Genomic DNA, 115,343 nt, shown 5'->3' with positions numbered 1-115,343 from the left:
ATCCTGCTGCTGCTGCCGCAGGTGCCGCGCGATGCGCTGGCGGGTGCGCTGATCGCCTACCGGGCTATCTACTACCTCCTGCCGCTGCTGATCGCCGGCCTGGCATTCGCCGCCGTGGAGATCGATGCGCAGCGCGCGCGGCTCGCCATCATGGGCCGGGCGGTGCAATCGTACCTGCGCGCGTTCATGCCGCAGCTCGCGGCGGCATTCGTGTTCGTGGCCGCCGCCGTCCTGCTGTTGTCCGGCGCCACGCCGGGAATGGAATCGCGGCTGGTGGAGATCCGGCGCATCGCCTCCCTGCCGGTGCTCGAACTTTCGCATCTGGCCGGCAGCGCCGTCGGCATGGCGTTGCTGATCCTGGCGCGCGCCTTGTCGCGGCGCGTGCGGGCGGCGTATTTCATCGCCTGCTGGTTGCTGCTGGCGGGAATCGTGGCATCGCTGCTCAAGGGCCTCGACTACGAGGAGGCGGTATTTCTCGCGCTGGTGCTGCTCTTCCTGCGTTCCGGGCGCGCGGCGTTCTATCGATCGTCCGCGCTGCTGCAGGAGCGATTCACGCCGGGCTGGACGATAAGTGTCGTGGCGGTGCTGGCGCTCGTCATCTGGGTGGGTTTCGTCGCGCAGCGCCACGTGGCGTATTCGAACGAGTTGTGGTGGACGTTTGCGCTGCACGGCGAAGCATCGCGGATGTTGCGCGCCGCGGTGGTCGCGGCCATCGTCGCCGCGACCTTCCTGTTCGCCAATCTACTCGGTCCACCGCGGGCCACATCGCGCGGCGCGCTGCCGTTCGATGCCAGCCGCGTGCGCGCGGCGCTCGACTGCGCCACCACTTCGCTGGCGCAGGCCGTGCTGGCGGGCGACAAACGTGTGTTGCTGAGCGACTCGCGCCGCGCGTTCATCATGTACCAGGTGGCGCGCCATAGTTGGGTCACGCTCGGCGAGCCGGTGGGGGCGCGGTGCGAACACCAGGAGCTGGTGTGGAGATTCCGCGAGCTGTCGGACCGCAATGGTGGCCGCACCGTGTTCTACCAGGTCAGCGGCGAACATCTGCCGTTGTACGTCGACCTGGGACTCGTGCCGCTCAAGATCGGCGAAGAAGCGCGCGTGCCGCTGCCGGGTTTTTCGCTCGACGGCAGCGCGCGCGCGGAGCTGCGCCAGGCCCACCGGCGCGTCGCGCGCGGCGACGCCACGTTCGAGATCGTGCCGGCCGCGCAAACGCCGGCGTTGATGCCGGCACTGCGCGCCATTTCGGATGCCTGGCTCATCGACAAGGCCACCGCGGAGAAGGGCTTCTCCGTCGGCATGTTCTCGGAAACGTATCTCCAGAATTTTCCCATCGCGCTGGTGCGGTGTGGTGGCACGCCGGTGGCGTTCGCGAATCTGTGGACGACACCGGAGAAAGACGAGTTGTCGGTCGACCTGATGCGATTTGGCGCCGCGGCGCCGCGTGGCACGATGGATTTCCTGTTCGTCGAGCTGATGTCGTGGGCGCGGGCCGAAGGTTACGGCTGGTTCAACCTCGGCATGGCGCCGCTTTCGGGTCTGGGCACCCATCCGCTCGCGCCGGCCTGGCACCAGCTCGGCAATTTCGTCTATCGCCACGGCGAGCACTTCTACAACTTCGCGGGACTGCGCCGCTACAAGGCCAAGTTCCACCCCGTGTGGGAGCCGCGTTACCTGGTCGCTCCCGGCGGGCTGGGCGTGCCGCGAATCCTCACCGACATCTCGATTCTCATTGCCGGCGGACTCAAGGGGTTGATCACCAAATGAACATGCAAAAAGTCTGGATGGCAGTTCTGCTGTGCGTGGTTGCCACGCCAGGTGCGGCGCGCGAGCCGGGCGGCGGCGCGCCGGATTCGCTCGCCGACCTGCCACTCGTGGAAGTGCGGCCCGCGGGTGCCACCGACCGCCTCGCCGTGTTTTATTCGGGCGACGGCGGCTGGGCGGCGCTCGACAAGGGCGTGTCGGAGCGGCTGGCGGACGCCGGCGTGACGGTCATCGGCGTGAATTCGCTGCGTTACTTCTGGAGCGGGCGCAAGCCGGACCAGGCGGCGCACGACCTGGCGCGGCTCATCGATGCCTATCTACTGCCGGAACACGGCCAGCTGCTGCTCATCGGATACTCGACCGGGGCGGACGTGTTGCCGTTCCTCGTCAACCGCCTGCCTGTCGGGTTGCGCGCGCGCGTGACGTCCATCGCGCTGATCGCCCCGGGACACGACACCGCCTTCGAGATTCACGTCGCCGACTGGCTGCCCGGCAGCGGAACGCGCGGCACGCCACTGCTGCCGGAAATAGAACGGCTCGGGCAGCCGGTGCTGTGTTTGTACGGGAAGGGCGATACGTCGGCACTGTGCCCCGATCTGCCCGCGCAGCGGGGAACGACCCAGCAGATCGGCGCGGGACACCATCTCGGCGAGCAATACGCGACGATTTCGGCGCGCATCCTGGCGTTTTCCTCGGTGATCACCACCGCCGGCGCCGGCCGCTGACGTGCCGCACGGCTTGTAGTTAGCCGTGCGCAGGCCGTTGCCGTTTGCTGCAACTGCGTTGCGCCTGAAATGCCGGGCGCCCGGCCAGTAACCGCCCGGTGAGATTCGCCCGCCAGCATCGGCCGTGAATCAAATCACCAGGAGAGTTCGATGAAACTGCGTCATGTAGCGATTCTTTCCGGCCTCGTATTCGCCGCCCACGGCGTCTCGAGCGTCGAGGCAGCCGAGAAGCCGTGGAGTTTCTCGGTATACGTGGGCGACTCCATTTCGGGCAGCGGCACACTGCGCAAGGACAAAAGCGTGACGGTCCCGACACCCACGGCCATCGATCCGAAACTGGCCGGCGCCACCGCCACCGTGGCGATCAAGAAACTGAACTACGAGGATGTGTTCAACAACCGCTACGCGGCGGGGCTCGAGCTCGGTTATGCACCGGGCGAGCATCTGCTGGTCTACGGCCGGGCAAACTACAACGCACGCCAGGGCCGCAACCGCGAAATCGGCGTGCTGTCGAGCACCGCGCTGCCGGGCCGGCACGCGATCCACGCGCGTTTCGGCGACTCGGACAGCCAATCGCTGGAAGCGGGTATTCGTTACCTGTGGCTCGACGATTCGAAATGGCGGCCGTTCGTCGGCCTGTCGCTCGGCGCGACGCACACCGACGACGTGAAAGCTTCGCTGAGCATCGCGGACACGGTGCTCCAGCGCCGCGAAGTGCGGTTCGCGCGTTCGGGTACGGCGTTCAGCCAGACCTTCGAGACCGGCGTGGAATACAACCCGAACCGGCGTCTCGGCGTGCGTCTCAGCGTACGCGCGGACCACGTGGGCGAGCCGAAGGGCGCCGACGATCCGACGCTGACCGCCCTCGGATTCCACAGCAACGACCAGGCCTACAGCCGTTACTCGTTTCCGATCGCGGTCGCCGCGGTGTATCGCTTCTAGTGATTGCGCGGGCCCCGGACTTCATGATCCGGGGCTCGCGTGCCTTGCGCCGCATGATACGAATCCATAATTGGCGTGCGCTTCGCGAAGTCCTACGCTCACTCCCGGCAATCAGTAGTTGGAGTGGCGACCATGGACTCTTCGGGCTCACATGTTCTGGTTATCGACAACGACGCGGACGTTTGCACACGGGTGCGGGAATATCTCGGGCGGCACGACTTGCGCGTGAGCGTGGCGGACAACAGCCAGCAGGTGTTCGAGATGATCGAACGCGATCCGATCGACCTGCTGGTCATGGAGTTGCAGCTGCGCGGCGATGACGGCGTGCGGCTGGCGCGCGACATCCGCCAGACTTCCACGCTGCCGATCGTGGTGTTGTCGGGCCTCATCGAGGAGTCCGACCGCGTTCTCGGCCTCGAGATCGGCGCCGACGACTACCTCACCAAACCATTCTCGCCGCGCGAGTTGTTGGCGCGTATCCGCGCCGTGCTGCGCAGATCGCAGCCCGCTCCCGTGACGCCCGGGCGCGACGAGGGCCTGCGCGCCTACCGCTTCGCGGGGTGGGAGCTCAACGTGCGCCTGCACCGGCTGGTTTCACCCACGGGCGCGCGCGTCACGATCTCGCGCGGGGAATTCAGCCTGCTGTGCGCGCTGCTGGCCGCGCCGCAACGCGTGTTGACCCGCGATCAGCTGCTCGACATGTCGAGGCTGCACAGCACCGAGGTCTACGACCGCTCCATCGACGTCCAGATCATGCGCCTGCGCCGCAAGATCGAAGTGGACGCGGCCGATCCACAGCTCATCCGGACCGAGCGCGGCACGGGCTATTTCTTCGACGCGCAGGTCAAAGTAGTTCGCTAGTCCGCACTGTGCGCCGGCGCCCACGCGTAGCGTGGCGCCGGCTGCCGCACAGCCGTGGTGCATTCCCACGGCCCACGAAACCCGCAGAGATTTATTTTCAGCCGGCAGGGGGCTGACGGACATGTTTTTCCCTCTACAGTGCCAGGAGCCGCAATTTCTGCGGCCCGGTCTCGCAGGGCATGTCCAACAACACTCTACTCACGGGATGGCGGCAGCGGTGGAACCAGAGCCTGTTCCGGTTCCTCGGCCGGCGTGTGAACGCGAATGTCGACATCGAAGACCTGGCGCAGGAAACCTATCTGCGGCTGCTGCGGGCGCGCGACCTGGGTGAGATCCGCAACCCGCAGGCGTACCTGCTGCAGGTCGCGAACCACGTAGTCATCGAATGGCGCGGCGACCAGCCGCAGCCGGGGTCGATGGTGGAGCTCGATGAAGATCAGCTCGTCGACGAGCATCCGCCGGAGCTCGAGCTCGACGCCAGCCTGCTGAGCAGCCGCCTCGACGATGCGCTCGCGGCCGTTTCACCAACCATGCGCGCCGTGTTGCTGCTGCGATTGCAACAGGGCCAGTCGTGCAAGCAGATAGCCGAAGACCTCAACATCACCGCCCGGCAGGTCCGACGATACCTGGCGCGCGGCTACGAACGCCTGCGCATGGTGATGGAGACCTGATATGCAAGCAGAGACAGACAGCACCGCGTCGATTTCAGAACAGGCCGCTGCTTGGTGGGTGGTGTTCCACGACGAAGCCGCGACCGCCGCGGATCACCGCGAATTCGGTCAGTGGGTGGCGAAGGGACCGGATCGCGTCGCTGCGTACCTGCGCATGGCGAGGGTGCAGCGCGCGCTGCAGAGTCCGGCGGTTCGCTGGCCGCAGGTTTCGCGCGCAGCGCTCATCAGCGAAGCAATCGCAGCGCCCGAAGATGTCGTGCCGCTGCGACCGGCGGTTGCCGCCAGGTCCGCGAGCCCGGAACGTGCGCGCTCGTCCACGGCGTTCCCCCCGATCGCGCTGCGCCTCGCGGCTTCGGTGCTGCTGGTGTTGGGAGTCGTGTGGCTGATGGCAGGGCGCCCGGACAAATTCCAGACCGTGATCGGCGAACAAAAAATCGTGTTGCTGGAAGATGGTTCGAAAGTGACGCTGAACAGTGCCTCCGCCATCGAAGTGCAACTCGCCAAGCAGCGCCGGCACGTGTTGCTGGTGCGCGGCGAAGCGTTGTTCGAGGTCGCGCACGATCCGGCGCGACCCTTCGAGGTCGAGACCGGCGATGTCGTGCTGCGCGCCGTCGGCACGCAATTCGACGTCAACCGGCAGCCGCGCCAGACCGTCGTGACGATGGTGGAAGGCAAAGTCGCGCTGGTCTCCGTCGCCGGGCAGCCGCAACAGGAGGATTCGCGGCCGGTGTTGGTGGCGGCCGACCGGATGATCATTTCCGCCGCGGGTGCGCAGGAGCATCGCCATGGCGTCGATGTTTCCGCGGCGATCGCCTGGACCCGGGGCCGGCTGGTTTTCAAGAATCGTGCGCTCGGCGAAGTGGCCGAGGAGTTCAACCGCTACAACCAGGGCCGTATCGAGATCCGCAGCGCGGAGTTGCGCGCGCGCGAGATCACCGGCGCGTTCCGGTCGAACGATCCGGAATCTTTTACCTCGTTCCTGTCGGGCATGCCGGGTGTGCGCGTTGCCGATGACGGCCGGGGTGGCTATCTAGTCACCCTGGACGCCGAAGTTCGATGAACGTTTTCGAATGGAGACTGTCATGACCTATCCAGACCAGATTGCGTTCGTCGTCAACGGCGACTCGCGCATACGCTCGGCACTGCGTGAGCTGCTTTCCGCCCATGGCATCCAGGCCATCACCTTCGAGTCCGCCGCCGACTACCTGGCGTATCCGAAGGCCAGCGCGCCGGCGTGCCTGCTGCTGGACGTGGAGCTGCCGGACTGCAGCGGACTCGATCTGCAGCTGGAGCTGGCGGGAGATTGTCTACCCGTGGTGTTCGTGACGCGCCAGGCCGACGTGGCGTTCTCGGTGCGCGCCATCAAGGAAGGCGCGGTCGATTTCCTGACGATTCCCTTCAAGCCCGAGCAGCTGCTGGTCGCGGTGCGCGCGGCCATCACTCGCGATTCGAGTACGCGCGCCGAGCGTTCGCGGATCAGCGAGCTGCGGCGGCGGCTGGCGCGGCTCACCGCGCGCGAGCGCCAGGTCATGGCGCTGGTGGTGAGCGGCATGTTGAACAAGCAGGTGGCATCGGACCTCGGCATCAGCGAGATCACGGTCCAGGTGCACCGGCGCCGCGTCATGCAGAAGATGGAAGCGGCCTCGTTCGCCGAGCTCGTGCGGGATGCCGAGACGCTGCGTATTCCGCGCAATCCGGAGCGGCCGATCGGCCGGAGCCGGTATTTCGGCGCGGCTCTCGGCACTCCGCGCATGGCGGTGTGAAGTTTCAATCGACACACGCAAGGGCCGCAACCAAATGTTGCTGATACCGAGCGCCGCAATCATGGTCACTCTGCAGCCAGGCAATTGATTCATATGGCAGCACAGGGCAGTAATTCGTACGACGATCCGGGCTTCTCCCTGCACGCACAAAGCGCGCTCTATCCGCCGGTGTCGCTGGTGGGCAGGCTGCAGCCGGAGATTGCGGGCGCGGACGCGCGGCACCTGCGCCAGGACATCCGCCTCGCGCGCCGGCTGCTGCTCGCACAGAATCTCGACGAGGCGCTCGCGGTGCTGGTGCGCGTGGAGTTGTCGTTGCGACGCCTGCCCGCGCTCGAGGCGCGGCGCATGGCCTGCGATATCGAGACGCTGCGCGCGCTCGCGGCGATGTTCTGCGACGATGCGCCGCGTGCATTGCATCTGGCGCGCAATGTCCTGCAAGCGAAAGATCCGGCGCCGTGGAGCGCCGAGGCCGCGCGCATCGTGTGCCAGTTCGCTTTCTGGCGCCTGCGGGATTTCGAGGGTCTGCACGGCGTGCCGCGCCAACCCGCGGCGGCGCGCCGTTACCGGCTGGCCGCCATCGTCGGCTGGTGTATCGACGGCAGCATCGAGCTCGAGCAACTGCGCCTCTCGGTCGCGAAGCGGCTGGCGTTGCGCGCGCTGGAAGAGACGGAAACCGCCTGCGGCAGCGGCAGCGTGTTGTCCGCGGTGCCGGCGAGCCTCGCGGCGCAGGTCCTCTACGAACAAGGCGCACTGGAAGAAGCGGAAGCGCTGGTGCGCGCGCACCTGCCGGCGATTTCCGCCTGCGGCAACCTCGAGTCGGCCAGCCGTGTCTACCGTCTGCTGGCGCGCGTCGCGGCACGCCGCGGCCAGATGGAGATTGCGATCGCGCATCTGCAGGAAGCGGAGCAGCTCGGCGAGCGGCGCGGCTGGGCCGGCCTTGCGGCCATGAGCTTGTACGAGCGCACGCGTTTGCTGTTGTCGCAAGGCGAGCCCGAGCAGGCGCGACTCAGCTGCGAGCGCCTCGAACAAATGTCGGGACGTTCTTTCATCCGTTCGCAAAGCGCCTGGCCGGATGTACGGCGTTACTGCCGCATGGCGCAGGCGCGGCTTTCGCTCGCAGCGGGGCCCACCGCGCAGACCGTCAGCGCGCTGCGGCAGCTGCACGATGAAGCGTTGAGCGGTCGCGACCTGTTCTGCGCCGCGCAGCTGGCACTCGAAGTGGCCGGCGCGCTCGAGCGCCTGGGCCAACACGAGGAAGCGGACCAGTTGTTCCTGCGCACGCTGAGCCTGGGATCGTTCGCCGGTCTTCACCAGACATTCGTGGATGCGCGCCTGCTCATCGGGCCGTTGTTGCAACGGGCGTACGAGCGCAGCCAGCTGCCGGGCTCGCCGTGCCGGCATCTGCTGCCGTACATCGGCGGCCTGCTGGAACAGAAACCGCGCGCGCCCGCGCAGCGCCCGCTTGCGCGCGACATGCCGCCGCCGCCAGTGCCAGCGGGCCGAGCCGCGCGCACGCCCGAAGGCCTGAGCGCGCGCGAGTTCGACGTGTTGATGCTCGTGTGCCGCGGCCTGTCTAACAAACGTGTCGCGCTGACGCTGGCGATTTCTCCCGAGACCGTCAAGGCGTACGTGAAGCGGATCTTCATGAAGCTCAAGGTCGAGTCGCGCGCGCAGGCGGTGTATCGCGCCAGCTCACTGGGCCTGCTGCGCGGAACCGACGGCCACTGACCCGGCGCGCGTACCCCCATCGGGGGGATACGGCGCACCCCCGCGTTTACCGATGATCAACGCATGCAAGCACGCGTGTTCATCCTCGTCCCCGTATTGCTCGGACTGACATCCTGCAAGGAAGGCGTGCTCGATCCGCGCGGCCCGGTGGGCGCGGCGGAACGTCTCATCCTGTTCGATGCCACCACCGTCATGCTCGCGGTGGTCGTGCCGGTCATCCTGCTCACACTGGCGTTCGCCTGGTGGTTCCGCGCCGGCAACAGGCGCGCGCGTTACCTGCCGGACTTCGAATATTCCGGGCGCATCGAAATGATCACCTGGTCGATTCCGGCGCTGCTGATCTGCTACCTCGGCGGAGTGGCCTGGATCGGCTCGCACCGGCTGCACCCGTCCGACCCGCTCGACAGCCCGGTGCCCGCCATCGAAGTGAACGTGATTTCACTCGACTGGCGCTGGTTGTTCATCTATCCGGCGCAGGGCATCGCCAGCCTGAATAGTTTGACCGTTCCGGTGGGTGTGCCGGTGCACTTCCGCATCACCTCGGAAAGCGTGATGAACAGTTTTTTCATCCCGCAGCTCGGCAGCCAGATCTATTCCATGCCGGGCATGACCACGCAGCTCTATCTACAGGCGGACCATCCCGGTACGTATCAAGGCCTCTCGGCGCAGTTCAGCGGCGATGGTTTCTCCGACATGCGGTTCAACGTGGACGCCGTGAGCGCCGCGCAGTTCGCGTCCTGGGTCGAAGCGACGAAAACCCGCGGCGGAACGCTCGATGCGCCGGCCTATGCGGCGCTGGCGCTGCCGGCGCACGCGCAGGGCGTCACGACGTTTGCCGTGGTCGATGACGGGTTGTTCGACCGCGTGTCGTCCGGTCACAGGGCGTCGCAGACGCACGGGGATCACTGAAATGCTCGGAAAACTGACCTGGGCGGCGATTCCGTTCGACCAGCCCATCGTGATGATCGCCTCGAGCGTCGTGGGCCTCGCCATCGCCGCCGTACTCGTGCTCGTGACGCTGAAGGGCTGGTGGGGATACCTGTGGCGCGAGTGGATCACCAGCGTGGATCACAAGCGCATCGGCTGCATGTACTTCGCGCTCGGCCTCCTGATGCTGGTGCGCGGCTTCATGGACGCCATCATGATGCGCACGCAGCTGGCGCTGGCCGCCGGCGGTGCGGCCGGGTATCTGCCGCCGGAGCACTACAACCAGATCTTCTCCGCGCACGGCACGATCATGATCTTCTTCGTCGCCATGCCGTTCGTCGTGGGGCTCATGAACTTCGTCGTGCCGCTGCAGCTCGGCGTGCGCGACGTCGCCTTCCCGGTGCTCAATTCCATCAGCTTCTGGCTCACGGCGGCCGGCGTGTTGCTGGTGAATGCGTCGCTGGTGATCGGCGAGTTCGCGCGCACCGGCTGGCTGGTCTATCCACCGCTGTCCGAGCTGGCCTACTCCCCCGGGGTGGGCGTGGACTATTACCTGTGGTCTCTGCAGATCTCGGGGCTCGGCACGTTGTTGTCCGGCATAAATCTGACCACCACCATACTCAAGCTGCGCGCCCCGGGCATGGGTTACGGACGCATGCCGGTGTTCTGCTGGACCGCGCTGGCTTCGAACCTGCTGATCGTCGCTTCGTTTCCGATCCTCACGGCGACCTTCGCCATGTTGCTGCTCGACCGCTACTGCGGCTTTCACTTCTTCACCAACGAGCTCGGCGGCAACGCGATGATGTACGTCAACCTCATCTGGCTGTGGGGACACCCGGAGGTCTACATCCTCATCCTGCCGGCCTTCGGTGTGTTCTCCGAAGTGGTCGCCACATTCTCCGGCAAGCCGCTGTTCGGCTACCGCTCGATGGTGGTGGCGACCATGGCGATCTGCGTGCTGGCGTTCGTGGTGTGGCTGCATCACTTCTTCACCATGGGCGCCGGCGCCAACGTCAACGGATTCTTCGGCGTCATGACCATGATCATCGCCGTGCCCACCGGCGTGAAGATCTTCAACTGGCTGTTCACGCTGTATGGCGGGCGCATCCGGTTTTCCGCGCCTCTGTACTGGGCGCTGGGTTTCATGGTGACGTTCGTGATCGGCGGCATGACCGGCGTGTTGCTGGCCGTACCGCCGGCTGACTTCGTCCTGCACAACAGCCTGTTTCTCGTCGCGCATTTCCACAACACCGTCATCGGCGGCGTGGTGTTCGGCGTGATGGCGGGCTACAGCTTCTGGTTTCCGAAGGCGTTCGGTTTCACGCTCAACGAGCGGCTCGGCAAGGCCGTCTTCTGGTGCTGGTTCGTGGGCTTCTACCTCGCGTTCATGCCGCTGTACGCGCTGGGCCTCATGGGTGCGACGCGCCGCATGCAGCATTACGCGAACACCGAGTGGCAGCCGCTGATGCTGGTCGCGTTGTCGGGCGCGGTCGTCATCCTGCTCGGCATCATCCTCACCGGCGTGCAGCTGGCGGTGAGCATCCGCAACCGGAGCAAGGGCGCCGCCACCGCCGGCGACCCGTGGAATGGCCGGACACTCGAATGGTCGACGGCCTCGCCGCCGCCGCCGTGGAACTTCTCCATCGTCCCCAACGTGACGGGAGTGGATGCCTTCTGGACGGCGAAACAGCAGCGGCCCATCGAAGGTGGACAGGGAGTTGCCGCGTCGGCGACCGGTGCGGCTCCGTTCCGCGATATCTATCTACCACGCAACACGCCGATCGGATTCCTCATCGCGTTCTTCGCGGTGGTCAGCGGATTTGCGTTGATCTGGCACATCTGGTGGATGGCGATCCTCGGCCTCGCCAGCACCGTTGCCGTCGTGTTGCGGCAGGCCTGGAGCACGGATCGGGAAGACGTGGTCACCGCGAATGAAGTCTCGGCCTTCGAAGCCGGGCGCGTCGCACGGGTGAAACCGCTATGAGCGCCGTGCTGCCGGCGCCCATCACCGCGGAGTTGCCACTGTCGATGCGCGGCCCGGCGCCCGTGCGCGTGGTGGCGGGCTTCGGCTTCTGGCTGTTCCTGCTGTCCGACTTCGTGATGTTCGCGGCCTTCTTCGCCGCGTACGCCGTGTTGTCCGGAGAAACCGCCGGCGGACCCACCGGTGCCGCGCTGTTCGACAAGTCGCGCGTGTTCATCGAGACCTTGTGCCTGCTGGCATCGAGCGTGACCTGTGGCTTCGGTTCGCTGGCCGTGCAACGCGGCGACCGGCTCGCTACCTACGGCTGGATGACGGTGACCTTCGCGCTCGGGGCCGCATTCCTCGGCTTCGAGGTGACGGAATTCGCCGGCATGGTCGCAAGCGGCGCGGGTCCCTCCCGCAGCGCATTTCTCTCCGCATTCTTCGCGCTGGTGGGCGCGCACGGCGTGCACGTCACGCTCGGGCTGGTCTGGCTGCTGGTGATGTTGCTGCAGGTCGCGACACTCGGTCTGCAGCCGGCGGTCCGCCGCCGCCTGTTCTGCTTCGGCCTGTTCTGGCACGCGCTCGACATCGTGTGGGTCGGCGTGTTCACCGTCGTCTACCTGGGAGCGCGCTGATGTCCGTCACGAGTGAACCGCAGGGGCATGCGCCGGGGGAAGCCGAGGGCACACACGCCAGCCCGCGCAATTACCTGATCGGCGTCGGCTACGCGCTCGTGCTCACGCTGGCATCTTTCTGGGCATCGTCGACCTCGCTCGTCTACGCGCCGAGCGTGCCGATCCTGCTGGCGGTGCTGGCGGTCGCGCAGATGGGGATCCACCTGGTGTACTTCCTGCACATCTCGAGCGCGCCCGACCAGACTAACAACTTCCTCGCGCTCGCCTTCGGCATCTTCGTCGTCGGCCTCGTGATCTTCGGCTCGTTGCTCATCATGTCGAACCTGAACCACGCCATGATGCCGATGGATCGGCTGATGGAGATGCAGCGCTAGACCCGCTACCCGTCCGGGGGATAGCGGCCGCCAATCGCGCTGCTCAAACTACTCTCCATCACATCCGGGAGAGCACGCATGAGCAAGAAAGTGGCGCAGGTGATCGTCGAGGCCCTGCACGCCGCGGGCGTCCGGCACTGCTACGGCATCGTCGGCGACACGCTGAACACCTTCGCCAACAACCTGCAACGCGGCGGCATCCAGTTCGTGCACATGCGGCACGAAGAAGCCGGAGCGTTCGCCGCGCACGGCGAAGCACTGCTGACGGATCGATTGACGGCCGTCGCCGGCAGCTGCGGCCCCGGCAGCCTGCACTTCATCAACGGCCTGTACGAAGCGAATCGCAACCGTGCGCCCGTCATCCTCATTGCGAGCCAGGTGTTGCGCAGCGAGCTCGGCTTCGACTTCATCCAGGAAGTGGACTTCAAACAGGTCTACCAGGACTGCAGCGTCTACTGCGAGATGATCCTCACGCCCGAGCAGGCGCTGCGCAAGACGGTGATGGCCTGCCAGGCGGCGATCACCCGGCGCGGCGTCGCGGTACTCATCCTGCCGGTCGACGTGGCCGATGCGAACGCCGCGGAAGAGCTGCCGTATTCCGTGCACGCCAATCCGCCGGTGATCCGCCCGAGCGACGAAGACCTGGACAAGATTGCCGCGTTGCTCGCGGCGGGCAGCAACATCACGATCTACGGCGGCGCCGGCTGCCAGGGCGCACACGATGAAGTCGTGGCGCTGGCCGAACGCCTCAAGGCGCCCATCGCGCACACCTCGCGCGCGAAGGATTTCCTCGAACACGACAACCCGTACAACGTCGGCATGACCGGCATCATCGGCAACGAGGCCGGATACCACGCCATCCTCGATTGCGACACGTTGCTGCTGCTCGGCACGAGCTTCGCCTGGGCGCAGTTCTATCCCAAACACGCCACCATCATCCAGATTGACAACGACCCGGCCAAGGTCGGGCTGCGCCATCCGGTCACGTTCGGCGCGGTCGGCAACATCAAGGATTCGGTCGCGGCATTGCTGCCGCGTGTCGCGCAGCGCGCCGACTCCGGTTTTCGCGATACCTATGTGAAGCGGCATACCAAGGCGCTCGAGGGCTGGGCGCGCAACGCGCAGCCGGGCCGTCACGGCAAGATACCCGGCCAGTATCTCGCCTCGCTCATCGACCGGCACGCCGCGGAGGATGCCGTGTTCTCGGCCGACGACGGCACGCCGGTAGTTTGGGCGGGCCGGCTCATTCGCGCCAATGGCAAGCGCCGCATCTTCGGCAGCCTGTTGCACGGGACCATGGCCGGCGGAGTCGCGACGGCCATCGGCCTGAAGAAATCGCAGCCCGACCGTGAAATCATCGCGATGTGTGGCGACGGCGGTTTCAGCATGCTGCTCGGGGACGTGTTGACGCTGGTGCAGGAGAACCTGCCCATCAAGATCGCCGTGTTCGACAACGGCAAGCTCGGCTTCGTCGAGCTCGAGCAGAAGGGCGAGGGCCTGGAGCCTATCTACACCGATCTCAAGAACCCGGACTTCGGCAAGGTTGCCGAGGCCATGGGCCTGTGGGGCCGCACGGTGGTCAAGGCCGAAGAGCTGGAAGGCGCCGTCCTGGAGTGGCTGGCCCAGCCGGGGCCGGCGCTGCTCAACGTGAAAGTGGAGCCGCTGGAGCTGGTGATGCCGCCGTTCACGGCGGTGGGGCCGACCTACGGGATGGCGATGTATTCCGTGAAGGCCATCCTGCACGGCAAGGGCGGCGATGTGTTCGAGATGGTCGCCGACAATTTCCTGTAGCCCAAGATGCACCGGCACCAGACCTCATTGCTGCCATGGATCGCGGTGATCGCTGCGGCCACGCTCGCCGGCTGCAGCCGCGCCCCGTCGCGCAACATCCTCGGGTCTTATTTTCCCTCCTGGATGGTGTGCGCGCTGGGCGGCATCGCGATCGCGCTGATCGCGCGCGCCTTCTTCAAGAAGACCGGGCTGCTCGAGGAAATTCCCGTCCCCTTCGTCGTCATCGTCGCGATTGCCTGCGCCGCCACGTTCGCGTTGTGGCTGCTGTGGCTCGCCTGAAAACCGCATGAACAAACCAGCCAGTTCCCGTGGAAAGAACATTGCCGTGGCGGCGGTCGCCGCGGCCGTGGTGCTCGCGGCCGCGATGGTGGTCGTCATCGACCGGCGGCCGCGCACACACGACGCGCGCATCTTCGCCTACAGCGCTGCGATGGCCTCGGAGATCGGCGGGCGCATCGTGAAGGTGTTCATCGCCAACGGCCAGGAGGTCGAGCAGGGCGCGCCGCTGATCCTCATCGACCCCACGTCGTACGAATTGCAATTGCGCGAGGCGCACGCGCGTGTGGCCGCGCTGACGGCGCAGATTTCCCTCACCGGCCGGCAGGTGGTGTCGCAGGGCACGGGAGTGCAGGCGGCGCAGGACCAGGTCCGCAAGGCGCGCGACCAGTTGCTGCTGGCGCAACTCACGGTGAAGCGGCTCGAGCCGCTGGTGGCGCCCGGCTATGTCACGCAACAGCAGCTCGACGAAGCCCGTACGAATGCGGCCTCCGCGCAGGCCGCCGTGAACGCCCTCACGAATACCGCCACCGAGGCGCGCCAGGCGGTGGGCGACACGGCCAGCCTCGAGGCGCAGCTGGCGGGCGCGGAAGCCGCCGCGGCCAACGCGGCCCGCAACCTCGAGCTAACTACCCTCCGGGCGCCGTTCGCCGGGCGCGTGGTCGGGTTGCAGATCGCCGCGGGCACGTTCGCGCTGCCGGGGCAGCCCCTGTTCAGCCTGATCAAGTCCGATGCGTGGTACGCGATCGCGGATTTCCGCGAGACGGAATTGCCGCATATCGCGGTGGGCGACCGGGCGACCGTCTGGACCATGGCCGAGAGCAACATCGCCATCGAAGGCCGGGTGGAGAGTCTCGGTGCCGGTGTGCGTACCTCCGACCAGGATGGTCCGGGATTGCCGGCGACGGGGCGGGATCTCGACTGGGTGGTGGTCGCGCAGCGTTTCCCCGTGTGGGTGCGGCTCGATCGTCCGCGCCCGCAGGCGCAACACGTGGGGATGACCGCGTCGGTGAAGATACATCATGCCGGCGCTCCCTGAGTCGAGGCGCCTGAGCTTTGCGGAGCTGCTGGCCGTGGAGCTGGCGCCGCGCGAAGGAAGATGGGGCGCCGCCACGCGCATCGCGGTCGCGACCACGCTGACGGTGGCGATCGCCATGATCTTCCGCATCCCGGCGCCGGAGTACATGGCGTACATCGTCTTTCTGATCAGCAAGGACGACCGCGACGCCACGCTGCTGACGGCGCTCGGTGGATTCGTCGCGGTCACGCTCGCCATCCTGCTGTCATTCCTGCTCGCGTTCATCGACATGGACGAGCCCGCGCTGCGCATTCTCGCCATGGCGCTCACCACGTTCCTCGCGATGTTCACCACGCGCACGTTCGCACTGGGGCAGCTCACGTTCCTTGCGGGCTTCGTGTTCGTGTTGCTGCACTCGTTGATCGACCAGTTGCCCAGCACCGAGATATTCACCCGGGTCGCGCTGTGGGGATGGGTGATCGTGGGTGTGCCCGTCAGCATCGTGCTCGCCATCCAGGCGCTGTTCGGCCATGACGCCGCGGTGACCATCCGGCGGGCCGTCCGGAAGGTGCTGCAGGAGTTGAAGGGCGCGTTGATTCGCGGCGACTTTCAACGCCGGCTGCCGCAGTGGCGCGCGACGCTCGTCCCGCTGCTGGGCGTGAAACGCGACGCGCGCGCCGAAGGACCGGGCCGTATCGGCGATGACGCGCTGGCGCGCCTGCTGGATGCCCTGACCATCCTCGAGGTGGTGCCCGCCACCGTGCCCGCCGCGGATCGCGAGGCCTGGTCCGCACAGGTGGACGCCTGCCTTAGAGCGCTCGATCGCGCGCCGGCGTCGGCCACTTCAGACACCGCGGACGATGAACCGGATTCCTCTCCCGCCGCCGTGGCATTCAGCGACAGCCTTGCCGAGCTGCGGCGTGCGATCGCGCCGGCGGAAGTGCCTTCGGGTAGTTCGGAGCCGCACCGCCACGAGAGCCTGCTCGCCGCCGATGCATTCACGAATCCCGTCTACTGGCAGTTCGCGCTCAAGACGACGGCGGCCGTCATGGCCTCGTATGCCATCTACATGCTGCTCGACTGGCCCGGCATCCGCACCGCCATCGTCACGTGTTTCTTCGTGGCGCTCAGCAGCCTGGGCGAAACCGTGCACAAGCTGCTGCTGAGAATTGCGGGTGCCTTGCTCGGCGGGCTGATCGCGGGCCTCTGCATCGTCGTCGTCCTTCCGCACCTGACGGATATCGGACAGCTCTGCTTTCTCATTGCCCTCGTGGCGCTGGGAGCGGCCTGGGTCGCCACCAGTAGTGAGCTGCTGGCGTACGCGGGCCTGCAAATGGCCTTTGCATTTTTTCTGGGGATTCTCCAGGGCTACGGGCCGGCCAACGATCTGACCGTCCTGAGAGACCGCATCGTGGGCATCGTCGTGGGCAACATCGTGGTCACCATCGTGTTCAGCTCGTGGTGGCCGGAATCGGTCAAGACCAGCCTGCGTAATGCCTTGTCCGACGCACTGCGTGCGCTCGGGTCGATGCTCTCTAACAACACCGCGCAGGTGCGCGCGCGTGTGTCGCAGGCGCTGGCCGGGGCGCACCACTTCCAGGCACTGAGCGATCTCGAGCTGCGCATGCTGGCGGCGCGCGAGCCGGACGGTCGCCCCGCACCCGCGCTGGCCGGCATCGAACGCCTCGCCGGGGCGGCGTTCGTCGCCACCGCGAAGCCGTTTGCCCGCGCGGGCGATGCGCAGGCCTTGCGGCTGCTGGGTAGCTGGATGGAAACCTCGGCGGATCGCGTGGCGCGCCGTGAGGGGCTTCCGCCAGTACCGGAAATAGAAGTTCGCGTTGACGGTGCCGCGGGGCAGCGCGGACTGGCCGCGGGCCGCGCGATCGAGCAGGTGAAATCGGAGGTCGTCCATGTGGCGTCCGCGCAAGACTAACTATACCGGGGTTGTCGCCGCAGCCGCCGTCGCGTGGCTGTGCACCCCGTTGCACGCGCAGGCGCCGGCGAGTCCCGATGAGCCGTGGCCGATTCCCGCCGGCGCCGGCGCACGCGCGCTCTCCGGCCTGCACGCCGACGGCAACACGCCGCCGCTCGATTTCCGCAGGCCCTACGACCTGCCGGCATTGATCGACCTCGCGCAACGCAGCAGCCCTGAAACCCGCGCGGCCTGGGAGGTGGCGCGCGAAGCGGCGGCGGACATCGGCCTGGTCGAGAGCGCCTATCTACCGCAGCTGTCGTTGCAGGCGCTGGGCGGGTTCGAGCACACGCCGCTGCCGGCGCCGAAGAACCTGGTGCCGGCCGGCTACTTCGTCTCCAACACACACGAGCTCATACCCGCGCTCGCCATCAAGTGGCTGCTGTTCGATTTCGGGCAACGCGCCGCCAAACTCGAGGCGGTGCGCGCCGATTCCTTCGTCGCCAACGTGTCCTTCACCGCGGCGCATCAGAAGCTGGTGTTCACGGTGTCGCAGGCGTATTTCAACCTGGGAGCCGCGCAGGGAAGATTCCACGCCGCGCAGAAAGCGCTGAGCACCGCGGGCGTGAGCCTGGATGCAACCACCGCGAAACGCGCCAATGGTCTCGCGACCGTGGTCGCGGTGGCTCAGACGGAACGCCAGGCCGCGCAGGCGCGCTACAACCTTGCGCAGGCGGAAGGTGCGGTGAATACCGCGCAGGCGAATCTGGTCGCCGCCCTCGGTATTCCCGCGGATTCGAAACTCGAGGTCGTCGACAGCTCGCAGCTGGCGCTGCCCCCGTCACCTTCGAAGAATGTGGCGGCGGCCATTCGCGACGCGTTCACTCATCGCCCGGATGTGATCGCCGCGCTTGGCTTGATCGACTCGGCCGAGGCGGCGCTCAAATCCGCGGAACTCTCCCATCGCCCCGTGATCGAGATGAGCGCACACGCGTTCCAGAACTTCGGCAGCGTGAGCTCCGATGGCCGGCCCTACTCGAGTGTCGACAAACCCGGGGCTAACATCCTGTTCCTGTTCAAGCTGCCGTTGTTAGATGGCGGCGAGCGTGCCAGCCGGGTGTCCGCGGCAAAAGCGAAAGTGCGGCAGGCCGAAGCCAGGCTCGCGGCGGCGCGTGATGCCGCGGCCACACAAGTGGTGAAAGCTCACAACGATCTGGTGACGAGCCTTGCGGCCTATGAAGCCGCCGACGCGGTGGGCCAGGCCGCGCGGACCTCCTACGACGCGGCGCTGCGTTCCTATCAACAGGGTGTTGGAACGTATACGGATCTCGCGGCCGAAGAAAACGCCATGGCGCAGGCCGAGGCGCAGATCGAGGACGCGCGCGCCGCCGCGCACAGCGCCGCGGCAGCGATGGCTTTCGCAATGGGTTCGCTGCAGAGCGATACGCCCTAATAGTTTTCTATTAGGCTGCCGCCGTAGTGGCCGCCCTGAATCGGTGGGATGATGGCCGCGTCCTGGATTCTGGCGCAAATCCCTGAAAGGCAATCGGCCATGGCTGATCAAAACGCCGCAGATGAATTCCGGCGAATCGTCGACAGCATCCCGGGCCTGGTATTCACATGCCATCCCGGCGGTGAGACGGAATACATCAACCGCGAGCTGTGCGCGTATCTCGGTTACACGCTCGAAGAGCTGTGCGCCTGCGGAGGCAACGGCGCAGTTCATCCCGACGATCTCGCGTTCGTGACGGGCGTGCAACGCGAGAATATCGCGGCCGGTAAGGCGCACTGCTACCAGGAACGTCTGCGCCGCGCGGATGGGGCGTATCACTGGTTCGAAGTGCGGTGTTCGCCTTGTTTCGATGCCGCTGGCCAACTGATCCGCTGGTATGGCTGCCTGACCGACATCGACGCGATCAAGAGTGCCGAAGACGATTCGCGCACCAATGAACGCATGTTGCTGTTGCTCATGGACAGCATTCCGAGCATGGCCTTCACGACACGCGAAGTGGGCGATGTCGAGTGGGTCAATCGTGCGACCTGCGCCTACTTCGGCCGGCCGCTCGAGGAACTGCAGGCCTGGCGCATGACGGATGCCGTCCATGCCGACGATCTCGCGCACGTCATTTCCGAAGTGGAGCGCGGCTTGCTGGCGGACCTGCCGTTCAACTACGAGCTGCGGCTGCGCCGCCACGACGGCGTCTATCGCTGGTTTCACTACCGCGCCGCGCCGGTTCGCGACAACAGCGGCCGCGCGGTGCGCTGGTACGGGCTCGTCACCGACATCGACGACTTCAAACGTGCGCAGGAAGAATCCCGCCTCAGCGAAAAGAACCTGCGGTTCCTCATCGACACCATCCCCGGCCTCGTCTACACCATGACGTCGGATTGCCAGCTCGATTCCGTCAACGGCCAGGTGCTCGCCTACTTCGGCAAGAGCTTTGAGGATCTCAAGAACTGGGATCTCATCGGCTGCGTGCATCCGGAAGATCTTCCGCACGTCATCGAGTCGCTGCGACGCACCGTGCAGTTCGGCGAACCGCACGAGGTCGAGCAGCGGTTGCTAGGCGCCGATGGCGTGTACCGCTGGTTCAAGCCGCGCGCCTTCGGCCTGCGGGATGCCGACGGCGGCATTCTTCGCTGGTATTGCCTGCTGATCGACATCGACGACCTGAAGCGCGCGGAGGAGGGTTTCCGTTCCATCCAGGCGCGCTTGTCGAGGGCCGCGCAACTGGCTGCGGTCAGCGAGCTGGCCGCCTCCATCGCGCATGAAGTCAATCAGCCACTCGCGGCGGTCGTCGCGAACGGCCACGCCTGCCATCTGTGGCTTTCGGCCGACCCGCCGAACATCGAGCGTGCGCTGCTGAGCGCGGAGCGGATCATCCGCGACGGCAACTCGGCGGCGGAAATCGTCGCCCGCATCCGCTCGTTGTTCAAACACGCGGCTCCGGCCAAACAAGACCTGCGACTGAACGATGTCATCGAGGAAGTCTGCCGGCTCATCGCCGACGACGCGCGCGGCAAAGGTATATCGCTGAGGCTGGAGCTGCAGCCCGATCTGCCCCAGGTCGCGGCCGACCGCGTGCAAATGCAGCAGGTCATCGCCAACCTCACGCGCAACGGCATCGACGCCACGGAAGGCGTGCAGGGGCGCGCGAAGGAGATCACGATTTCGTCGATGGTGTCGGGCGGCGAGATCGTCGTGCGGGTCAGCGACGCCGGCGAAGGGTTGCGCGATGCGACGACGATCTTCGAGCCCTTCTTCACGACCAAGGCGCAAGGCATGGGCATGGGTCTCGCGATCTGCAAGTCGATCCTCGATGCACACCACGGGCGCCTCTGGGCGACGCAGAACCCGGTGCATGGCGCAACGTTCGCCTTTGCCCTATGCGCAGCAACTACTGCAGGCTCGCCGCCGGCAGTGCGAAGCTGAACACCGATCCGCGCGGTTCGGCGCCGGTCGCCCACAGCAGGCCACCATGCGCTTCGACGATCGAGCGGCAGATGGCGAGCCCCATGCCCATGCCTTGCGCCTTGGTCGTGTAGAACGGCTCGAACGCCGTCGAGTATTCCGGCATTCCCGTGCCGGTATCCTGCACGTGAACGACGACGCGCGGCCCTTCGTGCAGCGAGGCGATGCGCAGCTCGCGGGCGCCATCCGTCACCGTCTCCATAGCCTCGATCGCATTACGTGTGAGGTTCGCCAGGACCTGCTGGAGCTGCACGCGATCCGCCCGGATCAAGGGCAGGGTCGGCTGCAGTTCGGTACGCACGTTGATCGACTGGCGCCGGGCCTCGGCGGCGATCAGCTTGCACACTTCTTCTATCACCTCGTTGACGCTGAGCTCGTCCTTGTCGGGAGGTGCGTGCCGGTACAGCGCGCGGATGCGCTCGATGACATCGGCGGCCGATCTGCCGTCGCGGATGATTCGTTCCAGGCTCACCAGGGCGCGTGGAATGTTAGGCGGCTCCACGGTCAGCCAGCGATGGCAGGCATGTCCGTTGGTGACCACGGCGGACAGCGGCTGATTGATTTCGTGCGCGATCGACGCCGAGAGTTCTCCGACGGTTGCAACCTGTGTCGCGCGGGCCAGCCGCGCACGGGTGTTGCGCAGCGCTTCTTCCGTATTGCGGCGCTCATCGACGTCCATGAGCACGCCGTACCAGCGCGTCGGGCGGCCGTCGCTGTCCCTGCCGAGCTGGCTGATCGACTGGATCCAGCGATACCTTCCATCGGCATTGCGCATGCGGTACTGCATGTCGTGCGGCTCACCGCTGCGGACCGAATGCGACCACTCCTCGACCACCGCATCGACGTCGTCGGGATGAACGTAGGACGACCAGTTGCGGACCAGGTGTTCGAAGGTCGTGCCGGTAAAGGTCATGATGCGGCTGTTCACGTACGCGAGCTCGCCCTCGGGAGTTCCGCTCCACACCAGGGCGGGAATCGATTCGATGATCAGGGCGAGATCGCGCTCGCGCGCCCGCAATACCTGTTCGGCGAGTTTGCGATCTTCGATGTCGGCCAGCAGGTTGTACCAGCGGATCACCGATCCATCGCTGCCTCGCAGCGGCAATCCCGAGCACTGGAACCATCGGTACACCCCGTCGGCGCGTTGCACGCGGACTTCGACCTTGAACGGGTCGCAGGTTTCGACGGAATGCCGCCACTGCTCGGCAACGCGCGGCAGGTCATCGGGATGCACGATCATCCCCCAGTCTTTCAAACCGTGCAGTTGCTTCCCGCTGTAGTCGAGCAGCGTCTTGTTGACGTATGCGACTTCGCCGGCCGCGGTATTCGTGCAGATCAGGCCGGAGATCGAATCGACCATCAGCCGCAGCTCGTTTTCGCTGGCGCGCAATGCCTCTTCGGCGCGCCGGCGGTCGTCGATGTCCGTTACGACGTCGTACCAGCGGACGATCGTGCCGGTCGAATCGCGCAGCGGATTTCCGCGCGACTGCATCCACCGGTAGACACCGTCCGCGCGCCTGCCGCGGGATTCGAATTCGAATGGTATTCCGGTGCGCAGCGCATTCCCGATGACGGCGCCGACGCGTTCGATGTCGTCCGGATGCGTGAGCGGGCCCCAGTCGCGCACCTCGTCGGGCGGAAGACCAAAGAAATCCAGGATGGGCCGGTTGACGTGCTCCACCTCGCCGGCGGGCGTGAGCGTGTGCACCAGCGCCGGAATGGTGTCGAGGATGGTGCGCAGGTGACGCTCGTTGTCGCGCAACGCTTCTTCCGCGCGTTTGCGATCGTCGATGTCGATGAGCAGGAAACACCAGCGCAGGATCCGGCCGTCCGCGTCGCGCAACGGGATTCCGCGGGTCTGGAACCATCGATGAAAGCCGTTCGCGCCCCGGCCGCGCGATTCCCACTGGCAGGGAAAACCCGTCGCCAGTGCGTGAGTGAGCACCTCGTCGACCGGCGCGATGTCGTCCGGGTGCGCGACGGCGCGCCAGTCGCGCAGCTGTTCGGGCGGCACGCCGAAAAAATCGACGATGCGCTGGTTGACCTGTTCGATGACTCCTTCGGGCGTCAGCGTAAAGACGAAGCCGGGAATGTTGTCGAGGATGAGCCGCATCTCCTGCTCGCTGGCGCGCACCGCTTCTTCCGCGCGTTTGCGATCGTCGATGTCGGTGAGCAGGCTGCACCAGCGCAGGATCTTGTTGTCGGCATCGCGCAGCGGACTCGCGCGCACCTGGAACCACCGATAGACGCCATCCGCACCCATTCCGCGGGATTCGTGCTCGATCGATTCTCCGGTCTGCAGCGCGTGTGCCCACGAGGCGGTGACGCGCGCGACGTCGTCCGGGTGCGTGATTTTCTGCCAGTTCCGCAATTCCTCGAGCGGCCGGCCGAAGAAGTCGACGATGCGCTGGTTGATCAGCTCCATCTCACCAGCCACCGTCATCGTGTGGACCAGTCCCGGCATGCCATTGAAGATGGAGCGCAAGGTCTGCTCGCTCGCGCGCACCGCGGCATCGGCCCGCTTGCCCGCCGCGATTGCGACGGCGACGGCGGCGGCACACAGCGCTCCGAGACCCGCGGCATTCAGGGGAGACATGTCTTGCGAATCATTGCCACGCACGAACGCAAGAATGCTTCCGATGACGACAAGACAGGCGATGGCGAATAGCCAGGCGCGCGCCCGCATAGACCTCCAAACCATCGTGGCTAGCTGGTCTCCCAAAAAGACCTCAGCCGAAATCCTAGTGCACGCCCTGCCGTCACAACACCATCTAAAACTATGATGGGCGCGTGCCAGGCGACTTCATACGATAGGTCGCAGCGAGTTACTGCGATCCCTGGAGTCCCACCGTGTACCCGTACACGCCAAGATCCGTCACGGCCGGACGTGTCATACACATCTGCCGCAGCCGGACACTGTTGCCACTAGTCGCATGCATGCTCGGCTGGAGTGATCCGACGGGCGCGCGCGCGGAGCCCTCGAACACGCAACCCGGCGAATCCTCCGATGGGCTCGCGCAGATCACGGTGAGCGCGGAGCGGCGTCCCGCCGACATCCAGGATGTTCCGCTCGGGATCTCCGTGGTGACCGCCGCGGATTTCAAATCGCTGGCACTGCGCGATTCGACGGACCTGAACGCCGCGGTCCCGGGCCTGCAGATGAGCAAGCAGGGGCTGGGTGGCGTCGCGTTCATTCGGGGTGTGGGTACACCGAGCGGCGCCATCGGCAACGAATCGCCGGTTTCGCTGTACGTCGATGGCGTGTACTACCTGACGCCCAATACTTCCATTTTCAGTCTCGACGGAATTCGCCAGGTCGAAGTGCTGAAGGGGCCGCAGGGCACTTTGTTCGGCCGCAATGCCACCGGTGGCGTGATCCAGGTCGAAACGGAAGACCCGAAACCGGATCCGTCGGCGCGCATACAGGTGCAGTACGGAAACCATGAGGACGTGCGGGGTTCGGTGTTCGCCAACTTCGGCGTGGGTGCTTCGAGCGCGGCGAACGTGTCGCTGTACGGCCGCGACCAGAGCCAGGGCTGGGGAAGAAATCTCGAGACGGGCGTGGAGACCTTCCGGCACCAGGAGGTAGGAGGGCGGGCGAAGTTTCTCTGGTCTCCCTCGGAGCAGACCCGTCTGCAGCTTGCGGCCAATTACGTCCGGCGCAGCGGAGAAGAAGGGCTGGGTTATCACATCGTTCCGGGCTCACTCGGTATCGACGGTCAAACGCGGTATTCCGGTTTCTACAATGCCTGGGCGGACCCGCAGGACAGCGCGCACTACCGGCACGCCGTATTGAGCGCACGCTTCGAACAGGATCTGCCGGCATTGCGGCTGGTGAATATCCTCTCGTGGCAGACCATGCACGGCTTTTTCAACCTCGACCAGGACATGACTCCGCAGCGCATCGTGCAGGCACCGATCTCGCAGTACGGGCGCACGGTCACCGAGGAATTGCAGGCCATGTCCCTGCCGGACGCGAGCCTTTCCTGGATCGTCGGTGCTTTCTACCTGAACGATCTGTCTGCGTACGATCCGCTCGAACTGCTGGGCGCGGCCGCGCTGCCCTTCGACACGATCGTGGTGCAGAGCCGCCAGCATTCGAGCTCGTATGCCTTGTTCGGACAAACTACCGCCAGCCTGTCCGCGCGCACGCGTCTGACGGCCGGGGCGCGTTATACCCGCGACGCGCGGCGCGTCGAAGGGGAGACGGGCGCCATCGTGCAGGGATCGAGCCTGGCGCTCACCGCCGCGCGCCAGTCCGCGGACTGGAAGAAACCCAGCTGGCGATTGGCGCTGGATACGGACGTCGCGCCGGACGTCATGGCCTATCTATCCTGGGATCGCGGCTTCAAGAGCGGCCTGTACAATCTGCTCACCTATGCGCAGCCGCCGGTCAATCCCGAAGAGCTCGACGCATACCAGGCCGGTGTGAAGTCGGAGTGGTTTCACAATCACCTGCGCCTCAACCTGTCCGCGTTCGTGTATGAATACCGCAATATCCAGGTGGAGGAGATCGTGGCCGGCGCGGTGATGTCGATGAACGCCGCGGCCGCGCGCATGCGGGGTTTCGACCTGGACCTCGAATATTCTCCCAGCGCCGCGTTCAGCCTGCGCGCCGCGGCGGCGTTTCTGCACGGCCGCTACACCGACTTCAAGGATGCGCCGTCCAACGTTCCGGCGAGAAACGCAGCCGGGGAACTTGCCGGCGGCAACACCGTCACTTCCATCGATGCCGCGGGTCTGCAAACAGTGCGTTCACCCAAACGGACCCTGAGTCTCAATGGACTGTACAAACTGCCGACCGACATCGGCGAGATCGGCTTCGGTGGTGGCTACTACTACAACAGCGGATTCGCATGGGACCCCGACAATCGCCTGCGGCAGCGTGCCTTCGACCTGGTGAGTGTTTCGGTCGACTGGACTTCGAACGACGGGCGAAATTCGGTTCGCGCCGCCGCCAGCAATCTCGGCGATGCCGAGGTCTGCCTGACCGCCAACGCATCGGCAGTCGGCGACTTGTGTTCGCCACTTGCGCCGCGCACTTTGAGCATCGAATGGGTGATGAATCTTTGAGTATCGCGAACTTCGACTCCCTCGCCGGTCAAGGCACCTGAATGCGTGATCCTCGCTTCATCGCCATCGTGGACGATGACTACCGTATTCTGGAGTCCCTGGAAGACCTGCTGCAGTCCTCGGGTTACCGAACGCTGTTGAGCGCATCGGCGGAGGATTTTCTCAAATCGCCGCAGCGGGCCGGTATCGATGTCCTGATCTCCGACATCGGGCTGCCAGGTATCAGCGGCATCGAGCTGATTCGCACCATGCAGCGTGCCGCGGATTGCCCGCCCGCCATCCTGATCACCGGCCGCAGCGGCGCACACCTCGAGCAGGACGCGCGGGAGCTCGGCGTGCTGCGGCTCTTCATGAAGCCCTTCGATACCCGCGAGCTGCTCGCCACCCTCGATCTGCAGTTCCGCTCGGGCTGACCGGGCGCAGCCGTCAGTTCACTTCAGCAGCGCCTTCGCGGCCGGATGGGGCGCGATCTGCAGCTTTTCCGATTTCCGTACCAGGTCGGACAGCGAACCGGCGTGCATCTTGCGCATGATGTTGCCGCGGTGAATCTGCATGGTGACCAGGCTGATGCCAAGTACGGCGGCCGCCTGTTTGCTGCGCAAACCACTGACGATGAGCGGCAGCGCCTCGCGTTGCCGTTGCGTCAGCGTCGCGTACAGCGCGCGCACCTGCGCAAGTTCGTCGCTGGCGGCGCGTGCGCGGCGATCGCGGTTCAATGCATTCTCGACCGCCGCAAAGAGTTGTTCTTCGCTGAACGGCTTGGGCAGGAAGTCCACCGCACCCGCCTTCATGGCACGCACGGAGGAGGGGATGTCGCCATGCCCGGTGATGAAGACGATCGGCGGGTGCACTTCGGTGGCGAGTTGCCGCTGCAGTTCGAGACCGTTGATATCGGGTAGTTCGACATCGAGCACCAGGCAGCCGGCGATGTTCGGTTTCGCCAAACCGATGAACTCCGCGGCGGACGCGAAGGTGCGCGAATGGTAGCCGCGCGAGGCGAGTAGATCGGTCAGCGCTTCGCGCAGCCGCAGATCGTCATCCACCACGTAGACCACGTGGTCGGGCGCGCGACTGGCCTGTGATCCGTTGCTCCGGGCAAGTGGACTCTGTCTGGCTAGTGGCGATTTCTCTGGCGTGGCGGCCGGCATATCATCTGCATTCCATCCATGCGCTGCGCGCGAAATTCTTTTCGGGCCCGCGATCCGTCGATCGTGAGCCTCCCCTGCACCCACAGTATCCCGGGCGTGGGCTGCGCGCACTCATATATATGTATGGCGCCTGCGTCATGGCTCATTCAGTGGCTAGAGTCCGGCTGCTGCCGCCGAAGGGTGGCCGGGCCAGCCAGACGAGGGCAACCAGCGCCAGCAGAATCCATGCCCAGCACCAGAACAACTCATTCGTCGCGAGCATGTAGGCCTGCTGCACGATGCTGCGTTCGATCGTGGCGATTGCTGTGTCGCCTGGCATTCCGAGGACCTGGAACTGGTCCACCGCCGCGCGCGCAGCCGGATCGAACACGGTGACGCTCTCGCTGAGCCGCGCCTGGTGCAGCGCCTCGCGCCGGTCCCACGCCGTGGTAGTGAGGGAGGTGGCGAAGCTGCCGGCGAGCGTGCGCAATGTATTGGCGAGCCCGGTGGCGGATGCGATGCGGTTCGCGGGCAGGCCCGAGATCACGACGGCGATGAGCGGCGGAAAGAAGCACGCGAGGCCGAGCCCCTGCGCCATGCGCGACCACGCGATCTGCCCGAACGTCACCTGCGTGTTCAGTCCTGAGAACAGGAACGCCGCCAAGCCGAACGAGACGAAACTCGCGGTGGCCCACCAGCGCAGATCGATGCTCCCCATGTAGCGGCCGACGAACGGCGACAACAATATGGGCAAGATGCCGACTGGCGCGGTCGCGAGCCCCGCCCAGGTTGCCGTGTATCCCAACTGCATCTGCAGCCACAGCGGCAGCAGCACGATGTTGCCGAAGTAGACGCCGTAGCCCAGGCACAACGCCACCGCGCCCACGGTGAAATTGCGCCGCGCGAACAGCCGCAGATCGACGGCCGGATGTTCGTCGGTGAGTTCCCAGGCGACGAACAACACCAGCGCGATCAGCGCGATCGCCGCCAGCGTGATGATCGTCGAGGAACCGAACCAGTCGAGATCCTTGCCGCGATCCAGCAGCACCTGCAGGCTGCCGAGGCCCAGCGCCAGCAGGCCGATGCCGATCTTGTCGATCGGGATCTTCTCGGTCTTGGTCTCGCGGCCGCGCAGCAGAAAGGCCGTGGACAGACTGGCGACGATGCCGATCGGGACGTTGATGAAGAACACCCACTCCCAGCTCCAGTTGTCGGTGATCCAGCCGCCGAGTATGGGGCCGAGCACCGGCGCGGCGATCGTCACCATCAGCAGCAGCGACAACGCCACGTTCTTGCGTTCGTCCGGGTAGTTAGCGAGCAGCAGGCTCTGCGACAGCGGTATCATCGGCCCGGACACCAGGCCCTGCACCGCGCGCATCGCGATCAGCATCGGCAGATCCACCGCCAGCCCGCACAGCAGCGAGGCGACCGTGAATGCGGCGGTACAGAAGATGAAGGTGCGCAGTTCGCCGAAGCGCCGCCCGAACCAGCCGCTCAGCGGCATCGCGATGGCGGCGCAAACCGCAAACGAGGTGATGAGCCAGGTGCCGTTGTCCGCGCTGACTCCCAGGTCCCCGGCGATGGTCGGGATCGCCACGTTGGCGATCGACAGATCGAGCACGTTCATGAATACGGCGAGCGACAACGACACGGTTACCGCTGCGCGTCGACCCGGCGTGAGCGGTGGCATCACTCCCGCCTCGCGAGACGCCGCGGATCCCGTTCATCCGGCGGCGCGAGGTTCGCCGCCACGATTTCGCCAGCGAGCAGGTCGGCCGCGGCGAGGGTGCCGTCGTACACCGTCGTCGCCGCCACCGGCTGGGTGAGCGGCACCACGGACAGTGTCCGTCCGCTGCGATCGTGCGTGTCGATCTCCACGTCCATCGACAGCCCGATGCGCAGTGGATTGGCGGCCAGCTCGCGCGCGTCGAGCTGGATCCGCACCGGCAGCCGCTGCACGATCTTGATCCAGTTGCCGGTCGCGTTCTGCGGCGGCAGCAGCGCGAACGCGGATCCGGTGCCGGGCGCGAGCCCCGCCACCCGGCCGCGATACGTGACATCGCCGCCATAGAGGTCCGCGGTGAGCATGACCGGCTGACCGATACGCACGTGTTCGAGATCCGTTTCCTTGAAGTTCGCATCCACCCACACCTGGTCGAGCGGCACGATGGACAGCAGCGGCGCGCCCGCGGCGATCTGCTGCCCGACCTGCACGGTGCGCTTCGCCACGTAGCCGCTCACCGGCGCGACCAGCGTGGTGCGGTGCGCCGCAAGATAGGCCGTGCGCAGCTGCGCGGAAGCCTGTGCGACGTCCGGGTGATCGGGGATCGTGGTGCGCGCGATCAGCGAATCCGAGGCGGCGAGTTGCTGGCGGGCGACTTGCAGCGCCGCGACCGCGGTGGCGAATTCAGCCTGCGCGTGCCGGCGCTCTTCATCGGAAACGGCGCCGGGATCCGGCAATCCGGTGCGCCGCGCGAGATCCTCGCGCGCGCGTTCGAGCTCCGCCTGGCGCAGCACGACGTTCGCGCGCATCGAATCCGCATTCGCGAACAGCTGGCGCACCCGGCGCACCGTTTGCGCCAGCTCCGCCTTGGCGTGCGCCAGCGAGGTTTCGGTATCGGCGCGATCGAGCTCGACCACCGGCTCGCCGGCGCGCACCAGCGACGTTTCATCGCTGTTGATACGCACGACGATGCCGGCGATCTGCGGCGTGAGCTGCACGAGATTGCCGCGCACGTAGGCGTCGTCGTTCGACGCGTACCAGCGGCCGTCGAACCACCACCACAGTGCGGCGCCCACGCCGGCCAGTGCGACCACCGCGGCGATTGCGCCGAACACGCGGCGGCGTTTGTGATCCGGCGGCGCTGCGGCGGGTGTTGTCTGGGCAGGTGTCGCGTCCATGGTTAGTTCCCGGCAGTGGTTTGTGGTGTGTGATAGCCGCCGCCGAGCGCGCGGATCATGTCGACTGTCAGCGCGAGATTCCTTCCCTGCAGCTGGACCTGTTTGTGGCGTTCGGCGAGCAGTCTTTCTTCGTTGATCAATACGTCGAGGTAGTTCGAGAGCCCCGCGCGGTAGCGATCGAGCGTGAGCCGGTAGGCATCCGCGGCGGCGGCCTGCGCCTCTGCCTGGTCGATGAGCTGCTGCCGCGCCGCCCGCAGGCTCACGACCTGGTCGGCGACCTGGCGCAGCGCCACCAGCAGCGTGCCGTTGTAGTGAGCGATGGCGACGTCGTATTCACCGTAGCGCCCGCGCAGATCGGCGCGCAGGCGCCCGCCTTCGAACAGCGGCAAGTGAATCGCCGGAGAGATACCGGCCGTCCGGCTGCCACTCTTGAAAAGATCGAGGCCGTGCACGGTGAGAGCCTCGACGCCGACGAAGGCCGCGAGGTTCACGTTGGGAAAAAAATCCGCCTTTGCGGCGCCGATGCGCGCCGCGGCCGCTTCGGCGCGGAATCGTTGCGCGGCGACGTCCGGCCGGCGTGCGAGAAGGTCGGCGGGCACGTTGCCGGGCAGCGGCACCGCATCCTCGTATGTCTGAAGCGTGGGCAACACGTCGAGGGCGGCGTCGGGTCCGAGGCCGGCCAGCGCCGCCAGCTGATGGCGGCTGAGCGCGACGGCCGCATCCGCGGCCGACACGTCGACGCGTGAGGAGGCCACCTGCTGCGCCGATTGCCGCGATGGAATCGTCGTGTCGAGTCCGCGGCTCGCGCGTTGCCGATTCAGCTCGCGCAGGCCCTCGCGCTCGGCGAGTGTCTGCCGCGCCACGCCGGCCAGGGCGATGTCGGTCTGCAACTGGAAATACGTCTGCGTTACCGCACTCGCGAGCAACAGCCGCGCCGCGGCGTCGTCCGCTTCCGCCGCACGTGCGTCGCCGAGCGCGGCGGCGAGTTCATGATGATTCTTGCCCCAGAAATCGAATTCGTAGCCGAAGTCGAGGGTGGCGCGGCCTTCGTTCACCCAACTACCGGCAATGGGCCCGTAGATGATGTCGTTCTCGCTCAGGCGCTGGCGCGCCGCATCGGCGTTCAGATCGAGCGTGGGTAAAAGTGCGGCGCGTGCCGCCCCTGCCATCGCGTGGGCGACGCGCACCCGCGCTTCCGCGGCGCGCAGCCCGGGATTGCCCGTGAGCGCCTGGGAAACCAATGCGTCGAGTTTCGCGTCGCCGAATGTCGACCACCAATCGCTGCGTGGCCAGTCTCCTGCCGCGAAGACCGCATCGCCGGCGGCATCTGGACTGAACGCCAGCGCCTGTGGATCCAGTGCGCGTTCTTCGCCGTGGATGCCCGAATAACCGGCGCAGCCCGCGATCGCCAGCAGCAGGGTCGCGGCCAGGGACACGGCGATGGGAGAGATTGACGCCCGCTGCACTCTGATGGTTTTCGACATGACCGACCCGTTCTTGCTGCGCCGGCAGGTAGCGTCGATCAACCAGGTCGCGAGAAGGTGTCACCAGCAGTTACAGCGGAAATTCGTACACCATGGAAAATTGTTAGGCCGCGATCAGCGGCGCCGTGGCAGGATCAGCGCGAGCAGCGCGGACAACGGCAACAACAAAGCCCACTCACCGAAACGCAGGCTCGCGAATGCGGACACGATGGTGCCGCAGAAAAAACCCAGCCACACGCTGGCCACGACACCGGCGCGGCGCAGGTGTGTATCCCACGGGCCCTGTGCATCCGGCACGGATTCATGCCGCAGCGCCAGCGCGAGGTGCGTTCCGGTCTTGTGCAGCGTGCCGGTCACGAACGTGATGCTCATCGGCTCCGCGCCGACGTGGGAGTGGGTGGCGTTCATCACGCCCATGGCCGCCGCGAGCAGCGGAATGCCGAGCAGGGCGGGCCAGGCATTGTTGTCGAGCGCGGTGCCGAAGATGATGACCGCGAGCACCGCCGCGATGGCGCCGAACAGCGCCTGGCGCGCATGCGGTAGTTTGGAGCGCGCGATCCAGGTGCCGGCGAACGAACCGAACAGGAACGCAACGATCGCCAGCACCGCGGGCAGCGCCGCTGCCGGCATGCCGTGCCCGAGCGAAGAGCCGGACTGCGTGGTGTTGCCGCTCATGAACGAGACGTACAGGCCATAGGAGATCAGCGAATACGCGTCCACGTAGCCGGCGATCAGCGCCAGCCCGATCGCCAGCCGCCGCTCGGAGCGCGCATCCGGCGCGAGCAGGTCGATCACGCGGCGCTCGCGCGTGATGGAGTTGGCGCAGCAAACATCTCGGTCAACGCGTGTCGTTTCAACTTGCCGAGCGCGTTCTTCGGTAGTTCGGTCACGATGCGGATGCGCCGCGGCACCTTGAAAGCGGTGAGCCGCTCGCGGCAGAACGAGCGCAGCGTTTCCGGATCCGCATCGCGTCTCAGCACCACCGCCGCCTCGACCTCTTCGCCGTACTTCGGATCGGGCACAGGAAACACCGCGGCCTCCGCGATGGCCGGGTGCGACAGCAGCACGGACTCGATTTCCACGGGCGAGATTTTCTCGCCGCCGCGGTTGATGAGATCCTTGATCCGGCCCGTGATCCGCAGATACCCCGCACTGTCGAGGCAGCCGATATCGCCGGTGCGAAACCAGCCGTCGGCGAACGCCGCGGCGGTCGCCTCCGTGTTGTTGCGATAGCCGCGCGTCAATGTCGGGCCGCGCAGCACGATCTCCGACCCTTCCAGCAGCGCGACCTGGACGCCGGTGGGAATGCCGACCGTGCTGTTCACGCGCACGCGTGGCGGCAGCGGATTCGACGCCACCTGGTGGCTGGCCTCGGTGAGTCCGTACGCTTCGATGACGGGTGCACCCAGGCGGCGCTCGAGCATCAGCACAACCGTATCCGCGATCGGCGCGGAGCAGGAACGGATGAAACGGAGTCCGGCGCGCGGCGCACCGTCGGCGTCGGCACGCTCGAGCAACACCTGGTGGATCGTGGGCACGGCGGTGTACCAGGTGGCGCGATGTTCGTGGAATGCCTGCCAGAAACGCGATGCCGAGAATCGTGGCGGCACGATGACCGCGCCGCCCGAGGCGAGCGTCGACAGCGTGCTGCCGATCAGCCCATGTCCGTGGAACAGCGGCACCACGACGAGGCTGCGATCGGCCGGCGTGAGGGCGTAGTGCGCGGCGATGTTGCGCGCCGACAGCGTCACATTGGCGTGTGTGAGTGGCACGACTTTGGGTTTTTCCGAGGTGCCGCTGGTGTGTAGATAGAACGCGACGTCGTTGGCATCCGGCGGCGCGGGCGCGCCGCGTGGCTTCGTGACGATTCCGTCGAGGCGCACGAATCCGGCGCTATCGAGGGACGCGGTGAAGATCGACGTGCCGAGCACCGTCGCCGCATTTACGGCCACGGCGTTGTCGATGCGGGTCACGATTGCGCGCGCCTGTATGTCGGCGATGAGACCCGCGAGCTCGTGTTGCGTCGAGGCGGGGTCCAGTGGCGCGGCGATCAGGCCCGCGCGCGTCAGCGCCAGGCACAACACGAGCAGCTCGACACCGTTCGGCAGGATCAGCGCCACCGCCTCGCCGCGCCCGAACCCCGCGCCGCTCAGGGTTTCGGCCAGCCGCTCGACCTGGTCGGACAGGGCGCGATAGGAAGTAGTAAGACCCGTGGCGTCGTCGACGATCGCGGCTTCCGGCGATGCCGGGTCGGCGAATAAATGGGCGAGGGTTGCCGGCGCCATCACGCGCTCTCCGAGCCGTGGCTGCCGTTTTCGCCATTGCCGCCGTTGGAGCGCGCATGCAGTGTTTGGGCGCGCTCGCCCGCGTTGCGCGCCACCGCGACGGCGCCACACTTCATGAGCCCGCCGTAACACTTGACCAGGCCGAAACTCATTTCGATGTACAGCTTGTGGCCGTTGCGGTGTCGCGCGCGCGTCAGCGTGGGGCGGCCCTTGAGATCCATGACGCCGCTCGAAGTCGCTGCGTCGAAGCCGCGCCAATGGGCCTCCCGCAGTTCGGGCGGGATGATGAGATCGAGTTTCTGACCCAGCGCCTCCGCCGCGCTGTAGCCGAACAACGTGGCCGCGGCGGGGTTCCACCGCATGATCGTGCCGGTGTCGTCCGCATAGATGACGGCATCGGAGATGTGTTCGAGGATCGTTTCAGCCAGCGAAAAGGTCTCGTCCATGGGCGCAACTCCTGTGCGGGGCGTATTATTTTTTCTGCGCCAGCGTGTCTTGCGGATTGAGGTTGCCGATGTGGCCGCTCTCGGTGCCCGCCTTCGGGTCGATCGCGCAGTTGATCAGCGACGGTTTTCCCGAGGCGAGCGCGTCGGTCAACGCCTTGGCGAGCGACGCCGGATCGACGGCGAAATAACCCACGCCGCCAAACGCTTCGATCAGCGTTTCGTAGCGCGCCTGCTTCATGAGCACGGTCGGCGCCGGGTCGCTGCCGCCGCTGCGGTTGACGTCATCGCCGCGATAGATGCCGCCATTGTTGAAAATGACGGTGACGATCGGCAGGTTGTAGCGACACAGCGTCTCGAGCTCCATGCCGCTGAAGCCGAAGGCGCTGTCGCCGACGATCGCGACCACCGGTTTTCCGCCGGCCACCGCCGCGCCGATCGCGTAACCCATGCCGATGCCCATCACGCCCCAGGTGCCGGTGTCGAGGCGTTTGCGCGGCGCCTGCATGTCTATGACGTTGCGCGTGATGTCCAGCGTGTTCGCGCCTTCGTTGACGAGGAAAACCTCGGGTTTGTCCGCCAGCACACCTTTGATGGCGCCGAGCGCGCTGTAGAAATCCATTAGCGCGGGTTTGGCCGCGAGGTGTGCCGCCATTCCCGCCAGGTTCTTCTGCTTGCGCGGCGCGATCTCCGCGAGCCACGCGGCGCGCGGCTGGATCTTGCGCCGGTCGAGCATCGCGAGCAGCGTGGCGATGGAGGAGGCGATGTCGCCCGCGACCGGCGCGGCGATGGCGCGGTTGCTGTCCATCTCGGTGGCGAGGATGTCGAGCTGGATGAAACGCGCCGTGGCGGACCACTGCGGGCTGCGCCCGTGGCCTAACAACCAGTTGAGGCGCGCGCCGATCAGCATCACCGCGTCGGCATTCGCCAGCACGTACGAACGCGCCGCCGCGGCGGACTGCGGATGATCGTCCGGCAGCAGGCCTTTCGCCATGGACATCGGCAGGAACGGAATCCCGGTCTTCTCGATGAAGGCGCGGATGTCCGCGTCCGCCTGCGCGTACGCCGCGCCCTTGCCGAGGATGATGAGCGGGCGCTCGGCCGCGGCCAGCACGTCGAGCGCGCGTTGCACGGACTCGGGCGCCGGAAGCTGGCGCGGGGCCGCGTCGACCACGCGGATCAGCGATTTCGTGCCGCACTCCGCGTCGAGCGTCGACGACAACACCTTGGCCGGAAGATCCAGATACACGCCGCCGGGCCGGCCCGAGACTGCGGCGCGAATGGCCCGCGCCACGCCGATGCCGATGTCTTCGACGCGGCTGATGCGGTACGCCGCCTTGGTGTAGGGCTTGGCGGCGTTCAACTGGTCGAGCTCTTCGTAGTCGCCCTGTTGCAGGTCGATGATCTCGCGCTCGCTCGAGCCGCTGATCTGGATCATCGGGAAGCCGTTGGTGGTCGCGTTGGCCAGCGACACCATGCCGTTGAGAAATCCGGGCGCGGAAACGGTGAGGCACAGGCCCGGCCTCTGCGTGAGGTAGCCGCTGATCGCCGCGGCGTTACCGGCCGATTGCTCGTGGCGGAACCCGACGTAGCGGATGCCTTCGGCCTGCGCCAGGCGCGCAAGATCAGTCACCGGGATGCCGGCCACGCCGTAGATCGTGTCGAAGCCGTTGGCCTTAAGCGCATCGATGACCAGGTGAAATCCGTTCGTGATGCGGTTTGCGTTTTCCATGGCGGCGCCCCCTCAAACTACTTTCTGGGCGCGCAACGCGGCGATCTGCCCGGCGTTGTAGCCGAGCTCGGCCAGCACTTCGCCGGTGTGTTCGCCCAACAAAGGCGCGCCCTTGATGGTCGGCTTGAAGCTCGAGAACTTCATCGGGCAGCCGATGGTGAGGTACTTGCCGCGGCCTTCCTGCTCGACCTCGACCACGCTGCCGCTGGCGCGCAGCGCCGGGTCGTACGCGATTTCCTTCATGGACAACACCGGTGCGCAGGGCACGTCGAATTGGCGCAGCATCTCGACTGCTTCGAACTTGGTCTTGTCGGCCAACTGCTTCTCGATCAGCGCGAAGATCTCGAAGATGTGCGGCTGGCGCGCTTTCGCGGTGGCGTAGGCTGGGTCGGTTTTCCACTCGGGCTTGCCGATGGCATCGCAGGTGCGTTCCCAGTTCTGTTCCTGGATGGTGAAGTAGATATACGCGTTCGGGTCGGTCTCCCAGCCCTTGCACTTCAAGATCCAGCCTGGCTGTCCACCGCCGCCGGCATTGCCGCCGCGCGGCACGGCATCGCCGAATTTTCCATTGGGGTACTGCGGGTATTCCTCGAGAAAGCCGACGTGCTCGAGTCGTTCCTGGTCGCGCATCTTCACGCGGCAGAGATTCAGAACTGCGTCCTGCATCGACATCGCGACCTTCTGGCCGAGGCCGGTTTTCTCGCGATGGAGCAGCGCCGCGAGCAGGCCGATGGCGAGATGCATGCCGGTGTTGCTGTCGCCAAGGGCGGCGCCGCTGACCACCGGCGGACCGTCCCAGAAACCGGTGGTCGACGCGGCGCCACCTGCGCACTGCGCCACGTTTTCGTAAACCTTGAGGTCCTCGTACGGCGAGCCTTCGCTGAAGCCCTTGACCGAGCCGAAGATGAGCCGCGGATTGATCTCGTGGATGTGCTCCCAGGTGAAACCCATGCGGTCCATCGCCCCGGGCGCGAAGTTCTCCACCAGGATGTCGGCCTGGCGGATCAGCTTCTCGAGGATCGCCTTGCCTTCCGCGGTCTTGGTGTCGAGCTCCAGCGAACGCTTGTTGCTGTTGAGCATCGTGAAGTACAGCGCATCCAGATTGGGAATGTCGCGCAGCTGCCGGCGCGTGACGTCGCCGACGCCCGGCTTTTCCACCTTCAGTACGTCGGCGCCGAGCCAGGCAAACAATTGTGTGCACGCAGGGCCTGCCTGCACGCCCGTGAAGTCGATGACCTTGATGCCGTCGAGGGGTAACGCCATGTCCGCTGTTCCTTACGTGTGGTGAATGGCCCGCCGGCTGTTCGTCGCGGTGATGTTCGGAGGTGCGCGTTTGCGCTCCATGTCGCGCGCTCGCGCAATCCATATCGGTTGAAACAGCTCGTGGGGGGGTCTAACCGGTCTCGATGCACCCGTCCGGGGGATACCGCGCCCGCGGCGTTCTTCAGCAAGCTGCCGCGGCGTCGTTCACGGCCGGGGAATCACCATCATGCTCAAGGGTTATTCAGTGCCTCTCAGTCCGCTCGGCAAGTCGGCGGGAACGCCGCCGCCGCCCTGGCACTACTCGAGCGACTGCATGGCGATCGAATACTGGGCGGAACCGGCCGCAGTCGCGGCGGGGCTGCCGCCTGGCATCACGCCGGATCCGGACTCGCAAGGCCGCGCGTTTTTCTGGTTTCTCGACTGGCAATTCACCGCCTCGAACGACGAGCTCACCGACCCGGCGCGGTATCAATACCGCGAAGCCTTCGTGCTGGTGGATGCGCTGCTCGACGGCCGGCCGGTGAGCTACTGCCCGTTCATCTTCGTCGACAACGAGGCGGCCATCGCGCGCGGCTGGACGCAGGGTTACCCGAAGAAGTTAGGCACGATCTTCCAGACGCGCACTTTCGCGGCGCCGAGCGCGGCCGCCGCGCCACTCGCCCGCGGCAGCCGCTTCGGCGCCAGCGTCGCCGCGCATGGCGAGCGCATCGCCACCGCGCGCATCCAGCTGGAAAATCCGGTGCTGGATCCGTCCACGGTGTTCAATCGCCCGACCACCATCCGCCGCTATTTCCCGCAGCTCACGGCCGGCAACCACGGCCGGGGTGCGGTGGATGAGCTCACCTTGTCGCTCACGGAGGAACACACCTTCGTGGACGTCTGGGCCGGCTCGGCGGAGCTGACCGTGCCGGTCGTGCCGGGTGAGGAAGTGCACGCGCTGGCGCCGCTGCGCGTCGGCCGCGGTTACCGTCTTGGCATGGCCTACTCCGTGACCGATCTCAAGATCCTCAAGAACTATCTAGCCTAGGAGCGCCGGCATGAGCAGGACCGCAGCGGACTATATGGCCGAGGCGCTGGCCCAGGCGGGCGTCGAGCGCATCTATGGAGTAGTTGGAGATTCGCTCAACGGGTTCACCGACTCCCTGCGGCGCCTCAAATCCATCGAGTGGATTCACATGCGCCACGAAGAGGGCGCGGCATTCGCCGCCGCGGCCGAGGCGCACCTGACGGGCAAACTTGCGGTGTGCGCCGGCAGCTGCGGCCCCGGCAATCTGCATTTGATCAACGGATTGTTCGACGCCCAACGCAGCAACGTGCCGGTGCTGGCCATTGCGGCGCATATCCCGAGCAGCGAAATCGGCATCGATTACTTCCAGACTACGCACCCGGAGAGCCTGTTCAAGGAATGCAGCCACTACGTCGAGTTGGTAGGAAGCCCCGAGCAGCTGCCGCAGATCCTGCTGCGTGCGATGCGCGTGGCCGTCGCGCAGCGCGGCGTGGCCGTCGTCGTGATCTCCGGTGACGTCGCCTTGAGGCCGCTCGACAAACCGGTTCCCCATTGGCTGACGCCCGCGGCGCCCGTGGTGCGGCCGGGGGACGAGCAACTGCGTGCGCTGGCGAATCTGCTGAACGGCGGCGAACGCGTGACGCTGATGTGCGGCGCCGGCTGTGCCGGTGCGCATGATGCGGTGGTGGAGCTCGCGCGCAAACTCAAGGCGCCCGTCGTCCACGCACTGCGCGGCAAGGAACATCTCGAATACGACAATCCCTTCGATGTTGGCATGACGGGCCTGCTCGGTTTCGCCTCCGGTTATGCGGCGATGAAGAACTGCGACACGCTGCTGTTGCTGGGCACGGACTTCCCGTATCGCCAGTTTTATCCGGACGACGCGCGCATCGCGCAGATCGACATCCGCGGCGCCGCGCTCGGCAACCGCTGCACACTCGATCTCGGCGTCATCGGCGCGGTGGGCGATACGCTCGCGGCGCTGCTGCCTTTGATCGTCGAGAAGGCCGAGTCTGCCCACCTCGACAAGGCGGTCACGCAATATCGCAAGGCGCGCGCCGATCTCGACGCGCTGGCCGAGGGCGGCCCCGGCACCCGCTACATCCATCCGCAATACGTGAGCCGCGTGATCAGCGAGCTAGCTACTGACGACGCGGTCTTCACATGCGACGTCGGCACACCCGTGGCGTGGGCGGCTCGTTACCTCAAGATGAACGGCCGCCGGCGGCTGGTCGGCTCCTTCAATCACGGCTCGATGGCGAATGCCCTGCTGCATGCGATCGGCGCGCAGGCGGCGTTCCCCAAGCGACAGGTGATCTCGATGTCCGGTGATGGCGGCTTCACCATGATGATGGGTGAGTTCGTGACACTCATTCAGCAGAAGCTGCCGGTGAAAGTCGTGGTGCTCAACAACGGCACACTAGGCTTCGTCGAGCTCGAGATGAAGGCTTCCGGTTTCGTCGACAGCGGCTGCGACCTCGAGAACCCGAACTTCGCCGAGATGGCGCGTGCCATGGGTATAAAAGGTGTGCGCGTCGAGAAGCCCGGCGATCTTCCGGCCGCAGTCAAGGAAGTGCTGGAACACGACGGGCCCGCGCTGCTCGACGTGGTGACGGCGCGCCAGGAACTGGTGATGCCGCCGACCGCGACGTTCGACGAGGCGCACAAGTTCGGCGTGTTCATGATGAAGGCGGTGCTGGATGGCCGCGCCAGCCAGCTCATCGATCTCGCCAAGGTGAATTTGCTGCGCTAACTACCGGAGCCGCAAGTGCCGCTGTACACCGTCATGGCTCAGGTTGAAGCGCTTGCCGCGGAACTGGCCGCGATGCACGCACCCGATAACCAGATTGTTATCGGCATCCAGGCGATATCCGTCGTGTGAATAGGTGGTGTAGGCGGCGGGGATACGCACCAGAACGGGTCAGCTGCGTTTCATCTGAAACAGGGAATTCGCACCGAATGATCTCTTGCGGGCATGGAGACCCCTAGAGGGAAGCCGGAAAAGAGGCCAGAATCCCGCGGCAAGACACCTTCCGGAATTTGAGCAGGGGGAGAACCTGGCGACGGCGCCGACTGCTCAGGCAAGGGACACGAGACATGTGGCGAGTGTCGAACAAGACGTGCGGACCTCGCTCGTTGCAGAGCCGGGATCCCGCTGCCTTCATGGCGTTGCTCATCGCGGGCAGCGCGGCGTACGCCGGTACGCCTGACAACCTTCCCGTTTACCAGCTCAATATCGCGAGCCAGCCGCTGGACGATGCGCTGCAGGAGTTCGCGCGGCAGAGCGGGATCCAGCTGGTCTTCTTCTCGCGCATCGCCCAGGGACAGGAGGCGGCCGCGCTCACGGGCGAGTACACGACCCACGCTGCATTGACCGCTCTGCTGGCGGATTCGAAGTTGACGTTCCGCGAGCTCGGCGCAAATACATTCGAGATCAGGCGCGCAGATCCTCGCAGCAGGGCGCACTTCAAACTGGCGAATCCGCAGGAGCCGATGGAAGAAATCGTCGTGCGCGCGACGGCGAAGGAATTGGTGGCCACGCGCATCGAAACGCCTTTACGCGAGATCCCGCAATCGATCTCGATCGTTTCGCGCGAACGGATGCGCCAGCAGAACGATGTCGACCTCGGAGCGGTTCTCGGGCACGCGCCCGGCATGACCGTCGTCCGCACCAACTCTCTCGATCAGGACTCGAATTCCCGCGCCTATCCAGTCACGTCGTTCCACACCGACGGAGGAGCGGCGATCAATCCTTCGATCGACGGCTACGACTTCTTCTACAGCGCACCGGACATGAGTGAGTTCGACCATGTGGAGGTGCTGCGCGGCTCGGACGCGCTGTTCGGCGGCAACGGCAATCCCGGCGGCACGGTCAGCATGGTGCGCAAACGGCCGCTCGATCGCTTCGCGCTCGATCTGTCTGCATTCTCGGGTTCCTGGGACAACCGGCGAATCGAGATGGATCTCACCGGGCCGATTGCGCTGGACGGCGCATTGCGCGCGCGCACGGTTGCCGTATTCGCGGATCGCGATTTCTTCTACGACACCGCGACCTTCCAGCGAAAGAAGATCTTTGCCGCGCTCGAATACGACGTCACCCCGGATGCGACGTTGAACGTGGGCGGAAGCTTTCAGAAGGACGACGCCGTGCCGCTCATGGGCGGGGTCCCGCTGTACAGCGGCAATGCCGACGAGCAACTGCCGCGCAGCATTGCGCTGGCATTCGATTGGGCGCGTTACCGCACGCGCGTGAGCGAGGCGTACGTCCAATATCAGCAGGATTTCGCGCGCAACTGGGCGGTGAAGATCAACGCAGCGACGTGGCGCGCGAATGTCGAACATGCCTTCGGCGTGTTCATCATTCCCCCCACCAACGGGACGCAGTCGTCCGCTCGCGCGGCCAACGATCGCTACACCCGGGTTCCCAACGTTCACAACTGGAACACGGTCGATGTCACCTTCAGCGGTGAGACCGAGTGGTTTGGACTGCGCCAGCAGTTCGCGTTCGGCGGCGATTTCACGCGCTTCCGGGCGCGGCTCGATCAGGCAACCACGGGGTTTTTCGGTCCCTTGCTGCAGGACCCGCGCTCCTTCGATCCGCGCGACTACCCGGATCCCAGATCCAGTGCGCCGATGTCCGCCGGCGTGGCGCTCCATTCGATTCTCGACCAGTACGGAGTGTTCGCCTCATTCCGCACGCAATTGGGCAGCGACTGGTCGGTGACCGGCGGGGCGCGCGTCGGCAGCGATGCTCTCGACGCGAAACTGCTCGTGGACATCCCGCCACTGCCCACGCTGGCGCTCGAGACCGCCTACGGCAGCCACCACGTGCTGACTCCGTTCGCGGGGCTGATGTACGACATCGAGGACCACTACACCGCGTACCTGAGTTACGCCGATATCTATCGCACCAACAGCGCCGTCCGGCGCAGGGTGAATGGCGAGCTCATCGAACCGATCAGCGGGGTCACGCTGGAAAGCGGCATCAAGGCGGAGTGGCGCGAAGGTGCACTGAATGGACGGCTGGCTGCCTACCGCACGCGGCAGGGCAATCTGCCGTTCCCGGAACTGCGGGAGTATCCCGCGACGAACGATCCCAACTGCTGTTTTGTCGCAGTCGAGAACCGCAGTTGGGGCGTGGACCTGGAGCTCGATGGTGAGCTTCGGGCGGGCTGGCTCATCGGCGCGGGCTACACCTTCAATGTCAACGAAGGCGAGACTGGCGGCGCGCTGTCCACGGCGACACCACGGCATCTGCTCAAGATCTGGACCAGCGCGCGCCTGCCGGGCGTGTTCAATCGCTGGACGGCGGGCGGCAATCTGCAAGCGCAAAGTGCCGCCACGAGCCTCGACCTGAACTGCCAGCCACGTGGGCCGCTCTGCCAGGGCCGCAGAATCGAACAGGATCCATACGCGGTGCTGGATCTGCGCCTGGGTTTCCAGCTCGACGCGAACTGGCAGGTCGCCCTCAGCGCAAACAACGTGTTCGACGAGATCTACTTCGAGTCTCTCGGCAGCGCCGGCGCGGGCGCTGACGCGCTGCGCCCCTGGTATGGCGAGCCGCGCAACTTCCTGTTGAAAGTCGATGGCAAGTTCTGACCGCAATACGTGCCACCTTGCCGGGCTGCGCGCCATCGCGGTCTGCATGTTCACCGCATTTGCAGTGTCACCCGCGTTCGGCGATACCGCTTCCGCCGGCAAACTACCGGTTTACGATTTGCACATCCCCAGCCAACCGCTCGACGATGCGCTGCAGGAGCTGGCGCGCCAGAGTGACGTTGACGTGGTCTTCTTTTCACGCCTCACGGCGGGAAAGCGGGCCGCGGCGCTGAACGGGAGCTACACGGCCGCCGACGCACTGAGCCGTTTGCTGGCGGAAACTTCTCTGGGTTACCGGCAGTTGAATGCGCAGACCTTCGAGGTACGGCAGAAGAGCAGCGCACGTCGCACGATCTTCAGCGCGGCCGGCCGGATCGAAGACCTGGAAGAGATAGTCGTCACCGCGACGGCGCAGGGCGTGGTGGCAACACGCACGGAAACGCCTTTACGCGAAATTCCGCAGACCGTTTCGCTGATCAGCCAGGCGCAGATCCGCGAGCAGAATCTCGCGACACTGCCCGATGCGCTGGAGCGGGTTCCGGGGCTGATCTCCACTCGTGACAACAACGTGAGCCGGCTCTTCATAGCGCGAGGGTTTGCGGTCACCAGTTATCACGTGGACGGCAGCCCAAATCTGTATTCGTACAAAAGGCTCTTGAGCAGCACACCAGACCTGGCCGAATTCGAGCAGATCGAAGTGCTGCGCGGTGCCGACGGAATCTTCTCCGGCAACGGTCAGCCGGGCGCGTCCGTCAATCTCGTCCGGAAGCGGCCACGAGACGAAGCGGCTCTCTGGGTCAGCGCCTGGACCGGTTCATGGGATAACAGCCGGGTGGAGCTCGATGCGACGGGACCCCTTGCAGGCGACGGGGCGTTGCGCGGCAGGCTGGTCGGCGTCCTGCAGGACCAGGGCTCCAATCTCGATGCGGTCACATTCAACCGGAAGGTGCTGTTCGGCGTGCTCGATTATGACGTCGGCCCTGACACAGTCGTGACGCTGGGCGGCAGCTACGTCTGGCAGAACGACACTCCGGTGTTCCGCGGCATGCTGCCAACTCTGGACGGAACCGTCCCGCAATTGCCGCACTTTGCCCTCACCACGGATTGGGCGTTCGACCGCCGGGAAAAGCGGGAGACTTACTTTCAGTTGCGGCAGCAGCTAGGTGATGACTGGCAGCTCCAGGTCGGCGCTGCGCGTTGGGAGGAGCGGCGGCAATTCGGGACGGCTTCGATCAACATTTCGGTAAATCCAGCCACCAGACAGAGGATTACAAGGGGTGTGAACGGGGCATTCAGCACCCGACCCAACACGGAGGAGCAGATCGGCACGGACCTTACACTCACCGGCGACTTCCGGCCCTTTGGCTTGCGCGCCGAACTGGCGTTCGGTGCCGAATATGCGAGATACAGATACCTCGAGGCGAAAGAGCGGAACTACCTCGAGGGCCCAGTCAGGAATCTCGTCGACTACACGCCATCGCTCTATGGTGACCCGCGACTGATTAGGCCGTCGCAGCCAGACTCGATTCCGTGGGCGCAGGGGACGACCGAATCGCGCGCCACATTCCTGACCGCAAGGATGCACCTCACGGATGCCTTGTCCATCAGCGCCGGCGCACGAGCCGGTCAAGAGCGCTATCGGCGCATTCGGGAGCTCAACTTTTCTGACGGCCGGATCACCGATAGCCGCGAGATTCCCTGGAGCTCGCCCGTTGTCACGCCTTATGCCGCGCTGGCGTACGACGTCAGTGACCACTATTCGCTATATGCAAGCTACGTGGACATCTACCGCAACACCGGTACAGACATGGAAACCTTTCCATGGGGCATTGACAGCAACGCAGCACCTGAGGCACTGAAACCAGACGGCAGCGCGATAGGAGTGCGCCACGGTGTCACCACTGAAGCGGGCATCAAGGCAGCCTGGTTCAATGGCGCGGTCAATGGGATGCTCGCGGCCTACGACACGCGGCAGTACCGGATACCGCTGTCGCTTTCGCGCGCAGGTGTGCCCGGAAAGTACATACCCGGCACGAGTCAAAGCCTGGGTGTGGACCTGGAATTGACGGGCGCTGCCGGTGGTTGGCTGTTCGGCGGTGGATACACATTCAACGAGAACCGGGCGGCGACTGCAGTCTGGAACGGAGTGCGAGGACCTCTTTATGCGCTGGAGCAGAATTCCCCTGAGACTCCCAAACATCTCGTCAAAGCCTGGGTGAACAAGCGGTTGACCGGCCGGATGAGCCGGTGGACCGTGGGCGGCAATTTGCGGGCTCAGACATCGCAGATGACAACCATGTTTGCATGTCCGAATGTCACGCGGACCGGCGGATGCATCGGAGGTAACCAATTCAACCGCGCTTTCAACCGCTATGCCGTCGTCGACCTGCGTGCCGGCTTCCGGATCGACGAGAACTGGCGCGTGGTGGCCACGGCCAACAACATCAACGACGAGCGGTACTACCAAAGCGCAGGAAATATTCAGCCCGGCTATTGGTGGGGCGAGCGGCGCAACTTCCTGCTGAAGGTCGAAGGAAGCTTCTGATCGGATACGTGATACCGGCAGCGAGACCGCAGCTCTCATGACACCCGCCACTTCACCTGAAATCCGCCGCGGTCCGCGCGAAACGCATCCGTAGGAGCGCACCCGCACGCTCTCTCCCGACATCAGCATGGGAGAAAAAAGCGTATGGCTGCCAACGATTTTCGCTGCGACCCCTACGATCGGGAGCTCGTCGCGGCCATGTTGCGCGCGGACGAGCGCGCGCTGCGCACGTTCTTCGACGCCTACTATCCACGCATCTATCGCTTCGCGCTGCGGCGCCTGGGCGGCGACGGTGACCTCGCACAGGACGTCGTGCAGGCCACCATGATCAAGGCCATCCGCAATCTGTCCAGCTACCGCGCGGAAGCGGCATTGTTCAGCTGGCTGTGCCAGATCTGCCGGCGCGAGATGTTCGATCTGAACCGCACGCGCAGGCGGCGCGCCAAACACGTCGTCATGCTCAGCGACAACGCGCAGGTGCGCAGCGCATCCGCGCGCGTGCCAGCGCCCGTGGAGCAGGACCCGCAACAGGTCTGCGACGCGGCCGAAGTGGCCGGCCTGATCCGCTCGGTACTGGCGGCCTTGCCGGGCAGATATGGCGACGTGCTCAAGTGGCGGTACCTGCACGGCCGCAGCGCCCGGGAGATCGGCGCACTGCTCGGCACCGGGCAGACGGCGGCGCTGTCGATGCTCGCCAGGGCCAAAGCGTCCTTCCGGATCTCGTTGCGGCCCGCGCTCGGCTCTGCGGCCTCGGATGTGCTGGCGGGCGCGAACCGCGAGCAGTAGTTGGATACCTCATGGCAAGAACGGTGTCGATCGGAACCGGTAGTTTGAGATACGACCAGAACATCGTCATCGGTCCCCATGTGCTGCATTCCGATGAGCCCGCGGAAGTGGGCGGTGCGGATTCCGGACCCAACGCCGAGGAATTGCTGCTGGCGGCGCTGGGTGCGTGCGCCAGCATCACCTTGCAGATGTACGCCGACCGCAAGCAGTGGCCGCTGCACGGTGTCGCCGCAACCCTGTCGTTGGTCGCGGGCCGGATCGAGATGGAGATCGCCCTGCAGGGCGATCTGTCCGCGGAACAACGAGAACACCTGTTTGCCATTTCCCAGAAATGTCCGCTGCATCGCCTGCTGACGGCGGGCGTCGAGATTCATACGCGCGAACGTGCTGCGGCCGCGAATGCGGCGGAGAAATCGCCATGACACTCGAGACCGCTCCCAACCAGTTCATCGAAACGGGCGACACCCGCTTTGCCTATCGGCGGCTGGGCGGCGAGAGCGGAGTGCCGCTCGTGCTGCTGCAGCATTTCACCGGCACGATGGATACCTGGGACCCGGCGGTGGTGAATGCGCTGGCGATGGATCGCCCGGTGATCGTGTTCGACAACGCCGGCGTGGGCGCATCGTCGGGAGTGACGCCGGACAATGTCGCCGCCATGGCTGCACATGCCGGCAAGTTCATCGGCGCGCTCGGATTCGGGCCTGTGGACTTGCTCGGATTCTCGCTGGGCGGTTTCATCGGCCAACTACTTGCCGCCAGCGCGCGGGTTGCGGTGCGCAAGCTGATCCTGGCGGGCACCGCTCCGCAGGGCGGCGAGGAACACCTGCTCGCGGCGCTCAAGAATGCCGATTCGCAGCGGCACGGATCGGAACTGCGGCTGCCGCTGTTCTTCACGCAGAGCGAAGCCAGCCAGGCGGCGGGTCGCGCGTTCCTGGCGCGGCAGGCGGCGCGCACCGCGGATCGCGATCCGAATCGCGGCCAATCGGTCAGCGACCCGCAAGCCCGGGCGCTGATCGGCTGGTGTGCGACTCCGCACCGCGGCCACGCCATCCTCAAGGGTATCCGGCAACCGGTGCTGGTAGTTAGCGGCAGCGCCGACACCATGCTGCCCGCGGCGAATGCCATCCTGATGTTCGAGCAGTTGCGGGATGCGTTGCTGGTGCTGTTTCCCGACGCCGGTCACGGCGCGTTGTTCCAGTACCCCGAACTATTTGTCGCGCAGTGCCGGCTGTTCCTGGATGGGCCGGGCACGCGCCGCGATTTCAGCTGAAATATTCCGGCGGTTTTTCAAATCGGCCGGTAATTTCGCTGCGCAAACATCCGATCCGGCATCGCGGGGCGTGCTGCCAGGCGGCGCCGCAAGGAGAGGGTCATGGTCAAGCTGCGGATCAACGGTGAAACGCGCGCGGTGAATGCCACGCCCGACGCGGACTTCGATGGGGCCATGTCGGCAGCAGCGGCGGCAATACTGAGCGCCCGCCAGGTGGCGTGTTTTTGCGACGGCGATTAACCCAGGAGAGATCATGTCGACAGCAATTCAGAGCAATTCGCAGCGGAAGATCGCGATCGTGACCGGCGGCAGCCGGGGATTGGGCCGCAACACGGTGATCAGCCTGGCGCGCCGCGGGATCGCGTCCATCTTCACTTACAAGTCGAATCTCGCGGAAGCGGAGAAGGTCATCGTCGAGGTGAGCGGGGCGGGCAGCAACGCGATTGCGCTGCAACTCGACACCAGCGACGTGAGTTCATTCGAGGCTTTCGTGCCGCAGATCCGTGCGGCGCTCACTACCTTCGGGGCCACGCGTTTCGACTATCTGGTCAACAACGCCGGTACGTCGCACCACAACAGTATCGAGCGCACGACGGAAGAGGAGCTCGACACGTTGTACAAGGTGCACTTCAAGGGCGTGTTCTTCCTCACGCAGAAGCTTCTTCCCCTGATCAACGACGGCGGGAGGATCGTGAATCTATCCAGTGGGCTGGCCCGCATTATCGTGCCGGGCAATGCCGCATACGGCTCCATGAAAGGGGCGGTCGAGGTATTGACCCGCTACATGGCGAAGGAGCTGGGGCCGCGCCGGATCGCGGTGAACGCGATCGCACCCGGCGCGATCCAGACCGACTTCAGCGGCGGCATGGTCCGCGACAATCCGCAGCTCAACAAGCAGGTCGCGGACATGACCGCGCTTGGCCGCGCCGGCCTCCCCGATGACATCGGCCCCATGATCGCCTCGCTGCTTTCCGAGGATAACCGCTGGGTGAACGCCCAACGCATCGAGGTGTCCGGCGGAATGGCGATCTAGTTGGGTCATGCGGGTGGAGCCAAACATGTTGAACAAAGTCGCAGTCGTCACCGGTTCGGCGCGTGGCATCGGGCGCGCGATCGCCGAAAGATATGCCTCGCTCGGCGCGAGTGTGGTGCTGAACTATGCCTCCGACGAGGCCCGCGCCGCGGAGGCCGTGTCCATCATCACCCGCAGTGGCGGGAAAGCCATCGCGGTGCGGGCGGACGTTTCGCGGCCCGACGACATCGACAGGTTGTTTGCCACCGCGATGGAGATCTTCGGCCGGCTGGACGTCGTCGTCGCCAATGCCGGCGTTGAGTTGATCAACCAGCCCCTGCTCGATGTGACCGAACAGGATTTCGACAAGCTGTTCCGCATCAACACCAAGGGCACGCTGTTCACGCTGCAGCGTGCCGCGCGCCATGTGGCCGACAACGGCCGGATCATCCACGTCGGCAGCAGCACCACGGCGTTTCCGCTGCCGGGCCATGGCCTGTACGGCGGCAGCAAGATCGTCGGGCAGTTCCTGGTCGAGATTCTCGCCAAGGAGATCGGGCACCGCGGAGTCACCGTCAATTCCATTCTCCCGACGGCCACGGAAGGGGCGGGCGTCTTCACCAGCGGTGTGCGGCCGGAGATCCGGGAGTACGTCAAATCGATGCGGCCGATCCCGAGAATGGGGACGCTCGAGGATGTCGCGGACGCGGCGCAGTACCTCGCCAGCGACCTGGCGAGTTTCGTGAGCGGACAACACCTGCTGATCAGCGGCGGTGGTCCCGCCTGACGCCTGTCTACCGCGCGTCAGCCGAAATTCCGGATTGCCGTGAACGCCACGCGCTCGCCTTGATGCCGCGCGCCTTCGAGCTCGATGGAGCTGGGCGTTCTCTTTCCATCGGCACCGGCAATCGTGGTTGCGCCATAGGGCGCGCCGCCGGTGATCTCGTCGAGTGTCATCTGTCCCGCATGGCTGTACGGCAGCCCGACCACGACCAGGCCAAAGTGCAGCAGGTTGGTGATGATCGAGAAAAGCGTCGTCTCATTGCCGCCATGCTGTGTCGCTGACGAGGTGAAGGCGGCGCCGATCTTGCCGTTGAGCGCACCGCTCGCCCAGATGGGACCGGCCTGATCGAGGAACGCGGCCATTTGCGATGCCATCCTTCCAAAGCGCGTTCCCACTCCGATGACGATCGCGTCATAAGCCAGCAGATCCTGGATGTCCGCGATCGGCGCGGGCTGATCCAGCTTGAAGCGGGCCGCGCTGGTGATGGCTGGCGAAACGGTCTCGGGCACACGCTTCACGTCCGCTTCCGCTCCCGCCTTGCGGGCTCCCTCTGCGACGGCATACGCCATTTTCTCGACGTGACCGTACGAGGAGTAATAGAGCACGAGAACTTTCGCCATGTTGTCTCCTGGGGTGGTTTCGAATCAGATCGTTCGACGGAGACGCTGGAGGCCCGCCGTGTCCCACGTGTTTCAGGAATCACGTCCGTCATTTCAGCGGTAGCTAGGCCACGCAGCCGGATGTTGCGGGTCGATGGCACCTTCCCCCGTTTCAACTGCAGGGGCCCGGGGCGGCTGGGGGTACCCGGCAACGCTATATATAAGGAGTGGCTCCCGGCGGCCCGCGTGCGACATAACGCGTTTCGGCCGTAATAACGCCCCGGACGGCGGACACGGCCATGAAACGCGGCCCCCGAAGGCTATGAGCCCGAGGAGGCATACCCCCATGAGAAAAATCCCCGCAATCGCTCTCGCCGCTGCCGGCATCTGCGCCGGACTGGCAACCGACACCGTCGTGGCTGCCGAGCTCACCGGACAGCAGCTCTATGGCCAGTGCATCGCGTGCCACAGCACCAACGGCACCAACGGCGTCGGTCCCACACTCAAGGGCATCGTCGGGCGCGCGAGCGCCGCGGTACCTGGTTTTGCCTATAGCGAGGCCATGAAACGCGCGCAGTTGAAGTGGACCGGCGCGCAGCTCGACAAATACCTCGAGAATCCCCAGGCCGTCGTGCCTGGCAACACGATGCCATACCCGGGCATGAAGGACCCGGCGCAGCGCACGGCGCTGATCGCCTATCTACTGACGCTCAAGTGACGGCCGCGCGGGTGGCCGGGTGCTGCGCGTGAGCTCTGGGTCGGCAGCCGCCGGGCGCTGGCAACTGGCGTTGCTCGCCGTGCTGCTGACCGGCCTGTCGGTGGGCCTGTTTGCGATGGTGCTGCCGGCGCAAGCCCAGTCGTCGCTGCCACCCACGAGTCTCGGCCGCGACACCAGGACTGACTGGAACTCGCTGCGCGTTCCGCCCGGTTTCGCGCGGGCCGCCGTGGCGCTGAACCCAGGCGCGCCGGACGCCAGGGTGGTGGGCGAGTCCGTGTGCACGAGCTGCCATACGCTCGAGAACCGGAACTTCTCGCACACGGTGCACGCGCTCGGCCTGCGTGCCGCCGCGAAGCTCGACCCCATGCTGCCAGTGTGCGAATCCTGCCACGGCGCCGGTTCGGCGCATGCCGCTGCGCCCTCGATGCGGGGATTGATCGTCGGCTTCACGCGGCGCTCCGGCACGCCCGTTGCCGTGCAGACCGGCGCGTGCCTCGGCTGTCATGCCGGCGGCCCGCGGAATCTCTGGCAGGGGTCGGTGCATCAGCGCCTGGAAGTTTCCTGCAGCGATTGCCACAACCCGATGGCGCGCGTTTCGGCCGAAGGACTGCAGGCGCGCCAGTCGATCAGCGAGACCTGCGCGACCTGCCATCGCGACGTGCGCCAGGAATTCAACAAGCGCTCGCACATGCCGCTGCCCGAGGGGCAGATGACCTGCGCGGATTGCCACAATCCGCATGGCTCGACCGGCCCGACGCTGCTCAAGGCGGACACCGTCAACGAGACCTGCCAGCAATGTCACGCGGAGAAGCGTGGGCCGTTCCTGTTCGAACATCCGCCGGTGCGCGACAACTGCCTCAACTGTCACAAGCCGCATGGCTCCAACCACAACACCTTGCTGGTCGCGCCGACGCCGTTCCTGTGCCAGCAGTGCCACACCAGTACGCGCCATCCCAACGATCTGCAGACGCCGGCATCGATCGGAACCGGTTTGCATCCGGACGAGCGGGTCATGGGCCGCGGCTGCATCACCTGCCATGCGCAGGTGCACGGCTCCAACAATCCATCCGGCCCGAGGTTCCACAAATGAAGCGCGCGTGGTGGATCGTCGCGTTGTTGGTGTGGGCGCCGGCGGCGCATGCACAGGACAGTAGTTTGGGCGTGGATCTGCATTTCGGCAGCAAGCTCGATCCGACCGGCTGGGCTTCACTGCAAGGTTGCGATGCCGACGGGATGAGCTGGCTGCGGCCCTCGAGCCTGCGCACGCCGACCGGATTCCTGTACGGCTGCGCGCCGGCACTCGGCGAGGAGCGCGTCGCCGGTAGCTGGGTGCATTCGGGCGTCCTCGATCTGGGTTACATCCAGCCGGGCGACGGCGATGAGGACAACAACCTCTGGCAGCGCTACACGGACTGGCAGCGTGGCTTTCTGCTCGGCCTGTCGCACTTCTCGATGCAGCGCCCTGAAGACGGCGCCTACCTGGATCTGCGCGCCAGCCGCCTCGGCGACGACAACCAGTTCTACAAACTCAACGCCGGTGAAGCGGGGCGCTTCAAGGTGGAGGCGTTTTACCGGGAGCTGCCGAACGTCATCAGCGCGAATGCGCGCTCCATCTGGGATGGAGCCGGTACCACCACGCTCACGCTGCGGGACGGGCTGGTGGCGGGCGCCAGCACTCCCGAACAGGTGGCCGCGGTGGCGGATGCCGCGCCGGTGCAGCGGCTGCAGTTCACGCGCGAGCGCGCCGGCATCGGCCTGACTTACTACCTGAACCCCGCCTGGAGCACGCTCATCAACATCACGCAGGACGAGCGGCGTGGCAGCCGCCCGTACGGCGGAACCTTCTTCTTCAACTATCCGTTTCCCGACAACGGCGGAATCCTGGAGACGGTCAAGCCCATCGACGACCGCACCGTCAGCCTGAATGCCGCGTTGCGCGGGTCGTTGCGCACCTGGCGCGTGGAGACAAGTTATAGCGGCTCGTTCTACCGCTCTGCCCACCGTGGCTACGAATACCAGACCCCTTTCAGTCTCTATCCGGTCGTGGCCGGCGCGGTGTCCGCCGACCTGACTACCGGCCAGATGTCGCTCGAGCCGGACAACGACTCGCACCAGCTGCGCCTGACTCTGGGGCGGAAACTGCCGCTGGATGGCGACCTCGCGATCACCGCCAGCGGCTCCCGCATGCGGCAGAACGACGAACTGCTGCCGCCGGTGACCTGCCAGGGGCAGTTCGGAATCGACCTCACGCCGACTGGCGCCCCCGCGAATCCCTTCCTGTTCGACTGCGCCGACTGGAACAGCACCGCCGCGCTGTCGCGCCCGCGCGCCGATCTGCGCATCGACACCACCATGTTGTTCGCGCGGCTGGTGATGCAGCCGTGGCGCAAGGTCAGCGTGCGCGCCGACGCGAAATATCGCGACGAGAACTACCGCGGCGACTACATCGCATTCAATCCGCTCACCGGATCGTACGGTTACGTGTCCGAGAATGGCTCGCAGGGCAGTGTGGTCCCGGGCGAGGCGGGTTTCTGGGACGCGGTGCTTGCGCCTTCGGCGGTCACGCGGATACGCAACATCCCGCTCGACAAGCGGACCTTCGAGGCGCATCTCGGCACCGACTGGCGGCCGGCGGCACACGATACCTTGGGAGCGACGCTGGGCTTCACGCGCACGCAACGCGAGCACCGCGAACGCCGCTCGGTCGACGCCAGCGAGCTGCGCCTCACCTGGGTCAACACCCGGGCCGATTGGGTCACGCTGCGGGCAAACTACTCGTTCACCGATCAGTCCGGCGACGACTACGACTCCGATCCGTACGAATTCGCTTACTCCACCTCGCTGCCCGGCTTCGTCGAAGACCCCGCCGCCGCGCTGGCTCACACCGTCGATGCCATGCGCAAGTACGACCTGGCGAGCCGTCGCGAGCACAAGGTCGACGTGATGGCCACTTTCATACCCGCCGCGGACATGACGCTGAGCGTTTCGGCGCGCGGCGACTTCAACCGCTACACCGCGCAGATCGGCCGCCAGCGCCACGACGACCTGCAGGGCACGATCCAGTGGGAGTGGCAGCCGTCGCCCGCCACGAGCGCCAGCGTCTACTATGGTTACGAGCGCGCCAAGCTGCGGTTTGCGAATGTGAACGACGCCGGTGCGGCGCTGGACGACCCCCGCCTGGGCGGCCTCACGTATCTCGACTCCGCGCGCTGGTGGCTGAATGACGAGCAGCGCAACCATCACGCGGGCGCCACGCTGCGGCGCTCGATCGGGCGCGTGCAATTCGACGCGGCGTGGAGCTTCACCTATTCGCGCGGAGTAGATAGCTACCGGTACGCCTCGGCACTGGCGCTGGCCTGGCCCGACACCGCCGATTCCGCCGGGCACGCTTTCCCGGCGATCGACTACCGGCTCAATACGATCGACGTGGGCCTGCGTTTCCCGCTCGCAACCGGCATCGACCTGCGGCTGTTCAATCACTACGAGCGCGGCAGGGTGTCGGACTGGCACTACGCGGGGTTCGCGGATCAGCGTGTCTACGACCATCGCGTCTACACCGACGGCGGGCCGCGCAGTTACTCCAACAATGTGGTCGGCCTGAGCGTCCAGATTCCGCTCTGACAGGAACCCGCATGCGTACCTTCGCCATACTCCTGCTCGCCATCGCCGCCGCGTTCGGCGCCGCGCGCGCGCCGGCGCAGGAGAAGCAGGAGACGAAGGAAGCGCCGCGGTACCGCGACCTGCGGCGCATCGGCGCCGTACACGGCGACGCGGCGGCGGCGACGGAGAAGGCGCAGGTGTGCAGCGGATGTCATGGCGCGAACGGCATCGCCATCGCGCCGGTGTTTCCGAACCTGGCCGGGCAGAGCGCCGAGTTCCTGTACTGGCGGCTGGTCGTCTACAAACTGGGAACCGTGCCGGAATCGGCGATGACGCCCATGGTCGCGACGCTCGAAGACGCCGACCTGCGCAACCTCGCGACGTATTTCGCGCACAACGGTGCGAGTGCCGCCGGCGCCAGCGCACCTGCTGCGCCCGCTGCGCCGCAGGACTCCGGCGATGCGGCCAGGATCGCGCGCGGCGAGCGGCTGTTCTTCGGCGGCGATGCCGCGCGCGGCGTTCCTCCCTGCCAGGGTTGCCACGGCGCCGACGCACGCGGCTGGCGGCCGGCGAAGGGCGCCGGTCCACGCGCGCTCGCGTTCTATCGCACCTGGCCCGCATTGCGCGGACAGAACGCGCCGTACCTGGTCGGCAAGCTGCAGCAATATCGCGCCGCGCAGTGGGGCGCTTCCAGCAACGGCTTCATCATGCAGGGCGTGGCGGCGCGCATGGACGATGAGTCGATCGAAGCGATCGCCGCCTGGCTCGCGAGCCTCGCGCCGCAAGCCCCGTCATGATTTCCGCGCCTCCGGGATTCTCATCGCAGCTCGGAATGCTGTTCGTCTCGCTGGTGGTCGGCATCGCCGCGGCGGGAGCGGCGCACGTCGCGGCGCGCGAGCGTTGCGACGAGGCTGCTTCCAGCAATTGCTATTTCTCCGTGTCCGCGGGCAACGGTGCACTGCATTTCTATGCGTCGCGGCTCTCCGGCAGTGGCGGGCCGCAGCCCGTCAACGCGCTGATCGCCGTACATGGCCATCCGCGCGACGCCAACCTCACGTTCAATGCCGCCTTGCGGTCGGCCCGGAGTGCGGCCGCGCTCGAGCGCACCGTGGTGATCGCGCCGCTGTTCCAGGTGGCGAACGAACGCGCCGCCCGCTGCAAGACCGCCGGTGTTCCGGCGGCACAGACCGGCGATCTGTTGTGGACCTGCGATTCATGGGCCGATGGTGCGCAGGCCGACAATCGCGGACGCATCACCTCATTCGCCGCGATGGATGCGCTGATCGCGGATCTGGTCACGCGCTGGCCCGGCCTGCGCACCGTGACCGTGGCTGGATTTTCCGCGGGCGCGCAGCTGGTGCAACGCTACATCGGGTTTGCCGCGGACTCGCACAACGTGGCGGTGCGGTATGTCGTGGCCGACCCGGGTGTGTGGCTGTACTTCGACGCGCAACGCGCGCAGCCGCGGCTCGATGGCGCGCCGGTCGGATGGGAGCGCTGCGACGGCGGCGCGGGCGGTCTCGGCCGTTGCGAGCTCGCGTGGTCCGCGCCTGAAAATTCCTGCGCGGATTTCAATCGCTGGCGATATGGCATCGAGGGTTTGCCCGCCGCCCTCGGGCGCGACGCCGCTGCGGCCCGCCGGCACTACGCGGATGCCGACATTCACTATCTGGAAGGTGCGCTGGACACCGGTGAATCCGCGGCGGCTATCTACAAGCTGCTGGACAAATCCTGCGCGGCGCAGCTGCAGGGCCCGTACCGATTGCAACGCGGCCTGGTATTCGCCGAGTACGACCGCCATGTGCTCTCGCCGGCCCGGCAACGCGAGGTGCAGATCGTGCCCGGCTGCGCGCACGACGTTGCCTGCGTGTTTTCCGCGCCGGCCGCGCGGGCCGCGTTGTTTGTCCCCTGATCGGGGGATGTTTGATGCCCGGCCGCAGTTTCACCATGGAGACCCAAGCGCGGTTCATTCCGCCGCGGCATGACGGAGATCCCGTGTCGAGCGAGTCTGGCGCCGTACGCGTGCACCTGGAAGGCCGCATCACGGCCGAGACGGCCGCTCCGGTCTGGCAGGCGGCGATCGACGCGCTCGAGCGCAATCCACTGCGTCCGGTGGTGGTCGATGCTTCGAAGCTCGAACACATCGACAATGCCGGCATCGCGCTGCTCTTCGACCTGACGCGGCGTGTGCGCCCGGCCGGAGCGGAAGTGACCATCTGCTCGCTGGCGCCCAATCTCGCGGCGCTGGTCAGCCGCTTTCAAGCGCGCGACTTTGCCGCCGCGGCCGCCGGCCGGCGCAATACCGGCCTGCTCGAACTCATCGGCCGTGCGACCGCGCGCGAGGGCCGCTACCTGCGCGATCTGGCGGTTTTCCTCGGCGAATGTATCGGCGCATGGCTCAAGCCGCGCGCGACGCGCGCGGCGCAATGGCGCGATGCGCTCGACGTGGCCACGGAAGCCGGCGCGAACGCGGTGCCCATCGTGATGCTGGTGGGTTTCCTCATGGGTGTCATCATCGCCTTCGAGCTGGGCCTGGTGGCGCGGCAGTTCGGCGCGGTGATTTTCGTCGTCAACGGCGGCAGCATCGCGGTGTTGCGCGAGCTCGGCCCGCTCATGACCGCGATCGTGTTCGCCGGGCGCACCGGCGCCGCCTTCGCCGCGCAGCTCGGCGCGCAGAAGGTGAACGAGGAGCTCGACGCCCTGTCGACCTTCGGCCTCGATCCGGTGGAATTCCTGGTGCTGCCGCGTCTGCTGGCGTCCATCCTCGTGATGCCCCTGCTCACCGCGCTGGCCGACGCGCTCGGATTGATCGGTGGCGCGCTGGTGATGACCACCTTCGACGTCACCTATCTACAGTCGTACACCCAGCTGCTCAGCGCGGTGGCTCCCTGGGATCTGACGCTCGGACTCATCAAGGCGGCCTGTTTCGGGCTGACCATCGCCGCCGTCGGCTGCCATCGCGGGCTGGTGACGGGCGCCGGAGCCACCGCCGTCGGGCAATCGGCGACGCACGCGGTGGTGTCCAGCATCGTGTTGATCATCGTGATCGACGGAATTTTCGCCGTGTTCACCAGCTGAGTGGCCACCATCGCTCCACTGCTGATGCCCCCGCTGCGCGTGGCGCCGCGCGCGGCGGGCCTGCCGCCCGTCATCAGCGTGCGTCACCTGCGCCTCGGATTCGGGCCGCGCATCCTGCTCGACGATGCGTCGTTCGACGTGCGGCGCGGCGAGATCGTCGTGATCATCGGCGGATCGGGCAGCGGCAAGTCCAGCCTCATGAAGACCATCATCGGCCTGCACCCGCCGATGGCGGGCGACGTGCTGATCCACGGCAAGAGTCTGGTGCAGGCGCCGGCAGAGGAAAAATCCTGCCTGCAGCGCCGGCTCGGAGTCATGTACCAGGGCGGCGCGTTGTTCGGTTCGCTGAGCGTGCTCGAAAACGTGCGCTTTCCGCTCGACCGGTTCACCTCGCTCACGCCGGCGGAAAAAGATCTCACGGTGCGCATGCTGCTGCAGGAGCTGGAAATGCGCGCGGCGGAATCGATGATGCCCGCGGAGCTCTCCGGCGGCATGCTCAAACGCGCCGGCATCGCGCGCGCCATGGTGCTGGGCTGCGACATCCTGCTGCTGGACGAGCCTTCCGCGGGGCTCGATCCGGTCACCGCCGCCAACCTCGATCGGACCATCCTCACGCTGCGGCGCGATCTCGGCGTGACCTTCCTGATCGTCACGCACGAGTTGCAGAGCATCTTCGCGATCGCCGACCGGGCGATCATGCTCGACCCGCATGCGCGCGCCATCATCGCGGACGACGGCCCGGCGAGCCTGCGCGATCGCAGCGGCGATGCACGCGTGCGCCAGTTCTTCAATCGCCAGCCCGATCCGCTGCCCACCGCGCAGGGTGCCTGACGATGGACGACAGCAAACGTTACGTCCGCCTGGGGCTGTTCGTCGTCACGAGCTTCGCGGTGCTGGCGGTGGCGTTGTACGTGCTCGGCTGGCGGCGCTGGTTCCAGCCCGCCTTCACCTTCGAGACGTATTTCAACAAGTCCGTGGCGGGGCTCGAGCTCGGCGCGCCGGTGAATTTTCGCGGCGTTCCGCTCGGCCAGGTGACCGAGATCCTGACGTCGGTGGCGAGTTACGAGCGCGATACACCCATCGACCGGCGCCGCGACTACATCGTGGTCCGCGTCAAGGCCAGCATGCCGGGCGTGGAAGTCGAGCAGATGAGACACGACTTCGCGACGCTCATCCAGCGTGGCCTGCGCGCGCAGACACAGCTCGCCGGCGTCACCGGCCAGCAGTACCTGGAGCTGGATTTCTTCGCGGCGGGCGAATATCCGCCGCTGCCGTTCGGCTGGAAGCCGGTCTATGCCTATCTACCGTCGGCGCCGAGCGTCGCGGGCGAGATCATCGACAAGGCGCAGAAGTTCCTCGCCAGCATCGACGACGCGGACATCGCAAAGCTGGCGCGCAATGTCGATTCACTGGTTTTGCACCTCGACGCCAAGCTCGGCGAACTGCCGGTGGCGGCGCTGTCGGCGAGCGCGCAGCACACCTTGCAGAGCGCCGGTTCGGTGGCCCGGCGTCTCGATGCCGTGCTCGCGGATCCCGCGGTCGGGCAGACGCTGGCAAACGCCGCGGCGATCACGACGCGGCTGCGCCAGCTCGCCGACGACGGCAAGTTCGACAGCACCATCGAGGGAATCGACGCCGCCGCGGAACGGCTGGATGCGTTGCTCGGCGCCAACCAGTACGACGTGCGCATCGTCGTGCAGGACCTGCGCGTCATGGCGGACAACCTGCGGGTCTTGTCGGAGACCATCAAGCGCGATCCGGCCGTCGTCCTGTTCGGGCAGCCGCCGGCCAAGGTGAAGTTTCCGGGTGGCACGCAGTGAGAACGCGAATCCTGCCCGTCGTCATGGCCGTGGCGCTCATCGCCGGTTGTTCGCTCGGCAAGGCCGTGCCGCAGACGACGATGTATGTCATCGCGTCACCCGCGGCGGCCGCGTTGCCCCCGGTCCGCAGGATCGCGGAAACGCTGCGCGTGGGGAACGTGCGCGTCGCCGGGCCGTTCGCGGGCGACGCGTTGGTCTATCGCTTCAGCGACGTGCGCTACAGCTCCGACCCGTATCACGCCTTTGTGTCCGACCCCGGCGAGATGCTGGGCGGCCGGGTCGCGGAATGGCTGGACCGCGCCGGCGGATTCCGTGCCGTGGCGCAGCCAGGCAGCGCGCGGCCCGCGGCCTACGTGCTCGAGATCATGGTCGCGGAACTGTACGGCGATTTCCGTGCAGGACGCGCCCCGGCGGCGGTGCTCGCCATGCAATTCGCTCTCATCGACCAGGCCGGTCCGCGTCCGGCGCTGCGGTACGAAGGCTCGATTTCGAGAAGCATCGATCTGCCGCAGGCGGCGCCCGAAGACCTGGTGCGCGGCTACGGCAAGGCCCTCGCGGAAATCCTCGCGCAGCTCTCCGCCGAGCTCAGCGCGCAACTCTAGCTACCCAACGGAGACCTCCCATGTCAATCCAGCGCGGCGATGAATCCACTGTTGCTTCCACCACCAGCGCCGGCGCACCCGCGCCGAGCGATCGCAACTCGTTGAGCATCGGGCCCAATGGCCCGCTATTGCTCCACGACGTGCATTTCCTCGAGCAGATGGCGCATTTCAATCGCGAGAAGGTGCCCGAGCGCCAGCCGCATGCGAAAGGCGCCGGCGCGTTCGGCAGCCTGGAAACGACCGGCGACCTGTCGGCTTACACCCGGGCGGCGTTGTTCCAGCCGGGCACGCGCACCGATTTGCTGGCGCGCTTCTCCACGGTGGCCGGCGAGATGGGCAGCCCCGACACCTGGCGCGACGTGCGCGGCTTCTCGCTCAAGTTCTACACCAGCGAAGGCAACTACGACCTGGTCGGCAACAACACACCGGTCTTCTTCATTCGCGATCCGATGAAGTTTCCGCACTTCATCCGCAGCCAGAAACGGCTGCCCGATTCGGGGCTGCGCGACAATCACATGCAATGGGATTTCTGGACCAACAACCCCGAGTCGGCGCACCAGGTGACGTACCTGATGGGTGAACGCGGCCTGCCGCGCACCTGGCGGCACATGAACGGCTACGGGTCGCACACGTATATGTGGATCAACGCCGCGGGCAATAAATTCTGGGTGAAGTATCACTTCCACACCCGGCAGGGCATGAAGTTCTTCAGCAACGCGGAAGCCGCCACCATGGCCGGCGCGGACGCGGACTACCATCGGCGCGACCTGTTCGAGGCGATCGCGCGCGGGGATTTCCCGCGCTGGACGCTCTCGGTCCAGGTCATGCCGTACGCCGACGCCAGGGCGTACCGCGTCAATCCGTTCGATCTCACCAAGACCTGGTCGCACCGGGACTATCCACTCATCGAGGTCGGCACGTTGACGCTGGACCGCAACCCGGAGAATTTCTTCGCGCAGATCGAGCAGGCGGCATTTTCACCCGGCAACACCGTCCCGGGCATCGGGCTGTCACCCGACAAGATGCTGCTCGGCCGCGCGTTTGCGTACAACGACGCGCAGCGCAACCGCATCGGCGTCAACTTCAACCAGCTGCCGGTCAACCAGCCGCGCGTGCCGGTGAACACCTACCAGTTCGACGGGCACATGACGTATCACCACAGCGGCAACGCGCCGGTGTACGCCGGCAACAGCGACGGGCGTCCGTGGGTCGATGGCACGGGCGCCGTGACGGATGGCTGGCAGGCCGACGGCGATATGGAGCGCAGTGCCTATCTACTACGACGGGACGACGACGACTTCACGCAACCGGGCATCCTCGTGCGCCAGGTGTTCGACGACGAGCAGCGCACCAGGCTCGTCGAGCAGGTGGCGGGCAGCCTGCTGGCCGGCGTGCGCGAGCCGGTGCTGAGCCGCGCGTTCGAGTACTGGAAGAAAGTCGACCGGCACGTCGGGCGGCGCATCGAAGAGAAGGTGCGCGCCGCCAGCGCCTCGAACGCCGCGTGACGCGGCGAAGGGTGCTGCGATGACGAATGGAACTGCCGGTGAGTTTTATCTGACCAGGCTGTGGCTGCGGTTCAAGTCGTGGCTGCTGCAGCCCGTCACGAACGTCGAGCAGCGTATTCATGCCGTCGAAGAACGCATCGAGGTGCTCGAAAAGCAGGCTCTGCTGGCGCTGCGGCAGTGGCTGCAGGCCATGCTGAGGCAGCTGGTCCTCGGTGGCGTGGCGGCGGTGCTGGCGCTGATCGGCGCGGTGTACGCATTGATGGGTTTGTGGCTCGGAGCGAGCGCGCTGCTGGGTACGACCCGTGCGTCGTTCGTGCTCGGCGCGCTCTTCGTGTTGGCGAGCCTGGTTCCCTTCACGATGTTGCGTCGCCTGCGGCGGCGCGCCTGAGTTTCAGCTGAAATCGCGCACCCCTGTTCGGGGGATATCCGGTGCGCTCCCGCAGCTTCAGCATGGTCAGCAATTCTTCAGGAGGTTTTCCATGCGCAGCGCAATCGTTTCAATGTTGGCAGCCGCTCTTCTCGTGGGGGCAGGGCTTGCCGGTGCCAAGGATCAAGGCCCATCGGTACCGCCAGTCGCGGACAACGCGACGGCCGACGGCAAGGTGACGCTCAAGGGTGGCAGCGTTGCGGCCGGTATCGGCTACACCTGGGGTCACGGCGATCTCGAATATCACGGTACACACCGCTTCACCATCAAGGGCGTTTCGGTGGTCGATGTGGGCGCCAATGAATTCACCGCGACGGGTCATGTCTACAACCTCAAGCAACTCAGCGATTTCGCCGGCAACTACGTTGCGGCTGGCGCGGGTATCGCGGTCGCGGGCGGCGCCACGGCTACCTACCTCAAGAACGAGCACGGTGTGGTCATCAAGCTGCTCGCCACGGATGTCGGGCTGAAATTCGATCTCGCCGCCGAAGGGGTTCACGTCGCTTTGAAGAAGTGAAACTGCCATGCGCCTGATCGTTCTCGAACTCTGCATGGGCGTCGCCGCGGTGATGTTCGTCACCATGCTGGGGACGCTTGCGATGCACCGCGCGCGACGACGCGCGAGCGATCTTGCTGCCAGGCCGGCACCGTCCGAGTACCTGTGGGCGGTGATCCCGTGGGCGCTGATCGCGGCGTGCGCACTTCCGGCAGTGCGCATTGCCGTGGCGGGAGACTGAGCGCCCGACATGAAATTGCACGTCTCCATGTTGGCCCTGCTGTTGTTAGGCACGTTCAGCCCCGGGATTCGTGCGGCCCATGACATCGTCGTCGACGTGCGCCCGCCGCCGCCGCGGGTCCTGGCATTTCCGGCCGAACGCCGGGGATATGTGTGGGCGCCCGGATACTGGCGATGGACCGGCCGCCACCACGTCTGGATAGATGGGCACTGGTTGCGCGCGCGCCATGGGTGGCATTGGGTCGCGGCGCACTGGGAAGCGCGGCACGGGCGATTCCACTTCGTGGAAGGGCACTGGCTGCGCTGACGCATCCACTGCGAGGAGTCCGGCATGAAAACTCATCGATGGCTGTCTGCCATTCTGATCCTGGCGTCCATGTTCGCCATCGCGGCATTCGCCGACAACGATCCGACGCTGCAGCAGATTTACGACGCCGAGAAAAGCGGCGACCTGCGGCTGGCGCAGCAAATGATGCACCAGGTGCTGAGCGATCACCCGCAAAGCGCCAAGGCTCATTACGTCGCGGCAGAGCTGTTCGCGCGCGCGGGCGATCTGCCGCTGGCGCGCGAGGAATTGAAGACCGCCCAGGCAATCGATCCCGGTCTCGGTTTTGCCAATGCCGAATCCGTGCGCGCGCTGGAACGCGAATTGTGGCTGGCGCAGTCGATGCGCCCGCAAGCCTTGCCGGCGCCGCAGCCGTTTCCATGGCTCGCCGTGCTGACAGCCGTTGCCATCGTGGCGCTCATCTGGATCGTGCTACGCCGCCGGCCCGTGCCGGTATCTATCTACCCGCCGGCGGCCGGCGCCGCGGTCCCGGCCGCGGCTGCGCCGCCAGGTCAGGGCGTTGCGCCGGGAGTCGCGCCGGTGGCTGCGCCGGGGGTTGGATCCGGAATCGCGGGTGGGCTCGCGACCGGGCTTGCCGTCGGTGCGGGCGTGGTCGTCGGTGAAAATATTGCGCAACGTCTGATGGGTGACGAGCCGGCCGGGAACCCGCCGCCTTCCGCGGCGAACCTGCCGGTGGGCGACGCCGCAAACTCCGATCTCGGCGGCACCGATTTCGGCGTGTCCGATCCGGACTCGTGGGACGACAACACGCCGGCCGATGGCGGTGACGCCGACGCGGGTGATGGAGACTGGACCTGAGCCAGTCGCGATGGCTCGATCACTCGCGCCGCGCCGGAATTTCCATCGCCACGATTCGCGCCACGAAGATGGCCGGGAAGAGCTGGCCGACCGCGGCCTCGAGGATGGTCAGGCTGCGTGCGATCGGGTGAATCGGATACGACTCTCCCGCGCCGATGGAAGTGAGCGTGCCGAGGCTGTAGTACATCAGGTCCTTGCCCACCACCAGATATTCGCGCTCTGTGTCGAGCGCGCCGATCGCGCCGGGAACCAGCGCCAGCAACAGTTCGTAAATCGCCGCGAACGCCAGCGCGATGCTGAGATAGATCACCACGGCGCCGCGCACCCGGTGATGCGTGACGGGGCCCGGGCCATACACCACCGACCACAACACCAGGCACAACAGCAACATGAAGACCGCGCACGACGCGGCGCCCACGCACAGGGTCAGGATCGAGGGCTCGTCTAGCCGTAGCACGTTGGCGCCAAGCGCCATCGCGGCGGTGACCAGCATCGCGGCGGCAGCCTTGCGGTTGCGCGTGGCGATGAGCGCCGTCGCGACGATCAGCACGAACCGCAAGGTGGCGAATATCGAAGCCGCAGCCGAGTGTCCGCTGGTCAGCGGGATGCTGACGAATATCTCGCACGACAGCAGCACGAGCAGGGCGGTGAGAATGGGTTCGCGGCAGCGCTGCTGCCAATGTTCGTAGCGGGAGACCCCTGCGGCCCTGTTCATGCGGTAGATAGCGTGGGCGCCGCTCGTCTTGCCGGTGTTTCGCCGCGGGTGCGCGTGGTTTCAGGTGAAACGCATACATGCGCGCACGGCATTGCTTTCATTGGCCGGCGCGCGCATTTTTGCGACGCGGCCTGAAGCGGAGGCGATATGGCACCCAAACGCGAGATTCCCGGCGTTCGTCCCTACGGCAGCGCAGCCGGCGGCTGGGGCGCACTACGCGCCGTCGCGAGCGCGGTGCGCGAGCAGATGGACCTGGTGGAAGCGCCGGGTACGTTGCTGCGCATGAACAAGCCCGAGGGCTTCGATTGTCCGGGCTGCGCGTGGCCCGACAAGAAGCACACCTCGACGTTTCAATTCTGCGAGAACGGCGCCAAGGCCGTGACCTGGGAGGCCACGCGCAAGCGCGCGCCGCCGGAATTCTTTGCCAGTCATACCGTGTCGTCGCTGCTGGCGCGCAGCGACTACGAGCTGGAGGACGAGGGACGCCTGACTCACCCGATGGCGTACGACAGCGCCTCCGACACGTATCAGGCCATCGAGTGGGCGGAGGCTTTCGCGCGCATCGGTGCGATCCTGCGTGCGTTGCCAGACGCCAACATGCTCGAGCTCTACACCTCCGGGCGCGCATCGAACGAGGCCGCATTCCTGTATCAACTGTTCGGTCGCGAGTTCGGCACCAACAACTTTCCAGACTGCTCGAACATGTGCCACGAGGCCACCAGCGTGGGCCTGCCGAAGTCCCTCGGCATGGGCAAGGGCAGCGTATCGCTCGAGGATTTTGATTCCTGCGAGCTGCTGATCGCGATGGGCCACAACCCGGGCACCAACCATCCACGCATGATGGAGACGCTCTACCAGATGGGCGAGCGCGGAGTGCCCATCATCGTTTTCAATCCATTGCGGGAGCGCGCGCTGGAGCGCTTCACCGATCCGCAGGACCCCGTCGAGATGGGCCTGCTCGGCAGAGGGAAGTCAGGCTCCACGCGCATCGCGTCGGCGTATCACCTCGTCAAGGTCGGCGGCGATGCCGCGGCGTTGAAAGGCATCATGAAGGCCGTGCTGGCGCTGGAGGCGGAAAAGCCGGGCCAGGCACTCGACGCGCAGTTCATCGCGGAACATACCCGCGGGTTCGAAGATCTGGTCGCCGACCTGGACGCCACGCACTGGGATGACATCGAGGTTCTGAGCGGGCTCTCGCGCGCGGCGCTCGAATCCGTGGCGCAGGCGTACGTGGCTTCCAACGCGACCATCGTGAGTTATGGCATGGGCATGACTCAACACATCCGCGGAACCGCCAACGTCCAGCAGATCGCCAACCTGCTGCTGCTGCGCGGAAACATCGGCAAGCCCGGCGCCGGCATCTGCCCGTTGCGCGGCCATTCGAACGTGCAGGGCGATCGCAGTGTAGGCATCACCGAAAAACCTTCGCCCCCGATGCTGGAGCGGATCGAGGCGGCGTTCGGATTCAAGCCGCCGCGCGAGCACGGGCATGACGCGGTGCGCGCCATGGAAGCCATCATCGAAGGACGATCGAAAGCGCTGGTGTGCCTGGGCGGCAACCTGGCCGTCGCGTTGTCCGACACGACGCGCTGCCTGCGCGCGCTGCGCGGGCTCGACCTGGTCGTGCACATCGGCACGAAACTCAATCGCTCGCACCTGCTGGTGGGCAAACAAGCCTTCCTGTTCCCCTGCCTGGGACGCACCGAGCGGGACATCCAGGCCGGTGGCGCGCAAGCCATCACCGTCGAGGACTCCATGTCGATGGTGCATGCGTCGCGCGGCAAACTACCGCCGGCATCTCCACAGCTTCTTTCGGAGCCCGCGATCATCGCCGGCATCGCGCAGGCCGCATTGCCGTCGAGCCGCGTGCCCTGGGCGCTGCTGGTGGCCGACTACGACCGGATCCGCGCCGGCATCGAAGCGGTGTTTCCGGAGTTCGCGGACTACAACGCCCGCATCCGCGTGCCCGGCGGCTTCCGCCTGCCGCTGCCCCATGCCGAGCGTGTCTGGAAAACCGCCTCGGGGAAGGCGGAGTTCCTGGTGATGGCCGGGCTCATGGAGAATCCTGCGGCCGGAGCCGATGCGCTGCAGCTAACTACGCTGCGAAGCCACGACCAGTACAACACGACCATCTACGGAATGGACGATCGTTATCGCGGAATTTTCGGCCGACGGGATGTGTTGTTCATGAACGAAGCCGATCTGCTGGCTCGCGGCCTCGAACATGGCGATGTCGTGGACGTGGAAAGCCTCGTGGCTCCCGGCCGCATGCTGCGCATGACCGGACTCACGGCCGTGGCGCACGAGATTGCGGCCGGATCGGTCGCTACCTACTATCCGGAAGCGAACGTGCTGCTGCCGCTCGAGCACATGGATCCGCAGAGCGGCACGCCCGGCTACAAATGCATCCCGGTGTCGGTGCGCAAGTCGCAGCCTGTTGCACCTGCAATCGAAGTTCCTGCTGTTGAAATCGCCCGATAACGGGGCAGCGCGAGTCTCACTCCCGATGTGCAGCCAGGCTGTCACAGCGTCTCCGCGCGATTACTGACAGGAGTGAATGTCCATGAAAAGAAATCACATGAAACTGGCTGCGGCGGGTGGCAAGGCGCTCGCGCTGCTGCTGGGCATGACCCCGATCGTGGATGCGACCACGCCGAAGGAAGAATACTCGGCGATGCAACACGAATTCGACCTGGAAACCGGCGAGAAACTGCTGCTCTCGCATCGCCATAAGATCGCGTCCTATCGCATCTGCGTCGATGCATTCCAGGGCTCCGTACCGCTCAAGATCTTCGTCGATGGCAAGGAAAGCCTGATCCCGGTGGCGGCGTGCGAAACCATCACGGGCAAACACATCAACGTGGAAGCCGGGGCCAAACTTCCGAGCGGCGAATACCTCGTGGCGCGGTTCCGGCAATTGCGGGAAAAGTCGTAGCGAGGGCGTGAGCCCGGCCGCAAGCGCGAGAAAAGTTCACACCGTTTTGCCTTCCGGCGGCTGCGCAGCGAGGCCATTCTTCCCGGCAAGGAGAAATGGTCATGCGCTTCACACGACGCCGCCTACGCAGGGTTGCAACGCTTCGCCACCAGCTCGAATCGCTGGGCGCTGGCGCAGATCGCTCGCCCGCCGCCGCCCGATCCAGGCCGAGCCGTTCGGACTACCTGTTGGGATTGATCCTGCACGCGAGGTATCCATGGAAATCGTGATCATTGGTTTCACGGTCGGCTTGAGCGCCGCCACCTGTCTCATCTATCGCCTGGCAGCCGCTTTGCAGGAGCGCCCATGAACCTCATGGACTGGATCGGGCTGCTGCTGTGCCTCGGCATCTTTGTCTACCTGGTCGTGGCGCTGCTCTACCCGGAGAAATTCTGATGACTGCGCAAGGCACCTTCCAGGTACTCGTGTACCTCGGCGTTCTGATCGCGCTGGCCAAACCAATGGGCTCGTTCATGGCCGCGGTGTACGAAGGCCGGCGCACGTTCCTCTCGCCGCTGGTGCGCCCGCTCGAAGGATGGATCTACCGGGTGGCCGGCGTCGACGAGAAGGCCGAGACCGGCTGGAAGCGTTACGCGGCTGCGCTGCTGCTGGTCAACCTGCTGGGCCTCGTCGTGGTCTATCTACTGCAGCGGCTGCAGGGCGTGTTGCCGCTCAATCCGCAGCACTTCACCGCGGTGGGCGCGGATTCCTCGTTCAACACGGCGGTGAGTTTCGCGACCAACACGAACTGGCAGGGTTACGTCGGCGAATCGACGATGAGTTACCTGACCCAGATGCTGGGTCTCGCCGTGCAGAATTTCCTCTCCGCCGCCACCGGCATGGCGGTGCTGGTCGCGCTGATCCGCGGCTTCGCGCGTCGGCAGGTGGCCGAGATCGGCAACTTCTGGGTGGATTTCACCCGCAGCACGCTCTACATCCTGCTGCCCTTGTCGTTGTTGCTCGCGTTCGCGCTCGCGTCCCAGGGCGTGGTGCAGAGCTTCCAGTCTTACCGCAGCGTGGCGCTGGTCGAGCCGTTGAGCATCGAGACACCGGTGAAAAATGACGCGGGCGAAGCGGTCGTCGATGCGTCGGGCCAGCCCGTGGTGAAGACCGAGCGGGTTACGACGCAGACCGTGCCGCTCGGCCCCGCGGCGAGCCAGATCGCGATCAAACAACTGGGCACCAATGGCGGCGGCTTCTTCAACGCGAACTCCGCGCATCCGCTCGAGAACCCGACGCCGTTGTCGAATTTCCTCGAAGTGCTCGCCATCCTGCTGATCCCGGCGGCGCTCTGCTACACGTTCGGCGTCATGGTGAAGGACCGGCGCCAGGGCTGGGCCGTCCTGATCGCGATGCTGGTGATCTTCGTGCCGCTGACCTTCGGCTGTATCGCGTTCGAGCAGTCGGGCAATCCGCAGTTCGCGTCGCTCGGCGCCGATCAGGCGGCCTCCGCCCTGCAGTCGGGCGGCAACATGGAAGGCAAGGAGACGCGCTTCGGCATCGCGAACTCCGGCCTGTGGGCGACGGCGACGACGGCGGCGTCGAACGGTTCCGTGAACGCCATGCACGGCTCGTTCACACCACTCGGCGGCATGGTGCCGATGTGGCTCATGCAGCTCGGCGAGGTGGTGTTCGGCGGCGCCGGCAGCGGCCTGTACGGCATGTTGATGTTCGCCATCGTCGCGGTGTTCATCGCCGGGCTCATGGTCGGCCGGACGCCGGAATATCTCGGCAAGAAGGTCGAGAGCTTCGAGATGAAGATGGCGTCGCTGACGCTGCTCATCCCGCCGGCGCTGGCGCTGGTCGGCACCGCCATCGCGAGCGTTGTGCCCGCCGGCACGGCGAGTGTGGGTAATCCCGGTCCGCATGGATTCTCGGAAATCCTGTACGCGTTCTCCTCGGCCGGCAACAACAACGGCAGTGCGTTCGCGAGCATCTCGGCGAACACGCCGTTCTACAACGTGGCGCTCGGCATCGCCATGTGGATCTCGCGCTACTGGCTGATCATTCCGGTGCTCGCGATCGCAGGCAGTCTGGCCGCGAAGCGTGCCACCGCGGTCACGGTCGGCACCTTGCCGACGCACACGCCGCTGTTCATCACGATGCTGGTGGGCGTGGTGTTGCTAGTGGGTGCACTCACGTTCGTGCCGGCGCTGGCGCTCGGCCCCGTGGTCGAGCACCTGCAGATGTTGAAATAACGAAGGTTGAATCATGAACGCAACTGCAATCGGCACCGGCCCACGTACCCGCTTCATCACGCGGCCGATCCTCGGCGGCGCGCTGCGCGACAGCTTCGTCAAGCTCGATCCGCGCGTTCAATTCCGCAATCCCGTGATGTTCGTGGTGTACGTCGGCAGCATCCTCACTACCGTCATCGGCATTGCGGCCGCGCTCGGCGCGGCGAGTGACGCGGGCCGCCCGGCCTTCGTGCTGCAGGTGTCGGCGTGGTTGTGGTTGACGGTGTTGTTCGCCAACTTCGCGGAGGCGGTCGCGGAAGGGCGCGGCAAGGCCCAGGCGGCGACGTTGCGCGCCATGCGCCGGCACGTGCTTGCGAAGCGCATCGTCGGGCAACGCCATGAGCATGAGACGGTCGAAGCGGGCGCGCTCAAGCGCGGCGACCTGGTGCTGGTCGAAGCCAACGATACGATCCCCGCGGACGGCGAAGTGGTGGAAGGCGTGGCCTCGGTCAACGAGAGCGCGGTCACCGGCGAATCCGCGCCGGTGCTGCGCGAGGCCGGCGGCGATTTCTCTTCCGTGACGGGCGGCACGCGGGTGTTGTCGGACTGGTTAGTCGTGCGCGTCACCAGCCGCGAGGGCGAGGGTTTTCTCGATCGCATGATCGCGATGGTCGAAGGTGCCTCGCGCGCGCGCACGCCGAACGAGATCGCGCTGGCCATCCTGCTGGCCATGATGACGCTGGTTTTCCTGCTGGCGACCGCCACCCTCGCGCCGTTCTCGGCGTATGCCGTCGCGAGCTCGGGCAGCGGGTCGGTGGTCACGATCACCGTGCTCGTGGCGCTGCTCGTGTGTCTGATTCCCACCACCATCGGTGGCCTGCTGTCGGCCATCGGCATCGCGGGCATGGACCGCATGGTGCGTGCCAATGTCATTGCAACTTCCGGACGCGCCGTGGAGGCAGCGGGCGACGTGGACGTGTTGCTGCTGGACAAGACCGGCACGATCACGCTCGGCGATCGCCATGCCACGGCGTTTCATCCCGCGCCCGGCGTCGAGATGCGCGAGCTGGCCGACGCCTCACAACTGGCCTCGCTGGCGGACGAGACGCCCGAGGGCCGCTCCATCGTCGTGCTCGCGAAGCAGCAGTTCCAGCTGCGCGGCCGCGATCTCGGCGCGACCCCGCACACGTTTCACAAGTTCTCCGCGCAGACCCGCATGAGCGGTGTCGATCTCGACGGCCGCACCCTGCGCAAAGGCGCCGTGGACGCGATCCGCAAGTTCGTGGGCGAGCAGGGCGGCGCCTGGCCGGCGACGGTCGGCGAACTGGTGGATACCGTAGCGCGCCGCGGCTCGACGCCGCTGGTGGTGGCCGACGGTAAACGCGCGCTCGGCGTCGTGGAGCTGCGCGACATCGTCAAGGGCGGCATTCGGGAGCGTTTTGCCGAGCTGAGGCAGATGGGCATCAAGACCGTGATGGTCACCGGCGACAACCGGCTCACCGCGGCGGCCATCGCGGCCGAGGCGGGCGTCGATGAATTCCTCGCCGAGGCAACGCCCGAGGCGAAACTCGAGCTGATCCGGCGGCATCAGAAAGAAGGCCACCTCGTTGCGATGTGCGGCGACGGCACCAACGATGCACCCGCGCTCGCGCAGGCGGACGTCGCTGTGGCGATGAATACCGGCACGCAGGCGGCCAAGGAAGCCGGCAACATGGTGGATCTCGATTCGAACCCCACCAAGCTCATCGAAGTGGTGGACGTGGGCAAACAGATGCTGGTCACGCGCGGCGCGCTCACCACGTTTTCCATCGCCAACGACGTCGCGAAATACTTCGCCATCATCCCGGCGGCCTTCGCGACTACCTACCCGGCGCTCGATCGGCTCAACGTGATGCGCCTCACCAGCCCCGAAAGCGCGATCCTGTCCGCCATCATTTTCAACGCGCTCATCATCATCGTGCTCGTGCCGCTGGCGTTGCGCGGCGTCAAGACCCGCGCCACGTCCGCGGCCGCGCTGCTGCGGCGGAACATGTTGATATACGGCCTGGGCGGCATCCTGCTGCCGTTCGCGGGGATCAAGCTCATCGACATGCTGCTGGCGGCGCTCGGAATAGTTTGAGGAGCATTTCATGGAGAAGGGCATGTTGCGAGAACTGAAAGCCACGCTGGTGATCTTCGCGTTGTTGACTGTCATCACCGGAGTCGCCTATCCAGGTGTGGTGTGGATCTTCGCCCAGCTGGCGGTGCCCGAGCGCGCCACCGGCAGCGTCATCGAAAGGGATGGCAAGGCAGTCGGCTCGAAGCTGCTTGGCCAGTCTTTCACGAGCCCGCGTTACTTCTGGGGCCGCCCGTCCGCGACCGGTCCGTTTCCCGACAACGGCGCCGTGTCTTCGGGCTCGAACCAGGCGGCGACCAATCCGGCATTACTCACCGCGGTGAAAGACCGGATTGCCGCGTTGCGCGCCGCGGATCCGGGCAATACCGCACCGGTGCCGGTGGATCTCGTCACCGCGTCCGGCAGTGGTCTCGACCCGCATATTTCGCCGGCCGCGGCCGAGTATCAGGCCGGGCGCGTCGCGCGCGCCCGCGGCATCGACGTGGCCGGCGTGCGCAAGCTGATCGCCGCCGCGACCCAAGGACGCACGTTCGGCTTCCTCGGCGAACCGCGCGTCAATGTGCTGGAATTGAATCTCGCGCTCGACGCGCAGGGCAAACAGGCGAACTGATCCATGTCCGAACAGCGGCCGGATCCCGATGAGCTGCTGGAACACGTAAAGGCCGAAGAAGCCCGGGCCCGGCGCGGGCGGCTGCGGATTTTCTTCGGCGCCACCGCCGGCGTCGGCAAGACCTACGCCATGCTCGAAGCCGCGCGCGCGGCACGCGCCAACGGCGTGGATCTCGCCATCGGCTACGTCGAGCCGCATGGCCGCGTCGAGACCGAGCGGCTGATGGACGGTCTCGAGCTGCTGCCCACGCTAGCCGTGCGATACCACGACATCGTGCGCCAGGAGTTCAACCTGGACGCGGCGCTCGCGCGGCATCCGGCTGTCCTCGTCGTCGACGAGCTCGCGCACTCCAATGTTTCGGGTGGTGAACCCGCGCCGCGCCATCCGAAGCGCTGGCAGGACATCGAAGAGCTGCTGGAGGCCGGCATCGATGTCTGGACCACCGTCAACGTCCAGCATCTCGAAAGCCTCAATGACGTCGTCGCGCAGATCACGGGCGTCAGGCAGCGCGAGACCTTGCCCGACCGCATCTTCGACGAGGCGCATGAGGTCGAGTTGATAGACCTGCCGCCGGACGACCTGCTGGCGCGGCTGCGCGCCGGCAAGATCTACCGGCCGCAGGATGCCGACACCGCCAGCGATCGTTTCTTCCGCCGGCCGAACCTGCTCGCGCTGCGCGAGCTGGCGTTGCGGCGCATGACCGATCGGCTCGAGGTTGCTGCGCGCACGGCGCGCGCACCCGACGATGAATCACGCGGCTGGCTGGCGCGCGACCGCGTGCTGGTCGCGACCGGTCCGGATCCGCAATCCGAACAGACGATCCGTTCCGGCAAACGCCTGGCGGATGCGCTCGATGCCGAATGGACCGTGGTCTACGTGGAGACGCCGGCGCTGCTGCGGCTGTCGGAGAAGGAACGCGACCGGCGCATTGCGCTGCTGCGGCTGGCGGAATCGCTGGGCGCGGAGACGGTGACGCTCGGTGGCACCTCCGCCGTGAACGCACTGCTCGAGTACGCGACCACGCGGCGCTTTACGCGCGTCGTGCTCGGCGCCCCGAAGCGGCGCGGCTGGCGCGCCTGGTTGCGGCCGTCGGCGGCCACTGCGCTGGCGCTGCGCGCGCGCGATTTCGATGTCATCACCATTGCCGCGCGCGGTCAGCCGGACCTGCCGCGGCCGCCGCCGGGTGAACGCGCGCAGCCGATCCGCTGGAGCCGGTATGTCGCCACGCTCGCGATCACGGCCGCCTGCACCGGCGTCGCGCAGCTCATGTTTCCGTATCTCGAGCTCTCGAATCTCGTGATGGTCTATCTACTAGGGGTCACGGCCACGGGGCTGCGTTTCGGGCACGGCCCCTCGGTGCTGGCGGCCGTGTTGAACGTCGCCGCCTTCGACTTCTTCTTCGTGCCGCCGCGGTTCACGTTGGCGGTGGGCGACGCCGAGTATCTGGTCACCTTCGGCGTGATGCTGACCATCGCGCTGGTCATCGCGACGCTGATGGCGAACGTGCGTCAGCAGACGCGGGTGGCCGGCGCGCGCGAGCGGCGCACCGCGCTGCTGTACCGCATGAGCCGGGAGCTCGCCGCGACGCGCGGCACCGCGGGCATCGCGCGCAGCGCGGTGAAACACGTGGCCGAAGGGTTCCAATGCGCGGCGGTGCTGTTGCTGCCGGGGGATTCCGGAAATCTTCACTGGCCGCGCGATCCTCCGGGCGAAGGTTCGTACCGCGGCGCGGATCTGGCGGTGGCGCAGTGGGTGCTCGATCATGGGCGCCGCGCGGGATTCGGCTCCGACACGTTACCGGCCGCGCCCGCGCTCTACCTGCCGCTCGGCGATTCGCGGCGCTTGTTAGGCGTGCTGGCGGTGCTGCCGCACAACCGGCGGCTGGTGTTGCTGCCCGAGCAGCTGCACCTGCTCGAGACCTTTGCCGGGCAGATCGGCCTGGCACTCGAACGTGAGCTGCTGGCCGCGCAGGCGGAAGCGGCGCGCGTGGCATCGCAGAGCGAGAGTCTGCGCAACACCTTGCTGGCGTCGATCTCGCATGACCTGCGCACGCCGCTCGCGGTCATGGCGGGCGCCGGCAGCACACTCGCGCAACACGGGCCGTCGCTCGACGAAAACACGCGCCAGGCGCTGGCCCGGACCATCGAAACGCGCGCACGCGAGATGTCGGAGCTCGTCTCGAACGTGCTCGACCTGACGCGATTCGAGGCGGGCGTGCCGGCGCTGCGCCGCGACTGGGAATCTATCGACGACCTGGTGGCCGTGGCGCTCGAGCGCCTGCAGCACCGCCTCGTGGATCATCCGGTCGATCTCGAACTACCCGACGACCTGCCGCCGATGTACGTGGATGCAACACTGGTCGTGCAGCTGCTGGTCAATCTGTTCGACAATTTCATCAAGTACACGCCGGCTGGAACCCACGCCACGATCACGGCGGTGCCGGAAGCCGCCTGGTTGCGCGTTGTCGTCGACGACAATGGCCCGGGGTTGCCGCCGGGCGATCCCGCCCGTCTGTTCGACAAGTTCCAGCGCGGCGACGGCGAGGGCGTGATCGCGGGCGTGGGCCTGGGGCTTGCGATCTGCCGCGCGATCGCCCAGGCGCATGGGGGCGACATCCGCGCCGCCGCGCGGCCGGGTGGCGGCGCGCGTTTCGAGTTCACGCTGCCCACCGTTGCGGCACCGGCATGACGCTGGCGATGCACCAGGTGCTCGTAGTGGAAGACGATGCGGGCATCCGCGACGTGCTGCGCGCGCTGCTCAGCGCAGCTAACTATCGGGTCATCGAGGCAGCCTCCGCGGCGCGCGGCGAGATCGAGGCGCGCGCCCACAAGCCGGACCTCGCGATCGTGGACCTCGGCCTGCCGGATCGCGACGGCGTGGAGCTGATTCGCGCGGTGCGGTCCTGGTCGGCCGTGCCCATCATCGTGCTGTCGGCGCGGACCGCGGAGGCGCAGAAGATCGCGGCGCTCGATGCGGGCGCGGACGACTATGTGACCAAGCCGTTTGGTGCCGACGAGTTGCTGGCGCGCGTGCGCGCCGCGCTGCGCCGCACCGCCACCGGTGCGCTGCCGTCTTCGGTGATCCGGCTGGGCGCGGTCGTCATCGACCTCGCCCGGCGCGAAGCGCACGGGCTGTCACCCGCCAGCCACCTGACGCCGCTCGAATTCCGCGTGCTCGAGAACCTGGCGCGTCAGCCCGGCACGATCGTAAAGCAGGACCGCCTGATCCGGGAGGTGTGGGGACCGGCGCAGGTTGACGACACGCGCAGCCTGCGGGTTTGCATCAGGAAATTGCGCGCCAAGCTCGAGCCGGATCCACAGCGGCCGCGCTATCTCGTCACCGAGGCCGGGCTCGGCTATCGCTTGCGTGTCGACGACCCGCAGCCTTGAGTGAACGACGCGACTGCGGAAGATCAGGTGCGATCGACGCGAACGGAATCGATGTCGATGGTGATGGGTGCGAATTCCTGGTTGGCGACACCCTGCTCGTCGTGCAGGTGCACTCGCCGCCGTGTTGAAAACACGAAACCGTCGAAGACCCTGGGATCATGCGTGTAGTGCGCGACCGGTGGACTCCCGGTCACATCGGGGGAGTAGTCCATCCGGCGCTGCATGAACTCATCGTCGTAGTAAAAAATCTGGCTGGCATTGTGATTCGCGATCGATGGCGGAAACGTCACGGCGAGTCGCCGCCAGCTTTGCGCACCTTCCGCCCAGGGCTCGATCTCACGCGCGTCGACACCCGGTTGCGTGAACACGAAAGGTTCCGTCAAGTAGTTCCAGACGGCGGCGCTCGTGAAGTAGGCCACCTGGATCGCGTCCCAGGGCGTGCTGAACGGGTCGAATGCTCCGGGAAAAGTCAGGCGTGGATCGAGACGCTGTTCTATCACCTGGCCATCGGCGGTCGAGATCGTCACACGCTCTGGCCCAACTTCCAGCACCGACGCGCGGCCTTCCGCGGTGAAGGGTTCGAAACGGATGTGCTCCCGGTGCGGATCGATGGTGACGGTTTGTTTGGCGTAGACATCGGGCCAGCCGCGCGCGCCCCAGAAGGGGCCGCCCAGCGACATCTGCGCGGTGATCCGCGTGATACCGGCCCAGTTGTGCAATCCGCCGTGTGCGTCCAGAACCGCCGAAAGCAGCTTGTCCATCCCGATCTCCCTGCATTGCACCTGGGAGCGGGATCAGAGCACAGGCCTGCCGGCGAAAGGATTGCACATTGGTATCGATCGACGGCGGCTCAGTGCCCTTCGACGGCAAACAGGATGTCCGCGAATCCGGCCGTGGTCTTCTCGCGATTCCAGTCGCGTTGCAGCTCGCAGATGAGCTGCACCCAGCCGACCGGTTTCGCGCCGGCCTGCACGAGCCGCAGCACGCCTAGGTCATGCGCTTCGGGAGAGGTGCCTCCCACGCAGTCGATGACTGGATAGACCTCGAAACCTTCCCGGATCGCATCGAGCGCGGGATGGACGAGGCAGACTTCAGTCCAGAGCGCCGCCATGATGAGTTTTTTGCGGCCCGTGGCCTTCACGGCACGCACGAAATCCTCGTCCTCCCACGCATTGATGGATGTCCGGTCGAAGGTCTGCACGCCGCCCAACACGTCCGTGATCTGGTGAATGGTGGGCTGGTTGCGGCCGGTCTTCACGTTCACCGTGGAGAGCACGATCGGCAACCCGTAGAGTTTCCCGATCCGCGCGAGCGCGGTGATGTTGGTGACCAGTTCGCGCTTCGGGCGGGACTGGATCGACGCGACCTGTACCGGCTGGAAATCGATGATCACCAGCGCGGCGTTCTGCGGCGTGAGCAGGTGATCGGCAACCGGATCGCGGATGGCCTTGAACGAAGTCATGGACGTTCCCCTAACTAGCGTACCTTCGTTCCGGAGGAAGCGACGTAGGTGGTATCCGTCGGGCCTTGCCCCGTGATGTAGACGACGGCCGGCAGATCGCCCGTGAAGGCGAAATGCGGCTGGCCCGCGGGCTCGGTGTAGAAACCGCCGGGTCCCAGCGTTCGCGTTGCGGACTCGTTGGCCTTCTCGCCGTAGCCAAAATGCCATTCGCCCGAGACGACGAGCGCGGTGCGATTGTCGCGATGGCTGTGCGCGGCAATCCGCGTGCGGGCGGGGACGCGGATCTCGAACGCGTACGGGCCGGGCGCATTCGGATCGCCCGACAGGACGGTGGTCTGCACGCCGCTCAGTCCCGAGGTTCCCGCGCCGGCACCATCGCGCGACAGCGCATCGACCTCCGCCGACGTCAGCCGTGCTTCCGCCAGCGCGGCGCCGCGGTCCAGGAAAGCGCGAATCGCCGCGACGGTCGCCTGCGTTTGCTCTTCCATCAGCCAGTGACCGGAGTTGGCGATCACGGCCTCGTGCACGTCGTCGGCGGCGAACCGCATCACGAACGCCATCGTGGAGCCGAAGGAGTGATCGCCGCCGATGGCGAGCACCGGCATCTTCAAGCGTCCGACGGCCGCCGACGCGCGGTTGTCGATCGCGTCCTGATCGAAGGCCGCGAACTGCCGGAAGCCCGCGTGCATGCGGCCGGGCTGCGCGTACAGCGCCGCATAGTGGCGTCGCGATTCTTCCGGAAAATGCGCGGGGTCGGCCGAGAATTCGTTCCAGAACCGGTCGAGATAGATGCGCTCGCGGCCGGCGACCAGCCGTTCCATGTCGGGACCGCCGAAACGGAAATGCCACAGCAAGGGATTCTTGAGGATCTCGTCCCACGGCCCGATTCCCGGCACCGGCGCGTCCATCATCACGAGCCGTGTCGTGCGGTCCTGATGAGCCTGGGCGAATGCGAACGCGACCATGTTGCCGATGTCGTGGCCGACGACGTCGGCACGTTCGATGTGCAGCGCGCTGAGCACGCCAGCGATGTCTTCCGCCTGATTCTTCTTGGTGAAGCCGTCCGCAGCGAGCGCCGAAAGCCCCATGCCGCGCAGGTCCGGTACGACGACGGTGTGTTTACTCGCCAGAGCGGCGGCCAGCGGCACCCACATGTCGCCCGTGTCGCCGTATCCGTGGATGAGCACCACCGCCGGTCCCGTTCCGCCGACGCGCACGTGCAACGTGGTTCCATTGGTGGCGATTTCCTGCGTGCGGAAGCCGGCGGGAAAATCGAAGCTGTCGGCGCGCGCCGGTGCGGCGATCGGCAGCAAGGCTGCGCAGGTCCACGCGAAAACGCGGACGGTGAATTGAGTTGCCACGGAAGTTGCTCCCTGAATGCTGAATGCGGGCGCGAGTCTCGCCGCCGGCACCCGGGAGTTCTTGGAGATTCCTGACGGCGGTTCGCGAAAACCGCCGCGGCGTCTATTGCACCAGCTTGCGCCAGGCGCCGGGACTGGCGCCGACGATGCCGGTGAATACACGCGTGAAGTGGCTTTGATCCGCGAAGCCGCAGGCGGCGGCGATGTCGGTCAGCGAGCGGTCGGCATCGCGCAGCAACGACTTGGCGCGCAGTACCCGTTGCAGCAGCAACCAGCGATGCGGTGGTGTTCCCACGCTGCGTTTGAACGCACGCGCGAAGTAGTTTGACGACAACCCACAGGCCGCGGCCGGCTCGGCCAGCGAAATGTCCTCGCCGAGCCGCGCGATCATGAGATCGGTGGCGCAGCGCACCTGCCAGGGCGCGAGTCCACCGCGCCGGCCGTGCGCCGGTACCCGCATGCCGCCGAAGGCGACCGCGAAATAGGTGTGGGTCGCCACCAGCAGGTGGTCGGCGTACATCGCCCCGATTTCATCGGGACGTTCGAGCGCGGGCAGCAGCGCGGCACCCAGATGCCACACGGTGGGATCGAACACCCCGCGCTCGCAGGTGAGCGTGGCGATGCGCGGCGCGCCGTGTTCGTTGGAGATCTCGTTGAGCGCCGCGCGCGACACGTAGAAATGCAGCACGTCGAACGGGCTATCCAGATGCGCGGTCGGCTCCTGCTCGAGATCGACGATGCTGGTGGTCCGTGCGGCATAACCGCCGCGATAGACCGAACGCCCGCCGATGAACAGCTCGCGCTTGGGTGAATCCCGCAGCTGCAGCAGGACGGAGAACGCGGACTCCGGCGGCAGGGCGGATGTCAGGCCGTGGCCCGGCGTGTCGCGCCGGATGCGGGTTACGGCGAGCTTCGGCTTTCGCGGCGCGATGGTGACGAGGTGTGCGCTCGAGTCGGCACGAAAGTATTTCGCGAGGCCATCGCCGTAGGCGCCTGAGGCCGGCTGCATGTGATCTCATTGTGGCCACTGGCCACGGCTGGCGGATGGGAAGGTCTCGTGTTGCGAGCCTACCCCAGAGACCGCCGGCCAACCAACCGCGATTGCGTGCCTCATGCGGCGCAGGGATCGCGCGTCTCGAGCCCGGCGCCGTCCGGCGCGATGCCTCGAATGAATGCCATGACCTGTGGCGACGCCATGTCGCGCCACTCGATGGCCAGGCTTCCGGACTGCGACCGGACCACGCAGGCCGGGATCTCGCGCGGCTCCGCGTTTTCTCCCGGCAGCGAGACGCTGATGTCGGCGTGCACCGGGACCTCGAGCGCCGTGGTGAGCAGCGCGCCGCTCAGGCTGACATCGCTCACGCGTCCGACGCCGCGCACGCAGCCGTCGCGCGTGATCACCACTGCAACGTTGGCCGGTACGCGCTGGCCCCACCGATGTTCGGCCGAGCTACTCATGGCAGCGGCATCAGCGGAGCAGGCACGACGACTCGCATGCCGCGAGACTTCCCGTTGACACGGCTTTCAAAGCGCGGTGGCTTGACGACGAAGATGTCGCAGGGAAGGGCGCTCAACACGCGCTCGGCGGTATTGCCGATGAAGACCCGTTTGAGTCCCGAGCGCGACACCGCACCCATCACGACGACCTGCGCGCGCAGCTTGCGGGCCAGTTTGGGAATGGCGTACACGGGATCGCCGTCGATTTCGTGGCGGCGCCCGCGCGGAATTTTCGCGTCATCAGCGAAGGCCTTGAAGTCCGCGCGGTCGTTGCGCTTCTGCTGCTCGTAGGTTTCCGCCAGCGTCACGGCATCTATGCCCGGGTCTCCGAGCGTGAGCCCGACGAACGCGGGATAACAGGCATGCATGGCGTGCAACGAACCGCCCAGTCCCGTGGCCAGATCTTTACCGCGGGAGACGATTTCCGTATCGAGGCGCGCCGGCTTTGCGTGCGCGTGGGCCGGATCGACCGCGGCGAGAATTCGCGGCCGGCTGTAGACATTGGTATTTCGCAGCAACAATACCGGCAGCGCGCTGGTCCGCAGCAGCTCCCAGTCGGTGAGATGCATGAGCCAGGGGGCGAGACGACGTCCCTCGTGGCATTCGGCGATGATGAGGTCGGCACCGCTGTGGTCGGCGCGGCGGACGATGGCTTCGTGCGGTGGATAGTCCCATTCGACCTTGCAGGTCACCTCGACGCCGCGCGTGTTCGCGCGCGCGACATGCGCTTCGAGCCGGCGGCGCCGCAACTCCAGCGCCTCGCGTTTGAGCTCGCCGAGCGATGTCTGCGTGAGCGGCTGCAAATCGAGGAACACGGGCGTGGAGATCGCATGGAAGAGTTCGATCGACGCGCCGAGCTTCCTCGCGATGCGTATGGCCTTGTCGATGCCGCGCTGCCGCCGCGAGTCGGGGTTCTTCACCGCGAACAGGATCCGTCGAAAGGTGCTCATGTCGGCTCTCCGGGTCGCCTTGACCTGCGAAAGATGATGTCCGCCGCGCGTCCGCGGTGCGATGCGTAGCAACGCCTAAGACGTCGGGGATGTTACGTATGGGTGCTGCCCGGCGCCGCGTTCCAGCGCCAGTTGCGGATCTCGGGCATGTCCTCGCCGTGCTCCCGGATGTATCCATGGTGCTCGCGAAGTTTGTCGTGCAGCTTTTCCTGCAGTGCGATGCCGCGGTCGCCGGTACGCGGCAGACGGTCGATGGCGCTGATCACGAGGTGAAAACGATCGAGCTCGTTCATCACCGTCATGTCGAAAGGCGTGGTGATGGTGCCTTCCTCCATGTAACCGCGCACGTGGATGTTGTCGTGATTCGTGCGCCGGTACGTCAGCCGGTGGATCAGGGCCGGATACCCGTGAAAGGCGAATATCACCGGCACCGAGGCGGTGAACAGCGAATCGAAGTCGAAGTCGTTGAGTCCGTGGGGGTGCGCCGAGTGCGGCTGGAGCCGCATCAGATCGACCACATTGACCACGCGCACTTTGACCTCCGGCAAATGCTCCCGGAGGATCGACACGGCGGCCAGCGTCTCGAGCGTGGGTACATCGCCGCAGCAGGCCATCACGACGTCGGGCGCTGAGCCGGCATCGTTGCTCGCCCAATGCCATGTGCCGATGCCCGCCGCGCAGTGCGCAGCGGCGGCGTCCATGGGCAGCCACTGCGGCGCCGGGTGTTTGCCCGCGATGACCACGTTCACGTAGTGGCGGCTGCGCAGGCAGTGGTCCATCACTGACAAAAGGCAGTTGCCGTCGGGCGGTAGATAGACCCGCACGACGTCCGCCTTCTTGTTCACGACGTGATCGATGAAGCCGGGGTCCTGGTGCGAGAAGCCGTTGTGGTCCTGGCGCCAGACATGTGAGGCGAGCAGGTAGTTGAGCGAGGCGAGCCGGTGGCGCCACGGCAGATGCGCCGTGACCTTGAGCCACTTGGCGTGCTGGTTGAACATCGAATCGATGACGTGGATGAAGGCCTCGTAGCAGTTGAACAGGCCGTGCCGTCCGGTCAGCAGGTAGCCCTCGAGCCAGCCTTCGCATTGATGTTCGCTCAGCATGGAGTCGAGCACGCGGCCGGAACGCGCGAGGTGTTCGTCACCCACGCCGGTCTGGGCCTCCCATTGGCGGTCGGTCGCATCGAACAATGCGCCGAGCCCGTTCGACACCGTCTCGTCCGGCCCGAACACGCGAAAATTGCGCTGCTGCTGGTTGAGCCGCATCACGTCCCGCAGGAATGGCGCCAGGATGCGCGTGTCGCCCGGGCCTGAAACCCCCGGCGTCTTCACTTCGAAGGCGTAGTCGCGGAAGTCCGGCATCGCAAGGTCGCGCAGCAACTGGCCGCCATTGGCGTGCGGATTCGCTCCCATGCGACGCGCGCCGCGCGGCGACAACGCGGCGATGTCGGGCGCGAGTCGGCCGCCGGCGTCGAACAACTCTTCGGGCCGGTAGCTGCGCAGCCAGTCCTCGAGCAATTGCAGATGTTCCGGATGCGCGTCCGGATGCAGCGGCACCTGGTGCGCGCGGAACGTGCCCTCGACCTGGTTGCCGTCCACGACCTTGGGGCCGGTCCAGCCCTTCGGTGATTCGAGCACGATCATCGGCCAATGAGGCCGCGTTGCATCGTTGCCGCTGCGCGCGTTGTGCTGGATGCGGCGTATCTGCCCGAGCGCCGTTTCGAGCGCGGCGGACATCGCCTGGTGCATCGGCGCCGCTTCGTGGCCGCTCACGAAATACGGCGTCCATCCATAGCCGCACAGCAGCTGCTCGAGCTCCTCGCGGCCGATGCGGGCCAACAAGGTGGGGTTGGCTATCTTGTAGCCGTTCAAGTGCAGGATGGGCAGCACCGCTCCATCGCCGACCGGGTCGAGAAACTTGTTGGAATGCCAGGCCGTCGCCAGCGGTCCGGTCTCCGCCTCGCCATCACCCACGACGCAGGCGACGATGAGATCGGGATTGTCGAACACCGCACCGAAGGCGTGGCTCAGCGAATAGCCGAGCTCGCCGCCTTCGTGAATCGAGCCGGGGCATTCGGGCGATACATGACTCGGAATGCCGCCCGGAAAGGAGAACTGCCGGCAGAGTTTGCGCAAGCCGTCCTCGTCCTGCCCGATCTCTGGATAGATCTCGCTGTAGGTGCCTTCCAGGTAGGTGTTGGCCACCATCGCGGGCCCGCCGTGCCCGGGCCCGGAGACATAGATCATGTCGAGCGCGTGTTTGTTGATCGCATGGTTGAGGTGCGCGTAGATGAAGTTCTGCCCCGGCGTCGTGCCCCAGTGTCCGAGCAGCATGCGTTTGACGTCCGTCGGCGCGAGCGGTCGCCGCAACAGCGGATTGTCGAAGAGAAATATCTGCCCGACGGATAGATAGTTGGCCGCGCGCCACCAGGCATCGATCCGGTGCAGTTCTTCGGGCGTGAGCGCGGCTGTCTGGGGCATCTGGTTCATCCTGGTGTTCGGGTCCTGGTGGGACTATCGCCGGGCGGGGATCAGCTCGGCCGTCGAGCCGGGTTGCACGCCGGCCGCATTCGCTTCGTCCGTATCGAGATGCAATTCCAGCGTGAACGCCGGAGATACGCGCACGCTCACGTCGTCGAATCGCAGGTCGCGGCCGTCGCTGTCGATGCGCACCGAGACGGAGTCGCAGTCGGCGATTCCGAACCGCTGCGCATCGGCCGGGTTCATGTGGATGTGTCGGCGCGCGCAGATCACGCCCTGCGAAAGCGTGATGGTGCCGTGTGGCCCTTCGAGAGTCGCGCCGGGTGAATTGGCGAGATCGCCCGATATCCGCACCGGGGCGTCGATCCCGAGAATGAATTCGTCGCTGCGCGAGACTTCCACCTGGTCATGCGCACGCGGCGGGCCCATCAGGCGCACGTGCGGCAGCGCGCCGCGCGGACCGATCACGCGGACGGTCTCCTGCGCGGAGAACTGCCCGGTCTGGGACAACGCAGTTTTCGGTTGCAACACGTAACCCGGCCCGAACAGCCGGTCCAGGCTCGCCTGCGTCAGGTGCGCGTGTCGCGCGGACACGGCGATCGGAATGCGCAGGTTCACCGCGGGCCGCGGCAGTGAGGTCAGGAGCTGCGCGGCGGCGGCAGCCATCGCCGCTTCTTCGTTCGCACGCACGACCAGGATGCGAACCTGCGAATCGTGGCGCGCAATGTCGAGGATGGGCCGGTGCGCATCGATGCGCGCGTCGCGATTGTGTGCTTCGTCGAGCACCGCGCCGAGAAAACCCATGCGCTGCATGCAACGGTGCCGGACGAGCGCGCTGTGTTCGCCGACACCGCCCGTGAAGGCGATCGCATCGACGCCGCCCATCACTGCCGCGTACGCGCCCAGGTATTTGCGGATGCGGTGCGTGTAGAGACCGATCGCGAGCCGGCACTCTTCATCCCCTTCGCCAGCGCGCCGCTCGATTTCACGCAGATCATCGGTGCCCGCGAGGCCGGTGAGTCCCGCGCGCCTGTTGAGCAACTGCTCGAGATCGGCGCGTGGAAACTCGCGCGAAAGTTCGAGCACGATGCCGGGGTCCAGGTCGCCAGCACGGCTTCCCATCACGAGGCCCTCGAGTGGGGTCATGCCCATGCTGGTCTCGACGCTGCGACCGTATTCGATCGCCGCGACGCTGGCGCCGCTGCCGAGATGGCAGGAGATCACGCGCATCTCTTGCGGCTGCCGCGACAGATGCGCGGCCACGCGCGTGCCGACGTCGCCATGGCTGATCCCGTGGAAGCCGAAGCGGCGGATGCCGAAGCGCGCACGCAGCTCCGCGGGCAGCGCGTACTCGCGTGCGCGGCGCGGCAGCGTGCCGTGGAAGGCCGTGTCGAACACCGCGATCTGCGGGACATTGGCGAACAACGCGCGCGCGCGCCGGATTGCCAGGATCGCCGGCGGATTGTGCAGTGGCGCCAGCCGTTCGAGCGCGGTGAGCTGCGCGAGCATTTCATCGTCGACCAGGGTCGGCGCCGTGAAGAGTTCACCGCCGTGCACGACCCGGTGTACGACGGCGTCGATCCGGCCGAAATCCATCCAGCGCTGCTGCAGCTCCGCGAGTGCGGTATCGATCGCGGCGGCGATATCGAGCTGCGCCGACAGTGCGCGGCGCACATCGCCGATGACCAGCGCCGCCGAGTCGCGGCCGATGTCCTCGATGCGAAGGCCGAAACCGTTCGCGGCCGAACCGCTGTCTACCACGGCGCACTTGATCGACGAACTGCCGCAATTGATGGCGAGCACGCGCATGGATCAGCGGCCCCTCGACGACGTGACGTTTCTCGACGGGTGCATTTTGGCTCCTCGACGCGCCGGGGCGGTGCCGCGGCGAGCGAGTGAACACTATTACACTGGCGCTGCGAAAGGAGCCGTGGGATTTGCGGACGACATGCGGTCTACCACGTATATGACTGCCCCGCGCCGCTTGCTAAAAGCCTCCACGGAGGAGATACCCATGAAAACTTTCGCCCTGAGCGCGTACCTTGCCCTGTTGTTGCCTGTCCTTGCTTGCGCCGCGTCCACGGCGCAACGGGAGCTCGCAGGCGCGTTGCGCGCGACCCCCGACGCAGCCAACGGTGAGGCGCTGTTCGATCATTGCGCCTCGTGCCATGGCGCCGACGGGGGCGGGCAATCGGACGGATCTACGCCGCGCATCGCGGGGCAGCACTTCCGCGTACTCGTCAAACAACTGGTGGATTTCCGCTCCGGCAAACGCTGGGATTTCCGCATGGAGGGCGCGGCCGAGCAGCACCATCTCGCCGGCCCACAGGACATCGCCGACGTCGCCGCGTACGTGAGCAAACTGACGCGGCCGGGAACGCGCGGCATCGGCAGCGGGGAATTCGCTGCGCTGGGGAGCCAGCTGTACGCGGACCAGTGCGCGTCTTGCCACGGCGCCGCGGCCGAAGGAAATGCGCAGCGCAGCGTGCCGCGCCTTGCCGGCCAGCACTATGGCTACCTGATGCGGCAGATGTACGACGCGGTGGATGGCCGCCGCCCCGCATTGCCGCGGCTGCATTCGCAGCGCATCGCGCCGCTCGACTTCGAGCAGGTACGCGCGCTCGCGGACTATCTGTCCCGCATCGGCTGGCAGAGCGGCGAACCTCTGCAGCCCTGACTACCTCACCGCGCGGCGGCGTGATCGAGATCCATCATCATGCGCACGAGCTCTGCGACGGAATGCGCATCCATCTTTTCCATGACGCGCGCGCGGTGAATTTCGACGGTACGCGGACTGACCGACAGTTTCTGCGCGATGGCCTTGTTCTGCAGTCCCTGCGTGAGCAGATCCAGCACCTCGCGTTCGCGCGGCGTCAGCTCGCCGAGATGGGCCTTGATCCGCGCGTGCTCTCCGAGCGACTTGCGCAGCTCGGCGTGTTTGGTGATCGCCCGCTGGATGCGATCCAGCAGGTCCTGGTCGCGGAACGGCTTCTGCAGGAAATCGAAGGCGCCGTGCTGCATGGCCTCGACGGCCATCGGGATGTCCGCGTGGCCGGACATGAAGATCACCGGGATGACGGCGCCGCGCAGGTTGAGCTGCTGCTGCAATTCGAGCCCGCTCATGCCCGGCATGCGGATATCGAGCACCAGGCAACCCTGCTGGGAAGGTTGATAGGACGCCAGGAATTCCCGCGCCGACGCAAACAAGGTGCTGTTCAATCCGACCGACTTGAGCAATACACGCATGGCGTTGCGCACGCCGGCGTCATCGTCCACCACCATGACGGTCGCTGCGTCGTCGTTCATGAAACTTCGATCTCCTTGGCCTCGATAGTACCGCCGTGCGCGCACGCGATGGAATGACCGATGGCGAGTCCCTTCCTCATACGCAGTATTCCTGATGCTGTAAGTAGGCGGGCGAATGTAATCGCCCGCGGCTGGCTGCCACGCTGCCGCCATGCTCGACTCCAGCGACGATCCATCGACAGCCACCCGCGGTCCGCTGCGCGCCGCAGCGGAAAGCTGAGCATGGAGAAGCTCACGCGAATCCTGGCGGTCGCCGACAAAGTCGAAGACGGTGCCGTCCTGCTCGAGAAGGCGGTGGCGCTGGCGCGCCGCTTCGGCGCGCACATCGAGCTGCTGCTGCACGAATCCCTGCATGCGCAGGCCTTTGCGACGCTGTGCTCCACGCTGCACTACGACGAAGTCACGCTGTCGAGCATGCCGCGCGGCGCCGGTCCGCTGCACGAAGCGGTGCTGCGGCATGCGCTCGCCACACATCCGGACCTGATCATGAAGGCGGCCTGCGGCTCGCATCCGCTGCGGCGCTGGACGCTGGGCGAAAGCGACTTCCGCCTCACCAGCGAAAGTCTGTCTCCCGTGCTGCTGCTGCGGCACAGGGCCTGGTCGAATCCCGCGCGTTTTGCCGCTGCGGTGGACGTGGCAGACGACGCATCGGCGGAGCAGGCGCGCGCCATCCTGCAGACGGCGGGTTTCATCGCGCTCGGCTGCGGCGCGCAGATGGACATCCTCTACAGCGAGCGGGAACGGGTCGACGAGCGCGTGCGCATGGCGCGCGCAGTCAAGCTGGCGCGGCTGGTGCGTGAATTCCACGTCGGTTGCGAACGCATCGAGCTGTACGACGGCATGCCCGAATCGACACTTCCCGCAATCGCCACGGCACGACGCTACGACGTGCTCGTGCTGGGAGCGCGCTCGCATCAACCGGCCCGCAAGGCGCTGTTCGGCACGACCACGAGCCAGATGGCCGATGCCACGGAAGGCGACGTGCTGCTCGTCAACGCGCCGCTGCGCGAGCTCAAGGCCGCGCGCGCCGCGTTCTCACTCGGCGAGCAGCGACCTGACGAGCGAGAGCAACTCCTTTGAATTGACCGGTTTGCTCGCGATGCGCAGGTTGGCGTCGGCCTGCAGCTCGCGCACCACCGACGATGTGTCGCCCGTCACGAGAATGGCCTTCATCGAATGGCCGAGCACGGCGCGGGCAGCGGAAATCACCTCGGTGCCGGTCCGTTCCGCTTCGAGATGAAAATCCGTGACGAGCAGATCGAAATCGGGGTGCTCCTGGAGCAGGGCCAGCGCCTCGGCGGCGCCAGCGACGGCGGTGACGTGAAATCCCTCGATTTTGAACAACATGCGCATGGCATTACGCACGCCGGGTTCGTCTTCCACCAGCAGCAGCCTGAATGCGCCGCTGGCTTCCACGTCGCCGGTTGTGGATTCGCCGCTTGCCGGCGTCGATGCCGGTGAGTGCTGCGCCACCGGCAATTCGAACGTGAATACCGATCCCTGCCCGGGCGTCGAGCGTACGTGCACGTTCAGATCGAGTAGTTTGGCGATGCGCTGCACGATCGACAGGCCGAGGCCGTAGCCCTGCCGCGAGCTGTTGGGTGATACCCCGATCTGATAGAACTCCTCGAATATGTGCGGCAGCTGGTCGGCCGCGATACCGACGCCGGTGTCGCGGACTTCGACGCGCAGCTTCGACCCCGTGCGCTCGCTGCGCAGCTCGATCGAGCCCGAATGCGTGTACTTGAGGGCGTTGGAGACGAGGTTGCGCAGCACCTGGCCGATGAGCGCCGGATCCGAATGCGTGCGCTCGTGGGGCGAATCCGTCGCGAAGCGCAGCCCCTTGCTCGCGGCGACGCTCGCGAACTCGCGCCGCAGCTCCTCGAACAGCGGTGCGAGCTCGAAGTCGGTCGGCTCCAGTTTGATGGCGCCGGATTCGAGCTTGCTGATGTCGAGCAACGCGTTGATGAGGCGCGACATGGCGTCGACCGCCTGTTCCTGCTGTTCGACCACGTCGCGCGAATCTGCGTCGGTGACCATGCGCCGCAACGCGCCTGTGAGGAGGCCGAGCGTCTGCAGGGGCTGGCGCAGATCGTGGCTGGCCGTGGCTAGAAAGCGGCTCTTGGCGAGGTTCGCGTGTTCGGCGTCGCGGCGTGCTTCGGTCAGCGCCTGCTCGACGCGTTTGCGTTCGCTGACGTCGCGGATGGCCGCGGCCACCATGGTTTCCTCACCCATCCTGAGCGGACTCAGGCTGATCTCCACCGGAAACTCGCTGCCGTCCTTGCGGGTTGCGAACAGGTCGAGGCCCGCGCCCATGGGGCGGACCCGCACATTGCCGGTGTAGTTCGTCCGATGCCCCACGTGCCGGTGACGGAAGCGCTCCGGCAACAACACTTCCACGGGTCCGCCGACGATGTCGGCGCTCGGGAAACCGAACAATGCTTCGACCTGCGCGTTCGCGAAGAGGATGTTGCCCGAGGGGTCGATGATCACCATGGCGTCCGGCAATGCATCGAGCACGCCGCGCACGAGCGAGGAAGTCAGCATGGAAGCGAACTCGTCATGGGCGTGGGCGGACGAGGATTGCACCGTCGGAACAAGGGCGCAAGTCGCGGGCGTCATCGCCGCATCCTCGCGCGGCGGCGGCGGCGCGGGCATACGGGGCATTCCCTACGCGTACGCAACGCTACGGATTTGCCGCCCGCACGTGCCGGACGAAAATTCATGCATGAGCAACAGTTCGCGCGGCGCACGCCTGGCAGCACTCGCCGCGATTTCTCCGGCCGGCGCGGTGCTCGGGGGCCTCATCGACGAGCACCTTCGCCAGGGTTTCACGATCTGGCTTGGTGCCTGCCGCACTGCCGGATATTCCTTTGCCGCCGTGATCAGCTTCACGCTGCAACTGCTGCCGAACGCCGTCGCCGGCGCCTTGCTGGGCGCACTGCTCGTACAGCTGCTCGCGTTTTCCGCGCGGCATCGCGGCGGCAGCGTCGATGAGTGCCTCGCCGCACATGCCGGCTGTTTCATCGCCATGCCGGTGGGGATCATGCTCTGTGCGCAGGCGTTGCCGGTCGGCCTGACATTGCTGCTGGAGATCGCGCTCGCCGCCTTCGCGGCACTCGGCATGCTTGCATTGACGAAACACGCTTCGAAGACTCACCGCAGCTCGCATCCGTAGTGCTACGTATCCGCGCCGCGGCGCGTGCGTAGTCGCGCGTATTTTTTCGCGTGCGCAACGCGCTGAAAATTCCACAGTCCTGACAACACGCGTGGTCCGCCATGAATTCTCCCGTCGCCGCGGCTGCTCCCGGCGCGCCTACCTACAACGACAAGGCCATCCGGCAATTCGCCGTGATGACCATCGTGTGGGGGATCGTCGGCATGGCGGTCGGCGCGGTGATCGCCGCGCAGCTCATCTGGCCCGATCTCAATCTCGGCCCGTGGCTTTCCTACGGCCGCCTGCGGCCGCTGCACACCAACGCGGTGATATTCGCGTTCGGCGGCTGTGCGCTGTTCGCCACTTCCTATTACATCGTGCAACGCACCTGTCACGTGGGGCTGTTCGGCGGCGACAAACTTGCCGCATTCACGTTCTGGGGATGGCAGGCGGTCATCGTGCTCGCCGCGATCACGCTGCCGGCCGGCATGACGAGCGGCAAGGAGTACGCGGAGCTCGAATGGCCCATCGACATCCTCATCGCAGTGGTGTGGGTCACGTACGCCGTCGTGTTCCTGGGCACGCTGGTCAAGCGCCGCGTTTCGCACATCTACGTCGCGAACTGGTTTTTCGCCGCGTTCATCATCACAGTCGCGGTGCTGCACATCGTCAACAGCGCCGAGATCCCGGTGTCGATGACGAAGTCGTATTCCATCTACGCCGGCACCGTCGACGCGATGGTGCAGTGGTGGTACGGGCACAATGCGGTGGGCTTTTTCCTGACGGCGGGTTTCCTCGGCATGATGTATTACTTCGTGCCCAAGCAGGCCGGCCGGCCTGTCTACTCGTACCGCCTGTCGATCGTGCATTTCTGGGCGCTCATCTCCATCTACATGTGGGCCGGCCCGCATCACCTGCACTACACCACGCTGCCCGACTGGGCGCAGTCGCTGGGCATGGTGTTCTCGCTGATCCTGCTCGCGCCGTCCTGGGGCGGCATGATCAACGGCCTCATGACGCTGTCGGGCGCCTGGCACAAGCTGCGCACGGATCCGATCCTCAAGTTCATGGTCGTCGCGCTGTCGTTCTACGGCATGTCGACGTTCGAGGGTCCGATGATGTCGATCAAGACGGTCAACGCGCTGTCTCACTACACCGACTGGACCATCGGTCACGTGCACTCCGGCGCGCTCGGCTGGGTGGCGATGATCACCATCGCCTGCATCTACTCCATGTGGCCGAAACTCGTCGGCAAGAAGGAGATGTGGAGCACGCGGCTCATCGACTGGCACTTCTGGAGCACGACCATCGGCGTGGTGCTGTACGTCGCGGCGATGTGGATCGCGGGCGTCATGCAGGGCCTCATGTGGCGCGCCACGAACGATGATGGCTCGCTGACCTACTCGTTCGTCGAAGCCCTGAACGCCACCTATCCTTACTACGCGGTGCGTTTGTTAGGCGGTGTCATGGTGCTGTCGGGCATGTTCCTGATGGCCTACAACGCCTGGAAGACAGCCGGCAGCCAGTCCCGCGTGCCCGCCGTGGCGATTCCGGAGCCCGTATGAAACCCGTGCAATTCAGCCACGAGACGGTCGAGAAGAAGGTCTCCTGGCTCGGCGTGTGGATCGCGCTCGTCATCAGCATCGGCGGCTTGGTGGAGATCGTGCCGCTGTTCCTGTCGAGTGAAACGTCCACGCCCGCGCCGGGCATCGAGCCTTATGCGGCGCTCGCACTCGAGGGGCGCGACATTTACATCCGCGAGGGCTGTTACAACTGCCATTCGCAGATGATCCGCCCGCTGCGCGCCGAGACCGAGCGATACGGACACTACTCGCTGGCCGGCGAGAGCGTCTACGACCATCCGTTCCAGTTCGGCTCGAAGCGCACCGGTCCGGACCTCGCGCGCGTCGGCGCGCGCTACAGCGATGAATGGCATCGCGCGCACCTGACGAATCCGCGCGACGTCGTGCCCGAATCGAACATGCCGGCGTATGCGTGGCTCGCCGAGGCCCGGGTGGATGCGGATGGCACAGCCGGAAAAATGCGCGCGCTGCGCAGGGTCGGCGTCCCGTACACGGATGTGCAGATCGCGGCGGCGGCCGATGCCGTGCGCGACAAGACCGAAATGGACGCGCTGATTGCCTATCTACAAGGCCTCGGCACCGCCGCGGCGAACTGGTGAGAACCCGGGAGTGACGATGGATATCGGAATGTTTCGCGGCCTCGTGACCGCGGTGCTGCTCGGGCTGTTCGTCTGGCTGGTCGTCTGGGCATTCGGCAAGTCGCGGCGCCAGGCCTTCGACGCTGCGGCGCGCCTGCCGCTCGAAGACGAGGAGCAGAGCGGATCATGACGCGCGCGCACAGCCTGTTCATCATCGCGCTGACGGTGGCGAACATCGCCGGCGCCCTGTGGCTTTTGTGGTGGACGCGCCGTTCGCATGGCGAGAGCGTGCCGGGCTCCCTCACCACCGGCCACACCTGGGATGGCGACCTGCAGGAACTGAACAATCCGCTGCCGCGGTGGTGGCTGTGGCTGTTCATCGTCACCGTCGCCTTCGGCGGTTGTTACCTCGCGTTGTATCCCGGGCTCGGCAGCTGGCAGGGCACGCTCGCCTGGACCTCGCATGGTGAACACGCAGCGGATGCGGCCGCGAATGCGCTGCGCATCGAGAAGACGCTGTCGCGGTTTGCGAAAGCCGACCTGCCGCAGCTCATGAACGACCCGGCCGCGCTCGGCATCGGCCGCAATCTGTTCCTCCACAACTGCGCCGCCTGTCATGGGTCGGATGGCGGCGGCACTCCTGGTTTCCCGAATCTCACCGATCATGACTGGTTGTGGGGCGGCGATCCCGACACGGTCGTCGCGACCATCTCCGCTGGACGCAATGGTGTCATGCCCGCGTGGGGCGACGCGCTCGGATCGAGTGGCGTCGAGAACGTGCTCGACTACGTGTTCAGCCTGCAGGGACGCAAGCTCGAAGCCGGCGATCTCGCCGCCGGCAAGACGATCTTCGCGCAGATGTGCGCCGCCTGCCACGGCGCGGATGGCAAGGGCAATGTCGCGATGGGCACGCCCAATCTGACCGACGGAATCTGGCTGCACGGCGGCGCGCTCGCCACCGTGCGCGATTCCATTGCGAAAGGACGCAGCGGCGCCATGCCGCCGCACGCCGCCAGGCTTGGCGAAACGCGCGTGAAACTGCTCGCGGCGTACGTGTTGTCATTGAGCGCGCCGCCCGCCCAGGCGGCACAGGTGAATAGTGAGTCCGCCGCGCGTTAACCGCGCCCGTGCGCGCCGTATCGCGTGGCGTGTCGGCGGAGTCGTTGCCTGGAGCTCCTTCCTGTCAGCGGCCGCCGGGACCATGGTGTGTTTTGCGTTCGTCGATCCGGGCGCGTTCGCCGAGGGAGCGCCACCTGTGTGGTGGAGCACGCGTATGCACGTCTACGCCATCGGCTTCTTCTTTTTCTGGTGCGTGGGCATGACGGCCGCCGGACTTGCCTGGTATCTCGCGCATGGCCGGCGCGTGGGCCGCCGATGAACGCGCAGCTCAAGGTGATCAGCGAGTCCTACTACGCGCACCAGAAGGTGTATCCGCGCGAAGTAAACGGGCGCTTCGCGCGCCTGCGCGTATTGTCGGTGTGGGTGCTGCTCGGGTTGTTCTATCTATTGCCGTGGATCTCCTGGGGCGAGCGGCAGGCGGTGTTGTTCGACCTCCCGGCGCGCAAGTTCTTCATCCTCGGCCTGGTGTTCTGGCCGCAGGATTTCATCTTTCTCACCTGGCTGCTGGTGATCGCGGCGTTGCTGCTGTTCTTCGTAACCGCCGTGTGGGGCCGGCTGTGGTGCGGCTATGCCTGTCCGCAGACGGTGTGGACGGAGACCTTCCTGTGGCTCGAGCAGTTCGCGGAGGGCGATCGCGGTGCGCGTCTCAAGCTCGATCGCGCGCCGTGGAGCATGCGCAAGCTCGCGCGCAAATCGCTCAAGCAGTTTCTCTGGATCGCATTCGCGCTGTGGACCGGCTTTACATTCGTCGGCTTCTTCACGCCGATTCGCACGCTGGGCGCGGAAGTGCTGGCGTTCGACGTCGGCCGGTGGGAAACCTTCTGGGTGCTGTTCTACGGCTTCGCGACCTACGGCAATGCCGGGTACCTGCGCGAGCAGGTCTGCAAGTACATGTGTCCGTACGCGCGTTTCCAGGGCGCGATGTTCGACCGCGACACGCTGGTCATCACCTACGACACGGAGCGCGGCGAGCCGCGCGGTGCCCGCAAGCGTGGCACCGACGCGCGTGCGCAAGGCAAGGGCGATTGCATCGACTGCACGCTGTGCGTGCAGGTGTGCCCGACCGGCATCGACATCCGCAAGGGCCTGCAGATCGAGTGCATCGCCTGCGCCGCCTGCATCGACGTCTGCGATGACGTCATGGACAAGATGGGCTCGCCGCGCGGCCTCATCCGTTACACGACCCAGCACGCGCTCGATCACGCGCCGACGCGGCTGCTGCGTCCGCGCACTCTTATATATGGCGTGTTGCTCGCAGTCCTCGCCGCCGGCTTCGGCACCGCCCTGGCGCTGCGCAACCCGGTCGCACTCGACGTGATCCGCGACCGCAAGTCGCTGTATCAGCTGCGCGACGACGGCAACGTCGACAACGTGTACACCATCCGCATCCTCAACAAGACCGAGCGCGCCCAGCGCTTCGCATTGACCGCGCGCGGCGGGTCGCCGCTCACATTGCTTCCGGCCGGGCGCGAATATTCGGTACCGAGTGGTGAGGTGTATTCGATCGCGGTGCGCGTGCGACGCGCCACTTACGAGCCGCTCGGCGCGGAAACGATCGACTTCGAATTGACTTCGCTCGACGATGCGAAGATTCACACGACCACGCGTGCGCGTTTCCTCGCGCCGACGAGATGAACATGAAAACCGCGCAGGCCGATCGACGTCTGACCAACCCTGTCTACTGGCTCATGTGGCTGCTGCCCGGTTCGGCGGTGGTCGCGGGTTTCGCGACGCTGTTCATCGCGCTGCGCAGCGGCGACCGCCCGCTGCCGGAAAGTTATCACTGGGAGGGCGCGCGGCTCGACCAGGATTTCGCGCGGGCACGCCACGCGGCGGCGCTCGGCATCGAGATCGATCTCGATACGCGCGATGGACGATGCCGCGCGACCGTGCGCAATGTGCCGCTCGAGCCGGCGGCGCTCAACCTGCTGTTGACCAACGGCGCCGACGCGGGCCTGGATCGCCACCTGCGCCTCATGCGCGTGGCACCTGACGAATATCACGCGGCCTGTCCGCCAATAGCTACCGGCAACTGGCGCGTGGCGCTCGACGACGATTCCGGCGCGTGGAGCGTGCGCGCCGTCGCCACCGGCAACCTCGAGTCGCTGGCGCTGCGCGCGCGCGATCCGGACGGCAAATCGTGAGCGCGGACGCGCTGCACGCGCGCTGGTCGCGCGATGCGGGCGCCCACGAACACGTGGTGTTCATCGCCGAGGGAATCCACTGCGCCGGCTGCGTTAGCAGTATCGAAAAGGCCGTGAATGCGCTGCCGGGCATCGATGCGGTGCGCGTCAACGCGGCGACCGCGCGCGTCTCGGTGGATTGGCAGGCGCGTCTGGGCACGAGCCTTGCGCAGATCCTGGCGGCGGTGGAGGGCGCCGGTTTCAGACCGACGCCGCTCGCCGGCTCCGCCGCCAGCGCCGACTACCGCAACGAACATCGCGCGGCGCTCAAGCGCTTCGGTCTCGCCTCGCTCGGCATGATGCAGGCGATGATGTACCTGACCGCGTTGTATGGCGCGACCGACATCGACGCGTCGATGGCGCAGCTCATGCGCGTCGCCGGCATGGTGATCGTGACGCCGGTGTTGTTCTACAGCGGTGCGCCGTTCCTTTCCGGCGCGTGGCGCGACCTGCGCAATCGCCGGCTCGGCATGGACGTGCCGGTGGCCTTCGCGCTGTTGCTCGCCTGGCTGCCGAGTGTGTTCAACACCCTGCGCGCCAGTGGCGAGGTGTATTTCGATTCGGTGGGCATGTTCGTGTTCTTCCTGTCGGCGGGCCGGTTCGTCGAGATGAGCATCCGCCATCGCAGCCTGTCGTCGGCGGAAGCGCTGGCGCGCAGCCTGCCCGCCGAGGTCACGCGCATCGACGCGGACGGCAGCCGGCGCAAGGTCAAGGCCGACGAACTGGTACCGGGCGATCGTTTCAGCGTACCGAAGGGCGCGGTCGTCGCGGTCGATTCGAATCTCGCCGCGGACGCCTCCGCGCAAGGCGCCTTGCTCGATGAGTCTCTGATCACGGGAGAAGCGGCCGCGGCGCGCCGCCGTGCGGGCGAGCTTATCCGCGGCGGCAGCGTGAACCTCGGCGCGGCGCTGGTGCTGGTCGCGACGGCGGGCGTGGCGCAATCGACGCTGGCGTCGATCGTCGCGCTGCTCGAGCGCGCGCAGGCCGAACGCCCGGCCATCGCGCGCCTGGCGGATCGCGCCGCGTCGTGGTTCGTGGCGTCGATTCTCGTGCTGGCGGTGCTGACGGCGCTCGCCTGGTTCTGGCTCGACCCGCGCATGGTGTTCCCGGCGGTACTCGCGGTGCTGGTCGTCACGTGCCCTTGCGCGCTGTCGCTCGCGACGCCGGCCGCGCTGGCGGCGGCGACGCTGCGGTTGTCACGTCTCGGTTTGCTGGTCACGCGCGTGGATGCGCTCGAGCGGCTGGCGCACGTCGATACCGTGGTGCTCGACAAGACCGGCACGCTGACCAGTGGCGCCGCGGCGATCAACGAGGTCAAACTACTGGGCGGGCAGGGGCGCGAAGACGTGCTGGCCATCGCCGCGGCGCTCGAGCGCGACAGCGCGCATCCGCTCGCGGCGGCATTTGCGCCGCATGCGGTGGCTGCGGTGCGCGCCGGGGGAGTGCAGGAGTTCGCCGGTGAAGGCATCGAAGGGAGTGTCGCCGGCCGATGCTGGCGGCTCGGCCGGCGCGACTTCGTCGAGGCGATCGGCCGCGCGGGCAATCTACTGCCACTCGTGCGCCGGCGCGAAGCCGACAGTGCCGTGTACCTCGGCGCAGATGCCGGGATCGCGGCGGCATTCGAAGTCGGCGCGCCGTTGCGGCCCGAGGCGCGCGACGCGGTTCAGGCGCTGCGAATGCAGGGGCTCGACGTGATGATCGCCAGCGGTGACAGCGACGCAACCGTGCAGCAGGCGGCGCGTCTGCTTGGCATCAAACGGGCGCGCGCCCGGCTCTCGCCGCTCGACAAGACCGCGCTGCTGCAGGAGCTGCGCGCCGGCGGGCACCGCGTGTTCATGATCGGCGACGGCATCAACGATGGGCCGGTGCTCGCCGCTGCGGATGTCTCCTGCGCGATGGGGCAGGGCTCGGCGATCGCGCAGGCCGCGGCGGACCTGTTGCTGCTGCACGAATCGCTGGCCTCGCTGCCGCTGGCGGTTGCCACCGCGCGCCGCACGTTACGCGTGATCCGTCAGAACCTGGCCTGGGCGCTGGGCTACAACCTCGCGACCGTGCCGCTCGCTGCCTGCGGCCTGATCCCTCCGTGGCTGGCGGCGCTCGGCATGTCGCTGTCCTCGCTCGGCGTGGTGCTCAACGCGCGGCGGCTCGCGGGCGCGGAGCGGGCGGCGTGAGCATTTCCTATCTACTGGTCCTGCTCGGGCTCGCCGTGTTCGGCGGCGCCATCTGGGCGCTGTTCTGGGCGGTGGACTCCGGACAATACGAAGACCTCGAGCGCCAGGGCGCGGCGATACTGGACGATGAAGTCCCGAAGGGCGGGCCCGGCGATCAACGGCAGTCGAACGCCGACCCCCACCGAGCTGGGCCGGGAGATCACATCGAGGTACAGCCATGACCTGCGGCACTGACACGCCCACCCGGGATTTCCCAGAAAAATCACGCAGCTGCAGAACCTGTTGAACTGAAAACTCCGCTATCCGGCGCCGTCAACGCCGTTTCGCATGACAGGTATAAGGCCCGGCGATCCATGGCGGGCGATCTAACTAACAAATATCTTGAAGGCGGCTATTGGCGGCGCCGGTTGCTCTGCTATGCTGACGACGTTGTTAGTCGTACGTTACGGTCATGCTCAATAATAACTATAAGAAAGCGGCCGTTCTCGCGCTTGCCGTCGTGCTGTCCGGTTGCGGTCGTGGCGGGAACAGCGACAACCCACCCCCTGCGCCGCCCGCGGCGACGCTGACGTCCATTGCGGTCACGCCCGCCAACCCGGGCTCGACCTTGTTGGCCGCCACGGTGCAGTTCACCGCCACGGGCAGCTACAGCGATGGAACCACGCGCAATCTCACGACTACCGCCACCTGGGCGAGTTCGTCGAATGCGGTCGCCACCATCAATTCAGCGGGTGCCGTCACGACGGTGACCGGGGGCACGACCACCGTTTCCGCCACCTCCGGCACGGTGACCGGTTCCACCGCTCTCACCGTGACGCCGGCGCTGTTGAGCTGGGACGCGGCCAGCTGGAATACCGTCATCTGGCAGTGAGCTGCCGCGACTAGCTATCCATCCAAAACAAAAACAAGAGAAATCGCATGCGCCATCTTGGACTGATCTGCCTTCTCACTCTCGGAACGCTCGGCAATCCGGCCATCGCACAGGTTACGGTGCCGCACACGTTCACTTCGGGTACACCCGCCAAGGCGAGCGAGGTCAACGCCAACTTTCAGGCGCTCGTGACGGCAATCAATTCGGTGTCGGACCGCGTGGCAAAGCTCGAAGGCACCATCACCGCGGCCGATATCGTCGGTACCTATCAGTTCGAGAACCTGCAGGTCGGCATCGACGTTCCGTCGGGCGATCCGGAGGTCATCGGGTATCACGGTCCCATCATTTTCAATGCCAACGGGACGTTCACGTGCACGTTCACCGGCGCGCTGCATTCGGGAACGGGACTGGAACCCGACGACGGGACTATCGACGGGACCTGGACGTACGCCGATGGCAAGGTGACCTTCACGATCACCGGCGAGACCATCGCCAATACTCTCTACGCCGTGAACGGCGGCGAACTGCTGGCGGGTGTCATTCAAGGCGGCCAAGCGAATTACGGTCACGGCAACGTGGTCCTGATGATCCGCAGGTAGATCTTCAGACGCTTGCGGCGTCGTCCGCCCCTCACTTCGTTGGGGGACAACACTTCGTGCGTCCACGGGCGAGGGCCCGCCGCAGACTTGCTGTAATACACGACACCGACGGGAAATCGCCGTCATTCGTGGAGAGACAACGTGTCCACTGCGGCCTTTCAGCGCATTTTCGATCTTCAGCAGGCGCATCAATGGGAGGCCAAGGCCTCGACCGCCGCGCAACGCAAGGAAAAACTCGCGCGGCTGAAAGCAGCCGTGGAGGCTCACGCCGAGCAGATCGTGGCGGCGGTGATGCAGGACACGCGCAAGCCGGAAGGCGAAGTCCGGGTGACGGAGATCCTCGGCGTCGTCGGCAACATCCAGCGGAACATCGATAACCTCGACGAGTGGATGAAACCCGTCGAAGTCGTTCCCTCGCAGAACAAGAACGACAAGGCGCGGATCGTTTCCGAGGCGCGCGGTGTGTGCCTCATTCTCGGCCCCTGGAACTTTCCGCTCGGGCTGACGTTCGGGCCTCTGGCGGCCGCCGTCGCAGCCGGCAACTGCTGCATGGTCAAGTTGACGGATCTGTGCCCGGCGACCGCGGCCGTCGCCGCGAAGATCGTCAAGCAGGCCTTCGAGGAAAAGGAAGTCGCCTTGTTCGAAGGCGGGGTCGACGTGGCCACCGCGTTGCTCGAGCTGCCGTTCAGCCATATCTTCTTCACGGGCAGCACACGCGTCGGCAAGCTGGTGATGACCGCGGCGGCGAAGAACCTATCTACCGTCACGCTGGAGCTCGGCGGGAAATCGCCGGTCATCGTCGATGACGGCGCGGACGTGAAGAAGGTCGCGGCGGACCTCGCGGCAGCCAAGCAGTTCAACGGCGGGCAAGCCTGCATCAGCCCTGACTACGTATTCGTCAAGGAGCAGCAGCAGGGCGTGTTGATCGAGGAATTCCGGGCGAAGGTGAAGCAGAATCTCTACCGCGACGACGGCAGTCTCAAGAAGGAGAACATCGCCCAGATCGTCAACGACCAGAACTTTGCGCGAATCAGAAAGCTCTTCGACGATGCCATCGCCAAGGGCGCCAAGGTCGCGGTGGGTGGCACGCTGGAACCGGCGGACCGGACTATCCACCCGACGATGCTCACCGATGTCACTGCCGACATGTCGATCATGCAGGAGGAGATCTTTGCCCCGATCGTGCCGGTGGTTACCTACAAGAATATCGATGAAGTCATCGGCCACATCTCGCGGCGCGGGAAACCGCTGGCGCTGTATCTCTACAGCAATGATCAAAACACCATCGACAAGGTGCTCGAACGGACTTCATCGGGCGGCGTGACGATCAACGGATTTTTCTCCCACTACCTGGAGAACCGGCTGCCGTTCGGTGGGGTCAATCAAAGCGGCATGGGCAGCTATCACGGTGTATTCGGTTTCAAGGCGTTCTCGCATGAACGCGCGATCTACATTCAGGAAAAAGCAGCGCAGTAAACAGCGCTGCCGGGCCCGCAAATTGCCAGTGGGCGTCCATTCGTGCCGGCTGCACCCGATCGCCGCATCTCGCTGGCGTCTTGCGCCTACACTGCCAGCCCCGCCAAGGACGCACGCTCTCTACATGACAGATCCGCTCCGCACCGATATGAACGCTTTCCTGTTTACCCCGATCGCCGAGGATGCAAACGGGATGCATCTGACCATGCTGTCGGCGCTCGCGAGGTCGGGTGTCGATCCCTGGATGGAGGCCGCCGGGCTGGCGGCATTGTCGCGGGAAAACGCCACGCAGAAGCTCGTGCAGATGCTTGCCAAGATACCGAATGGGCCCTCGCCAGGTGATGACACCGCGAACCTGGCAGCGCACCTGGTGGCGCACCTGCATGCGGCAGTCAAGCCGCGGAGCGTGCCCATCGCGTCGCCGGTTGGCGGTACGCCGGGCGGGGAGGCGCCGCGTTTGTCGTTCGCGATGCTGCCCGGCCGGGTCAAGCTGGCTATCTACTCGCTGGTCGTGCTGCTCTTCGTGGCGATGTGTTTCCGCGCCCTGGCCAGTCGTGACACTGCTGCCCCCACCGACATCGGCCAGCAGCAGTCGCAGTAACACCTCCCTCGCCGCCGGAACGACTGCCTGCGATCGCTGTCAGACAACCCATGAACGAAAACTTCAAATACGCAGCCGCGGGCGTAGCCGTGGTCGGCCTGACCATCGGCGGCATCCTCTACTTCTCGCAAAGCCGCAAGCCGGCGCCGTCCGCAGATCCCGTCGTGGCGGTGCCGCCGCAGCCCGTGACGCCCGCGGAGCCGGCGATCAAGCACCCGGTTCCCGCATCCGATGGAAACGATGCGCTGCCGGCGCTCGACGACAGCAGCGTGCCGATGCAGAACGCGTTGGCCGATCTTTTCGGGGTGGAGTCGGTCGAGAGATTCATCGTCACGGACGAGCTGATCCGGCACATCGTGGTGTCCGTCGACAACCTGTCGGAAGAGAAAGTGGCGGAACGGCTGCGGCCGATAAAATCGCCGCCGGGTGGTTTCATGGTCAGCGGGGCGGAGGACGCGCTGGTGCTCGACCCCGCTAACTACGAGCGTTACCGGCCGATGGTGCAGCTGTTGCGCTCGACCGATACGCAGCGGCTGGTCGCGACCTATGTGCGCTACTACCCGCTGTTCCAGGAGTCGTACGAAAACCTCGGCCATCCGCCGCAGTATTTCAACGACCGCGTGATCGAAGTGATCGATCTGCTGCTCGCGACACCCGATGTGCCGGGCCCGATCGCACTCGCGCAGCCGAACGTTCAATACGAGTTTGCCGACCCGAAGCTCGAGTCGCTCTCCGCGGGTCAGAAGGCCTTGATCCGCATGGGCAGCGAAAACGCCGCGGCGGTCAAGCAGAAGCTGCGCGAAGTGCGCGGCGCGCTGAGCTCCCGGAAGCCGGCCGGCTGACCACCGCTCTTCCTATGACAAATGTCATAGAATAAGCCACGAGTGTAGTAGAAACTGCCGCCGTAACGGGCCGTGGGCAGATTGCTGCGTGTGCAACCGGAAGAGCACCTGGCTCGTCAAACAAAAGGGTTGCCCGCCGGCGGCATCGTGAGACATTCCCGACCATGATCAAGCTGCAGGGCATTCACAAGTACTACCGCACCGGGGAGCAATCCCTGCACGTGCTCAAGGGCATCGATCTGCACATCCGCGAGGGCGAGATGGTGTCCATCATGGGTTCGTCGGGATCGGGCAAGTCCACGCTGTTGAATATCCTGGGCGTGCTGGACAGCTACGACTCCGGCACCTACGAACTTGCCGGCCAGCTGGTGCGAAATCTCGGCGAGACCGAGGCGGCGCGCCTGCGCAATCGCACGCTCGGGTTCGTGTTCCAGTCCTTCAACCTGCTGCCGTTCAAGAACGCCGCGGAAAATGTTGCACTGCCACTCTACTACCAGGGAGTCGGCCGCAAGGAGCGCAACCACCGCGCCGAGCAGTTTCTGGACATGGTCGGGCTCTCGGACCGCAAGACCTTCATGCCGAATCAACTGTCCGGTGGGCAGAAACAGCGCGTCGCGATCGCGCGCGCACTGGTCGGCAATCCCAAGGTCATCCTCACCGACGAGCCGACGGGCGCGCTCGACAGCAAGACCACGCAGGAGATCATGTCGCTGCTCAAGGACATCCACCAGCGTGGCAACACGATGATCATCGTCACACACGAGCAGGACGTCGCGAACCAGACGCAGCGCCAGATCGTCCTCAAGGACGGCCTCGTGACTTCTTCGCGCACGTTGCACGACGCGGCCTGAGCCATGCTCGACGGCCTGCAGGAAATCCTCTTCACGCTGCGCCAGAACAAGCTGCGCACCGCGCTCACGGCGTTCGGCGTGTTCTGGGGCATCTTCATGCTCATCCTGTTGTTGGGCGCCGGCCGCGGCATGCAGAACGGCGTGATGCAGGATTTCGGCAACGAACCGCTCGACATCATCGTGCTGTATTCCGGCGACACGAGCGTGGCGTACCAAGGCATGGGCCTGGGCCGCAAGATCAAGCTCGAAGAAGCAGACGTACAGGCCATCGCCCGGCAGATCGGCGGCGTGCGCATCATCTCGGGCGACCGTGCGCAGTACGGCGTCACCGTGACCTACGGCAAGAAGAACAGCAACGCCAACATGCACGGCATCCCGGATTCGTTCTTCGTGTTGAAGAACGAGATTCCTTTCACCTTCGGCCGGCGCACGAACCCGCTGGATGTCGGCGAGACGCGCAAGGTGGTGGCGCTCGGGGTGAACGTCGTCGAGCGGCTGTTCGACAAGGGTGTCGACCCGGTGGGCAAGGACGTGCGCGTCAAAGACGTCGTGATGAAAGTCGTCGGCGTCTTTCACGACAAGGTGAACCGCGGCCAGGGATCCGACGCGATCTATCTACCGCAGACGACGTACGAAACGGTTTTTGGCGGCGGCGGCCGGCTCGACAACATCTGGATGCGGCCCGAACCCGGCGTCGACGGCTTCGAGCTCGAGAAGAAGGTGGTCGCGCTGGTGAAGCGCCGCCACAACGTGTCGCCCGACGACAATCGCGGCATCGGCTCGTTCAACATGGCCGAGCCCGCCAAGCGGATCACCGGCCTGTTCACCGGCATCAACGTATTCATCTGGTTCGTGGGCCTGGGCACGCTGATGGCCGGCATCGTCGGCATCAGCAACATCATGATCATCACGGTGAAGGAGCGCACGCGCGAGATCGGCATCAGAAAGGCGCTCGGCGCGACGCCGTTCACCATCGTGAGCACCTTGCTGCTGGAGTCGACGCTGGTGACCGCCGTTGCCGGCTACGTCGGCCTCGTATGCGGCGTTGGGCTGCTCGAGCTGATCGCGTTCGGGCTGCGCAAGGCGGGCGCGCAGATGCCGTATTTCATGAATCCGGAAGTGAACTTCCAGGTGGCGATGACCGCCATCGCGCTGCTGGTCGGTGTCGGAGTGCTCGCGGGGCTCATGCCGGCGCTGCGCGCGGCGAAGATCACCCCGATCGAAGCGATGCGCGCGGAGTAGGCCATGTTCATCGACACGGAAAAGTGGCAGGAGATCTTCAACACGCTGAGCCAGCACAAGCTGCGCACCGCGCTCACCGCCTTCGGCGTGTTCTGGGGCATCTTCATGCTCACGGTGTTGTTAGGCTCCGGCAAGGGTTTCGAGAACGGCGTGAACGAAGGTTTTCCGCGTGTTTCGAACTTCATCTACATCTGGGGCCAGGGCAAGACGCAGCTTCCCTACATGGGCATGCCGATCGGCCGCGACATCGGCTTCACGCCCGAGGACGTGGCCGCCGTCGCGAAGAACGTCGCGAGCGTCGGTGTCATCAAGGGGCAGAACTCGGTCGGCGTGTGGGAGGGCAGTCCGCCGTTCTCCGTGCACAAATCGAAGAACGGCGCCTTCAGCGTGCAGGGCGGATTCCAGGACATCGAAAAGATCGCCGCCTTCAAGATCCTCGAAGGCCGCTCGATCAACGCGCTCGATGAGCGGGAGCGGCGCAAGGTCGCGCTGATCGGCAAACGTGTGCGCGACCAGTTGTTCGCCAAGGGCGAGAGCGCGGTGGGCGCCGACATCACGATCAACGGCATCAGCTTCCACGTCGTCGGCGTGACGGAATCCCTGCAGCAGGGCAACCAGCAGCAGGAAGACGAGAAGATCTATCTACCGAACGATACACTGCGCTACGCGTTCAACCAGACCGGCTACGTCGGCAGTTTCATGATCATCCCGAAGCCCGGCATCCACGCGAAGATCACCGAAGACGAGGTGAAGAAGTACCTCTCGCAGCTCAAGAAGGTGAGCCCGGACGACAAGGGAGTGTTCGGCAGCTTCAATCTGCAGGATGAATTCGACAAGGTGCAGGGCCTGTTTGCCGGCATCAAGGTCTTCAGCTGGGTGGTGGCCGTCGGCACGATCTTCGCGGGCGCCGTGGGCGTCGGCAACATCATGCTCATCGTGGTCAAGGAGCGCACCCGCGAGATCGGGCTGCGCAAGGCGCTCGGCGCCACGCCGACGTCCATCGTCGGGATGATCATGCAGGAATCGCTGTTCATCACCGCGGTCGCCGGGTACAGCGGCCTGGTCGTGGGTGCGTTGCTGCTCGAGACCATCTCGAAGATGCTGGATGCCAGCGGTGGCAAGGTGAATTTCTTCTCCCACCCGCAAATGGATTTCAAGACCGCGATGGTCGCTTTGCTGGTGCTGATCGTCTCGGGTGTACTCGCTTCCATCATGCCCGCGTCCAAGGCGGCCGCGGTCAATCCGATCACTGCGTTGCAGGACGAATAAAGAATGAAACGAATCCTGAAATTCCTGGTTCTCGGCGTCATCGCGGTAGTGTTCGTCGGCACCATCGTTTTCCTGTACCGCAAGTCGCAGGGCGCGGCGGTGGTCTACACGCTCGACAGCCCGGTGAAGATGACCATCATCAAGAAAACCGTCGCGACCGGCAAAGTGATCCCGCGTCGCGAGATCGAAGTGAAGTCGCAGGTGTCCGGCGTGGTCGACAGGCTGTACGTGACCGCCGGGCAGACCGTGAAAAAAGGCGCCGTCATCGCGCGCATCTCGCTGCGGCCGAACATGCTCAACGTGAGTTCGGCGGAGGCGCAGGTGGCGGCTGCACGGATCAGTCTGCGCAACCAGGCGGCGGACCTCGAGCGCTACAAGAAGCTGCTCGAGACGAAGGTGATCTCCGAGTCGCAGTTCAACACCTACGTCACCAATTACGATCTGCAGAAGCAGGCCGTGGCCTCGGCCGAGGACACACTGCTGCTGCTCAAGACCGGCGCCACGAAGGATTCCGCCAACGTATCGAACCTGATTCCCGCGACCATCGACGGCACCGTGCTCGACGTGCCTAACAAGGAAGGTTCTTTCATCCTCGAATCCAGCACGTTCCAATCCGGCACGTCGGTCGCCACGCTGGCCGACATGAGCGACATGATCTTCGAAGGGCTGGTCGACGAATCCGAGGTGGGCAAGCTCAGGCAGGGGATGGAGCTGATCCTCAATGTCGGTGCGCTCGAGGGGAAACCGTTCAAGGCGACGCTCGAATACATCGCGCCCAAGGGCGTGACCGACCAGGGAACGATCAAGTTCACCATCCGCGCCGCGGTCACGCTCGACAAGGATCTGTTCCTGCGGTCGAACTACAGCGCCAACGCGGACATCGTGCTCGACAAACGCGAAGCGGCGCTGGCGATCAACGAAGGCAACCTGCTCATCGAGGACAAGAAATCCTTCGTCGAGGTCGAGACCACGCCGCAGAAGTTCGAAAAACGCGAGATCAAGACCGGCCTGTCGGATGGCATCAATATCGAAGTGGTGTCGGGCCTGAAGCCGGAAGAGAAAATCAAGCACCGGTAGCGCTTCCGCGGCCTCTCCCGGGCGGTAGTTTGTGGGCAGTTGCATAACCGGTTTGGCCGACATACCTTTCCGGCGGGACCTGCCCTGCAAGACAACGATTCAAAGAGGGATCCGATGAACAACCTCGAGCTGGCCGGCGCCCTGGCGACGGCACCTTCCACGGCATTCACCGAACTGCGCGAACGTCCACGCTACTGGTTTCCACTGCTGGCCGTCGTGTTGTCCACGGCCGCCGTCGTGTACTGGTACTACAGCATCGTCGACGTCGATTGGCTCAAGGACGCGTTGTACGGCAACAACCCGGACGTGCAGAAGTTGCCCGAAGCCGATCGCGCCCACGCCATGGGCATGATCAGCCGCGGCACGTTGCTGTGGGGTTCCGTGATCGGCACGTTCGTCGCGATTCCCATCGTGTACCTGCTGTCATCGCTGTACTACTGGCTGGCGGCAAAGGTCACGAAGGTGCCCGTGGGTTTCAAGCACTGGTTCGTGCTCACGAGCTGGAGCGCATTGCCCGCGGTGATCAGTGCCCTGGTCACGGCGATTCTTCTGGCGACCAGCAACAGCACACAGATAGGGCCCGGAGTGCTGTCGCCGCTATCGTTGAACGAACTCGTCGTCCACCGCCCGGTCGGAAGCCCGGGCCAGACGCTGCTCGATACGCTGACGATCCAGGCGCTGCTCAGCTGGGTGCTGGCGATCATCGGCGTGCGTACCTGGAGCGGCCGCTCGCTGGGCTTCAGCGCGGTCTTCGTGTTGCTGCCCGGGGTCGTCATTTACGGCATCTGGGCCGCGATTGCTTTCAAGTAAGCTGCCGGCATGACGCGTAAACAATGGATCGCGGTCGGCGCCGTCGTCGCGCTGATCGCGATCCCGGTAGTGCTCAAGCTCACGCGCGACGACACCAGCAAGGTGGTCGATCTCGAGCGCGTCGCGCCGCGCGCTCTCACACCCACCGTGCTCGCCTCCGGCACACTCACCTACGAAAGCCAGGTGACGCTGGCGCCGGAAGTCACCGGCCGCGTCAAGGAAATCCTCGTGAAAGAGGGCGACCAGGTTACGAAGGACCAGTTGCTCATGCGGCTCGATCCCGCCGCGCCACGCGCGCAGATCGAGCAGGCGCAGGCACTGGTGCGGCAGGCGCGCCTGAGCATCGAGCGGCGGCAGGTGGATTTCGACGCGCAGGTCGTGAAGCTCAAGCGCTTCGAGGCGCTGCAGGAAAAGGGCCTGTACGACGCAAACAGCCTGCAGGAGCTCACCTCGCTGCGAAACCTGGCGGAAGTCGATCTGCGCACCAGCCGCGAAGCGCTCTCGCAGGCGCAAGCGCAGTTGAGCCAGGCCGCAGAGCAGCTCGCCAAGACCGAAATCCGCTCGCCGCTCAACGGCAAGGTGACGGCTATCTACGTGAAGGTGGGTCAGACCGCCGTGCCGAGCTTCTCGGGAATCGCCGGCTCGACGCTGGTCGACGTCGCCGACACGACCAGCATCGATGCCGAGATCAACGTCGACGAAACCGACATCGCGCGTGTGCGCGTGGGCGCCGACGCACGCGTCGTGCCGGCTGCGTTTCCCGACAAGGTGCTGCTCGGCAAGGTCGATCAGGTCGCCATCGCGCCGCGTTTCGTGGTCGGGCAGAACAAGAACTATCCGGTCCGCATCCGCCTGACCAATACCGCGGACGTGGTCTTCCACCCCGGCATGAGTTGCCGTGCCGAGGTGCTGACCGCATCGGACGACGCTCCGAAGGTGTTGGCGGTGCCCGTGCAGTCGCTGCGTTATGAAGACAATCCGGACCAATCCGCGCAGGCCGAGAAATCGGTGGCCAGCGTCTTCGTGTACGGCGACGGCAGCGTGAAGAAACGCACCGTCACCACCGGCACCGCCGACGACAGCTACATCGCCATCGTCTCCGGGCTGAAACAAGGCGAGCAAGTGGTGGTGGGCCCGGCGAAGACGCTGCTGTTCCTGCTCGACGGCGAGAAAGTGAAGATCAATACCGCCAAGACCGAACCGGCCGCGAAGAAATAACCGTGATCGAGCTGCAAGGCATCGGCAAGACGTACCAGATGGGTACGACCGAGCTCGTCGCGCTGGCCGACATCAACCTCAGCATCGCGCGCAACGAATACCTGGCGTTGATAGGTCCCTCGGGCTCGGGCAAGTCGACCATGATGAACGTGCTCGGTTGTCTCGACCTGCCGAGCACCGGCACGTACACGCTCGACGGCGAAGCGGTGGCGGGCCTCAGCGAAGACCAGCTCGCGCGCGTGCGCAATCGCAAGATCGGCTTCATCTTTCAGAGCTACTACCTGATGCCGCGCACGACGATCGCGGACAACGTCGCGCAGCCGCTCATCTACCGCGGCATCGCGCCCGCCGTGCGGCGCGAACGCGCGAATGCGGCGCTGGCGCGCGTGGGACTCGAGGCGCGCACGCTGCACAAGCCGAATGAGCTGTCGGGCGGCCAGCGGCAACGCGTGGCGATCGCGCGCGCGCTGGTAGGAAATCCGGACGTCCTGCTGGCCGATGAGCCCACTGGCAACCTCGACAGCAAGACCGCGCGCGAGATCATGAGCATCTTTGGCGACCTGCATGGCGCCGGCATGACCATCATCATCGTGACGCACGATGCCGCGGTCGCCGACCACTGCCGGCGCGTGGTGCGGCTGCACGACGGCCGCATCGTCGAGGACCGCGAGCAGCCGGGCACGGTGGCGGCATGAGCGGCGTCGGCGACGCGCCCATCGACGAAGGCAACCGCTTGCAGGCGCTGCTCTATGCGCTGCAGGAATGCCTGCGCTCCGCGCTCGCCAGCATCCGCTCGCATCGCATGCGCAGTTTCCTCACCATGCTCGGCGTTATCATCGGCGTGGCCTCGGTGATCTGCATCGTGTCGCTGCTGCAGGGGCTCACGCGTTCGGTGATGAACGAATTCCAGGGTTTCGGCGGCGACGCGTTGCAGATCCGCTCCGACACGTCGCGCGAGGACTGGCTGATCGGCAAGTGGAACATGCTGCGTCCGGCCGATCTCGAGCTCGTGAAGTATCGCGTCGCGGGCATCAGCAACGTGACGCCGCTGTCCGGCCTCAATCTACCGGGCGGTGTACGCAATGGCAGCCACACCACCGGCGCGCAGGTGCTGGCGACCACGAGCTGGTTCCAGCTCGCGAACCAGTCCTATCCGCGCTTGGGCCGCTTCATCACCGACAGCGACAACGACACGCGCCGGCGCGTCGTCGTGCTCGGCGACAAGGCGCGCACCGATCTCAAACTACCCGACGATCCGCTCGGCACGTTCATCCAGGTGGGTGGCGAGTGGTTCAAGATCATCGGCGTCATGGAGGCGCGCGGCGAATTGTTCGGCCAGAGCCTCGACAACTATGTGGTGATTCCGTTCGAAACCGGCCGCGCGCTGGCGGGCCCGGACCGCGAACCGGACATGCAGATCATGTTGACGGTCGACAACCTGGACGCGGTCAACGACGTCACCAGCCGCATCACCGCGCTGCTGCGCCGTGCGCACCGGATCGGCCCCAAGGACAGCGACGACTTCAAGGTGGAGACGTCGCAGTCGATCACCAAGACCATCGAACGCGTGTCGAGCACCATCACGGTGGTGATCTCGGCGGTGGTGGGGATTTCGCTGCTGGTCGGCGGCGTGGGCATCATGAACATCATGCTGGTGTCGGTCACGGAACGTACCCGCGAGATCGGCATCGCCAAGGCGCTCGGCGCGCCACGCAGTTTCATCCTCATGCAGTTCCTGATCGAGGCCATGGTGCTGGCGGTGATCGGCGGCATCATCGGCATCGGGATCGGCTGGTTGTTAGGTGTGCTGGCCGCGAAGATGATCCCGCATTTTCCGCCGCCGGCCGTGCCGTGGTGGGCCATCGTCGGCGCCACGGGTTTTTCCGCGCTGGTCGGGATGTTGTTCGGCATCCTGCCGGCGCGCCGCGCCGCGAACCTGGCGCCGATCGACGCCCTGCGGCACGAGTAGACCTCGGCGCTCCCCGGGCGGCGGCGCGGGAAGTTATGATCCGCGCAACCAACCCTTTCCTGCAGAGGCTGCTCCATGAGCACGAATCGTCGCGATTTTGTCATCGGCACCGGCGCCGCGCTGGCCGCCACCGGTCTCTCGTCCGTCGCCGCGGCACCAGCCAAGGATGCCGCCGCCGAGGAACTGCTGGCGGCATTCACCGAAGAACTGCTGGTCGACTACCCGGAAAGCGCGACGATGCTCGGCATCGACAGCGGCGCGCGCGCTGCGCTGAAATCGAAGCTGTCCGATCGATCGGCGGCCGGGCAGGAGAGCATCGCGCGCCGAGTTGCGGCGCGGCTCGAACGCATGAAGTCGATCGACGATGCCGCGCTGAGCCCCGCAGTGCGGATCGACGTCGATGTGATGCGCACCGCACACGAATTCGCGCTCGAAGGCTTCGCGTTTCCGTACGGCGACGTCGCGCTGCTCAATTCGCAATGGTCGTGGCGCAATGCGCCGTACGTCGTCGCGCAGAACACCGGCGCGTTCCTCGAGATTCCGGGGATGCTCGACGAGCAGCACACGGTGACGACGGCGGCGGATGCCGACGCGTATCTCGCGCGCCTCGAAGCCTATGCTGGCCAGCTCGATGGAGAGACCGGCCGGCTGAAAAGCGCAGCCGCGCAGAACGTGGTCGCGCCGGATTTCCTGCTCGACAAGACGCTGAAGCAGATCAGGCTGGCGCGCGGCGGCAAGGTCGCCGACTGGTCGCTGGTCACTTCGCTGGCGAAGCGCACGCAGCAGATGCCGGGGAATTTCGCAGCCCGCGCCGCACAACTCGCCGCTGACAAAGTGGCGCCCGCGCTCGACCGGCAGATCGCCGAACTGGAAACGCATCGCCAGCGCGCCACCGCCGATGCCGGCGTGTGGAAGCTGCCGCGCGGCGCCGACTACTACGCCTGGGTTTTGCGTGCCGGCACCACTACGCACATGACGCCGGATGAAATCCATGATCGCGGCCAGGAAGAGCTGCGCGCACTGCAGTCCGAGATGGACGCCATCCTCAGGAAACAGGGCCTGTCGCAGGGTACCGTTGGCGAACGCATGACCGCGCTGGGCAAGCAGGCGCGCTTCGGCTTCGAGGAAAGCGACGCGGGCCGCGCCAAACTCATGGCCTTCCTCAACGGGCGTGTCGTGGACATGCGCAAGCGCCTGCCGCGTGCGTTCGCCACGCTGGTCCCGGGCAATTTCGAGATCAAGCGCATGGCCCCGGAAATCGAGCCCGGCGCGCCGGCCGCGTACGGCGGGCCCGGCACCATCGACGGCAAGGTGCCCGGCAAGTTCTGGATCAACATGTTTACGATGAGCGGATTCACCACGTACAACACGCCGACGCTCACCTATCACGAATCGATTCCGGGCCACGTGTGGCAGGGCGAGTACACCTTCAAACTACCGCTGGCGCGTTCGTTGCTCGCGTTCAACGCGTATTCCGAAGGCTGGGCGTTGTACGCCGAACAGCTGGCGAACGAGCTCGGTGTTTACGACGAGGATCCGTTCGGCCGTCTCGGCTATCTGCAATCCATCTCCTTTCGTGCCTGCCGGCTCGTGGTCGATACGGGGTTACACGCCCGCCGCTGGACGCGCCAGCAGGCCATCGACTGGTTCGCCAGCACCAATGGCTCGAGCGTCGAGGAAGTATCCGGCGAAGTGGACAGGTACTGCGCGTGGCCAAGCCAGGCCTGTGGATACAAGGTCGGTCACAGCGAGATCAACCGGCTGCGCACCCGGGCGCAGCAGGCGCTCGGCGCCCGTTACGATCTGCGTCTGTTCAACGATGCGGTGGTCAAGGGCGGAGGAGTGCCGATGATCACGCTGGCGCGCACCATCGACGCGTTCATCGCCAGTCACCCGGGCAATTGACGGCTCACGCTGCGGCGCGCGCGAATCGTCCGGGCGCCTGGCCCACGTGGCGGCTGAAGGCGGTGCTGAAGGTGCTGGCAGACGCATAACCGACGCGTTCCGCGACTTCGTCGAGCCCGAGGTCGTCGCGGCGCAGGAAATCCTTGGCGAGCGCCATGCGCCAGGCGAGCAGGTACTCCATCGGTGTCAATCCGACCGCGCGCGTGAACCGCTCGAAGAATGCCGAGCGCGACAACGCCGCCTTCGTCGCGAGTTGCTCGACGGTCCAGGAGCGCGCGGGATTCGCATGCAGTTGCCGGATCGCCTGCGCCAGGCGCGCGTCCGCAAGGCCGCGCAGCAGCCCCGGTGGCGCATCGTCGTGCGGTGCCGCGCGCAGCGCCTCCACGATGAGTATCTCCACGAGGCGCGTGAGTACGAGCTCGCGGCCCGCCCGGCGCTCGGCGGCCTCGTCGGCGACCAGCCGCACCCAGGTAGAAAGCCGCTCGATGCCGCGCAGGTGCACCAGCGCCGGCAGCAGCGACACCAGCAATGCCGCGTCGGGCGAATCGAACACGAAGTAGCCGCCTAACAACCGCACGTCCGGGCGGCCGCCGCGCCGGCCGTGGCGGACCTCGCCCGTCTGCGTGGCGGCCACGTCCGCCGCGACGTCGACCGCTTTCACGGGCTCGAAGCCAGACATCGTGAAAGCCGGAGTGCGGGGCAGCAGCACGAAATCGCCGGCCAGCAAGGTGATCGCGGCGTGGCCCTCCACCGCCAGCAGGCAACTGCCCTCGAGCACGACGCAGAAACTCGGGTGACCGAAGGCGGAATAACGCACGCCCCAGCGGCCGGCACCGCTGATGCGTTTGGAGGACACCTCTCCGGGACGAAGCAGGTTGATGACCTGGGCAAGCGGATCGGTCATGGCAGGACTCTCGCCAATGAAAACAGGACGTTTGATTGTAGAGGGTCCGGCGGGCGATCGCTATCGTTGCGCCCATCGACACACACACATGGAACGACCAATGAAAACCGTACTGATCACCGGCTGCTCTTCCGGTTATGGCCTCGACACTGCCCGCTACTTCCTCACGCAGGGCTGGAACGTGATCGCGACGATGCGTACGCCGCGCGAAGACCTGTTGCCGCGCTCCGACCGGCTGCGCGTGCTGCCGCTCGATGTCACGAACGCGAACAGCATCGCGGCAGCAATCGAAGCGAGCGGACCGATCGACGTGCTCGTCAACAATGCCGGCATCGGGCTGCTCGGCGCCTTCGAAGCGACGCCGATGGCCACGGTGCGCGAAGTGTTCGAGACGAACACCTTCGGCATGATGGCGATGGCCCAGGCGGTGTTGCCGCAGTTCCGCGCGCGCCGGTCCGGTTCGATCGTGAATGTGACTTCGAGCGTGACCTTGGCGCCGATGCCGCTGGTCGCCGCGTACACCGCGAGCAAGACGGCGATCGAAGGGTTCACCGCGTCGCTGGCCTTCGAGCTGCAGCCTTTCAACGTGCGCGTGAAGCTGGTCGAACCCGGCTACGGTCCGGGTACGCGTTTCACGATCAATGGCGGCGCGCGCATGGAAGGATTGATTCCGGCAGCGTATGCGCCGTACGCGCAGAGCGTGTTCGCGGCGTTTTCGCAGGTGACCAGCGTGACGACCGCGGCCGATGTCGCACTCGAAGTGTGGCGCGCGGCGAATGACGGCTCCGAAAACCTGCGCTTCCCGGCGGGGCCGGATGCGGTGGCGCTGGCGCGCCAGCGCGGCTAGCCAGACGGCGTCGGCCCCGGACAACCGGGGCCGACGATACTCATGCCGCCTTGAGCGCCGCTTCCACGGCTTCCTGCACGATGCGCCCGTCGCGTACGTTGATGCCGGCCGCGAGACCGGCATTCTCCTGCGTCGCGCGCTGCCAGCCCTTGTCCGCGAGCAAACGCACGTACGGCAACGTGGCGTTGTTCAGCGCGAACGCCGAGGTGCGTGGCACCGCCCCCGGCATGTTGGTCACGCAGTAGTGGATGACGCCGTTGACGCTGTACGTGGGATCGGCGTGCGTCGTCGGCCGGCTGGTTTCGAAGCAGCCACCCTGGTCGATGGCGATGTCCACGAGCACCGAGCCCGGGCGCATCTTCTGCACCACGGCCTTGCTCACGAGTTTGGGCGCCGCGGCGCCGGGCAGCAGCACCGCGCCGATGACGAGATCCGCATCGATCACTTCGCGTTCGATGGCCTCGCTGGTCGAGAACACGGTTTTCACCGCGCCGAGGAACTGCTCGTCGAGCTCGCGCAGGCGCTTGATCGAGCGGTCGATGACCGTCACGTCGGCGCGCAGGCCGTGCGCCATCTCCACCGCATGCGTGCCGGAGACGCCGCCGCCGATCACCACCACCTTCGCGGGCGCCACGCCCGGTACGCCACCTAACAACATGCCGCGTCCGCCGGAAGCCTTCTGCAGGCACTGCGCGCCCACCTGCACCGACATGCGGCCCGCCACTTCGCTCATGGGGGTCAGCAGCGGCAACGAGCCGTCGGGCGCGGTGACGGTTTCATACGCGATGCAGACCGCGCCGGAACGCATCAGCGCTTCGGCCTGCGGCTTGTCGGCCGCGAGGTGCAGATAGGTGAACAACACCTGGCCCGCGCGCAGCTTGGCGCACTCGGCGAGCTGCGGCTCCTTTACCTTGACGATGAGATCCGTGTTCGCGAACACCTCGTCGGCGGTTTTCGCGATCTTGGCGCCCGCGCTGACATAGTCGGCATCCGAGCAGCCGATGCCTGCGCCGGCCTCGGTTTCGACCAGCACTTCATGGCCGGCGTCGGTGAGCTCGCGTACGGAGGAAGGAACCAGACCGACGCGGTACTCGTGAATCTTGATCTCGCGAGGCACTCCGATACGCATGGGCTCTCTCCGGCAAGTTGGGGTTGCGCACATTTTCAGCCTTTGCCTTCGCAGACCATTGCATAATCGGCGCCTGGAACGGGTTGTGGCGCCGGAATCTTGCGCCCGGAGCATCTTATGTTGCAGATACCTGCGTTGGATCGCGTGGACCGGAAGATCCTGGCCGCCCTGCAGCGTAATGGCCGTATTCCGAACTCCGAGCTGGCCGCGGCGGTGGGGTTATCGGAGTCCGCCTGCCTGCGGCGCGTCCGCGGGCTTGAAACCAGCGGCGTCATCGAGCGCTACACCGCGGTGATCAGTGCGCGGCTCGTCGGGTTCACCTCGTCCTTCCTGATTCGCATCACCTTGAAAGCGCAGACCGACCGCGAGCTCAACGCCTTCGAGAACGCGGTCAATGCCGTGCCGGAAGTCGCCGAGTGTCACCTGCTGACGGGCGAGGCGGATTATGTGTTGCGCGTCGTGGCGCGCGATTCGGCCGACTTCGAACGGCTGCACAGCAAGGTGCTGACCAAGCTGCCGCACGTGGCGCGCGTGGATTCGAGCC

The 115,343-nt window shown here is 66.0% G+C and carries 104 protein-coding genes and 1 pseudogene (2 of these 105 running past the window's edge); 81 read left to right on the top strand and 24 right to left on the bottom strand.

Annotation, left to right across the window (positions count from 1 at the left end):
* From mprF to WDO72_06060, 18 genes are all read left to right on the top strand, one after another.
* On the top strand, positions 1-1,767 hold the 3' portion of the coding sequence (mprF, locus tag WDO72_06145) for a bifunctional lysylphosphatidylglycerol flippase/synthetase MprF (protein ID MEJ0085241.1). 861 nt of this gene lie to the left of the window's left edge; 1,767 of the gene's 2,628 nt are visible here — the last part of the coding sequence; the start codon falls outside the window, past its left edge; its stop codon occupies positions 1,765-1,767.
* Positions 1,764-2,489, top strand: coding sequence for an AcvB/VirJ family lysyl-phosphatidylglycerol hydrolase (locus WDO72_06140; GenBank protein ID MEJ0085240.1), 726 nt, complete (start codon positions 1,764-1,766; stop codon positions 2,487-2,489). Before mprF ends, WDO72_06140 begins: the two co-directional genes overlap by 4 nt.
* Positions 2,490-2,639: 150 nt before the next feature.
* Entirely contained in the window at positions 2,640-3,431 is a 792-nt protein-coding gene (locus WDO72_06135; GenBank protein MEJ0085239.1) for a hypothetical protein, read from the top strand.
* A 132-nt stretch (positions 3,432-3,563) separates the two neighbouring features.
* The gene (locus WDO72_06130; GenBank protein MEJ0085238.1) at positions 3,564-4,292 is read left to right on the top strand and encodes a response regulator; all 729 of its coding nucleotides are present in this window, start codon (positions 3,564-3,566) and stop codon (positions 4,290-4,292) included.
* A 179-nt stretch (positions 4,293-4,471) separates the two neighbouring features.
* Entirely contained in the window at positions 4,472-4,963 is a 492-nt protein-coding gene (locus WDO72_06125) for a sigma-70 family RNA polymerase sigma factor (GenBank protein ID MEJ0085237.1), read from the top strand.
* Between the two features lies 1 nt (position 4,964).
* Positions 4,965-6,023, top strand: a complete 1,059-nt coding sequence (locus WDO72_06120) for a FecR domain-containing protein (protein ID MEJ0085236.1) — start codon at positions 4,965-4,967, stop codon at positions 6,021-6,023.
* A 22-nt stretch (positions 6,024-6,045) separates the two neighbouring features.
* Positions 6,046-6,726: a LuxR C-terminal-related transcriptional regulator gene (locus tag WDO72_06115; GenBank protein MEJ0085235.1), complete on the top strand. Its 681-nt coding sequence runs from the start codon at positions 6,046-6,048 to the stop codon at positions 6,724-6,726.
* 93 nt (positions 6,727-6,819) lie between these two features.
* Positions 6,820-8,454, top strand: a complete 1,635-nt coding sequence (locus WDO72_06110) for a LuxR C-terminal-related transcriptional regulator (GenBank protein ID MEJ0085234.1) — start codon at positions 6,820-6,822, stop codon at positions 8,452-8,454.
* A gap of 63 nt (positions 8,455-8,517) precedes the next feature.
* Complete coding sequence (gene cyoA / locus WDO72_06105; GenBank protein ID MEJ0085233.1) at positions 8,518-9,363, top strand: ubiquinol oxidase subunit II; 846 nt, start codon at positions 8,518-8,520, stop codon at positions 9,361-9,363.
* 1 nt (position 9,364) lies between these two features.
* On the top strand, positions 9,365-11,365 hold the full coding sequence (gene cyoB / locus WDO72_06100; GenBank protein MEJ0085232.1) for a cytochrome o ubiquinol oxidase subunit I: 2,001 nt from the start codon (positions 9,365-9,367) through the stop codon (positions 11,363-11,365).
* A complete protein-coding gene (cyoC, locus tag WDO72_06095) occupies positions 11,362-11,979 on the top strand; it encodes a cytochrome o ubiquinol oxidase subunit III (protein ID MEJ0085231.1) in 618 nt (205 codons plus the stop codon). The genes cyoB and cyoC overlap by 4 nt, the downstream gene beginning before the upstream one ends.
* On the top strand, positions 11,979-12,353 hold the full coding sequence (gene cyoD, locus WDO72_06090) for a cytochrome o ubiquinol oxidase subunit IV (GenBank protein ID MEJ0085230.1): 375 nt from the start codon (positions 11,979-11,981) through the stop codon (positions 12,351-12,353). The genes cyoC and cyoD overlap by 1 nt, the downstream gene beginning before the upstream one ends.
* A gap of 78 nt (positions 12,354-12,431) precedes the next feature.
* Entirely contained in the window at positions 12,432-14,144 is a 1,713-nt protein-coding gene (locus WDO72_06085) for a thiamine pyrophosphate-dependent enzyme (GenBank protein MEJ0085229.1), read from the top strand.
* 6 nt (positions 14,145-14,150) lie between these two features.
* On the top strand, positions 14,151-14,423 hold the full coding sequence (locus tag WDO72_06080) for a YtcA family lipoprotein (protein ID MEJ0085228.1): 273 nt from the start codon (positions 14,151-14,153) through the stop codon (positions 14,421-14,423).
* Positions 14,424-14,430: 7 nt separating this feature from the next.
* On the top strand, positions 14,431-15,459 hold the full coding sequence (locus tag WDO72_06075; GenBank protein ID MEJ0085227.1) for an HlyD family efflux transporter periplasmic adaptor subunit: 1,029 nt from the start codon (positions 14,431-14,433) through the stop codon (positions 15,457-15,459).
* A complete protein-coding gene (locus tag WDO72_06070) occupies positions 15,443-17,371 on the top strand; it encodes an FUSC family protein (GenBank protein ID MEJ0085226.1) in 1,929 nt (642 codons plus the stop codon). Before WDO72_06075 ends, WDO72_06070 begins: the two co-directional genes overlap by 17 nt.
* On the top strand, positions 17,349-18,803 hold the full coding sequence (locus tag WDO72_06065) for a TolC family protein (GenBank protein ID MEJ0085225.1): 1,455 nt from the start codon (positions 17,349-17,351) through the stop codon (positions 18,801-18,803). The genes WDO72_06070 and WDO72_06065 overlap by 23 nt, the downstream gene beginning before the upstream one ends.
* Positions 18,804-18,902: 99 nt before the next feature.
* Positions 18,903-20,783, top strand: a complete 1,881-nt coding sequence (locus WDO72_06060; GenBank protein ID MEJ0085224.1) for a PAS domain-containing protein — start codon at positions 18,903-18,905, stop codon at positions 20,781-20,783.
* Here the strand turns inward: WDO72_06060 and WDO72_06055 are convergent.
* On the bottom strand, positions 20,749-23,418 hold the full coding sequence (locus tag WDO72_06055) for a PAS domain-containing protein (GenBank protein ID MEJ0085223.1): 2,670 nt from the start codon (positions 23,416-23,418) through the stop codon (positions 20,749-20,751). The genes WDO72_06060 and WDO72_06055 overlap by 35 nt on opposite strands.
* 341 nt (positions 23,419-23,759) lie before the next feature.
* Between WDO72_06055 and WDO72_06050 the strand changes: the two genes are divergently transcribed.
* Positions 23,760-25,895, top strand: coding sequence for a TonB-dependent receptor (locus tag WDO72_06050; protein ID MEJ0085222.1), 2,136 nt, complete (start codon positions 23,760-23,762; stop codon positions 25,893-25,895).
* A gap of 41 nt (positions 25,896-25,936) precedes the next feature.
* Positions 25,937-26,308 (top strand): response regulator, encoded by a 372-nt coding sequence (locus tag WDO72_06045; protein ID MEJ0085221.1) that lies wholly within the window; start codon positions 25,937-25,939, stop codon positions 26,306-26,308.
* 18 nt (positions 26,309-26,326) lie between these two features.
* On the opposite strand, the gene WDO72_06040 is transcribed toward WDO72_06045, so the two are convergent.
* From WDO72_06040 to frc, 9 genes are all read right to left on the bottom strand, one after another.
* The gene (locus WDO72_06040) at positions 26,327-26,938 is read right to left on the bottom strand and encodes a response regulator (GenBank protein ID MEJ0085220.1); all 612 of its coding nucleotides are present in this window, start codon (positions 26,936-26,938) and stop codon (positions 26,327-26,329) included.
* Between the two features lie 247 nt (positions 26,939-27,185).
* Positions 27,186-28,712 carry a DHA2 family efflux MFS transporter permease subunit gene (locus WDO72_06035; protein ID MEJ0085219.1) on the bottom strand — a complete coding sequence of 509 codons (1,527 nt, stop codon included), beginning with the start codon at positions 28,710-28,712 and terminating at the stop codon, positions 27,186-27,188.
* Complete coding sequence (locus WDO72_06030) at positions 28,712-29,923, bottom strand: efflux RND transporter periplasmic adaptor subunit (GenBank protein ID MEJ0085218.1); 1,212 nt, start codon at positions 29,921-29,923, stop codon at positions 28,712-28,714. The genes WDO72_06035 and WDO72_06030 overlap by 1 nt, the downstream gene beginning before the upstream one ends.
* Positions 29,924-29,925: 2 nt before the next feature.
* Entirely contained in the window at positions 29,926-31,359 is a 1,434-nt protein-coding gene (locus tag WDO72_06025; protein MEJ0085217.1) for an efflux transporter outer membrane subunit, read from the bottom strand.
* Positions 31,360-31,521: 162 nt separating this feature from the next.
* On the bottom strand, positions 31,522-32,202 hold the full coding sequence (locus WDO72_06020; protein MEJ0085216.1) for a YoaK family protein: 681 nt from the start codon (positions 32,200-32,202) through the stop codon (positions 31,522-31,524).
* Complete coding sequence (locus WDO72_06015; GenBank protein MEJ0085215.1) at positions 32,199-33,692, bottom strand: AMP-binding protein; 1,494 nt, start codon at positions 33,690-33,692, stop codon at positions 32,199-32,201. The genes WDO72_06020 and WDO72_06015 overlap by 4 nt, the downstream gene beginning before the upstream one ends.
* Positions 33,692-34,138: a PAS domain S-box protein gene (locus tag WDO72_06010; GenBank protein MEJ0085214.1), complete on the bottom strand. Its 447-nt coding sequence runs from the start codon at positions 34,136-34,138 to the stop codon at positions 33,692-33,694. The genes WDO72_06015 and WDO72_06010 overlap by 1 nt, the downstream gene beginning before the upstream one ends.
* A gap of 25 nt (positions 34,139-34,163) precedes the next feature.
* Positions 34,164-35,867, bottom strand: a complete 1,704-nt coding sequence (gene oxc, locus WDO72_06005; GenBank protein MEJ0085213.1) for an oxalyl-CoA decarboxylase — start codon at positions 35,865-35,867, stop codon at positions 34,164-34,166.
* Between the two features lie 12 nt (positions 35,868-35,879).
* On the bottom strand, positions 35,880-37,130 hold the full coding sequence (gene frc / locus WDO72_06000) for a formyl-CoA transferase (protein MEJ0085212.1): 1,251 nt from the start codon (positions 37,128-37,130) through the stop codon (positions 35,880-35,882).
* A 244-nt stretch (positions 37,131-37,374) separates the two neighbouring features.
* On the opposite strand from frc, the gene WDO72_05995 reads away from it, so the two are divergent.
* The 10 genes from WDO72_05995 to WDO72_05950 all read left to right on the top strand — a co-directional run bounded on the left by WDO72_05995 (position 37,375) and on the right by WDO72_05950 (position 49,135).
* Complete coding sequence (locus WDO72_05995) at positions 37,375-38,157, top strand: acetoacetate decarboxylase family protein (protein MEJ0085211.1); 783 nt, start codon at positions 37,375-37,377, stop codon at positions 38,155-38,157.
* Positions 38,158-38,167: 10 nt separating this feature from the next.
* Entirely contained in the window at positions 38,168-39,889 is a 1,722-nt protein-coding gene (gene poxB / locus WDO72_05990; GenBank protein ID MEJ0085210.1) for a ubiquinone-dependent pyruvate dehydrogenase, read from the top strand.
* A gap of 383 nt (positions 39,890-40,272) precedes the next feature.
* The gene (locus WDO72_05985; GenBank protein ID MEJ0085209.1) at positions 40,273-42,735 is read left to right on the top strand and encodes a TonB-dependent siderophore receptor; all 2,463 of its coding nucleotides are present in this window, start codon (positions 40,273-40,275) and stop codon (positions 42,733-42,735) included.
* On the top strand, positions 42,722-45,280 hold the full coding sequence (locus WDO72_05980; protein MEJ0085208.1) for a TonB-dependent receptor: 2,559 nt from the start codon (positions 42,722-42,724) through the stop codon (positions 45,278-45,280). The genes WDO72_05985 and WDO72_05980 overlap by 14 nt, the downstream gene beginning before the upstream one ends.
* A gap of 144 nt (positions 45,281-45,424) precedes the next feature.
* Positions 45,425-46,066 (top strand): RNA polymerase sigma factor, encoded by a 642-nt coding sequence (locus tag WDO72_05975; protein MEJ0085207.1) that lies wholly within the window; start codon positions 45,425-45,427, stop codon positions 46,064-46,066.
* A gap of 11 nt (positions 46,067-46,077) precedes the next feature.
* Entirely contained in the window at positions 46,078-46,488 is a 411-nt protein-coding gene (locus tag WDO72_05970) for an OsmC family protein (protein MEJ0085206.1), read from the top strand.
* Entirely contained in the window at positions 46,485-47,336 is an 852-nt protein-coding gene (locus WDO72_05965) for an alpha/beta hydrolase (protein ID MEJ0085205.1), read from the top strand. The genes WDO72_05970 and WDO72_05965 overlap by 4 nt, the downstream gene beginning before the upstream one ends.
* 102 nt (positions 47,337-47,438) lie before the next feature.
* Entirely contained in the window at positions 47,439-47,576 is a 138-nt protein-coding gene (locus WDO72_05960) for a hypothetical protein (protein MEJ0085204.1), read from the top strand.
* A gap of 13 nt (positions 47,577-47,589) precedes the next feature.
* Positions 47,590-48,369, top strand: a complete 780-nt coding sequence (locus tag WDO72_05955; GenBank protein ID MEJ0085203.1) for an SDR family oxidoreductase — start codon at positions 47,590-47,592, stop codon at positions 48,367-48,369.
* A 25-nt stretch (positions 48,370-48,394) separates the two neighbouring features.
* On the top strand, positions 48,395-49,135 hold the full coding sequence (locus tag WDO72_05950; GenBank protein MEJ0085202.1) for an SDR family oxidoreductase: 741 nt from the start codon (positions 48,395-48,397) through the stop codon (positions 49,133-49,135).
* A 17-nt stretch (positions 49,136-49,152) separates the two neighbouring features.
* On the opposite strand, the gene wrbA is transcribed toward WDO72_05950, so the two are convergent.
* The gene (wrbA, locus tag WDO72_05945; protein MEJ0085201.1) at positions 49,153-49,752 is read right to left on the bottom strand and encodes an NAD(P)H:quinone oxidoreductase; all 600 of its coding nucleotides are present in this window, start codon (positions 49,750-49,752) and stop codon (positions 49,153-49,155) included.
* Positions 49,753-50,077: 325 nt separating this feature from the next.
* On the opposite strand from wrbA, the gene WDO72_05940 reads away from it, so the two are divergent.
* The 15 genes from WDO72_05940 (at position 50,078) to WDO72_05870 (ending at position 63,361) form a co-directional block, all read left to right on the top strand.
* Entirely contained in the window at positions 50,078-50,449 is a 372-nt protein-coding gene (locus WDO72_05940) for a c-type cytochrome (protein ID MEJ0085200.1), read from the top strand.
* 28 nt (positions 50,450-50,477) lie between these two features.
* Positions 50,478-51,539: a DmsE family decaheme c-type cytochrome gene (locus tag WDO72_05935; protein MEJ0085199.1), complete on the top strand. Its 1,062-nt coding sequence runs from the start codon at positions 50,478-50,480 to the stop codon at positions 51,537-51,539.
* Entirely contained in the window at positions 51,536-54,070 is a 2,535-nt protein-coding gene (locus tag WDO72_05930) for an MtrB/PioB family outer membrane beta-barrel protein (protein ID MEJ0085198.1), read from the top strand. Before WDO72_05935 ends, WDO72_05930 begins: the two co-directional genes overlap by 4 nt.
* 11 nt (positions 54,071-54,081) lie before the next feature.
* The gene (locus WDO72_05925) at positions 54,082-54,846 is read left to right on the top strand and encodes a c-type cytochrome (protein MEJ0085197.1); all 765 of its coding nucleotides are present in this window, start codon (positions 54,082-54,084) and stop codon (positions 54,844-54,846) included.
* A complete protein-coding gene (locus WDO72_05920) occupies positions 54,843-55,961 on the top strand; it encodes a hypothetical protein (GenBank protein ID MEJ0085196.1) in 1,119 nt (372 codons plus the stop codon). The genes WDO72_05925 and WDO72_05920 overlap by 4 nt, the downstream gene beginning before the upstream one ends.
* An 83-nt stretch (positions 55,962-56,044) precedes the next feature.
* Positions 56,045-57,127, top strand: a complete 1,083-nt coding sequence (locus WDO72_05915) for an ABC transporter permease (protein MEJ0085195.1) — start codon at positions 56,045-56,047, stop codon at positions 57,125-57,127.
* 24 nt (positions 57,128-57,151) lie between these two features.
* A complete protein-coding gene (locus WDO72_05910) occupies positions 57,152-57,958 on the top strand; it encodes an ATP-binding cassette domain-containing protein (protein ID MEJ0085194.1) in 807 nt (268 codons plus the stop codon).
* A gap of 2 nt (positions 57,959-57,960) precedes the next feature.
* Positions 57,961-58,947 carry an MlaD family protein gene (locus WDO72_05905; protein ID MEJ0085193.1) on the top strand — a complete coding sequence of 329 codons (987 nt, stop codon included), beginning with the start codon at positions 57,961-57,963 and terminating at the stop codon, positions 58,945-58,947.
* Entirely contained in the window at positions 58,944-59,549 is a 606-nt protein-coding gene (locus tag WDO72_05900) for an ABC-type transport auxiliary lipoprotein family protein (protein MEJ0085192.1), read from the top strand. The genes WDO72_05905 and WDO72_05900 overlap by 4 nt, the downstream gene beginning before the upstream one ends.
* A 20-nt stretch (positions 59,550-59,569) precedes the next feature.
* On the top strand, positions 59,570-61,054 hold the full coding sequence (locus tag WDO72_05895; GenBank protein MEJ0085191.1) for a catalase: 1,485 nt from the start codon (positions 59,570-59,572) through the stop codon (positions 61,052-61,054).
* A 19-nt stretch (positions 61,055-61,073) separates the two neighbouring features.
* Positions 61,074-61,442, top strand: a complete 369-nt coding sequence (locus WDO72_05890; GenBank protein ID MEJ0085190.1) for a hypothetical protein — start codon at positions 61,074-61,076, stop codon at positions 61,440-61,442.
* A gap of 91 nt (positions 61,443-61,533) precedes the next feature.
* Entirely contained in the window at positions 61,534-61,998 is a 465-nt protein-coding gene (locus tag WDO72_05885; protein ID MEJ0085189.1) for a hypothetical protein, read from the top strand.
* Positions 61,999-62,005: 7 nt separating this feature from the next.
* Positions 62,006-62,218: a hypothetical protein gene (locus tag WDO72_05880; protein MEJ0085188.1), complete on the top strand. Its 213-nt coding sequence runs from the start codon at positions 62,006-62,008 to the stop codon at positions 62,216-62,218.
* A gap of 9 nt (positions 62,219-62,227) precedes the next feature.
* The gene (locus WDO72_05875) at positions 62,228-62,524 is read left to right on the top strand and encodes a YXWGXW repeat-containing protein (protein MEJ0085187.1); all 297 of its coding nucleotides are present in this window, start codon (positions 62,228-62,230) and stop codon (positions 62,522-62,524) included.
* A 24-nt stretch (positions 62,525-62,548) separates the two neighbouring features.
* Positions 62,549-63,361, top strand: a complete 813-nt coding sequence (locus WDO72_05870; GenBank protein MEJ0085186.1) for a tetratricopeptide repeat protein — start codon at positions 62,549-62,551, stop codon at positions 63,359-63,361.
* Between the two features lie 19 nt (positions 63,362-63,380).
* Here WDO72_05870 and WDO72_05865 read toward each other — a convergent pair whose 3' ends face one another.
* Positions 63,381-64,076, bottom strand: a complete 696-nt coding sequence (locus tag WDO72_05865; protein MEJ0085185.1) for a potassium channel family protein — start codon at positions 64,074-64,076, stop codon at positions 63,381-63,383.
* A gap of 147 nt (positions 64,077-64,223) precedes the next feature.
* Here WDO72_05865 and WDO72_05860 point away from each other — a divergent pair, with 147 nt between their 5' ends.
* From WDO72_05860 to WDO72_05825, 8 genes are all read left to right on the top strand, one after another.
* Positions 64,224-66,557: an FdhF/YdeP family oxidoreductase gene (locus WDO72_05860; GenBank protein MEJ0085184.1), complete on the top strand. Its 2,334-nt coding sequence runs from the start codon at positions 64,224-64,226 to the stop codon at positions 66,555-66,557.
* Positions 66,558-66,639: 82 nt separating this feature from the next.
* Positions 66,640-67,011 (top strand): hypothetical protein, encoded by a 372-nt coding sequence (locus WDO72_05855; GenBank protein MEJ0085183.1) that lies wholly within the window; start codon positions 66,640-66,642, stop codon positions 67,009-67,011.
* A gap of 345 nt (positions 67,012-67,356) precedes the next feature.
* Positions 67,357-67,446, top strand: a complete 90-nt coding sequence (kdpF, locus tag WDO72_05850) for a K(+)-transporting ATPase subunit F (protein ID MEJ0085182.1) — start codon at positions 67,357-67,359, stop codon at positions 67,444-67,446.
* Complete coding sequence (kdpA, locus tag WDO72_05845; protein MEJ0085181.1) at positions 67,446-69,248, top strand: potassium-transporting ATPase subunit KdpA; 1,803 nt, start codon at positions 67,446-67,448, stop codon at positions 69,246-69,248. The genes kdpF and kdpA overlap by 1 nt, the downstream gene beginning before the upstream one ends.
* A gap of 13 nt (positions 69,249-69,261) precedes the next feature.
* Positions 69,262-71,346, top strand: a complete 2,085-nt coding sequence (gene kdpB / locus WDO72_05840; protein ID MEJ0085180.1) for a potassium-transporting ATPase subunit KdpB — start codon at positions 69,262-69,264, stop codon at positions 71,344-71,346.
* A gap of 22 nt (positions 71,347-71,368) precedes the next feature.
* Positions 71,369-71,953: a potassium-transporting ATPase subunit KdpC gene (kdpC, locus tag WDO72_05835; protein ID MEJ0085179.1), complete on the top strand. Its 585-nt coding sequence runs from the start codon at positions 71,369-71,371 to the stop codon at positions 71,951-71,953.
* Between the two features lie 3 nt (positions 71,954-71,956).
* The gene (locus tag WDO72_05830; protein ID MEJ0085178.1) at positions 71,957-74,641 is read left to right on the top strand and encodes a sensor histidine kinase KdpD; all 2,685 of its coding nucleotides are present in this window, start codon (positions 71,957-71,959) and stop codon (positions 74,639-74,641) included.
* 8 nt (positions 74,642-74,649) lie between these two features.
* The gene (locus WDO72_05825; protein ID MEJ0085177.1) at positions 74,650-75,342 is read left to right on the top strand and encodes a response regulator; all 693 of its coding nucleotides are present in this window, start codon (positions 74,650-74,652) and stop codon (positions 75,340-75,342) included.
* 23 nt (positions 75,343-75,365) lie between these two features.
* On the opposite strand, the gene WDO72_05820 is transcribed toward WDO72_05825, so the two are convergent.
* From WDO72_05820 to WDO72_05785, 8 genes and pseudogenes are all read right to left on the bottom strand, one after another.
* Positions 75,366-76,103: a hypothetical protein gene (locus tag WDO72_05820; protein ID MEJ0085176.1), complete on the bottom strand. Its 738-nt coding sequence runs from the start codon at positions 76,101-76,103 to the stop codon at positions 75,366-75,368.
* 89 nt (positions 76,104-76,192) lie between these two features.
* Positions 76,193-76,804 carry a hydrolase gene (locus WDO72_05815; protein ID MEJ0085175.1) on the bottom strand — a complete coding sequence of 204 codons (612 nt, stop codon included), beginning with the start codon at positions 76,802-76,804 and terminating at the stop codon, positions 76,193-76,195.
* Between the two features lie 434 nt (positions 76,805-77,238).
* A pseudogene (locus WDO72_05810) lies at positions 77,239-78,117 on the bottom strand (alpha/beta hydrolase).
* Between the two features lie 151 nt (positions 78,118-78,268).
* Positions 78,269-79,174, bottom strand: coding sequence for an AraC family transcriptional regulator (locus WDO72_05805; protein MEJ0085174.1), 906 nt, complete (start codon positions 79,172-79,174; stop codon positions 78,269-78,271).
* 101 nt (positions 79,175-79,275) lie between these two features.
* Complete coding sequence (locus tag WDO72_05800; GenBank protein MEJ0085173.1) at positions 79,276-79,623, bottom strand: PilZ domain-containing protein; 348 nt, start codon at positions 79,621-79,623, stop codon at positions 79,276-79,278.
* Positions 79,620-80,612, bottom strand: a complete 993-nt coding sequence (locus tag WDO72_05795) for a universal stress protein (protein MEJ0085172.1) — start codon at positions 80,610-80,612, stop codon at positions 79,620-79,622. The genes WDO72_05800 and WDO72_05795 overlap by 4 nt, the downstream gene beginning before the upstream one ends.
* 92 nt (positions 80,613-80,704) lie before the next feature.
* Complete coding sequence (locus tag WDO72_05790; protein MEJ0085171.1) at positions 80,705-83,101, bottom strand: phosphoketolase family protein; 2,397 nt, start codon at positions 83,099-83,101, stop codon at positions 80,705-80,707.
* A 24-nt stretch (positions 83,102-83,125) separates the two neighbouring features.
* Positions 83,126-84,901 carry an acetate/propionate family kinase gene (locus tag WDO72_05785; protein ID MEJ0085170.1) on the bottom strand — a complete coding sequence of 592 codons (1,776 nt, stop codon included), beginning with the start codon at positions 84,899-84,901 and terminating at the stop codon, positions 83,126-83,128.
* Positions 84,902-85,106: 205 nt separating this feature from the next.
* Here WDO72_05785 and WDO72_05780 point away from each other — a divergent pair, with 205 nt between their 5' ends.
* On the top strand, positions 85,107-85,769 hold the full coding sequence (locus WDO72_05780; GenBank protein ID MEJ0085169.1) for a c-type cytochrome: 663 nt from the start codon (positions 85,107-85,109) through the stop codon (positions 85,767-85,769).
* 5 nt (positions 85,770-85,774) lie between these two features.
* On the opposite strand, the gene WDO72_05775 is transcribed toward WDO72_05780, so the two are convergent.
* Positions 85,775-86,398 carry a response regulator gene (locus tag WDO72_05775; protein ID MEJ0085168.1) on the bottom strand — a complete coding sequence of 208 codons (624 nt, stop codon included), beginning with the start codon at positions 86,396-86,398 and terminating at the stop codon, positions 85,775-85,777.
* A gap of 222 nt (positions 86,399-86,620) precedes the next feature.
* On the opposite strand from WDO72_05775, the gene WDO72_05770 reads away from it, so the two are divergent.
* Positions 86,621-87,478, top strand: a complete 858-nt coding sequence (locus tag WDO72_05770) for a universal stress protein (GenBank protein ID MEJ0085167.1) — start codon at positions 86,621-86,623, stop codon at positions 87,476-87,478.
* Here the strand turns inward: WDO72_05770 and WDO72_05765 are convergent.
* Positions 87,434-88,945, bottom strand: coding sequence for an ATP-binding protein (locus WDO72_05765; protein ID MEJ0085166.1), 1,512 nt, complete (start codon positions 88,943-88,945; stop codon positions 87,434-87,436). The two genes, WDO72_05770 and WDO72_05765, sit on opposite strands and share 45 nt — an antisense overlap.
* A 181-nt stretch (positions 88,946-89,126) precedes the next feature.
* Here WDO72_05765 and WDO72_05760 point away from each other — a divergent pair, with 181 nt between their 5' ends.
* From WDO72_05760 to WDO72_05645, 24 genes are all read left to right on the top strand, one after another.
* Positions 89,127-89,576 (top strand): hypothetical protein, encoded by a 450-nt coding sequence (locus WDO72_05760; GenBank protein ID MEJ0085165.1) that lies wholly within the window; start codon positions 89,127-89,129, stop codon positions 89,574-89,576.
* A gap of 101 nt (positions 89,577-89,677) precedes the next feature.
* A complete protein-coding gene (gene ccoN, locus WDO72_05755; protein ID MEJ0085164.1) occupies positions 89,678-91,120 on the top strand; it encodes a cytochrome-c oxidase, cbb3-type subunit I in 1,443 nt (480 codons plus the stop codon).
* A 5-nt stretch (positions 91,121-91,125) separates the two neighbouring features.
* Complete coding sequence (ccoO, locus tag WDO72_05750; GenBank protein MEJ0085163.1) at positions 91,126-91,737, top strand: cytochrome-c oxidase, cbb3-type subunit II; 612 nt, start codon at positions 91,126-91,128, stop codon at positions 91,735-91,737.
* Positions 91,738-91,753: 16 nt separating this feature from the next.
* The gene (locus tag WDO72_05745; GenBank protein ID MEJ0085162.1) at positions 91,754-91,906 is read left to right on the top strand and encodes a cbb3-type cytochrome c oxidase subunit 3; all 153 of its coding nucleotides are present in this window, start codon (positions 91,754-91,756) and stop codon (positions 91,904-91,906) included.
* Positions 91,903-92,835, top strand: coding sequence for a cytochrome-c oxidase, cbb3-type subunit III (gene ccoP, locus WDO72_05740; protein ID MEJ0085161.1), 933 nt, complete (start codon positions 91,903-91,905; stop codon positions 92,833-92,835). The genes WDO72_05745 and ccoP overlap by 4 nt, the downstream gene beginning before the upstream one ends.
* On the top strand, positions 92,816-93,094 hold the full coding sequence (locus WDO72_05735) for a hypothetical protein (protein MEJ0085160.1): 279 nt from the start codon (positions 92,816-92,818) through the stop codon (positions 93,092-93,094). The genes ccoP and WDO72_05735 overlap by 20 nt, the downstream gene beginning before the upstream one ends.
* Positions 93,091-94,470 carry a cytochrome c oxidase accessory protein CcoG gene (gene ccoG, locus WDO72_05730; GenBank protein ID MEJ0085159.1) on the top strand — a complete coding sequence of 460 codons (1,380 nt, stop codon included), beginning with the start codon at positions 93,091-93,093 and terminating at the stop codon, positions 94,468-94,470. Before WDO72_05735 ends, ccoG begins: the two co-directional genes overlap by 4 nt.
* Before the next feature lie 2 nt (positions 94,471-94,472).
* Positions 94,473-94,979 (top strand): FixH family protein, encoded by a 507-nt coding sequence (locus tag WDO72_05725; GenBank protein MEJ0085158.1) that lies wholly within the window; start codon positions 94,473-94,475, stop codon positions 94,977-94,979.
* Positions 94,976-97,189 (top strand): cation-translocating P-type ATPase, encoded by a 2,214-nt coding sequence (locus WDO72_05720; GenBank protein MEJ0085157.1) that lies wholly within the window; start codon positions 94,976-94,978, stop codon positions 97,187-97,189. Before WDO72_05725 ends, WDO72_05720 begins: the two co-directional genes overlap by 4 nt.
* The gene (ccoS, locus tag WDO72_05715) at positions 97,186-97,410 is read left to right on the top strand and encodes a cbb3-type cytochrome oxidase assembly protein CcoS (protein MEJ0085156.1); all 225 of its coding nucleotides are present in this window, start codon (positions 97,186-97,188) and stop codon (positions 97,408-97,410) included. Before WDO72_05720 ends, ccoS begins: the two co-directional genes overlap by 4 nt.
* 230 nt (positions 97,411-97,640) lie before the next feature.
* Positions 97,641-98,060 (top strand): Ig-like domain-containing protein, encoded by a 420-nt coding sequence (locus WDO72_05710; protein MEJ0085155.1) that lies wholly within the window; start codon positions 97,641-97,643, stop codon positions 98,058-98,060.
* A gap of 47 nt (positions 98,061-98,107) precedes the next feature.
* Complete coding sequence (locus WDO72_05705) at positions 98,108-98,659, top strand: hypothetical protein (protein MEJ0085154.1); 552 nt, start codon at positions 98,108-98,110, stop codon at positions 98,657-98,659.
* 141 nt (positions 98,660-98,800) lie between these two features.
* On the top strand, positions 98,801-100,135 hold the full coding sequence (locus WDO72_05700; GenBank protein ID MEJ0085153.1) for an aldehyde dehydrogenase family protein: 1,335 nt from the start codon (positions 98,801-98,803) through the stop codon (positions 100,133-100,135).
* 124 nt (positions 100,136-100,259) lie between these two features.
* Complete coding sequence (locus tag WDO72_05695) at positions 100,260-100,736, top strand: hypothetical protein (GenBank protein ID MEJ0085152.1); 477 nt, start codon at positions 100,260-100,262, stop codon at positions 100,734-100,736.
* A gap of 50 nt (positions 100,737-100,786) precedes the next feature.
* Positions 100,787-101,578 (top strand): DUF3014 domain-containing protein, encoded by a 792-nt coding sequence (locus WDO72_05690; protein ID MEJ0085151.1) that lies wholly within the window; start codon positions 100,787-100,789, stop codon positions 101,576-101,578.
* Between the two features lie 164 nt (positions 101,579-101,742).
* Positions 101,743-102,429 carry an ABC transporter ATP-binding protein gene (locus WDO72_05685; protein MEJ0085150.1) on the top strand — a complete coding sequence of 229 codons (687 nt, stop codon included), beginning with the start codon at positions 101,743-101,745 and terminating at the stop codon, positions 102,427-102,429.
* Between the two features lie 3 nt (positions 102,430-102,432).
* On the top strand, positions 102,433-103,671 hold the full coding sequence (locus tag WDO72_05680; protein MEJ0085149.1) for an ABC transporter permease: 1,239 nt from the start codon (positions 102,433-102,435) through the stop codon (positions 103,669-103,671).
* Positions 103,672-103,674: 3 nt separating this feature from the next.
* Positions 103,675-104,940 carry an ABC transporter permease gene (locus WDO72_05675; GenBank protein MEJ0085148.1) on the top strand — a complete coding sequence of 422 codons (1,266 nt, stop codon included), beginning with the start codon at positions 103,675-103,677 and terminating at the stop codon, positions 104,938-104,940.
* Between the two features lie 3 nt (positions 104,941-104,943).
* Entirely contained in the window at positions 104,944-106,017 is a 1,074-nt protein-coding gene (locus tag WDO72_05670) for an efflux RND transporter periplasmic adaptor subunit (protein MEJ0085147.1), read from the top strand.
* A gap of 114 nt (positions 106,018-106,131) precedes the next feature.
* Positions 106,132-106,827 carry a YIP1 family protein gene (locus tag WDO72_05665; protein MEJ0085146.1) on the top strand — a complete coding sequence of 232 codons (696 nt, stop codon included), beginning with the start codon at positions 106,132-106,134 and terminating at the stop codon, positions 106,825-106,827.
* Between the two features lie 9 nt (positions 106,828-106,836).
* Positions 106,837-108,045 carry an efflux RND transporter periplasmic adaptor subunit gene (locus tag WDO72_05660; protein MEJ0085145.1) on the top strand — a complete coding sequence of 403 codons (1,209 nt, stop codon included), beginning with the start codon at positions 106,837-106,839 and terminating at the stop codon, positions 108,043-108,045.
* Positions 108,046-108,047: 2 nt separating this feature from the next.
* Complete coding sequence (locus tag WDO72_05655; protein ID MEJ0085144.1) at positions 108,048-108,740, top strand: ABC transporter ATP-binding protein; 693 nt, start codon at positions 108,048-108,050, stop codon at positions 108,738-108,740.
* Entirely contained in the window at positions 108,737-110,014 is a 1,278-nt protein-coding gene (locus WDO72_05650; protein MEJ0085143.1) for an ABC transporter permease, read from the top strand. The genes WDO72_05655 and WDO72_05650 overlap by 4 nt, the downstream gene beginning before the upstream one ends.
* Positions 110,015-110,089: 75 nt before the next feature.
* Positions 110,090-111,919, top strand: a complete 1,830-nt coding sequence (locus WDO72_05645; GenBank protein ID MEJ0085142.1) for a DUF885 family protein — start codon at positions 110,090-110,092, stop codon at positions 111,917-111,919.
* Between the two features lie 4 nt (positions 111,920-111,923).
* Here WDO72_05645 and WDO72_05640 read toward each other — a convergent pair whose 3' ends face one another.
* Complete coding sequence (locus tag WDO72_05640; protein ID MEJ0085141.1) at positions 111,924-112,823, bottom strand: AraC family transcriptional regulator; 900 nt, start codon at positions 112,821-112,823, stop codon at positions 111,924-111,926.
* A gap of 100 nt (positions 112,824-112,923) precedes the next feature.
* Between WDO72_05640 and WDO72_05635 the strand changes: the two genes are divergently transcribed.
* A complete protein-coding gene (locus tag WDO72_05635) occupies positions 112,924-113,670 on the top strand; it encodes an SDR family oxidoreductase (protein MEJ0085140.1) in 747 nt (248 codons plus the stop codon).
* 40 nt (positions 113,671-113,710) lie between these two features.
* Here WDO72_05635 and ald read toward each other — a convergent pair whose 3' ends face one another.
* On the bottom strand, positions 113,711-114,799 hold the full coding sequence (gene ald / locus WDO72_05630; GenBank protein ID MEJ0085139.1) for an alanine dehydrogenase: 1,089 nt from the start codon (positions 114,797-114,799) through the stop codon (positions 113,711-113,713).
* Positions 114,800-114,916: 117 nt separating this feature from the next.
* On the opposite strand from ald, the gene WDO72_05625 reads away from it, so the two are divergent.
* Positions 114,917-115,343, top strand: partial view of an Lrp/AsnC family transcriptional regulator gene (locus tag WDO72_05625; GenBank protein ID MEJ0085138.1) — the 5' portion only. The gene runs 47 nt beyond the window's last position; only the first 427 of its 474 coding nucleotides appear in the window; it begins with the start codon at positions 114,917-114,919; the stop codon falls past the right edge of the window.

It is taken from the genome of Pseudomonadota bacterium (assembly GCA_037200975.1).
Classification (GTDB): domain Bacteria; phylum Pseudomonadota; class Gammaproteobacteria; order Steroidobacterales; family Steroidobacteraceae; genus CADEED01.
This window is presented reverse-complemented; position numbering and strand designations above follow the sequence as displayed.

Bases quoted from the DNA above. Each gene is read 5' to 3' on its own strand.
- WDO72_05800 (MEJ0085173.1), bottom strand. From the start codon at position 79,623: ATGAGTAGCTCGGCCGAACATCGGTGGGGCCAGCGCGTACCGGCCAAC.
- WDO72_05665 (MEJ0085146.1), top strand. From the start codon at position 106,132: ATGAACAACCTCGAGCTGGCCGGCGCCCTGGCGACGGCACCTTCCACG.
- WDO72_06015 (MEJ0085215.1), bottom strand. From the start codon at position 33,692: ATGGCGCCGGCAACCCTCGCCCATTTATTCGCCGACCCGGCATCGCCG.
- WDO72_05830 (MEJ0085178.1), top strand. From the start codon at position 71,957: ATGTCCGAACAGCGGCCGGATCCCGATGAGCTGCTGGAACACGTAAAG.
- WDO72_05760 (MEJ0085165.1), top strand. From the start codon at position 89,127: ATGAGCAACAGTTCGCGCGGCGCACGCCTGGCAGCACTCGCCGCGATT.
- WDO72_06140 (MEJ0085240.1), top strand. From the start codon at position 1,764: ATGAACATGCAAAAAGTCTGGATGGCAGTTCTGCTGTGCGTGGTTGCC.
- WDO72_06135 (MEJ0085239.1), top strand. From the start codon at position 2,640: ATGAAACTGCGTCATGTAGCGATTCTTTCCGGCCTCGTATTCGCCGCC.
- WDO72_06060 (MEJ0085224.1), top strand. From the start codon at position 18,903: ATGGCTGATCAAAACGCCGCAGATGAATTCCGGCGAATCGTCGACAGC.
- WDO72_05980 (MEJ0085208.1), top strand. From the start codon at position 42,722: ATGGCAAGTTCTGACCGCAATACGTGCCACCTTGCCGGGCTGCGCGCC.
- WDO72_06110 (MEJ0085234.1), top strand. From the start codon at position 6,820: ATGGCAGCACAGGGCAGTAATTCGTACGACGATCCGGGCTTCTCCCTG.
- WDO72_05640 (MEJ0085141.1), bottom strand. From the start codon at position 112,823: ATGACCGATCCGCTTGCCCAGGTCATCAACCTGCTTCGTCCCGGAGAG.
- WDO72_05910 (MEJ0085194.1), top strand. From the start codon at position 57,152: ATGCCCCCGCTGCGCGTGGCGCCGCGCGCGGCGGGCCTGCCGCCCGTC.
- ald (MEJ0085139.1), bottom strand. From the start codon at position 114,799: ATGCGTATCGGAGTGCCTCGCGAGATCAAGATTCACGAGTACCGCGTC.
- ccoG (MEJ0085159.1), top strand. From the start codon at position 93,091: ATGAACGCGCAGCTCAAGGTGATCAGCGAGTCCTACTACGCGCACCAG.
- kdpC (MEJ0085179.1), top strand. From the start codon at position 71,369: ATGTTGCGAGAACTGAAAGCCACGCTGGTGATCTTCGCGTTGTTGACT.
- cyoC (MEJ0085231.1), top strand. From the start codon at position 11,362: ATGAGCGCCGTGCTGCCGGCGCCCATCACCGCGGAGTTGCCACTGTCG.
- WDO72_05960 (MEJ0085204.1), top strand. From the start codon at position 47,439: ATGGTCAAGCTGCGGATCAACGGTGAAACGCGCGCGGTGAATGCCACG.
- WDO72_05805 (MEJ0085174.1), bottom strand. From the start codon at position 79,174: ATGCAGCCGGCCTCAGGCGCCTACGGCGATGGCCTCGCGAAATACTTT.
- WDO72_05975 (MEJ0085207.1), top strand. From the start codon at position 45,425: ATGGCTGCCAACGATTTTCGCTGCGACCCCTACGATCGGGAGCTCGTC.
- WDO72_06085 (MEJ0085229.1), top strand. From the start codon at position 12,432: ATGAGCAAGAAAGTGGCGCAGGTGATCGTCGAGGCCCTGCACGCCGCG.
- WDO72_05770 (MEJ0085167.1), top strand. From the start codon at position 86,621: ATGGAGAAGCTCACGCGAATCCTGGCGGTCGCCGACAAAGTCGAAGAC.
- oxc (MEJ0085213.1), bottom strand. From the start codon at position 35,867: ATGGAAAACGCAAACCGCATCACGAACGGATTTCACCTGGTCATCGAT.
- WDO72_05660 (MEJ0085145.1), top strand. From the start codon at position 106,837: ATGACGCGTAAACAATGGATCGCGGTCGGCGCCGTCGTCGCGCTGATC.
- cyoA (MEJ0085233.1), top strand. From the start codon at position 8,518: ATGCAAGCACGCGTGTTCATCCTCGTCCCCGTATTGCTCGGACTGACA.
- WDO72_05875 (MEJ0085187.1), top strand. From the start codon at position 62,228: ATGAAATTGCACGTCTCCATGTTGGCCCTGCTGTTGTTAGGCACGTTC.
- WDO72_05775 (MEJ0085168.1), bottom strand. From the start codon at position 86,398: ATGAACGACGACGCAGCGACCGTCATGGTGGTGGACGATGACGCCGGC.
- WDO72_05645 (MEJ0085142.1), top strand. From the start codon at position 110,090: ATGAGCACGAATCGTCGCGATTTTGTCATCGGCACCGGCGCCGCGCTG.
- WDO72_05855 (MEJ0085183.1), top strand. From the start codon at position 66,640: ATGAAAAGAAATCACATGAAACTGGCTGCGGCGGGTGGCAAGGCGCTC.
- WDO72_05675 (MEJ0085148.1), top strand. From the start codon at position 103,675: ATGTTCATCGACACGGAAAAGTGGCAGGAGATCTTCAACACGCTGAGC.
- WDO72_05670 (MEJ0085147.1), top strand. From the start codon at position 104,944: ATGAAACGAATCCTGAAATTCCTGGTTCTCGGCGTCATCGCGGTAGTG.
- WDO72_05685 (MEJ0085150.1), top strand. From the start codon at position 101,743: ATGATCAAGCTGCAGGGCATTCACAAGTACTACCGCACCGGGGAGCAA.
- WDO72_05690 (MEJ0085151.1), top strand. From the start codon at position 100,787: ATGAACGAAAACTTCAAATACGCAGCCGCGGGCGTAGCCGTGGTCGGC.
- WDO72_05965 (MEJ0085205.1), top strand. From the start codon at position 46,485: ATGACACTCGAGACCGCTCCCAACCAGTTCATCGAAACGGGCGACACC.
- WDO72_05790 (MEJ0085171.1), bottom strand. From the start codon at position 83,101: ATGAACCAGATGCCCCAGACAGCCGCGCTCACGCCCGAAGAACTGCAC.
- WDO72_05815 (MEJ0085175.1), bottom strand. From the start codon at position 76,804: ATGACTTCGTTCAAGGCCATCCGCGATCCGGTTGCCGATCACCTGCTC.
- WDO72_05780 (MEJ0085169.1), top strand. From the start codon at position 85,107: ATGAAAACTTTCGCCCTGAGCGCGTACCTTGCCCTGTTGTTGCCTGTC.
- WDO72_06130 (MEJ0085238.1), top strand. From the start codon at position 3,564: ATGGACTCTTCGGGCTCACATGTTCTGGTTATCGACAACGACGCGGAC.
- WDO72_05710 (MEJ0085155.1), top strand. From the start codon at position 97,641: ATGCTCAATAATAACTATAAGAAAGCGGCCGTTCTCGCGCTTGCCGTC.
- WDO72_06045 (MEJ0085221.1), top strand. From the start codon at position 25,937: ATGCGTGATCCTCGCTTCATCGCCATCGTGGACGATGACTACCGTATT.
- WDO72_06120 (MEJ0085236.1), top strand. From the start codon at position 4,965: ATGCAAGCAGAGACAGACAGCACCGCGTCGATTTCAGAACAGGCCGCT.
- WDO72_06125 (MEJ0085237.1), top strand. From the start codon at position 4,472: ATGTCCAACAACACTCTACTCACGGGATGGCGGCAGCGGTGGAACCAG.
- WDO72_05705 (MEJ0085154.1), top strand. From the start codon at position 98,108: ATGCGCCATCTTGGACTGATCTGCCTTCTCACTCTCGGAACGCTCGGC.
- WDO72_05880 (MEJ0085188.1), top strand. From the start codon at position 62,006: ATGCGCCTGATCGTTCTCGAACTCTGCATGGGCGTCGCCGCGGTGATG.
- frc (MEJ0085212.1), bottom strand. From the start codon at position 37,130: ATGGCGTTACCCCTCGACGGCATCAAGGTCATCGACTTCACGGGCGTG.
- WDO72_05950 (MEJ0085202.1), top strand. From the start codon at position 48,395: ATGTTGAACAAAGTCGCAGTCGTCACCGGTTCGGCGCGTGGCATCGGG.
- WDO72_05970 (MEJ0085206.1), top strand. From the start codon at position 46,078: ATGGCAAGAACGGTGTCGATCGGAACCGGTAGTTTGAGATACGACCAG.
- WDO72_05905 (MEJ0085193.1), top strand. From the start codon at position 57,961: ATGGACGACAGCAAACGTTACGTCCGCCTGGGGCTGTTCGTCGTCACG.
- WDO72_06080 (MEJ0085228.1), top strand. From the start codon at position 14,151: ATGCACCGGCACCAGACCTCATTGCTGCCATGGATCGCGGTGATCGCT.
- WDO72_05825 (MEJ0085177.1), top strand. From the start codon at position 74,650: ATGCACCAGGTGCTCGTAGTGGAAGACGATGCGGGCATCCGCGACGTG.
- WDO72_05635 (MEJ0085140.1), top strand. From the start codon at position 112,924: ATGAAAACCGTACTGATCACCGGCTGCTCTTCCGGTTATGGCCTCGAC.
- WDO72_05885 (MEJ0085189.1), top strand. From the start codon at position 61,534: ATGCGCAGCGCAATCGTTTCAATGTTGGCAGCCGCTCTTCTCGTGGGG.
- WDO72_06070 (MEJ0085226.1), top strand. From the start codon at position 15,443: ATGCCGGCGCTCCCTGAGTCGAGGCGCCTGAGCTTTGCGGAGCTGCTG.
- WDO72_05940 (MEJ0085200.1), top strand. From the start codon at position 50,078: ATGAGAAAAATCCCCGCAATCGCTCTCGCCGCTGCCGGCATCTGCGCC.
- WDO72_05955 (MEJ0085203.1), top strand. From the start codon at position 47,590: ATGTCGACAGCAATTCAGAGCAATTCGCAGCGGAAGATCGCGATCGTG.
- WDO72_05765 (MEJ0085166.1), bottom strand. From the start codon at position 88,945: ATGCTGACTTCCTCGCTCGTGCGCGGCGTGCTCGATGCATTGCCGGAC.
- WDO72_05890 (MEJ0085190.1), top strand. From the start codon at position 61,074: ATGACGAATGGAACTGCCGGTGAGTTTTATCTGACCAGGCTGTGGCTG.
- WDO72_05785 (MEJ0085170.1), bottom strand. From the start codon at position 84,901: ATGCGCGTGCTCGCCATCAATTGCGGCAGTTCGTCGATCAAGTGCGCC.
- WDO72_05680 (MEJ0085149.1), top strand. From the start codon at position 102,433: ATGCTCGACGGCCTGCAGGAAATCCTCTTCACGCTGCGCCAGAACAAG.
- WDO72_05820 (MEJ0085176.1), bottom strand. From the start codon at position 76,103: ATGGACAAGCTGCTTTCGGCGGTTCTGGACGCACACGGCGGATTGCAC.
- WDO72_05795 (MEJ0085172.1), bottom strand. From the start codon at position 80,612: ATGAGCACCTTTCGACGGATCCTGTTCGCGGTGAAGAACCCCGACTCG.
- WDO72_05745 (MEJ0085162.1), top strand. From the start codon at position 91,754: ATGGATATCGGAATGTTTCGCGGCCTCGTGACCGCGGTGCTGCTCGGG.
- WDO72_06115 (MEJ0085235.1), top strand. From the start codon at position 6,046: ATGACCTATCCAGACCAGATTGCGTTCGTCGTCAACGGCGACTCGCGC.
- WDO72_06075 (MEJ0085227.1), top strand. From the start codon at position 14,431: ATGAACAAACCAGCCAGTTCCCGTGGAAAGAACATTGCCGTGGCGGCG.
- WDO72_05925 (MEJ0085197.1), top strand. From the start codon at position 54,082: ATGCGTACCTTCGCCATACTCCTGCTCGCCATCGCCGCCGCGTTCGGC.
- WDO72_05895 (MEJ0085191.1), top strand. From the start codon at position 59,570: ATGTCAATCCAGCGCGGCGATGAATCCACTGTTGCTTCCACCACCAGC.
- WDO72_06050 (MEJ0085222.1), top strand. From the start codon at position 23,760: ATGCTCGGCTGGAGTGATCCGACGGGCGCGCGCGCGGAGCCCTCGAAC.
- WDO72_06065 (MEJ0085225.1), top strand. From the start codon at position 17,349: ATGTGGCGTCCGCGCAAGACTAACTATACCGGGGTTGTCGCCGCAGCC.
- cyoB (MEJ0085232.1), top strand. From the start codon at position 9,365: ATGCTCGGAAAACTGACCTGGGCGGCGATTCCGTTCGACCAGCCCATC.
- WDO72_05725 (MEJ0085158.1), top strand. From the start codon at position 94,473: ATGAAAACCGCGCAGGCCGATCGACGTCTGACCAACCCTGTCTACTGG.
- WDO72_06030 (MEJ0085218.1), bottom strand. From the start codon at position 29,923: ATGGACGCGACACCTGCCCAGACAACACCCGCCGCAGCGCCGCCGGAT.
- WDO72_05695 (MEJ0085152.1), top strand. From the start codon at position 100,260: ATGACAGATCCGCTCCGCACCGATATGAACGCTTTCCTGTTTACCCCG.
- WDO72_05920 (MEJ0085196.1), top strand. From the start codon at position 54,843: ATGATTTCCGCGCCTCCGGGATTCTCATCGCAGCTCGGAATGCTGTTC.
- WDO72_05870 (MEJ0085186.1), top strand. From the start codon at position 62,549: ATGAAAACTCATCGATGGCTGTCTGCCATTCTGATCCTGGCGTCCATG.
- kdpF (MEJ0085182.1), top strand. From the start codon at position 67,357: ATGAACCTCATGGACTGGATCGGGCTGCTGCTGTGCCTCGGCATCTTT.
- WDO72_06010 (MEJ0085214.1), bottom strand. From the start codon at position 34,138: ATGGACGAGACCTTTTCGCTGGCTGAAACGATCCTCGAACACATCTCC.
- ccoP (MEJ0085161.1), top strand. From the start codon at position 91,903: ATGACGCGCGCGCACAGCCTGTTCATCATCGCGCTGACGGTGGCGAAC.
- ccoN (MEJ0085164.1), top strand. From the start codon at position 89,678: ATGAATTCTCCCGTCGCCGCGGCTGCTCCCGGCGCGCCTACCTACAAC.
- poxB (MEJ0085210.1), top strand. From the start codon at position 38,168: ATGAGCAGGACCGCAGCGGACTATATGGCCGAGGCGCTGGCCCAGGCG.
- WDO72_05650 (MEJ0085143.1), top strand. From the start codon at position 108,737: ATGAGCGGCGTCGGCGACGCGCCCATCGACGAAGGCAACCGCTTGCAG.
- WDO72_06055 (MEJ0085223.1), bottom strand. From the start codon at position 23,418: ATGTCTCCCCTGAATGCCGCGGGTCTCGGAGCGCTGTGTGCCGCCGCC.
- WDO72_06035 (MEJ0085219.1), bottom strand. From the start codon at position 28,712: ATGCCACCGCTCACGCCGGGTCGACGCGCAGCGGTAACCGTGTCGTTG.
- kdpB (MEJ0085180.1), top strand. From the start codon at position 69,262: ATGAACGCAACTGCAATCGGCACCGGCCCACGTACCCGCTTCATCACG.
- cyoD (MEJ0085230.1), top strand. From the start codon at position 11,979: ATGTCCGTCACGAGTGAACCGCAGGGGCATGCGCCGGGGGAAGCCGAG.
- wrbA (MEJ0085201.1), bottom strand. From the start codon at position 49,752: ATGGCGAAAGTTCTCGTGCTCTATTACTCCTCGTACGGTCACGTCGAG.
- WDO72_05930 (MEJ0085198.1), top strand. From the start codon at position 51,536: ATGAAGCGCGCGTGGTGGATCGTCGCGTTGTTGGTGTGGGCGCCGGCG.
- kdpA (MEJ0085181.1), top strand. From the start codon at position 67,446: ATGACTGCGCAAGGCACCTTCCAGGTACTCGTGTACCTCGGCGTTCTG.
- WDO72_05865 (MEJ0085185.1), bottom strand. From the start codon at position 64,076: ATGAACAGGGCCGCAGGGGTCTCCCGCTACGAACATTGGCAGCAGCGC.
- WDO72_05860 (MEJ0085184.1), top strand. From the start codon at position 64,224: ATGGCACCCAAACGCGAGATTCCCGGCGTTCGTCCCTACGGCAGCGCA.